Source organism: Pseudomonas sp. JS425, assembly GCF_018223845.1.
In the GTDB taxonomy this organism is placed as follows: domain Bacteria; phylum Pseudomonadota; class Gammaproteobacteria; order Pseudomonadales; family Pseudomonadaceae; genus Aquipseudomonas; species Aquipseudomonas asiatica.
Window position 1 is genome coordinate 344,205 of the sequence record NZ_CP073661.1, and the last position, 114,069, is coordinate 458,273.

Sequence of the window (114,069 nt, forward strand, 5' to 3'; positions counted from 1 at the left end):
CACTCCCCGTGCCGATGGTTTCCACATGCCCGCCGAGTGGGCCCCGCAAACCCAGGTGTGGATGGTCTGGCCGGAGCGCCCGGACAACTGGCGCCTTGGCGGCAAGCCGGCGCAGGCTGCCCATGTGACCCTGGCCAAGGCCATTGCCCGCTTCGAGCCGGTAACCGTCGCGGTTTCCGCTGGCCAGTACGAAAATGCCCGCCGCCAGCTCGACCAGCCGAACATTCGCGTGGTCGAGATCAGCAATGACGATGCCTGGGTGCGTGACACCGGCCCGACCTTCGTCATCAACGACCAGGGTGAAGTGCGTGGTGTGGACTGGGGCTTCAATGCCTGGGGCGGCTTCGACGGCGGCCTTTACGCACCGTGGAACCGTGACGAGGAGCTGGCGGCCAAGGTCCTGGAAATGGAGCGCTGCCAGCGCTACCACACCGAAAGCTTCGTGCTCGAGGGCGGCTCGATCCACGTGGACGGCGAAGGCACGGTGATTACTACCGAAGAATGCCTGCTCAATCGCAACCGCAACCCGCACCTGAACCGCGAGCAGATCGAAGCGGTGCTGCGCGATCATCTGGCGGTGGACACCGTGGTCTGGTTGCCGGATGGCCTGTACAACGACGAGACCGATGGCCATGTCGACAACTTCTGCTGTTACGTGCGCCCGGGCGAAGTGTTACTGGCCTGGACCGATGATTCCAACGACCCCAACTATGCACGCTGCCATGCCGCCATGGAGGTGCTGAAGAACACCCGCGATGCCAAGGGCCGCGAGTTCATCGTGCACAAAATGCCGATCCCGGGCCCGCTGTTCGCTACTGCCGAAGAGTGTGCCGGGGTCGATCAGGTGGCAGGCAGCCAGGAGCGTGACCCATCGGTGCGCCTGGCAGGCTCGTACGTGAACTTCCTGATCGTCAACGGCGGCATCATCGCGCCTAGCTTCGACGACCCGGCAGATGCCGAGGCCAGAGCGATCCTGGCGAAGATTTTCCCCGACCACGAGGTGGTGATGATCCCTGGTCGTGAGCTGCTGTTGGGTGGTGGCAACATCCACTGCCTGACCCAGCAGCAACCGGCACCGGTAAAGCGTTGAGCGCACGGTGAATCAAGAGGCCCGTCATGACGGGCCTTTTTTATTCGCGAGGGCCGTCCGCAGGCTGGTGCTGGCATAAGTTTTGTATTGTTTTCAGTGAGATAGCTCGGCCATGCCGCGCTCTCGGACCTGTAACAATCCTTACGTAGATTAGCCGCTCACGGGCCAGGGAGTACGTGTAGAAATGAACGCAGCAAGTGAGTCGGCTTTGCGCCCATCGGCAGTGAATCACCAATCGCTCAGGCTTGTGGCGAAGTGGTTGAAACACCATGGAAGCATCAGGGTCAGGACGACCGACCCACGACGTCTGCTTGCCGGACGATACCCCCAAGGGCTGATCAGCGAAGCAGAAATGCAGGCGCTGATGGCGGTGTGGCACTGATCGATTGCTTAAACCTGTGCTGGCCCCTTCGCGGCTAAAGCCGCTCCCACAGGTACCCCACTGGGCTCGATACATGTTGGGTACCTGTGGGAGCGGCTTTAGCCGCGAAGAGGCCGGCACAGGCAATAAAGATCAGAAGCTGTAGCTACCAGTCACCACCAGGCTACGCGGCTCACCCACCTCGATCTGCGCCGCACTGGTCGCCGAGCTGTAGTAGGTCTTGTCGGCGATATTGCTCAGCGCCGCCCGCACATCCCAGTCATGCGTGCGGTACCCCGCCAGTGCATCCCAGCGGCCATACCCCGGCAGCACCGTGGTGTTCTGGTTGTCCGCATAACGCTCGCCTACCAACGTCAGGCCGGTTTCGGCGTACCAGCCCAGTTCCGGTTTCCAGGTCACGAACAGGCTACCGTTGCGCTTGGCCACGTCATTGATGCGGTTGCCTTCCTGGCCGTTGTTGTCCTTGACGATGGTCGCGTCCTGCAGGCCGATGCCACCGCGCACGTACCAGTTGCCAACGATGTTGCCGGTGGCGGTCAGCTCGATACCGCGCGAACGCTGCATGCCGCTGAGCAAGATGTTTTCCGGGACAAGCGGGTCGCGGGTGCGGCGGTTGTACAGCTCCAGCTCGTAGATGGCCAGGGTGGTGGTCAGGCGCTGGTCGAGCCAGTCGCTCTTCACGCCGATTTCCTTCTGACGGGTTTCTTCCGGCTTGGCGTCGTTACCGTTGCCTTTTGCGCCTGGGGTGATGCCGATCAGCCCGCCGCCAACCGGCGAGAAGGTCTTGCTCCACGAGGCGTAGAACGAATGGTCGCGCCACGGTGTATAGACCACACCCAAGCGTGGGCTGGTGCTGTTGCTGTCCTGTGTTTCGCGCACGCCATCCTTGTTGGTGGTCTGCACGTCGAACTGGTCGAAGCGTACACCGGCAAGAACCTGCCACTGATCGTTCAGGCGGATCTGGTCTTGCAGATAAAGGCCGCGGCTATCGACCACGGTATGGTTGTCACTAAACAACGTCATTGGGCCATTGAGCTGCTGGTTGCGGCCGGGCTTGCCCAGGCCCTGCAATTTCTGGTCGACCGCTTTGTACAGCACCGGGTCGCGCTTCTGGTTGCCGAACTCCAGGCCCAGCAACAGCTTGTGCTCCAGGCCCAAGGTGTCGAAGTCGCCCTCGGCCTCCAGGGTGTTGAACAGGTTTCTGGTGTTCAGGTCCTGCTGCCAGCGCTGGCGGGTCAAGGTGTCGGTGCTGGCGTCGTAGCCCGTGACGTAGGTGTTGTCGAACTCACTGTCGAGCTTGAACAGGCCCAGGGTATGGCGCAACTGCCAGGTTTCGTTCAACTGGTAGTTAAGGCGCGAGCGCAGCGACTGGGCGCGGTCGTCGATGTAGTCGCGCTGGGTGTCGCCATAGGTGGTGCTACGGCCGACATCGGCCGGGCGGCCGTTGACCCCGGGGATGCCTCGGTCCGGGGTGCGGTTGTAGCGGCTGTATTCGTATTGCACCAGCCAGTTCAGGTCGGAGGTGACCTGCCAACTGATCGACGGGGCGAACAGCTGGCGGCTGCCGTCGATGCCGTCGCGGAAGCTGTTGTTGTCCTGGTTGCCCATGTTCAGGCGCAGGCTGACGGTGTCGCTGGGGTCGGCACTGAGGTCGGCATACAGGCTGCGCAGGTCTTCGCTGCCGGCCTGCGCCTCGATGCTCGAACGGCGGCCGTGCTCCGGCGCCTTGCTCACCCGGTTGACGATACCGCCCTGGCTGCCACGGCCATAAAGCACCGCTGCCGGCCCCTTGAGCACTTCGACCCGCTCGATGTTATGCAGGTCGCGGATGTACTGGCTGTCGTCGCGAATGCCGTCCAGGTAGAAGTCGTTGCTGGCTTCGAAGCCGCGGATGCGCACGCTGTCGAAGCGGGTGTCGGCACCGCTGCTGACGTTGGGGATGCCTTCCAGCGCCTTGCCCAGGGTGTTGCTGCCGTAATCCAGCACGTTGACGGTCTTCACCGTGTCGATGGCCTGCGGCACATAGCGTACTGGCGTCGAGGTGCGGGTCGCGGTGCTTACCTCCTTGACCCGCGGGTTGTCCTCTTCGCGTTCACTGTCGGCGGTTACCGACAGTTCCGGCAGGGTGGTGGTGGCGGCACTGGCCAGGCCGGCGCCGAACAGCAGCGACAGGCCAAGCGTCAGGGGTGAAAGACGGCAGGGTACAAGCATGAGCACATCCGGAGCGAGCAGGTGAAAAAGAGGTGCGGATGGTAATGCTTGTTATTTGCTATTGCTTGAGTATTTGTAAAGGCTTGTCATTACATCTGTGTCAGTTTGTTACGGTCTCTGCCGCCCCGCGTTTCCGTGTAGGAGCAGCCTTGCGCTGCGAAGGCGCCCTGACAGGAAAATTGTCCGTTCGATCAAAAGGCTATTTCCCACACAAGATAAATTGTCCGCTGATAGCGCAAACCTGCATGGAAATGCACCAGACCCATAGGCAATTTTGGTTATATCAACCTGCATTTCACGACTTTTTGACATTTGTAATCGCACACGGCTAGGATTCGGCCAACGCCTGCTGGCCATGATCTTGGCCATGCTGCTGCCAGAGGCCGCCGTGTGATTACCGGCAGGCCTTCCAGTCTGGATCCGCATAGCGTCGAACCTACGAAGGGGCGTTGGTTCCTGGCGTCATATTGCAGAGCGTTTTTGATTAACAAATAAGGAAAACAACATGTTGAAAACCAGGATCAGCCTGGTCGCCCTGGCGATGATCGCCGCGACCCAGGCACAGGCCAATGATCAGGCCGACAGCAAAGGCTTCATCGAGGACAGCCACGCCAACGTCCTGCTGCGCAACGCCTACATCAATCGTGACAAGAAGCACGGCACCGACGACCAGATCGAATGGGGCCAGGGCGTCATCGCCAACTTCTCCTCCGGCTTCACCCAGGGCACCGTCGGTGTCGGCGTCGATGCATTCGGCCTGTACGCCGTGCGTCTGGACGGCGGCAAGGGCCACAACGGTGGCGCCGGTGTCGACTTCTTCAAGCCTTCGGACTTCAAGGACGAGAACGGCAACGCCAACTCGCCGCACAACCTGGCCCGTGGTGGCGCTGCAGTGAAGTTCCGCATCTCCAACACCGTGCTCAAGTACGGTGACCAGATGCCGGCACTGCCAGTGCTGCAGTACGACGACGCCCGTCTGCTGCCAGAAAGCTTCACCGGTACCCTGATCACCTCCAAAGAGATTCAGGGCCTGGAACTGAACGCCGGCCGCTTCACCCAGGAAGCGCGCAAGAGCGCCGAGCGCCGTGACGGTGGTGGCCTGAAGTCGATCAACGTCCTTGGTGGTAGCTACAAGTTCACCGACAACTTCACCGCTTCGCTGTACACCGCCGACAACGAAGACGTGATGAAGAAGCACTACCTGGGCCTGAACTACGTCTTCCCGATTGCCAACGACCAGTCCCTGACCCTGGACTTCAACGGCTACAAGTCGGACATCGACAACAAGTTCGTGAAATCCGCTGGGCTGAACGGCGACTCCAACACTATCTGGAGCCTGGCAGCCACCTACGCCTACGGTGCCCACTCGTTCACCATCGCCCACCAGCGCAGCACCGGCAGCACCGGCTACAACTACGGCTGGTACCAGAACGAGGGTGGCGTGGGTGACGGTGGTTCGACCATCTACCTGGCCAACTCGTACTGGTCCGACTTCAACGCCGAAGACGAGCGCTCCTGGCAGCTGGGCTACGGCCTGGACTTCGGTGCCTACGGCATCCCGGGCCTGACCTACAAGCTGGCCTACGTGGTGGGTGACAACATCAACACCCGCAACGTCGACAACCCGCAGGGCTTCGGTGAAGGTAAAGAGCGCGAGATCTTCAACCAGATCCGTTACGTGGTGCAGGACGGCCCGGCCAAGGACCTGTCGATCAAGCTGCGTAGCTCGTTCGTGCGTACCAACAACGCCGTGCAGCAGAACGGTTACAACGACGACGGCAACGAAGTCCGCGTATTCGTCGAGTACCCGATCAGCATCTTCTGATCCTGATCTGATGGCCTAGGGGCTGCTTTGCAGCCCATCGCGACACAAGGCCGCTCCCACACGATTCTGTAGGAGCGGCCTTGTGTCGCGAAAGGGCCGCAAAGCGGCCCCCGGCTTTCACGCCGTCTCCACCACTTCCCTGCGCCGCACCCCAGCAACCTTCACCTCTCCCTCCCCAGTCTCCGGCGCAAAGCTGTCACTACGCGCCATCCGCCACATCCGCGCATAAAACTCGCTTTCAATCGAGCCACTGAGCAATTCGCCCGGCTTGAGGAACGTGTGCAGGTCCGAGAACAGCCCGATTTCGCTAGGGCTGATACGCCGCGCCAGGTGCTTGGGCTTGAGCTCCGAAGGGTGTTCCAGGCCCGCGGCAGCCAACATTTCGGCCAACGTATGCAGCGTGTTGCGGTGGAAGCTGGCCACCCGCTCGGCCTTGTCCGGCACCACCAGGGCGCGCTGGCGCAGCGGGTCTTGCGTGGCCACCCCGGTCGGGCATTTGTTGGTATGGCAGCTCTGCGACTGGATGCAGCCAATGGCGAACATGAAGCCGCGCGCGGAGTTGACCCAGTCCGCCCCGATGGCCAGCACGCTGGCGATGTCGAAGGCGCTGACGATCTTGCCTGCCGCGCCAATGCGGATACTGGCGCGCAGGTTCAGGCCGACCAGGGTGTTGTGCACGAACATCAGGCCCTCGCGCATCGGCACGCCCATGTTGTCGCTGAACTCGCGTGGCGCCGCACCGGTGCCGCCCTCCTTGCCATCGACGACGATGAAGTCCGGAGTGATGCCAGTGGCCAGCATGGCCTTGGCAATGCCCATGAACTCCCAAGGGTGGCCCAGGCAGAATTTGAACCCCACCGGCTTGCCGCCCGACAGCTCGCGCAGGCTGGCCACGAACTGCAGCAACTCGACTGGCGTGCGGAAGGCACTGTGCGCCGCTGGCGAGATGCAATCTTCGCCCACGCGCACGCCACGGGTTGCGGCAATTTCGGGGCTGACCTTGTGCCCCGGCAGGATGCCACCGTGGCCCGGCTTGGCGCCCTGGCTGAGCTTGATCTCGATCATCTTCACCTGCGGCGAGCGCGCCTGCTCGGCGAATCGCTGCGGGTCGAAGCGGCCGTCCTCGGTGCGGCAGCCGAAGTAGCCACTGCCGATTTCCCAGATCAGGTCACCGCCATGTTCGCGGTGGTACGGGCTGATGCTGCCTTCGCCGGTGTCATGGGCAAAACGGCCCATGCGTGCACCGCGGTTCAGGGCAGCGATGGCGTTGGCGCTGAGGGCGCCGAAGCTCATGGCCGAGATGTTGAAGATAGATGCCGAATAGGGCAGGCGGCATTGCGGCCCGCCAATGGCGATGCGGAACGATGCCGGGTCTGGCGTGGCCACTGGCAGCATGGAATGGCTGATGAACTCGAAGCCGGGCTTGTAGGCATCGTTGAGGGTGCCGAAGGCCTTCTCGGCGCTTTCGTTCTTGGCCCGGGCGTAGACCAGCGAACGCTGCGAGCGGGAGAACGGCAGCTTGTCGTCGTCGCCCTCGATCAGGTACTGGCGGATTTCCGGGCGGATGGTTTCGATCAGGTAGCGGATGTTGCCCAGGATCGGGTAGTTGCGGCGCACGGCGTGGTGGCTTTGCCGCAGGTCGTTCAGGCCGACCAGGCTGAGCAGCGTGGTAATCAGTGTCAACGGCCACAACCAGGCATGCTGGGGTAGCAGCGGCAGGCTGGCGAAGGTGAACAGCAGGCAGAGGGCGAGGCAGGCGTAGCGGCTGGGTAGAGAGTGTTTCATGGGTCCATCGCAGGCAGGATGACCGGGCATAGGATAGGCAAAGGCGGGGAGGGGAAAACCTGGGTAATCGGTAAAAGACTGTTACCTGATCGCGTATTTCCAGGCTCATGCGCTCCTACAGGGGGGCGCGTAAAGGCTGATTGGGTAGCAACACGCTGACCCGCAACCCACCCCCCTCGCGGTTCGCCAACAGCAACTCGCCCCCATGGCTGGCAGCAATCCGCTGGGCGATGCTCAACCCCAGCCCATACCCCCCGGACGCCTGATTGCGCGACCCGTCACCGCGCACGAACGGGTCGATGATGGTCGCCAGCAGGCCCGGCGCAATCCCCGGGCCGCGGTCATCGATATGGATGAACACCCCCGTGGTCGCCTGCTCCAGCGTGACCGAAACCTCCTTGGCATAACGCAACGCATTGACCAGCAGGTTCTGCAGGCAGCGCTGCAGCAGCAGGGCATCGGCCTGCAGGCTGCCCGCCTGGCCATGCACCGGCAGTGGCTCTTCGGCAGTGGCCAGCTCCGCGCACTGGCGCACCACCAGCCGGTCCAGGTCTACCTGTTGCAAGTTCTGCTGCTCCCCCGCGCGCAGGTAATCGAGCACCTGGCCGATCATGTTGTCCATCTGCGCGATGTTCTGCCGCAGGCGTTGCCGGTTTTCGTCGTCCGGCAAGCGCTCCAGGCGCAGGCGCATGCGCGTCAGCGGGGTGCGCAGGTCGTGGGACACGGCGGCCAGAAAGTAGGCCTTGTCGTTGACCATCGCGATCAGCCGCTGCTGCATGGCGTTGAAGGCTTGGGCCGCCTGGCGCACTTCCTCCGGGCCATCCAGCGCCAAGGGCGGCTGCTCGAGGTTGCTACCCAGGCCGCGCGCGGCATCGGCCAGGCGCCGAAGCGGGCGCAGGCACAGGCGCACGGCTATCAGGCACACCAGCAATACCGCGACGATGCGCAGCGCGTACACCCGCAACAGGTAATCGCTGATCAGCACCCAGGCCGACTCGCCGCTCCAGCCTTGCAGTTCCTGGCCCTCGATGGTCAGCCAGTGCCCATCGGCCAACGGCACCGCAAACTGCAGATGCGCCTGGGCCGTGCGCAGGCCGAACAGGCTGCGCCAGACGATCGGCTGGCCCTGTTCGTCGGTCAACTGCACCTTCATCAGGCGCACGTCCTGGGCATGCCCCAACTCGTACTCGAGGGCCTGGTGCAGCAACAGCTCGACACGCCTGCGCCCGCGGCGCTCGTCCTGCACCGGCGTGGGCAGGGCTTCGCTGCACCGCAGTTGGTAATGGGCTGGCGCCTGCAGTGCACCGGCACGGCAGTCGGCCTGGGCGATCAACGGAGCGCTGCGTGCGGCAATCAGCCGGACAGGGGCCTCGAGAACCTGGGCAAAACGCACATCGAACCAGATGCTGCTGGACATCAACTGGATCAGCACGGTGCCGCTGACCATTATCAGCAGCAACTGGCCGAACAACGTGCGTGGCCACAGCCGGCGCAGCCAGCGCATGTCAGGCATCGGCCCCGTTGGCGGCGATGCTCAGCAAATAGCCTTCGTTGCGGATGGTGAGAATTTGCGCGGCACCCGCCGGCGCGTGGCGCAGGTGCTGGCGCAGGCGGCTGACGCACATGTCCACCGAACGGTCGTCGGGCAGGTGGTCGCGGCCGAACGCACTGCGCGTCAGCTGGTCGCGGGACACCACGCGGTTGTTGGCTTCCAGCAGCTCGCGTAGTACGCGGTAGTCGGAGCGGGGCAGGGTCAGGGTCTCGCCATCGGGGCGGGTGAGCAGGCGTTTCACGTGTTCCAGGCGGAAGCCGGCGAACAGCTGGGCATCTTCTACCGGCTCTACGGCGGGCGCATCCAGGCGTTGCGGACGACGCAGCACGGCCTTGATCCGGGCGATCAGCTCGCGTGGCTCGAAGGGCTTGGCCAGGTAGTCATCGGCACCCACCTCCAGACCGATGATGCGGTCCAGCGTGCTGCCCTTGGCCGACAGCATGATCACCGCCAGCCCCGGCGTGGCTTGAAGCTGGCGGCACAGGCTCAGGCCATCTTCGCCCGGCAGCATCAGGTCCAGCACCACCAGCTCAACCTTGTGCCGGGCCAGATGCTCGCGCATCTGCTCGCCGTCAGCCGCTGCCAGCACGTTATAGCCGGCATCTGTCAGGTAATCACATAGAAGTTCGCGGATCTCGTCGTCATCGTCGACAACAAGCAAAGTTGTGCTCATGCAGAAAAACACCTGTTCGGTTAGGGCTGGTAGCGCTCGTTACGTTCGATTACATCCCCGTACAAGCCGGGTCTGGAGCCCGGGGGGCCGATCCCTAGAATCCTAACAAAAAATCATCTGCAAATACGAAGCCTTCCCAAATGAACTCCGAGAGCACCCCGAACGCCTTCCCCTCCATCAGCCGAGGCGGCACGCGCCTCAAACCGCTGGCCCTGTTCATTGCCGTGGCCGTCAGCGGTGGCGCGATGGCTGCCGACAGCAAGCCCCTGGAACTGGAGGCCACGCAGATCGAAGACAGCGCCCTGCTGCCTGCCGACGAAGCTGGTCAGCTGGGTTACACCGTCGAAAGCACCCGCAGCTCCACCGGCCTGGCCCTGACGCCGCGCCAGACGCCGCAGTCGGTCACCACCATTACCCGCCAGCAAATGGATGACCGCGACATCCACACCATCGAGCAAGCGCTGGAAACCACCCCAGGCGTGACCGCGAGCAAGTCCGAAGTGGGCGGGCGTACCGACTACCGTGCCCGTGGTTACTCGATCAGCAACTGGAAGGTCGATGGCCTGCAGTTCCAGGGCGGGTCCGATTTCAGTGGCGGCGGCAACGCACTGAACATGGACCTGTACGAGCGCATCGACATCGTGCGCGGCGCCAACGGCCTGCTGGGCGGTACCGGCGACCCGTCGGCCACCGTCAACCTGATCCGCAAGGCACCGACCAGGACGTTCGGCGGTAGCGCCTATGCCACCTACGGCAGCTGGGACAAGCGCCGCCTGGGCGCCGACCTTAACCTGCCGCTGTCCGAAGACGGTCGCCTGCGTTCGCGCTTCGTGATGACCCAGCAGGACGCCAACTCATTCCGCGACAACCAGTCCGAGCGCTCCCGCGCAGCGCTGGCCAACTTCGAGTTCGACCTGGACGACGCCACCACTCTCGGTGCCGGCTACCAGTACGAGTACAACAAGATTGTCGGCGGTGGCTGGGGTGCGAACATCCCGATCTGGTACAGCGATGGCAGCAAGACCGACCTGCCGCGCAGCACCAACGTGGTACCCAGCTGGAGCTTTGGCGAGTACACCACCCGCACCGCGTTCGGCTCGCTGGAACACCGCTTCGACAACGACTGGACGCTGGACCTGAAAGCCACCCAGAGCACCGCCGAAACCCTAAACCACCGCGGCCTGGCCAAGGTCAACTCGGCGGGCCGTGGCAGCTACGGTGGCTACTGGGACCAGGATGGCAGCGGTGCCGTGCTCAACGGCCTGCACAGCTCCACCGACACCACCCAACAGTCGGCGCAGATCGACCTGTCCGGCCCGTTCCAGCTGTTCGGCCGTACCCACCAGGCGATGGTTGGCTACAACGACAGCCGCACCGTGGCCTGGTCGCCGGAATACACCTGCACCATGGTTGGCGACGGCATGGCCAGTGCGCCTGCGCTGGGTTGCCAGTTCCGCGCCAACAACGGCTTCCCGCTGACCGACTGGCGCAATGGTGTGGATGACGACTACAACATCATCGCCTCGCGCACCGGCCGCCACAGCAAGACCACCACCCGCCTGCAGGGCATGTACGCGGCAACCCGCCTGAGCATCACCGACCCACTGTCGGTCATCCTCGGTGTGCGCACCAGCAACTACTCGGCCACCACCCGCAGCGTGGCTGGCGCACGTACCAGCCAGGAAGAGAACGGCATCGTCACCCCGTACCTGGGCGCCGTGTACGACCTCAACGACAACTACTCGCTGTACGCCAGCTACACCGACATCTTCACCCCGCAAACCGCCGAAACCAGCAGCGGCAGCAAGGTTGAGCCGATTCGCGGGCAAAGCTACGAGACGGGTATCAAGGGAGAGTGGTTCGATGGCCGCCTGAACGCCTCGGCGGCGTACTTCCGCACCAAGCAGGAAAACAAGGCAGTGCTCGACGGCGACCTGACCACCCCGACCGGTGGCGACGCCTACAAGGCCGGTTCCGGCCAGGAAACCGACGGTATCGACCTGGAAATCGCCGGCGCCCTGACCCCCAGCTGGAACGTGTACGCCGGCTACACCTACCTGCACTTCCGCCGCCTCGACAGCGACGGCCGCAGCGACCCATCGCACCTGTTCAAGGCTTCGACCACCTACCGCCTTTCCGGCCCGCTCGACCGCCTGACCCTGGGTGCCGGGGTTACTGCGCAGAGCAACATCCGCGCAATCTCCAGCCCGGCGGGCCAGCCGAGCAATGGTGTGAGCACCGGTGCCACTGACGTGAATTGGTCCGGTTATGCCATCTGGAATGCCATGGCCAAGTACCAGCTGACCGACGACACCAGCGTCAGCCTTAACGCCAATAACCTGTTCGACAAGCACTACTACACCCGCTACGGGTTCTATGCCGGGGCGATTTATGGTGACCCACGCAACCTGTCGCTGACGGTCAGCACAGCGTTCTGATCAACCGCACCTGGGGCTGCTGCGCAGCCCATCGCCGGCAAGCCGGGCTCCCACAGGTACAGCGCACACCTTGAGCCCGGCGCTCCCCATTGGTAGCAACTGCCTTGCTCAATTTCTAACAGGTGGCGCGATCCTTGTGGGAGCGGGCGTGCCCGCGAACACGGGCGAAGCCCGTGCCATCCACCGCAGCACCTCATTCGCTGGGTCGGCGCCAGGCTCAAACCATGCGCTGTACCTGTGGTAGATGGCCCAGCCCTTTGGGCTGCGCTGTCGTGAAGATAACTGAAATTGCAAGCAATCCGCGTACCCTGTGGGAGCGGCTTTAGCCGCGAAGAATCCAACGCGGTGTATGGCACCGGCTGCGCCGGTGTTCGCGGCTAAAGCCGCTCCCACAGGGCCCCCGCTAATTCAATGAGTTATGTGCAGTTCTATGAGAGCCTGGCTTGCCGGCTATGGGCCGCAAAGCTGCCCTATTTCACCTAGGGCCAGTCTCTTGCTGGCAATCAACCGGCTTCTCCAGCCGGTCCTCGAAACTGTCCCAGTCCTCGCCAAACAGTTCCACCGGGTGCATGGTCCGACTCGACCCATTGCCACAGGCCAATGCCTTGGCCGGGCAGTACAGGTCGCAGCCCCAGCAGATGCGCTCCGGGTGGCTGGGGGTTTTGGGGAATTTCTTGGCCATGGTTTCCTTCCCTCAAGGGCTGACTGATCTCAGGCTAAGCTGCGTGCCGGCGTTAGGCTTGATTGAGATCAATCTTGGAGGAAGGGGTCATGCAGAGCGTGCTGGAAACAAAAAAGGCCCACCTTTCGGTGAGCCTTTTTTGATACTGCGTATGGTGCCGGCACCAGGAATCGAACCCGGGACCTACTGATTACAAGTCAGTTGCTCTACCATCTGAGCTATACCGGCAATGGGGCGTCATTATAACGATCGGTTGGCGCCTGTAAACCACTTCGTTGCGAATGTTCGCAAATGACCTAAGTCACCGACCTGAAAGAAGAATTTTCCTACCAGCCGCGATGGATGGTGGTGACGCTCGGCTCGGTTTTGCCCGGGTTGAAGAACAGCTTGTCGTTGTCGCAGCCGCGCTTGCGGCAGGGGCTTTCGGTGCGCAGGGGCAGGCCGTTGTCGCCGCCGAGCTGCATGCCGGGGTGGTTCCAGCCCAGGCTGCTGGTGGGGTGGGGAGCGGTGCCGCTGGCGCAGGCGGTCAGGGCCAGGGTGAGGGTCAGCAGGGCGAGGGGCTTGGCTTGGGTCACGATGGTCGGGTCCGTTAGTCCATTGTCGGCTCTGGCGCAACGCCAGAAGGTCGCGGGGCTGGCGGGCAGCGCGCGACGTCACTTTTTAATCATTTGGGGGGCGGATGATACACCGTTGCGGTGGTCAGGCATTAGCTTTGTGTTGCTTGTGATGGCCTATTCGCGGGCTTGCCCGCTCCCACAGGATCTCCACAAGCCTTGAAACTGTGTAGTACTTGTGGGAGCGGGCGCGCCCGCGAATAGGCCATCAGCTGTACGAAGATTCTGAACTTTAGGGCTAACAGCTTCAGGGGTTGGTGGCTTCGGAACTATCCTACGCGCGCCGCCGAAGTATCGCTGTTGTCGGGGAAATGGCTCACGGATACCGTTTTCGGGTCGCTCTGGCGACCGGGTGTGAGAACCCTGATCGAATAAGCGCTACCCATTTATGGTGGCCGTACGCGGGCAGACTTCGGTCTGGCCGGGCTTCCTTATTCGACCGGTTTCTCACCCCGCGAACGGCTGCCACCCAAATCCGTGAGAAAGATTTCTGGCAGTCCCCTCCCCGAGTAAGGATTTATGCCATGAAGAAAACCATCATCGAACCCATCACTACCGCAGGCGTGGAAACCTTCCTCGCAGCCGGTAACCCATCCCTCAATCTGCTACGCGTCGAGCCTGGTGTCCCCGTCGATGCTGCCTATGAGCATGTCTCGATCCTGATGGGCTACATCAAGCATCTGGTGCGCGAAGGGGATATGGAGGATGACCATAAATTCCTGGGCGCCGCCGATTATCTGTGCGACATGGCCAAGGCGCTGATGAACGATATCGAGATTGCCAAGAACAAGGCGCATTGAAAGGTGTGGGAGTGGGCACCGCGTTGCATGGCACGGGCTTCGCCCGTGTTCGCGGGCACGCCCGCTCCCACAGGAATCGCGTAAACCTGCCGGTTTTTGAGCGAGAAAAAAAGAGCCTACAAAGGCCGTGCAAACAATGCTTGCGCCAACCATAAGAAATGTTTATGCACAAGTGGCATCGGCGACTTGCGCGAAAGGCATGCCGGATCGATACACCGCCGGTCTTTGCGCAAACGCCTGTTTTTACTGGCCTTGACGCGCAAGCCGGAATAAGCCAAACGCTTGAAATAGCGCTTGGATCCAACAGGTAATCACAAGCTTGTTCACAGAGTTATCCACAGGTTGTGCTGCGGCTAACGGTCGCGTTCGGCAAGGATTAGCAGGTTGCGCGGGGTGAGTGGGTAGTCGCAGAACAAGCCAAGGCGCACGTTGTAGCCTTGTTCTTCGAGGAACAGGGCCCGATCGAGAACCAGCCACAGCTCCAGCGGCCGGCGGAACAGGTTGCGCACGCGCTCCAGGTTGCGGACCTCGGCCAGGCGTTGCCAGCCGGCGGCTTCCAAGGCTGCCCAGTCCGGGTTGCCAGTCAGCTGCAATTGCTTGAGTTCGGCCAGGTCGCGGCAGTACTGCTCGAAGGGCTTCTCCAGCCAGGCCACGGGTAGCGACGGTGTCGGCAGGTACTCGTCGGTCTGGCGCTGCTGGCGTTGCAGCAGGTCGAAGCCCAGGCGCCGGGCCATCGAGGTGTCGCGCTGGCGCCGCACGCGGGCGCCGGCGGTAACGGTTTCGCTCAAGGGCAGGCCAAGGTCATCCAGTGACAACCGCAGGCTGGAGGCTTGGGCGGCTGTGGATAACGCCTGGTAATGCTGCGCCGCGATGCGGTTGTAGCAGCAGGGGGCCACGGCCAGTTGTCGGCAACCTTGCTGGCTGGCCAGTTGCATCAGGCGCACATGCAGGTCGCCACAGGCGTGCAGGGCAACCACGCTTTTGTCGCCAGCCAGGTGGCGGGCGCTGTCGTTGGCCATCACATCCTGGTGCACATGCTGCGCCGGCAAGTGGTGGTGCGTGCTCAGGGCCTGGCCGGCGGCGACCAGTTCGGCATCGTATTCCAGGCAGGTCAGGTGTTGGCCGGGTTGCAGCAGGCGGCGGCCCAGGTGGCCTTTGCCGGAGCACCAGTCCAGCCAGTGACGGGGCTGTTCGCGGAAGGCCAGGTGGCTGGCGAAGGCTTCGATCTGCTGCCATTTGCGGCCCGGGACGGCTACGTCGAGGCGATGCGCGGCGGGGGGCAGGTCGGTTGCCGGGAGGTTGCCGAGTGCCGAAAGCTGTCGGGCTTGCTGGGCCAGTTGCGGGAACGGGGCGGGCAACCGGGCAGCGGTGGTGTCGGTTTCGGCGTCTTCCAGGGAGCATTGGCGCAGGTGGGCGGCAAGCTCGGGGTGGGCGGTTTCCCAAGCCAGCTTCAGGCTGGTGAAGGGGCGGGGTTTCCACAGTTGCTGGTGCTCGATCAGGAACTGGTCGAGGGCCTGGAAGCGGGTGCTTAGGTGGGGGCTGTGGAGGTGGTTGGGCATGGGATGTGTGTTGGTTTTGAGGGCCTCTTCGCGGGTGAACCCGCTCCCACAGGTATAGTGCACAGCTTGAGGGCTGTGGGGTCCCTGTGGGAGCGGGTTCACCCGCGAAGCAGTCAGTGAGGTCTCAGCGGCCCTGGCACGCATCCACGCGCAACCAGCGCTCCAGCAGCTTGAAGCCCTGCACCAGCACGAACGAGATCACCAGGTAGAACACCCCGGCGGCAAAGAAGATCTCTACCGGCAGGTAGGTGCGGGCGATGATGGTACGGGCCATACCAGTCAGTTCCAGCAGGGTCACGGTACTGGCCAGGGCGCTGGCCTTGAGCATCAGGATCACTTCGTTGCTGTACGCCGGCAGGCCGATGCGCGCGGCGCGTGGCAGCATGATGTAGAACAGCGTCTTGCCTCGCGACATGCCCAGCGCCCGCGCCGCCTCGATCTCACCCTTGGGGATCGACTGCAGCGCGCCGCGCAGGATCTCGGCGATGTAGGCAGCAGTGTGCAGGGTCATGGTCAGCACGGTGCACCAGAACGGGTCGCGCAGGTACGGCCATAGCGAACTCGAACGCACCATGTCGAACTGCGCCAGGCCGTAGTAGACCAGAAACAGCTGCACCAGCAGCGGCGTGCCACGGAAGAAGAAGATGTAGCCGAACGGCACCGCGCGCACATACCAATGGCGCGAGGAGCGGGCGATGCCCAGCGGGATGGCCAGGACCAACCCGGCAACCACCGCGATGGCTACCAGCTCCAGGGTCAGGGTCGCACCCTGGGCCAGGCGTGGCAGCCATTTGATGATGACTTCCCAATTCATTATTCGGCCCTCGCAAAGCCGCGAGCGGCGCGTTTTTCCATGAAGTGCATACCGGTCATGGCAATGATGGTCAGGCTCAGGTAGATGCAGGCCGCGACCATGTAGAAGGTGAACGGCTCTTTGGTCACGGTCACGCCGATTTGTGCGTGGCGCATGATTTCTTCCAGGCCGATTACCGATACCAGGGCAGTGTCCTTCATCAGGATCATGAACAGGTTGCCAAGGCCGGGCAGGGCGATGCGCCACATCTGCGGCAGGATGATCCGCGACAGGATGCGGCCTTTGGACAGGCCAAGCGCCAGGCCGGCTTCACGGTGGCCCTTGGGGATTGCCAGGATGGCGCCACGGAACACTTCGGTGGCGTAGGCGCCGAAGCACAGGCCCAGGGCGATCACGCCCGCAGCGAAGGCGCTGAGCTCCAGGCCTGGCATGTTCAGGGCTTCACCGAGGGCGTTCATCAAGCCGACGGTGCCGAAATAGATAAGCAGTACCCACAGCAGTTCGGGCACGCCGCGAACCAGGGTCGAATAGAAGCCACCAAGCCATTGCAGCGGCTTGATTGCGGAAGTCTTGGCCAGGGCGCCGAGCAGGCCCAGGACCAGGCCCAGCAGCAAGGCGCAAAGCGCCAGTTTTACGGTCATCAGGGTGCCGGCCATCATGGCCGGACCGAATCCGTGCAGGTCGATATTCATGGGCAGGTCATTCTAGGGACTGGCGCGCCGCAAGGGCGCGCCGGTCGGGGCGGATCATTCGATGCTGAACGGGAAGTACTTGTCGTTGATCTTCTTGTACGTGCCGTCGGCCTTGATTTCTGCCAGGGCCTTGTTCAGGTCGTCGCGCAGCTTGGTGTCACCCTTGCGCACGGCAATGCCGATCTTGTCGCTGTCCATCACTGGCTCGCCCTTGAACTCGAAGTTCGAGCCGTCTTTGCTCTTCAGCCACTCGTACTGCACGTACTTGTCGGCCAGGATGCCGTCGATGCGGCCGGAAACCAGGTCGAGGTAGGCGTTTTCCTGGGTGTCGTAGAGTTTGATCTCGACATCCGGGTAGTTGTCTTCAAGGTAGGTGCCAGCCAAGGTTGCGCGCTGGGTGCCAATGACCTTGCCCTTCAGCGAAGGTTTGTCAGTCTTGAAGTCGACGTTTTTCGGCGCGATGAACTGCAGCTTGTTGGAGTAGTACGGCTCGGTGAAGTCCACGGCCTGCTTGCGCTCGTCGGTGATCGACAGCGACGACACCAGGAAGTCGAACTTCTTGGCGTTCAGGGCCGGGATGATGCCGTCCCAGTCGGAGGTGACGACCGAGCACTCGACTTTCATCTTGGCGCACAGGGCGTCGCCGATGTCTTTGTCGAAGCCGACCACGTTACCGCTGGCATCCTTGTTGTTGAACGGTGGGTAGGCGGCTTCGATACCCATGCGCAGTTTTTCTGCGGCCAGGGCGTTGGCCGACATCACCAGCGTGGCAGCAGCTGCCAGGAGGAACTTCTTGTAAGTGTGCATGTATTGCTCCGTTAGCGGTGGCTGGACATGAATTGCTTGCAACGCGCCGAGGTCGGGTTCTCGAAGACCTGCTGCGGCGATCCCTGCTCTTCGACCAGGCCCTGGTGCAGGAAGACGACTTCACTGGACACATGGCGGGCAAAGCTCATCTCGTGCGTCACCAGCAGCATGGTACGGCCTTCTTCGGCCAATGCGCGGATAACGTTTAGCACTTCCTGGACCATTTCCGGATCGAGCGCCGAAGTTGGCTCGTCGAACAGGATGACCTTGGGCTTCATGGCCAGGGTACGGGCAATGGCGGCGCGCTGCTGCTGGCCACCGGAAAGCTGGGCGGGGTAGCTGTGACGCTTGTCGTAGATGCCCACCTTGTTCAACAGGGCTTCGGCGGCTTCGATGGCCTCGGCCTTGCTCTGGCCGAGCACGCGGCGTGGCGCCTCGATGATGTTGTCGAGGATCGACATGTGCGGCCACAGGTTGAAGTTCTGGAAGACGAAACCGATCTCGCTGCGCAGGCGGTTGATCTGGCGGTTGTCGGCGGCGACCAGGTCGCCGTTCTTGGCGGCCTTGAGCTTGAGGGCTTCACCGGCAACCAGGATTTCGCCCTGGTGCGGGTTTTCGAGCAGGTTGATGCAGCGCAGCAGGGTGGACTTGCCGGAGCCGGACGACCCCAGGATGGAGATCACGTCACCGTCGCGTGCGGTCAGCGAAATGCCCTTGAGAATTTCCTGCTCGCCGTAGCGTTTGTGCAGATTGCGGATTTCCAGCGCGGGCGTGGCCTGAGCCATGTGCGGTCCTCATGTGTACGGGTGCGTTCCCAGCTGTTGGCGGCCTTCCTGGCGTGCGCCACGCTAGCATAGCGGCATTATCACGGCCAACAGGGTCGCTGGGGACTCGGGGCGCTGGTGGGGCAGTTTGTCGCATCGTTGCAGCGCAACGTCGCGCGGATGTCCGCGAAGGTGTCGCCCAGCACCAGAGCCTTGATGAAAAAAGGCGCGATGGTGCCAGCTTTGGCCCGCTCATGGAAGCGGTTTTAGACCTTTCGCGGGCACGCCCGCTCCCACAGGTTCTTTAAAAGGGCTCAAATGGTTGCACCTGACCTGTGGGAGCGGGCATGCCCGCGAACGGGGGCGGCCAGGTCTTCAGGTTGTACCTCTAGGTTGCACTTTTTTGCATTGCAGCGGTGCACAGGTGTTACCGGGGAGCACCTTTGGTGCGTTTGTAAGTGGGTATTTCAGTAATCCGATGATTTGATGGTCTTTCGGTCAGCCGTTGGCCGAAAGCCCTCCAAACCGCATGCTAAAAGGGATACCGACTTTTCTGACGAATGTATTCAGCACATGGCGCGCTTATTGCCAGTAGGAAACCGCCGATTGCAGCGACGCCCAGGTCAACCCCAGGCGCGCTCCGTAACCGCAGTCGGAGTGGTCCACTCCTTACAAAGGTAGTTTCAATGAGCGGTAACAATTCCAATGACCTCGCTCAGGGGCTCAAACAACGGCATGTGACCATGCTGTCCATCGCTGGCGTCATCGGTGCCGGCCTTTTCGTTGGCTCCGGCCACGCCATTGCTGCTGCCGGCCCTGCCGTGCTGCTGGCTTACGCTGCCGCCGGTACGCTGGTCGTGCTGGTCATGCGCATGCTGGGTGAAATGGCTGTCGCCTCGCCTGACACCGGTTCGTTCTCTACCTATGCCGACCGCGCCATCGGGCGCTGGGCCGGTTTCACCATTGGCTGGCTGTACTGGTGGTTCTGGGTACTGGTAATTCCGCTGGAGGCCAACGCCGCCGCGGCCATCCTGCATGCCTGGTTCCCTGCGGTCGACCTGTGGGCGTTCTCCCTGGTCATCACCTTGGCGCTGACCCTGACCAACCTGTGCAGCGTGAAGAACTACGGCGAGTTCGAGTTCTGGTTCGCTCTGCTGAAGGTGCTGGCGATCATCGGCTTCATCGCTGTGGGTTGTGCTGCCTTGTTCGGCTTTGTGCCGAGCAGCCAGGTAAGCGGTGCCAGCCACCTGTTCGACACCCAGGGCTTCATGCCTAACGGCCTGGGCGCGGTGCTGGCAGCCATGCTGACCACCATGTTCTCGTTCATGGGTACCGAAATCGTTACCATCGCCGCTGCCGAGTCGAAGGACCCGGGCAAGCAGATCAGCCGCGCCACCAACTCGGTGATCTGGCGTATCTGCCTGTTCTACCTGGTGTCGATCTTCCTGGTCGTGGCCCTGGTGCCGTGGAACGACCCGGCCCTGGCCGAGACCGGTTCCTACCAGACCGTGCTGAGCCGCATCGGCGTGCCGAATGCCAAGCTGATCGTCGACATCGTCGTGCTGATCGCCGTGACCAGCTGCCTGAACTCGGCGCTGTACACCTCGTCGCGCATGCTGTTCTCGCTGAGCAAGCGTGGTGACGCTCCGGCCATTGCCCAGCGCACCACCAAGTCGGCTACCCCGCATGTGGCGGTTCTGCTGTCCACTGCAGCGGCGTTCCTCTGTGTGTTCGCCAACTTCGTGGCCCCGGCCCAGGTGTTCGAGTTCCTGCTGGCCAGCTCTGGTGCCATTGCGCTGCTGGTGTACCTGGTGATTGCCGTATCGCAGCTGCGCATGCGCGCCCAGCGTGAGGCCCGCGGCGAGAAGATCACCTTCAAGATGTGGCTGTTCCCGGGCCTTACCTGGGCGACCATTGCCTTCATCATTGCCATTCTGGTGGTAATGGCGCTGCGTGAGGACCACCGCGCCGAAATCATCGCGACCGCGCTGCTGAGCATTGGTGTGGTGGCGGCTGGCTTGCTGGTGCACCGCAAGCGTGAAGCTGCCGGGCGGGTGGCGCTGGATAACTGATCCGCGCTGGCTGAAATGAAAAGGCCGCGCCCTGTGAAGGGCGCGGCCTTTTTTGTTGCCTGTTCCGGCCCTTTCGCGGGCTTGCCCGCTCCCACAGGGACGGCATTGCCTTTGGGCCTGGGGTGTACCTGTAAGGAGGCGGCTTGCCGGCGATAGGGCCCGGTCAGGCTACACAGCCCTGTCAGCCAAATTGCTTCTGCTGCTGTTGCTGCTTGGCAACCAGCTCCGAAGCCGCCACGTAGGCGGCCTGGAACTCATCGCTCTCCAGCCAGGCCATGGTGGCTTCTTCGTCGGCCCCATCCAGCCATTTGCGGTAGGCGTTGAACACCAGCACGATGTAATCGGTGGCGTGTTCTTCCTTGTGTCCCTTGAGCACAAGGGCCAGCAGCGGATCTACCAGGAACACCGAAATCATCGGTACCAGGCCGCCTTCCTGGGCTTCCTTCATCTTCTTGAATAGCGGGTCGTAGCTGCCCGACTCCATGGCCTTGTTGTACACCTGCTCGATGCTGGCGCTGTCGCCAGCACTGGCCTTGACCGCCTGGCCGCTGCGTACCATGCGGTTCTGCTTGGCCTTGCTGGCGGCGCGCTTGGCGCGTTTCTGTTGCTTGGTTGGGGTGGCCATGGTGAATCCTTGGTGGGGCGGAAATTGCGCGTATTGAAGCGCAGCAGGCACGCCGATTCAACAGGCCTGCGGCTCTGCCTCATCTTCCTCGAAGCCGCGGGACGCTCGCCCGACCAGTAGCGCATCCGGCGCATGCGCCACGCTGCGGTCCTTGCCCGGGTAGTCCAGCGAATGCAGGAAGTGCCGGATGCAATTGATCCGCGCACGCTTCTTGTCATCGGACTTGATCACCGTCCAAGGTGCATCGGCCGTGTCGGTATGGAAGAACATCGCCTCCTTGGCTGCGGTGTAGTCCTCCCACTTGTCCAGCGACTTGATGTCGATGGGGGACAGCTTCCAGTGTTTGAGCGGGTCGTCCCGGCGCGAGATGAAGCGGCGCAGCTGCTCTTCGCGGTTCACCGAGAACCAGTACTTGAACAACAGGATGCCGCTGTTGCACAGCATGCGCTCCAGCTCCGGCGCCTGGCGCATGAACTCCAGGTACTGCAGTGGCGAGCAGAAATCCATCACCTTCTCGACGCCGGCGCGGTTGTACCAGGAGCGGTCGAAGAACACCATTTCACCTGCCGTGGGCAGATGCTGGATGTAGCGCTGGAAGTACCACTGTCCTTTTTCCTGCTCGGAAGGCTTTTCCAGGGCCACGATGCGCGCGCCGCGTGGGTTGAGGTGCTCCATGAACCGCTTGATGGTGCCGCCCTTGCCTGCGGCATCGCGCCCTTCGAACAGGATCACCACGCGCTGGCCGGTTTCCTTCACCCAGCTCTGTACCTTCAGCAACTCGATCTGCAGCGCATGCTTGGCCTTCTCGTAGTCCTGGCGACGCATGCGGGTGCGGTACGGGTAGCTGGTGGGCAAGCGGGCCGAAGTGCTGTCTTCGTTGCTGCCCTTGGGGGCGGTGGCGACTTCCAGTGCAGCAGGTTGCTGGCTGATGCTGGTGATCGTCGGCTCCGGCTTGCGCTGGCGTGGGCGACGCGTGCGGGCTGGGGTGATGGCGGGCTCGCTGGGGGCGGGGAGCAGGAGGGGGGATTCTTCGCTCATGGAGGTCCTTGCGGGTCGAGTCGGATGTCCGTCTTCGATTGTGAAGGTGAGCGAGTGATAGCTATTTGATGTCTATCAATGAGACGTGAGGGGATTTGAGGATTGAAGCTGTTGGATTATGAAAATTCACAGACAACAAAAAACCCGCACTAGGCGGGTTTCTTGTTGTCGCTTCGGGTAACTTTGCAACCACCAGAAGCTTGAAGGTGGTGCCCAGAGACGGAGTCGAACCGCCGACACGAGGATTTTCAATCCTCTGCTCTACCGACTGAGCTATCTGGGCGACGAGGTGAATTAAATAGACTTTCAGACCGCTCGTCAACGACTTTTTGAAAAAATTTTAAATTAATTCCGTCGCTTACGTTCCGTGGGGTCATTCCGAGGGTGGAACGTAGCCTTCCGCCTGGGCGTATTCTTCGCCGGCGAAAAACTTGTCCATCTCGCCCTGGAGGAATTTGCGGTCCTCGGCGTTCATCATGTTCAGGCGCTTTTCGTTGATCAGCATGGTCTGGTGCTTCTGCCAGTCAGCCCAGGCTTTCTGCGAGATGTGTTCGAAGATGTCCTGGCCCTTGGCGCCGGGGTAGGGCGGGCGCTCCAGGCCTGGCAGTTCTTCTTTGTACTTGCGGCACATCACGGTGCGGGTCATCGGGCGTCTCCTGCAATCAGTTCGTCGGCCGCGCGTTTGAGCAGCTTTTTCACCGGGGCGGCGAGGCCCAGGCGCGGCGGGGTGGCGAGGTTATACCAGAGCCAGTCGGCCTCGGCCACGTGCTGGCCGACCGGGTCGACGCGCACCAGCCAGGGCTCGATCGCCAGCTGGAAGTGGCTGAAGGTATGGGTCAGGCCGTCCATGGCGCGGCTGTCAGCCAGGCGCAGGCCGTGCTGGTAGGCCAGGTCGTCGAGTTGGGCAATGTCGTCCAGTTCCGGCAGGCTCCACAAACCACCCCATAGGCCGCTGGACGGACGGCGGTAAAGCAGGATGGCGCCTTCGTGGTTGGCCAGCAGCGGCATCAGCGTGCGGCGCTGCGGCAGTGCCTTGCGCGGCTTGGGCTCGGGGTAGCGGGTTTCTTCACCGTGCAGGTGCGCTTCGCAGCCGCGCTGCAGCGGGCAGATCAGGCAGCTGGGCTTGCTGCGGGTGCACAGCGTGGCACCCATGTCCATCATCGCCTGGGTGTAGTGGTTGGCGCGCTGCTGTGGGGTAAAGCGTTCGGCCGTGGCCCACAGCTGGTTGGCCACCTTGGGTTCGCCGGGGTAGCCGGCCTGGGCGGTGTAGCGGGCCAGCACGCGCTTGACGTTGCCGTCGAGGATCGGTGCGCGGATGCCCATGCTGATACTGGCGATGGCGCCGGCGGTGGAGCGGCCGATGCCAGGCAGCTCGGTGAGCTGCTCGACACTGCGCGGGAATTCGCCGCCATGCTGTTCGACCACGATCTTCGCGGCCTTTTGCAGGTTGCGTGCCCGGGTGTAGTAGCCCAGGCCCGTCCACAGGTGCAGCACCTCGTCCTCCGGCGCTTCGGCCAGGGCCTGCACGGTCGGCAGGGCCTGCATGAAGCGGTCGAAGTAGTTGAGCACGGTGCTGACCTGGGTCTGCTGCAACATGATTTCCGACACCCACACCCGGTACGGGTTGATGCCCTGTTGCCAGGGCAGGTCGTGCCGACCGTGTTCGTCATACCAATCCAGCACAGCGCTGGAGAACTGCTCGGGGCTCATCGCTTGAACAGCCCCTTGAGCGCGTCTTTCAATTCTGGGCTCACTTTGTCTCCGAGTTTTTCATCGATCTTGTCTTGCAGACGGTTGCCGGCCACCTTGGCGGCAACCTTGCCCAGGCCGTCCTGGTCCAGGCGGCAGGCTTTGGCGCCCAGCTCCAGCGGGCCGCGGCAACGCAGCGGTATTTCGACACCGACATACCGTTCGTTGACCTGGCAGGCCGGGTCCGGCATGGCGCGCTGGTCGCCTTCGACGACCACGCCAACGTTGTAGTCCATGCCCAGTACACGCAGGTCGAGGTCACCATGGCCATTGACGGTAAGGCCCGGAATTCGTGCCTTGAGGTCCGGGTTGCTGGCAACGCCATTGCGTACTACCAGGCTGCCACGCAGTTCCTGGAACGGGGTGTCCTTGCCACGCGGCTCGCCGCTGAGCGACTTGCGGTTCAGCGTGGCGATGGCCTTGCACAGTTGCTGTTCCAAGTTGGCATTGACCAGCACGCCATCGTTGATGACGAAGTTGGCGTTGCCGTTGAGGGTGTCGACCAGGGTCTTCTGGCTGTTGCCGGTGGCGGTCAGGTCGCTGGTCAGGGTTAGCAGGCCTTTGACCGGTGGCGTCTGTTCCTTGCCCTCGGTCTTGATGAAGTGTTCGACCGGCACCCGCTGGATGCTGGTGTTGACGCCCAGTTGCGGCACGGCAGGGCGCACGTCGACGGTGCCCTTGGCCTCGAAGGTGCCGTTGTACAGTTCACCGCGCAGGGTTTGCAGGGTCAGCAGGCCGCCCTGGCCGATGGCCTTGAGCTGGGCGTCTTCGATCGGCAGTTTGTCCAGGGTCAGCGAGCCGAAGGCCAGGTCGGCCTGTAGGTCGAGGGCGCGCAGGCGATCGACCGGCAGCAGCTTGTCGTCGCTCCAGGCGACCTGGGTCGGGGCATTGGGGAGCGGCGTGGTGCCAGGGCCGGCGACCGCAGTGGTTTCCTGTTGCTTGACCTCGGCCTGACGCGCGGCGGTGGCGCCCTTGGCCTCTTCACTCTTGGCCGGCAGGTAGCGGTCGGCGTTGAAGGTGTCGCCCTTGAGCTGCAGGCGCAGGGCCTGTTTGGCGAAGTCTTCGACGGCCACGCGGCCAGTGAAGGTGCTGTCGTCCAGCTTCACCGCCAGGTCTTCCAGGGCCAGGCTGTTCGGCGTGCCCTGCAGGCGGGTGACCAGTTCCAGCTTGGCGAAGGCCGCCGGGTCGTTGGTGGCCGGCAGCGGGCGGCCGATGCTGTCGAGGAAGGTGCGCAGGTCGAACTGGGCGATGGACAGGCCGCCGCTCAGCTGCGGTGCCTTGTCCAGGTCTCGCAGGTTCAGCTCGCCCAGGGCGCGCAGCTGGTTGGCCGAGACTTTCAGGCCGTTCCACGAGGCGACATTGGCGGCCAGGTCGACCAGCAATTGGCCTTGGGCGGCGAAGGTCACGGTCTTGCCGCCGGTGGGCTCACCCGAGGTTTCGCCCGACAGGCGCATGTCTTCGAAGTTGTAGCGCTTGAGCTTGCGGTCGAAGCGCAGCTCGCCGGCCAGTTCGGTGCGGGCCTTGATGTTCGGCTGGCTGGCGCTGAGGAAGGCGCTGGCCTTGAGCGGAATGTTCGCCCCTTCGTGGACTGGGCCGGTGCTCAGCTGGATGCTTTCGGCGCTGTAGCTCTGGCCGGTCTTGGCATCGGTGTACTGTACGCGGGCGTTGTTCACGGTCAGGCTGTCGATGTCAAGCTTGACGGCGCGTTCGTTGCTGGCGACCGGTGCCGACGCCTGTTCGGCCGGTGCCTGGGCTGGAGCACTGGCCTGCCCATCGGCACTGGCGCCGTTCTGCGCGGGCAGCGGTTTACCGATGTCTTCCCAGTTGCCATGGCCCTGTTCGTCACGGGCCAGGGTCAGGTTCAGGCCCTCGACGCGCACGTCGCTCATCTGCACTTCGCGGCGCAGCAGTGGCAGCACACGTACAGAAAGCCCCAGCATCTGCAGGTCGGCGAACGGCTCCTTGGGTTTGTTCAAGGTGGCGATGCTCGCATCGTGCAACTCCAGGCCCAGCCACGGGAACAGGCTCCAGCCAATGTCACCGTTGAGGGTCAGCTCGACGTGAGCCTTGTCACGTGCCAGCTGGCGAATCTCGTCTTTGTAGTCGTTGGGATCGAAGAGGTGGGTCAGGGCGAAGCCCAGCGCCACGATGATCAGCAGCAACCCGAGAAGCCCAAGTCCCAGGATTTTGCCGAACGCTTTCATGGGCGAGTCCTTGTAGTCCGTTTTTGAAATTCAAGCGCCAGAGTATAGCGCCGCAGTGGTTACCCCTGCGTATTCGACTAGAGATACGGGGCATTTCCTACGCGTACAACAGATGGTACGGCTTTCGACAGCCATGATTTTGTCAGTTCCGAATGTGTGGCCTGTACTGGCCCTATCGCCGGTATAGGCAACATGACCGTTTCAGCCGAGCAAAAATTAACGATATCAGATTGCTTTCACGCTACTTGATGCTGCTACCCTTGCGCCGCTTTGCCTGCACCCTCCCTATAAGAAGGATCTGATCCATGAGCAGTACCGTCGCGGCGGGGACCTTGGCCAGTGCGCCAAGCTTCCTGTCGAAGGAGCGCATCATCGCCCGTCCGGGCTTCAACCGCTGGCTGGTCCCACCGGCCGCCCTTGCCATCCATCTGTGCATCGGCATGGCCTATGGCTTCTCGGTGTTCTGGCTGCCGCTGTCGCAAGCCCTAGGCATCACCGCCCCGGTCGCCTGCGCGGCGGACATGGGCTTCATGGCCCGCATGTTCAGCGCCGAATGCGATTGGCCGATTTCCATGCTGAGCTGGATCTACACCCTCTTCTTCGTCTTCCTCGGTTGCTCGGCGGCCGTGCTGGGTGGTTGGCTGGAACACGCCGGCCCGCGCAAGGCCGGCCTGGTGTCGGCGCTGTGCTGGTGCGGTGGCATGCTGATTTCGGCGATTGGCGTGAAAACCCATCAGTTGTGGCTGATGTGGCTGGGTTCCGGCGTAATTGGGGGTATCGGCCTGGGCCTGGGCTACATCTCGCCGGTGTCGACCCTGATCAAGTGGTTCCCGGACAAGCGCGGCATGGCCACCGGCATGGCGATCATGGGCTTCGGTGGCGGGGCCATGGTCGGTGCTCCGCTGGCCACCGCGCTGATGGGCCATTTCGGCAATGCGCAAGAAGTGGGCGTGTGGCAGAGCTTCGTCGTCATGGCGGCGATCTACTTCGTGTTCATGACCGCTGGTGCCCTGGCGTATCGCGTACCGCCAACCGGCTGGAAGCCCGAAGGCTGGAGCGCCCCAGTGAAGAAAGCTGGCAACACCATGGTCACCGACCGCCACGTTCACGTCAGCGTGGCCTGGAAGACCCCGCAGTTCGCGCTGATCTGGCTGGTGCTGTGCCTGAACGTGTCGGCGGGTATCGGCATCCTCGGCATGGCTTCGCCGTTGCTGCAGGAAGTGTTCGCCGGCAAGCTGCTGGGCAACGGGCTGAGCTTCAGCGAGCTGAACAGCGCCCAGTTGGCGCAGATTGCCGCGATCGCCGCCGGCTTCACCGGCCTGCTGAGCCTGTTCAACATCGGCGGGCGGTTCTTCTGGGCGTCGTTCTCGGACTACATTGGCCGCAAGAACACCTATTTCGCCTTCTTTGCCTTGGGCGTGGGCTTGTACAGCCTGGTGCCGAACATGGGGCACCTGGGTAACGTGGCGCTGTTCGTGGCGGCGTTCTGCATCATCCTGTCGATGTACGGTGGTGGTTTTGCCACGGTACCGGCCTACCTGGCCGACCTCTTCGGTACGCAGATGGTCGGCGCAATTCATGGCCGCCTGCTGACTGCCTGGGCGGCGGCGGGGGTGCTGGGGCCGGTGCTTATCACCTACCTGCGCGAGTACCAATTGGCGGCCGGGGTGGAGCGTGCGGCTGCTTATGACATGACCCTGTACATCCTCGCCGGCCTGCTGGTGCTGGGCTTTGTCTGCAACATGCTGGTACGACCGGTGGCCGACAAGCACTTCATGAGCGATGCCGAACTGGCTGCCGAGCGGGCTTTGAGCCATGACAAGGGCGCCGACGGGGCGCGCTCGCTGGAGTGGAAGGCGGCGCCGGGTAGCCTGCCGCTGGTACTGCTGGCCTGGGCTGTGGTGGTCGTGCCGTTGGCCTGGGGCGTTTGGATTACCTTGCAGAAGACGGCTGTGCTGTTCCATTGATTGGGGGCGCTTTGCGCCCCATCGCGACACAAGGCCGCTCCTACAGGCGACCCCTGTAGGAGCGGCCTTGTGTCGCGATGGGCTGCAAAGCAGCCCCAAGCCATGCGGTTGTATAGACCTGTAACGGTATCCAGCCTGCGTAATTCCTCGTTTTGCCATATGTCATCCGCGTTTCAAGCCGGCGCGTTCTAGGCCTATAATGAAGCCCTTTTCGCCTAATGATTTTGCGGAGCTGGTGATGGTCGAACGTAAGGCTTCCGTCGAGCGCAATACCCTGGAAACCCAGGTCAAGTGCTCGATCAACCTCGATGGCAGTGGCAAGGCCCGATTCGATATCGGTGTGCCTTTCCTTGAACACATGCTGGACCAGATTGCCCGCCATGGGCTGATCGATCTGGATATCGAGTGCAAGGGTGACACGCATATCGACGATCACCATACCGTCGAAGACGTCGGCATCACCTTGGGCATGGCATTTGCCCAGGCCATCGGTGACAAGAAGGGCATCTTCCGCTACGGCCACGCCTATGTGCCGCTGGACGAAGCGCTGTCGCGCGTGGTCATCGACTTCTCCGGTCGCCCGGGCCTGCAGATGCATGTGCCGTACACCCGCGCCAGCGTCGGTGGCTTCGATGTCGACCTGTTCCAGGAGTTCTTCCAGGGCTTCGTCAACCACGCCCTGGTGACCCTGCACATCGACAACCTGCGTGGCCACAACACCCACCACCAGATCGAGACCGTGTTCAAGGCTTTCGGCCGCGCCCTGCGCATGGCCATTACCCTCGACGAGCGCATGGCCGGGCAGATGCCTTCCACCAAAGGGTGCCTGTAAATGCAGACGGTAGCCGTAATCGACTATGGCATGGGGAACCTGCATTCGGTGGCCAAGGCGCTCGAGCATGTAGGTGCCGGCAAGGTGCTGGTCACCAGTGATGCCACGGTCATCCGCGAAGCCGACCGCGTGGTATTCCCGGGCGTGGGCGCGATTCGCGACTGTATGGCAGAAATCCGCCGCCTGGGCTTCGACAGCCTGGTGCGTGAAGTCAGCCAGGACCGCCCGTTCCTCGGCATCTGCGTGGGTATGCAGGCACTGCTCGACCACAGCGAAGAAAACGACGGTGTCGACTGTATCGGCCTGTTCCCCGGCCAGGTTCGCTTCTTCGGCAAAGACCTGCAGGAAGACGGCGAGCACCTGAAGGTGCCGCACATGGGCTGGAACGAAGTCGGCCAGACCAACGACCACCCGCTGTGGCACGACATCCCCGACCGTGCGCGGTTCTACTTCGTGCATAGCTATTACATCAATGCAGGCAAGCCGGCCCAGGTGGTCGGTCGCGGCCATTACGGTGTCGATTTCGCCGCTGCACTGGCCGATGGCTCGCGCTTTGCCGTGCAGTTCCACCCGGAGAAGAGCCATACCCATGGCCTGCAGCTGCTGCAGAACTTCGTCGCCTGGGACGGGCGCTGGTAAATGAGCAGGTCGAAGACCAAGGCCCCGGTCATCACCCTGGCCCCCGAGCAGGAGCGCGAAGCGCTGCACACGCTCAAGCGCTTCCTCGAAGACCGTTTCGAGCTGGAGCTGGGGTCGTTCGAAGTGGCCGAAGTCCTCGAACTGTTCAGCAAAGAAATTGCACCCCTTTACTACAACAGGGCGATTGCCGATGTTCAGCTGCACCTCAAGGAGCGGTTCGAGAGCATCGAAAGCGATCTGTGGGCGCTCGAGAAGCCCTGAAACCCCAAGAACAGACAGGTTCCCAAGATGCTGATTATCCCCGCTATCGATCTGAAGGACGGTGCCTGCGTGCGCCTGCGCCAGGGCCGCATGGAAGACTCCACGGTATTTTCCGACGACCCTGTGAGCATGGCCGCCAAGTGGGTCGAGGGTGGCTGCCGCCGCCTGCACCTGGTCGACCTCAACGGCGCCTTCGAAGGCCAGCCGGTCAACGGTGAAGTGGTCACCGCCATTGCCAAGCGCTACCCGACCCTGCCGATCCAGATCGGTGGTGGCATCCGCTCGCTGGAAACCATCGAGCACTACGTCAAGGCTGGCGTCAGCTACGTGATCATCGGCACCAAGGCGGTCAAGCAGCCGGAGTTCGTCGCCGAAGCGTGCAAGGCCTTCCCGGGCAAGGTCATCGTTGGCCTGGACGCCAAGGACGGCTTCGTCGCCACCGACGGCTGGGCTGAAGTGAGCTCGGTGCAGGTCATCGACCTGGCCAAGCGTTTCGAGGCCGATGGCGTCTCGGCGATCGTCTACACCGACATCGCCAAGGACGGCATGATGCAGGGCTGCAACGTGCCGTTCACCAAGGCGCTGGCAGAAGCTACCTCGATCCCGGTGATCGCCTCGGGCGGCATCCACAATCTGGGCGACATCAAGGCCCTGCTGGACGCCAAGGCCCCGGGCATCATCGGCGCCATCACCGGCCGTGCCATCTACGAAGGCACCCTCGATGTCGCCGAGGCCCAGGCCTTCTGCGACAACTACCAAGGCTGAGGACTGAACCATGGCACTGGCCAAGCGCATCATCCCTTGCCTGGACGTGGACAACGGCCGGGTGGTCAAGGGCGTCAAGTTCGAGAACATCCGTGATGCCGGCGACCCGGTGGAAATCGCCCGTCGCTACGACGAGCAAGGTGCCGACGAAATCACCTTCCTCGACATCACTGCCAGCGTCGACGGCCGCGACACTACCCTGCATACCGTCGAGCGCATGGCCAGCCAGGTGTTCATCCCGCTGACCGTGGGCGGTGGCGTGCGCACCGTGCAGGACATCCGCAACCTGCTCAATGCCGGTGCCGACAAGGTCTCGATCAACACGGCCGCGGTGTTCAACCCAGAGTTCGTCGGCGAGGCAGCGGACCGTTTCGGTTCGCAGTGCATCGTTGTCGCCATTGATGCCAAGAAGGTGTCCGGGCCGGGCGAAGAACCACGCTGGGAAATCTTCACCCACGGCGGGCGCAAGCCGACCGGGCTGGATGCCGTTGAATGGGCGAAGAAGATGGAAGGCCTGGGTGCTGGCGAGATCCTGCTGACCAGCATGGATCAGGACGGCATGAAGAACGGCTTCGACCTGGGTGTTACCCGTGCGATCAGTGATGCGCTGGGTATTCCGGTGATTGCCTCGGGCGGTGTGGGTAACCTGCAGCACTTGGCTGACGGCATTCTGGAAGGGCATGCCAGTGCGGTGCTGGCTGCCAGTATCTTCCACTTTGGTGAGTACACGGTGCCGGAAGCCAAGGCCTACATGGCTTCGCGTGGGATCGTCGTTCGCTGACCCATTGTTGGGAGGGCTTTGCCCTCTCGCGACACAAGGCCGCTCCTACAGGGATATGCGTTCCCCTGTAGGAGCGGCCTTGTGTCGCGAAAGGGCCGCAAAGCGGCCCCAATGGCATCAGCCGTGGTTCTTGCCGAGCAATGCGTGATAAAGCTCGGTATCCCCAAGTATCCCCACCACCTTGTCGTTATCCTGCAACACCAGCTTGTTGCCGGTCTGATAACGAATCTGCAGCGCCTCGCGCATGCCGATATCGGCATTTACCAACGTTGGGCGGCGGCCCAGCAGCTCCACATCCTGCCCTGGTGCCCAGTTTTGCAGGTCAAGCCCGTTCTGCCCCTGGCGTGCGCGCTTGATCGAGCCGCCTTCGCCAAGGTCCAGCCACGAGTCGATGCCGGGGTCTAGGCACACCGAACCGTTCACCCGCTTGCAGTTGTCCAGGCTGCGCATCAGGCTGCGCCCGCACAGCACGTTCAGTGGGTTGGTATGGGCAACAAAGGTACGCACATACTCGTCGGCCGGGTTGAGCACGATCTCTTCCGGCTTGCTGTACTGAATGATCCGCCCGTCCTTCATGATGGCGATGCGGCTACCCAGTTTCAGTGCCTCGTCCAGGTCGTGGCTGACGAACACGATGGTCTTGCTCAGCTTGGCCTGCAGGCCAAGCAACTCGTCCTGCAGCCCTTGGCGGATCAGCGGGTCCAGTGCCGAGAACGGTTCGTCCATCAGCAGGATGTCGGCATCCATCGCCAGCGCCCGGGCCAGGCCCACACGCTGCTGCATGCCGCCAGACAGTTCGTCCGGCTTCTTGTTGCGCCACTGGGTCAGGCCCACCAGTTCGAGCTTCTCGTCTACCAGCTTGCGCCGTTCCTTCTCGGGGCGGCCCTGCATTTCCAGGCCAAAGCTGATGTTCTCGCGCACCGTCAGCCAGGGCATCAGGGCGAATTTCTGGAACACCATGGCAATGCGCTTGGTGCGCATCATCTTCAGTTCGGCCGGGGTGCAGTGGGCAATATCGATGTGCTTGCCTTCGTGCTCGACGAACAGCTTGCCGCGGCTGACGGTGTTGAGGCCGTTGATGCAGCGCAGCAAACTCGACTTGCCCGAGCCGGACAGGCCCATCAGCACGCAGATCTCGCCCTTCTGGATATCCAGGTTGGCCTTCTCGACACCCACCACCAGGCCGGTCTGCTTGAGAATCTGCTCGCGGGTCTGGCCTTGGTCGAGCAGCGCCAGCGCTTCGCGCGGCTTGTTGGAGAAGATGACGTCGACGTCTTCGAAACGAATGATGCTCATGCTTCACCCCTTACCGGCAGGTCCGGTTGCTTGCAGATACGGTCGAGCATGATCGCCAGCAGCACGATCGCCAGGCCCGCTTCGAAGCCCAGGGAAATATCGGCGGTGTTCAGTGCGTTGACCACAGGTTTGCCCAGGCCGTCAGCGCCGACCAGGGCGGCGATCACCACCATCGATAGCGACAGCATGATGCACTGGGTAACGCCGGCGGCGATGCTTGGCATCGCGTGCGGCAGTTCGATACGGGTGAGCAGCTGGCGCCGTGAGCAGCCAAATGCCTTGCCGGCATCCATCAGCTCCTGCGGGACGTCGCAGATGCCCAGATACGTGAGACGGATCGGCGCGGCGATGGCAAACACCACTGTCGAGATCAGCCCCGGCACCACACCCAGGCCGAACAGGGTCAGGGTGGGGATCAGGTAGACGAAGGTAGGTACCGTCTGCATCAGGTCGAGTACCGGGCGCATGGCGGTATAGAACATCGGTTTGTGCGCGGCGACGATGCCCAGTGGCACGCCGATGGCCACGCAAACCACCGTGGCGAAGGTGACCTGCGCCAGGGTTTCCATGGTTTCCTGCCAGTAACCCAGGTTGAGGATCAGCAGGAACGACAGGGCGACGAATGCGGTCAGCGCCCACTTGCGCTGGATGAAATGCGCCAGGGCGGCGAACAGAGCGATGAGCACGAACGGATTGAAGAAAGTCAGGGCACTGGTTACGCCATGGATCATGAACTCCAGGCCTTGCGCGATGGCGTCGAAGTAATTCGCGCCGTTCTGGGTCAGCCACTCGACGAACGACGCGATGTACTGGCCCAGGGGTATTTTCTGATCGATAAGCATGATAGCGAGCTTCCACCTGCATAGATTGAACTCAACCCGGGGCAGGCACGGTCCTGCCCCGAGGTAGCGCTATTGCGTATTTCGTTATTGCGTCAGCTTGGCCTTGGCCGCCTCAAGGCCGGGTTTGCCATCCACGGTGGTTACGCCGGCCAGCCAGGCATCCAGTTTGCCAGGGTTGTCCTTGAGCCACTTCTTGGCAGCCGCCTCGGGTTTCATCTTGTCGTCCAGGACATAGCCCATCATGGTGCTTTCATCCTTGAGCTCGAACGACAGGTTCTTCAACAGCTGGCCAACGTTGCTGCACTCCTGCACATAGCCCTTGCGGGTGTTGGTCAATACGGTCGCCTTGCCGAAGTCGGGGCCGAAGAATTCGTCTCCGCCGGTCAGGTACTGCATCTTGAAGCGGGTGTTCATCGGGTGCGGTTCCCAGCCGAGGAACACGATGGCCTCGCCGCGTTTCTGCGCGCGGTCGACCTGCGACAGCATGCCGGCCTCGCTGGACTGAACGATCTTGAATCCGGCGTCCTTCAGGCCGAAGGCGTTCTTGTCGATCATGCTCTGGATGGTGCGGTTGCCATCGTTGCCGGGCTCGATGCCGTAGATCTTGCCGTCCAGTTCCTGCTTGAACTTGGGAATGTCGCTGAAATCCTTCAGGCCCTTGTCATACAGCGCCTGGGGCACGGCCAGGGTGTACTTGGCGTTTTCCAGGTTGGCGCGCACGGTTTCCACGGTGCCGGCGTCGCGATACTGCTTGATGTCGTTCTCCATGGTCGGCATCCAGTTGCCGAGAAACACGTCCAGGTCCTTGCCGGTGGCCAGCGACTTGTAGGTCACCGGTACCGAGATCATGGTGGTGTGGGTCTTGTAACCCAGTGCTTCGAGCACAACGCTGGTGGTCGCGGTAGTGACCGTGATGTCGGTCCAGCCGACATCCGAGAACCGTACCGTCTGGCATTGCTCGGGTTCGGCGGCCTGGGCCAGCAAAGGCGCGGACAGCAACGCAACCAGCAACAGCGAGGGTGAACCTTTCATGGATGGACTCCTGTGATTTTGTCTTCGGGTTCGCGTGGGTCGCCGGGCTTTCTCAGGGTCCGGTCGACCAGGCCTGCAGAGGGCAGGATGCGTGGCCGTGCTTTACGAGTCGCTTTCGATAATCCTCCAGCGCCGGGCAATCGCCTACTGGTGGGGTCGTAACCAGTACGGAACGGGTCGTATCCAGTATGGGCGATGTCGTTTATGGATTTTTCCACCCCCTCAGCCGCATTTTTACGTCACCAGGCCGCCGTAAAGCGGCGTGGCAAGGGCAGCTCCCCGGTTGAAAACAGCGCGGCGCTGCTGGACAAAAGTACGTCGGTTGCAGACGGCGAGGGGGTTGGTAAAAGCCCGATGATGCGTGCATTCAAGGCGGCCCGCTGCTTCAGCCTAGCAGTTGCCCCGCCCTGCGCATGGCGCGCAGAGACAAGCCCAGCAAGAGGTGATTCGACAATGGCCATCAGCGTGTTCGACCTGTTCAAGATCGGTGTCGGGCCCTCCAGCTCCCACACCGTAGGCCCCATGCGTGCTGGCGCCCTGTTCGTCCAGGGCCTGCGCGAACGCGGCGAGCTGGAACGTGTGAAGCGGATCGAAGTGCGCCTGTATGGCTCGCTGTCGGCCACAGGTGTGGGGCACGGCACCGACAATGCCATCATCATGGGCTTGATGGGTGAATGGCCTGACGCCATCGACCCGACCCAGATCGTGCCGCGTATAGCCGACCTGCGCGAAACCAACACCCTGCAGCTGGACAGCCGCCTGCCCATCGAATTCGTCTGGGCCCGCGACATGCTGTTGCTGGACGAGAATTTGCCGTACCACCCCAACGCCATGACCCTGGTTGCCGAAGGCGAACAGGGCGAGCTGCACCGCGACACCTACTACTCGGTGGGTGGCGGCTTCGTGGTCGATGCCGCCCAGGCCGCCAGCGGCGTGCTGGATGCTGACCAGACGGTGCTGCCTTACGATTTCAATAGCGCTGCCGAACTGCTGCGCCTGTGCAAGCAAAACGACCTCAGCGTGTCGCAATTGATGATGGCCAACGAGAAGGTCTGGCGCAGCGAGGAAGAGATCCGCGCCGGCCTGCACAAGCTCTGGGAAGCCATGCAGGAATGCGTCAACAACGGCCTCAAGTACGAAGGCACGCTGCCCGGCGGATTGAACGTGCGCCGCCGCGCCGCCAAGCTGCACCGCAGCCTGCAGGAAATCGGCAAACCCAACGTGATCGGCTCGACCATGAGCGCCATGGAGTGGGTCAACCTGTTCGCCTTGGCGGTCAATGAAGAAAACGCTGCCGGCGGGCGTATGGTTACCGCACCGACCAACGGTGCGGCGGGCATCATCCCGGCGGTGTTGCACTACTACATGCGCTTCAGCGATGCGGTGGACGAGTCCAGCGTGGTCGACTTCTTCCTCGGTGCTGCCGCGGTGGGCATCCTGTGCAAGAAGAACGCCTCGATCTCTGGTGCCGAAGTGGGTTGCCAAGGGGAAGTCGGTTCGGCTTGCGCCATGGCAGCGGCGGGGCTTGCCGAAGTGCTGGGCGCGACCCCGCCACAGGTGGAGAACGCTGCCGAGATCGCCCTGGAGCACAACCTGGGCCTGACCTGCGACCCGGTCGGTGGGTTGGTGCAGGTTCCGTGCATCGAGCGCAACGCGATTGCCGCGGTCAAGGCCATCAACGCTGTGCAGATGGCCCTGCGTGGTGACGGCGAGCACTTCATTTCCCTCGACCAGGTGATCCGCACCATGCGCGATACCGGGGCCGACATGCACGACAAGTATAAAGAGACTTCGCGCGGTGGTTTGGCGGTCAGCGCGATCGAGTGCTGATAGCTTGACCGGACCTCAAGGGCCTCTTCGCGGGTGAAACCGTGAAGAGGCCCTTGAGTTTGACGCAGGTGCAGCACAGCCCCCCCAATGCATCCTTATGGTGCAGTGCGACGCATACCAATCGTCGGGTGTCGTAATCAGTGCGGGCATTGTCGGTGACACTCAAGAGTGTCGTTTCTGGGCATCCTACACTGCGCGTGTCACCAAATTGCTCAGCCATTCCACGCACACCGCCTAGCACGCCCGTTCTACGATGATTGACCAACTCGATCAAAGCACCTGATTTGCCTAACAAAGGCGTCGTTTTCAGGTTTTTTTGGATGGCCGTTCAACTTCAGGCACGGCGTTTGCGTAGAGATTGGTACCAAGGCCCCCACACATGAAACCGGGGCCATACATAACAAGAAATCAGTGCTCGCCTGAGGCACCCCCTGCATTTGTGTGAGGAGAAATCGCGATGACGTCGTACACCTCCGGGAACCCAACCCAGAACCGCACAGCCCCCCAGTCCATCGGGTTTCTCCTATTGGACAATTTCACCCTGATTTCCCTGGCGTCGGCCGTCGAGCCGCTGCGCATGGCCAACCAGCTGTCCGGCCGCGAGCTGTACCGCTGGCACACCCTCACCGCCGATGGTGGACAGGTGTGGGCCAGCGATGGCTTGCAGATAACCCCTGACGCCGCGATGCACAGTGCGCCTCCCATCGATACCGTGATTGTTTGCGGCGGCGTGGGCATCCAGCGCAGTGTCACCCGCGAGCATGTCACCTGGTTGCAAACCCAGGCCCGCCAGTCGCGCCGCCTGGGCGCGGTATGCACCGGCAGCTGGGCCTTGGCCTGTGCCGGGCTGCTGGATGGTTTCGATTGCAGTGTGCACTGGGAATGCCTGGCCGCGATGCAAGAGGCTTTCCCGCGCGTCAACATGAGCACCCGCCTGTTCACCCTCGACCGTAACCGCTTCACCAGCTCCGGCGGTACTGCGCCGCTGGACATGATGCTGCACCTGATCAGCCGCGACCACGGCCGTGAACTGTCGGCGGCGATCTCCGAAATGTTCGTCTACGAGCGCATCCGCAACGAGCAGGATCACCAGCGCGTGCCGCTCAAGCACATGCTTGGCACCAACCAGCCGAAGCTGCAGGAAATCGTTGCGCTGATGGAGGCCAACCTCGAAGAGCCGATCGACCTGGACGAACTGGCGGTATACGTGTCGGTATCGCGCCGGCAGCTCGAGCGCCTGTTCCAGAAGTACCTGCACTGTTCGCCGTCGCGTTACTACCTGAAGCTGCGCCTGATCCGCGCCCGGCAGCTGCTGAAGCAGACGCCGATGTCGATCATCGAAGTGGCGTCGGTGTGCGGCTTCGTGTCTACCCCGCACTTCTCCAAATGCTACCGCGAGTATTTCGGCATTCCGCCGCGTGACGAGCGCGTGGGCTCCAACACCGCGCAGCAGGTGGCGATGATGCCGATCCCGCAGGCCATGACCCTGTCGCCGCACAGCGGGCCGATGGCGGCCCTGAGCCAGGCGCGCAACGAGTCGACCTTTGCCAGTGTAAGGCTCTGAAACAGCACTGGCCTCTTCGCGGGTAAACCCGCTCCCACAGGTACTGCACCGGATTCAAAAGCGGTGCGATACCTGTGGGAGCGGGTTTACCCGCGAAGAGGCCAGTACAGGAAAACGAATCAGCCGCGCTTGTTGAACTGCGCCAACGCCGGCAACAGCTGTTTGTCGATGGCCTGGCGCACCGCCGGCAGGATCGTCGCACTACCAGTATACATCTGCTCCACCATCCCCTTCAGCGCCCGTGCATTGGGCTCGGTCAACCCACGCACCACCGCTTCGCACGCCTGCTCGGCAGTAGCGCCGGCCGGAATCTCGAACCCGCGCGCGCGCAGGTGGCCTGCCAGATCGTCCTGGTCAATCAAATCCGCATGCATCATGGCTGTTGTCCCTTTTATCGCTAAGAGAGTGCTGCTGTGATTTACGACCGATTCTGTGACGCCGGCGACATGCCCGCAACAACAGAATGGCGCCATGGCTGCTTTGGCTAAGAACAGGTCGTTTACGGCTAAATCCAGTGTTCGGGAAGTGCGCAAACTCAAGCCATCTGCCGCAACGGAGGGTTTGGTCACCCTCGTTCGTGTACAGTGGATGTTGCTCGCTCTTGGCCCCGGATGCTCACGGCTTTCCGGGGTTATTTTTTTGCCCGGAGCAACACCGCCACCGCTGTTGGCTCACTGTCTTGCTCAATACTTGCAGGCATGCATGCCTCTGTGGGAGCGGGTTCACCCGCGAATGCGTCGGTAGCTTCACCATCGCATTCGCGGGTGAACCCGCTCTCACAGGGTACGCAGTTTTGTTCAGGATCGGGTGTTCAAACCCATCACCCGTCCGACGAACTCAGCCGGGGGCACATCCTGCTGCTCATCCACCAACCCTTGCAGCAACTCGACACTACGCTCACTGAACGGTGCCGACCTCGGCCCCGCCAGGTCCACATGCAGCAGCATCTGCTCACTGGTCGCCAGCGCTTCGGCGAACCCTGCCCGGTGCAGGCTGTGGTAGACATGCAGGCGCTTGCGATCAAAGCCGATGATCTGCGTCTGCACCCATACCTCGGTGCCCAGCTTTACTTCGTGCAGGTAGTTGATGTGCGCCTCCAGGGTGAACAGCGAGTTACCGCTCTGGCCGCGGCTGTCGGCATCCAGGCCGATGCGCTCCATCAGCGCGTCGGTGGCGTAGCTGAAGATCAGCAGGTAGTAGGCATCGCGCAGGTGCCCGTTGTAGTCGACCCAGTCCTCCTGGACCGGGGTGCGGTAGGTGATCAGTGCGGGCATCGCGGTCTCCTCAGTCGCCGAAAGCCATACCGTGGCTGGCCTTGCTGGTCTTTACCGCTTCCAGCACTGCCAACAGGGTGTCATCACGATAGCGCTCCAGCGCGGCGATGCTGCGATCCGCCAGTTGCACGGATGTCCCTTCGACCACATCGTCGATCAACTTGTCGGTGAGTTCCGGCGCCGGCAGGTAGGTCCAGGGCAGTTTCAACGCCGGGCCGAACTGGGCCATGAAGTGACGCATGCCCGCATCACCACCGGCCAGGGTGTAGGTGAGGAACGTGCCCATGAACGACCAGCGCAAGCCGGCACCGAAACGGATGGCATCGTCGATCTCGCCGGTACTGGCCACGCCGTCGTTGACCAAGTGCAGTGCTTCGCGCCACAGCGCTTCGAGCAGGCGGTCGGCGATGAACCCGGGCACTTCCTTGCGTACGTGTAGCGGGCGCATGCCCAGGGCGGTGTAGATGGTCCGGGCCGCTTCGATGGCTTCGGGGGCGGTGCGGTTGCCACCGACGATTTCCACCAGCGGCAGCAGGTACACAGGATTGAACGGGTGGCCGACCACGCAGCGCTCGGGGTGGGTGGCCGACTCGTAGAACTCGCTGGGCAGCAGGCCCGAGGTGCTGGAACCGATGATCGCGTCGGGTTTGGCGGCGGCGCTGATCTTTGCGTGCAGGTCGAGCTTCAGGTCCAGGCGCTCAGGGGCGCTTTCCTGGATGAAATCGGCGTCGCGGACACATTCCTCGATGGTGGCGACGAACTTCAGGCGGTCTTGTGATGCTCCTGGTGCCAGGCCTTGTTTTTCCAATGCCGGCCAGGCGTTGGCGATGCGCTTGCGCAAGGCCTGCTCGGCGCCTGGCGCCGGGTCCCAGGCGACCACGTCCAGGCCGTGGGCCAGGGCGCGCGCGACCCAGCCGCTGCCGATCACGCCACTACCCAGCGCGGCGAAGGTCTTGATCTCGGTGATGAAGGTCATGTTGAGCTCCTGAAGGTGTCAGCGGCGTTTGAGGTTCATCTTTTCCCGGCCTTCGGCCGGGGTCAGCACACGGGCGCCAAGGCGCGAAATGATTTCCACCGCGCGCTCGACCAACTGGCCGTTGCTGGCCAGCACGCCACGGTCCAGGTAAAGGTTGTCCTCCAGGCCCACCCGCACGTTGCCGCCCAGCAGCACCGCCTGTGCGGCCATCGGCATCTGCATGCGACCGATACCGAACCCGGCCCAGGTGACGTTTGGCGGCAAGTTGTCGACCATCGCCTTCATGGTGGTGGTATCGGCCGGAGCGCCCCACGGGATACCCAGGCACAGCTGGAACAGCGGGTCTTCGAGCAGGCCTTCCTTCATCATCTGCTTGGCGAACCACAGGTGGCCGGTGTCGAAGATTTCCAGCTCGGCTTTTACCCCCAGCTCGGTAATGCGCTTGGCGCCGGCGCGCAGTTGTGCCGGGGTGGAGACGTAGATCGAGTTGCCGTCGCCGAAGTTGAGAGTGCCGCAGTCGAGGGTGCAGATTTCCGGCAGCAGCGCTTCGACATGGGCCAGACGCTCCAGTGGGCCGATCAGGTCGGTACCCGCGCCGAACTCCAGTGGTGTTTCACCCGGGCCGATTTCCAGGTCGCCACCCATGCCCGCGGTAAGGTTGACGATGATGTCCACGTCGGCTTCGCGGATGCGCTCCATGACTTCGCGATACAGCGCCACGTCACGGCTGAAGCGACCGGTTTGCGGGTCGCGCACGTGGCAGTGGACCACGGTGGCGCCGGCTTTGGCGGCCTCTACGGCAGACTCGGCGATCTGCTTGGGGGTGACTGGAACAAGGTGGCTTTTCGAGGCGGTGTCGCCGGCGCCGGTGAGGGCGCAGGTGATGATGACGTCGTGGTTCATGGCGGGGTTCCTTGTGGTGTCTGGTGGCCTTTTCGCGGGTAAACCCGCTCCCACAGGGGACGATGTTGCCCCTGGCATGTGCATGCCTTGTGGGAGCGGGTTTACCCGCGAATGGGCCGGATCAGTTGGCAGTGAGGTTTAGGTTGTCGGCAGCCGGCTTGCCATCGAAGGTGGTCACACCCTCCAGCCAGCGGGCCTTGTCCTCGGGGTGGTCCTTGAGCCACTGGCGGGCCGACTCCAGCGCATCCTTGTGGTCGAGCAGCGGCTGCATCATGCGGCTCTCGTCCTCGGCACTGAAATTCAGGTTGGCCAGCAGGCGGTGGGCGTTGGGGCAGCGTTCGGCGTAGTCCGGCGCGGTCACCGTCCACACTGTCGCGCGGCCTTCGTCCGGGCCCAGTGCGTCCTGGCTGTCGCCCAGGTAGACCATGTCGATATTCACGTTCATCGGGTGCGGTGCCCAGCCGAAGAACACCACTGCCTCGTTGCGCCGCACCGCGCGGTCGACGGCGGCGAGCATGCCGGCCTCGCTGGACTCGACCAGCTGGAACTTGCCCAGGCCGAACTGGTTCTTGGCGATCATCGCCTTGATCTGGGTATTGGCGCCGGAGCCTGGTTCGATGCCGTAGATTTTCCCACCCAGTTCCTTCTCGAACTTGTGGATGTCGGCAAAGGTCTTCAGGCCCTTGTCGGCCAGGTACTTGGGCACCGCCAGGGTGGCGCGGGCGTCTTCCAGGCTCGGCTTGTCGAGCACCTTGACCTGTTTGGCGTCGACGAACGGTGTGATGGTCTGGGTCATGATTGGGTTCCAGTAACCCAGGAACATGTCCAGGCGCTTGTCGCGGATGCCGGCGAAGATGATCTGCTGTGAAGCGCTGGTCTGCTTGGTCTGGTAGCCAAGGCCATCGAGTAGCACCTGCGCCATGGCGCTGGTGGCGATGACGTCGGTCCAGTTGACCACGCCCAGACGGACGTTCTTGCAAGCCGCGGGCTCGGCGGCGAATAGTGGGGAAGTGGCGATGCTGCTCAGGGCAAGGGTCAACAGGCTGCGGCGGATCAAGCTGTGCATGGTGGCTCTCCATCGGCAGTGCATATTGTTATTGGGGTTCGACCTCTCTGGGTCGTATGAAGAAGCTACGCTGCTGTCAGGGTGGAAAATCGCACCCTGGCGACCAACATTTGCACGGAGGCGACCACCTTTGCCGTGGAGCATGCAATGCCGCAAATCATTCACTTCCTGTTGTTGCCCGGGTTCTCGGCCATGGGTTTCATCAGTGCCCTGGAACCACTGCGGGTGGCCAACCGCTTCAAGGGCCCGTTGTATCGCTGGCAGGTGTTGAGCCTGGACGGCGGGGCGGTGCTGGCCAGCAATGGCATGTCGGTGAACGCCGATGCAGCGCTGGCGGCGGGCGAGCCTGGTGGCATCCTGCTGATCGTCGCCGGTTTCGAGCCATTGGCCTGTTATGGGCCGGCGCTGCAGCAGGCGCTACGCCGCCTGGACCATGAGGGGGTGGTTCTGGGTGGCATCGATACCGGCGCGGTGGTGCTGGCCGAGGCCGGCCTGCTCGACGGCCACCGCGCCACCGTGCACTGGGAGGCGCTGGAGGCGTTCAAGGAGCGCTATCCACGCTTGCAGGTGACCCAGGAGCTGTTCGAGATTGATCGGCGTCGCATCACCTGCGCAGGCGGTACCGCGTCGATCGATCTGATGCTCGACCTGATCGGCCAGGCCCATGGCAGCGAGCTGGCGGTGCAGGTGTCCGAGCAGTTCGTGCTCGGGCGCATTCGCCAGCGCCAGGACCACCAGCGCATGCAGATCGCGAGCCGTTACGGCATCAGCAACAAGAAGCTCGTGAAGGTGATCGGAGAAATGGAGCGAAATATCGAGCAGCCGCTCAACAGCCAGGTGCTGGCCGATGCAGTGCAGGTGACCCGGCGGCAACTGGAGCGCCTGTTCCGCTTGCATCTGGACGACACGCCCAGTGGCTTCTATCTGCGATTGCGACTGGACAAGGCTCGGCAGTTATTGCGCCAGACCGACATGAGTGTGCTGGAGGTGGCGGTGGCGTGCGGGTTCGAGTCGGCGTCGTATTTTACACGCAGCTACCGGGCACGGTTCGAGCGGTGTCCGCGGGAGGATCGGTTGGCCCGGGTGGTGTGACTGGTCCTCGTGAGCCATGGAGGTTCAACTCTCACCTCCTTGGAAACTTGTTTGGTTAGACGAGGTGGGAACCCCGATTAGTTTTTTGACCGCCTTTACAACTGATCGGGGGGGCACATATTAGGGTTGAGCAAATCCTGGTTTGCCGTTTGCAGCACGCCAAGCCTTCACCTCGGCCACAATTTGCTCAGGACTATCTTTCCCTTCCTCTGGGTAAAAAAGAAGATCTGATCCAGCGGGGTGCTCTGACAGTTTCTCAAACTTCTCCACAGCGCTACGGTGCGCTTCGTCGCTAGGGTAGTCAACTACGTAAATTTTGTTCACAAACTCCAAAAATTCTATTTCTTTAATATTGTTAATCGAATCATTCATCTTTAATCACCTTGGTGAATTTGGATGTGGAGGCCGGCAGTTATAAGGAGAATGCTCTCTGCGTTATTGCAGCGCTTCCCTTCTTATGGCCTCTTTGGTCTGTTGGGCCAACTTACGGCGTGCCTGCTCACCGCAGTTGTCGGGGCAGATATGAAGGGGCGTTCAACGTCCCAGACATGTATCAGGAACATCCGCTGCCTAAGGAAGGTCTGAAGTAACCCTGTATTTCCGGTCGACTTCAGCCCTTGCTGCTTTTGAAAGCGGGCCGTCGATCAAAATCGACCAGGTAACCCGCTCAGTTCTCCGTTTTTGGCCGCCGCGAGCACCTCGCAGCAGCCATTTTCCGCATTACAGGTGCACCTGTCCTGCGGTAGTCAGCAAATGTCGGCGCGCCATCCATAGGTTCGACAGCGCGAACAGCGTCACCAGCTGAGCGGTGTTCTTGGCCAGGCCACGGAAGCGCACCTTCACGTAACCGAACTGGCGCTTGATCACTCGAAACGGGTGCTCGACCTTCGCTCGCACTTGTGCCTTGGCCTTCTCGATCTTGCGCTTGGCTTTGTACAGGGCGCTGCGTTTATCGAGCTTCTTGTAGGTGCTGCGGCGTGCTGCGACCTGCCAGATCACTTCGCGGCCCGCATGTTCGGGGCGCTTTTCGACGCCGGTGTAGCCGGCATCGGCGCAGACGACGTTCTCGTTACCGTGCAGCAGTTTGTCGACCTGGGTGATATCCGCCACGTTGGCTGCCGTGCCTACCACGCTGTGTACCAGCCCCGACTCATCATCCACGCCGATGTGCGCCTTCATGCCAAAGTAATACTGGTTCCCTTTCTTGCTCTGGTGCATTTCCGGGTCGCGCTTGCCGTCCTGGTTCTTGGTCGAGCTGGGTGCGTGGATCAGTGTGGCATCGACGATAGTGCCCTGGCGCAGCGACAGGCCGCGATCCCCCAGGTAGCCATTGATTACGCCGAGGATGCCGGCTGCCAGCTCATGTTTCTCCAGCAAACGACGGAAGTTGAGGATGGTGGTTTCGTCGGGAATGCGCTCCAGGCTCAGCCCGGCGAACTGACGCAGGATGGTCGTCTCGTAGAGCGCTTCTTCCATGGCCGGGTCGCTGTAGCCGAACCAGTTCTGCATCAGATGGATACGTAACATGGCCATCAGCGGATAGGCTGGACGACCACCTTCACCCTTTGGGTAGTGTGGCTCGATCAGGGCAATCAATCCCTTCCACGGCACCACCTGATCCATCTCGATCAGGAACAATTCCTTACGGGTCTGCTTGCGCTTGCCGGCGTACTCGGCGTCGGCGAAGGTCATCTGCTTCATGGAAAAACTCGGCTGGCGGGATCGGCGTATTTCACCAGATTCGGGAAGTCTTTTTCAGACCTTCCCTAAGGGGCTGAGCATGGCGCAATCGGTAGGAGGTATCGAGCGAATCGGCCAAGTTGTCTACCGAGCAGAAGCCAAACAGGGTGAAAAAGTAACTGAAATCCTTTACGCGGCCCATGCTCTGGGCCATGCGTTCTTGCGACTAACCTTTGCACGGTGGCGACCACCCTCAGCCGTGGAGCGTGCAATGCCGCCTGGTTAGAACTGATCGAGGTCAGAAAGCGCCTGGAGGCGGTTTTCGACCTGTACTCGTCGCGCCTCGAAAGCCCGGGCGTCGAGTTTCGCGCCCATGTGGTCCAGTTGCAGGGCAAGGCGCGTACGTGGGGCATCCGGGTCGGTCGAACAGCACAGGTTGAAGACGATCGCCAGCGGGCTGCCGCTGTCATCTAGGTCAAATTCGATGCGCAGGTGCGAGCTGGCCGAAGTGCTGCGCAGCAGGGCGAGGTCTGGCTGTTTCAAGCCATTAAGTATGTCGTTGGCAACCCGCTCGAACTTGAGGTTGCGACGCTGGGGCGCTGGAATCCAGCCGTTGAAGACGTCTTGAAACACAGCATCCGTGGGTACGCAGTTGATGCTTTTCGTCGTCCGTTCGATCAGTTCGACACCGCTGTTCTCCAGGCCCTGCAGAAAACGGCTGAACCAGCGCTGGCCATCCTGTTGGCGATCGTGAGCCTGGTTGGCCTCTAGTTGCGCCAGGCGCAGGCAGGCATGAAGGTCTTCCCAGGGTTGGTTGGCGAGTTTGGTGGGCATGCTTGTGGTCCTCGCTGCAGGCGTAGGAAGGGGAGCCTGGCGCCGCTGGGCGGCGCCAGGTGCAGGTCAGAGTTCCAGCGCCAGGATGTCGAACGCCTGGCTGGCCAACTTCATCCTGACGGCTTCGCGCATGGCGTCGAAGTGGCGAACACTGAACGAGCCCTGTTGCGAGGCCCGGTATACACGGGTATTCGACTTGTCGATGATGCGGCCAGCGGACCCTGCGGCTTTCTCGGCCTTGTCATAGCTCAGCTGAACGCTGGTCATGTGCATGATCGGCAGGCCTTGCGGTGTCATCTCGCAGGCCGAAATCTGGATGGTGCTGGATTTGCCCGAAACACTCACGCTGCTTTCTTCGAGCAGTTGCTGCGCCTTGGGTGTTTGCACGATCACTTCGAAGGAGCGTTTTACACAGCGGCTCAGGCGGTGGCTGGCGCCGATCTGGACGGTGACGATCTGCGGCACCAGGGTGGCCAGCGTGTGGGTGTCCTTGTCGATTGCTTCCTCGACATGGGCGGCGCCGGTCAGCGTCCAGCCGAACTTGCCCAGGCCGTCGTTGTAGAAGTTGTACCACTCGCGCTGCTGGGTTTCCTTGTCGAACTTCTTGTTTGCCGACAGGTTCATCAAGCGCATGCCATCGAGCACGTCTTCGGCAACGCTGGCAGGTACATCCGGGGCAAAGATGCAGACGGTGTTGGCAACCATGACGGCGCGTTCTTCGCCTTCTTTCTTCAGGGCGGCAATGGCGCTGTTCATGTCGGTCTTGCTGATAGTAGAGGTCATGTCTTGGTTTCCGATCGAGTTCATCATCGGCACCTCGGGTGAGGCGCCGGGGACGCACTTTGGTTCGGATCGTCAAGACAGATAAGCCGAAAGCCTTTCCTGCCGAGGAACTCCCTTACTGCTGGCCGATGGACTGCAGGTACTCCGAGCGGTCATCGCTGCGTTGTGCCACGCAGGTGTTCCACGCCGCTTCGAACGCCTTGCTGCCCGGTTTCTCGGCATAGGTTTCGACCTTGCAGTCGGCATCGCGCAGTTGCGTCCACAGTTTCTCGGCCGCCTCCATACGCTCGGCCAAGGCGTCTGCCTTGTCGCCTTCGTCGGCGTACTGGTCGCGAATGCGCTGTATCAGGTCGTCATACGCCGACTTAAGTTCACGCTCGGCCGTCTGCTTGTTGAACGCCGCGCAAGCGAATGTCTGCTGGTCGGTCTCGACGTTGTCGCACGGGGTGCTTTCTTCCTCGCCGGCCTGGGCGCCCGATACGACAGCCAGCAGTACCAGCCATGCCATTGATTTCATCCGTTTTCTCCTCAACAAGGCTGACGAATCGGCTGGATTCTCGCTCAGCCGCCGACAAGACGATAGCTCCCTGAAGAAATGTTCATGAAACGGTCGGAAATGTCGTTATCGAGACTGTCTCTCATCGCCAGACGGCGCGCCAGAGGGCGCGATGTCGCGCATTGACGCTTTCGGCAAACCCCCTGTCGTTTTTGCATCGGGGCGCCTTTGGGCACAGGCATATGCTGGCCCCAAAGCGCCGGCAATAAGGTTTGGCGCAAACCCATTCAATAAAAGGGGACAGCCTGATGAGCCCAGCCGAACTTCACGCCGACAGCATCGTCATCGACGGCCTGATCATTGCCAAATGGAACCGCGAGCTGTTCGAAGACATGCGCAAAGGCGGGCTGACTGCGGCCAACTGCACGGTGTCGGTCTGGGAAGGCTTCAAGGCTACCGTCGACAACATCGCCGCCAGCCAGAAGCTGATCCGCGATAACAGTGACCTGGTGATGCCGGTACGCACCACCGCCGACATCCGCAAGGCCAAGGAACTGGGCAAGACCGGCATTCTCTTCGGCTTCCAGAACGCCCACGCCTTCGAAGACCAGATCGCCTACGTCGACGTATTCAAGCAGCTGGGCGTGGGCATTGTGCAGATGTGCTACAACACCCAGAACCTGGTCGGTACCGGTTGCTACGAGCGTGACGGCGGCCTGTCGGGCTTCGGTCGCGAGATCGTTGCCGAAATGAACCGCGTCGGCATCATGTGCGACCTGTCCCACGTGGGCTCCAAGACCTCCGAAGAAGTCATCCTCGAGTCGAAAAAGCCGGTTTGCTACTCGCACTGCCTGCCTTCGGGCCTGAAAGAGCACCCGCGCAACAAGTCGGACGAAGAGCTGAAGTTCATCGCCGACCACGGCGGTTTCGTTGGCGTGACCATGTTCGCGCCGTTCCTGGCCAAGGGCATCGACTCGACAATCGACGACTACGCCGAAGCCATCGAGTACACCATGAACATCGTCGGTGAAGACGCCATCGGTATCGGTACCGACTTCACCCAGGGCCACGGCCAGGACTTCTTCGAATACCTGACCCACGACAAGGGTTACGCCCGTCGCCTGACCAACTTCGGCAAGATCATCAACCCACTGGGCATCCGCACTGTGGGCGAATTCCCCAACCTCACCGAAACCTTGCTCAAGCGCGGCCACTCCGAGCGCGTGGTGCGCAAGATCATGGGTGAGAACTGGGTCAACGTCCTCAAGGACGTGTGGGGCGAATAAGCCGCTCTCCAAGCCTGAAAGCCCCTGCCAGCAACGCCGGGGCATCCCGATAAAAAATTTTATGGAGTTGAGTTTCCATGGCCAAGATCGCCCCGCAATTGCCAATCGAAGTAGACAGCGAGACCGGTGTCTGGACCAGCGACGCCTTGCCGATGCTGTATGTGCCGCGCCATTTCTTCGTCAACAACCACATGGGCATCGAAGAAGTCCTGGGCGCCGACAAGTACGCCGAGATCCTCTACAAGGCCGGCTACAAGTCCGCCTGGCACTGGTGTGAAAAAGAGGCCGAGTGCCATGGCCTGGAAGGCGTGGCGGTGTTCGAGCACTACATGAAGCGCCTGAGCCAGCGTGGCTGGGGCCTGTTCGAGATCCAGGACATCGACCTCGACAAAGGCACCTGCAGCGTCAAGCTCAAGCACTCCGCGTTCGTGTACGTCTATGGCAAGTGCGGCCGCAAGGTCGATTACATGTTCACCGGCTGGTTCGCCGGCGCCATGGACCAGATTCTCGCTGCCCGCGGCAGCTCGATCCGCACCGTGGCCGAACAGGTCTATGGCGGGTCGGAAGAAGGCCACGAAGATGGCCTGTTCGTTACAAAGCCGTTGTAAGCCGGAGATAGCGTCATGGCATTCGAAGCAATGTTCCAGCCGATCCAGATCGGCAAACTGACCATCCGCAACCGTGTGCTCAGCACCGCGCACGCTGAGGTCTACGCCACTGACGGCGGCATGACTACCGACCGCTACGTGAAGTACTACGAAGAAAAGGCCAAGGGCGGTATCGGCCTGGCGATCTGCGGCGGCTCGTCGGTGGTGGCCATCGACAGCCCGCAGGAGTGGTGGTCGTCGGTCAACCTGTCGACCGACCGCATCATCCCGCACTTCCAGAACCTGGCCGACGCCATGCACAAGCATGGCGCCAAGATCATGATCCAGATTACCCACATGGGCCGTCGCTCGCGTTGGGACGGCTTCAACTGGCCGACCCTGATGTCGCCGTCGGGTATCCGTGAACCCGTGCACCGCGCCACCTGCAAGACCATCGAGGTGGAGGAGATCTGGCGCGTGATCGGCAACTATGCGCAAGCTGCCCGCCGTGCGAAGGAAGGCGGCCTGGACGGCGTGGAACTGTCGGCCGTGCACCAGCACATGATCGACCAGTTCTGGAGCCCACGGGTCAACAAGCGTACCGACGAATGGGGCGGCACCTTCGAAGGCCGCATGAAGTTCGGCCTGGAAGTACTGAAGGCCGTGCGCGCCGAAGTCGGTGACGACTTCTGCGTGGGCATGCGTATCTGTGGCGACGAATTCCACCCCGATGGCCTCAGCCACGAGGACATGAAGCAGATCGCTGCCTACTATGACGCCACCGGCATGCTCGACTTCATCGGCGTGGTCGGCTCGGGTTGCGACACCCACAACACCCTGGCCAACGTCATCCCGAACATGAGCTACCCGCCGGAGCCGTTCCTGCACCTGGCGGCCGGCATCAAGGAAGTGGTCAAGGTCCCGGTGCTGCACGCGCAGAACATCAAGGACCCGAACCAGGCCACGCGCATCCTCGAAGGCGGCTACGTGGACATGGTCGGCATGACCCGTGCGCACATGGCTGACCCGCACCTGATCGCCAAGATCAAGATGGGCCAGATCGACCAGATCAAGCAGTGCGTCGGTGCCAACTACTGCATCGACCGCCAGTACCAGGGCCTGGATGTACTGTGCATCCAGAACGCCGCGACCTCCCGTGAATACATGGGCGTGCCGCACATCATCGAGAAGACCACCGGCGCCAAGCGCAAGGTGGTGGTGGTTGGCGCCGGCCCGGCCGGCATGGAAGCGGCCCGCGTGGCTGCCGAACGTGGCCACGATGTGACCCTGTTCGAGAAGAAGGAGCAGATCGGCGGGCAAATCACCATCGCCGCCAAGGCCCCGCAGCGCGACCAGATCGCCGGTATCACTCGCTGGTACCAGCTGGAGCTGGCGCGCCTGAAGGTCGACCTGCGCCTGGGCACCGCCGCCGACGTGGCTGCCATCCAGGACCTGCGCCCGGACATCATCGTGCTGGCGGTGGGTGGGCATTCCTTCCTGGAGCAGAACGAGCACTGGGGCGCCGCCGAAGGGCTGGTGGTCAGCAGCTGGGACGTGCTCGACGGCAAGGTTGCGCCGGGCAAGAACGTGCTGGTGTACGACACCATCTGCGAGTTCACCGGCATGTCGGTGGCTGACTTCATCGCCGACAAGGGCAGCCAGGTCGAGATCGTCACCGACGACATCAAGCCGGGTGTGGCCATGGGCGGTACTACCTTCCCGACCTACTACCGCAGCATGTACCCGAAAGAAGTGATCATGACCGGCGACATGATGCTGGAAAAGGTCTACCGCGAAGGCGACAAGCTGGTGGCGGTGCTGGAAAACGAATACACCGGCGCCAAGGAAGAGCGCGTGGTCGACCAGGTGGTGGTGGAGAACGGCGTGCGTCCTGACGAGCAGCTGTATTACGCACTGAAGGAAGGTTCGCGCAACAAAGGCCAGATCGACGTGGAGGCACTGTTCGCCATCAAGCCACAGCCGATCCTCAGCCAGCCGGGCGAAGGCTACCTGCTGTACCGCATCGGCGACTGCGTGGCCCAGCGCAACGTGCATGCGGCGATCTACGACGCCTTGCGCCTGTGCAAGGACTTCTGATCGAGAAAAATCGTCGCCACCGGGCGCGGTCCCTGTGGGAGCGGGTTCACCCGCGAAAGCGTCAGCACAAGCAACAAAGTAGTCTGATCTGACGCATTCGCGGGTAAACCCGCTCCCACAAGGGGCCGATCCCATCTTCAGAGTGGCGCAAGAATCCAGCTGTTGTGGGAGCCTCCCATGTTGAACACCCTTCTACCTATCCTGCTGTTCGCTGCCCTTGGCCTGGCAGTGCTCGGCGCCCTGCGCCGGGTGCGCATGTGGCGGCGTGGCCGGCCGTCCAAGGTCAACCTGATCGGCGGCTTGCTGGCCATGCCACGCCGCTACCTGGTGGACCTGCACCATGTGGTCGAGCGCGACAAGTACATGTCCAAGACCCACGTGGCTACCGCTGGCGGCTTCGTGCTGTCGGCCGTGCTGGCGATCCTGGTGCACGGCTTCGGCCTGCAGAGCAAGATCCTCGGCTACGCGTTGCTGGTGGCCACGGTGATCATGTTCAGTGGCGCCATCTTCGTCTTCAAGCGCCGCCTCAACCCGCCTTCGCGCCTGTCCAAGGGCCCGTGGATGCGCTTGCCGAAGAGCCTGCTGGCGTTTGCCGTGAGCTTCTTCATCGCCACCTTGCCGGTCGCCGGCATCCTGCCGGCCAACACCGGTGGCTGGGTGATGGTGGGCATTCTCGGTCTGGGCGTGCTGTGGGGCGTGTCTGAGCTGTTCTTCGGCATGACCTGGGGCGGCCCGATGAAACACGCCTTCGCCGGTGCCCTGCACCTGGCCTGGCACCGCCGCGCCGAACGCTTCGGCGGCGGCCGTTCCACCGGCCTCAAGCCGCTGGACCTGGAAGACCCGAACGCGCCGCTGGGCGTGGAAAAGCCGGTGGACTTCACCTGGAACCAGCTGCTGGGCTTCGACGCCTGCGTGCAGTGCGGTAAATGCGAAGCCATGTGCCCGGCCTTTGCCGCCGGCCAGCCGCTGAACCCGAAAAAGCTCATCCAGGACATGGTCATCGGCCTGGCCGGTGGCACCGACGCGCAGTTCGCCGGCAGCCCATACCCGGGCAAACCGATCGGTGAGCATGGCGGCCACCCGCACCAGCCGATCGTCAATGGCCTGGTCGACGCCGAAACGCTGTGGTCGTGCACCACCTGCCGTGCCTGCGTCGAGGAATGTCCGATGATGATCGAGCACGTCGATGCCATCGTCGACATGCGTCGTCACCTCACCCTGGAAAAAGGCGCCACCCCGAACAAGGGCGCCGAAGTGCTGGACAACCTGATCGCTACCGACAACCCGGGCGGCTTCGCCCCTGGCGGGCGCATGAACTGGGCCGCCGACCTCAACCTGCAACTGCTGTCGGAGGTGAAAACCACCGAGGTGCTGTTCTGGGTCGGTGACGGTGCCTTCGACATGCGCAACCAGCGCACCCTGCGCTCGTTCGTCAAAGTGCTCAAGGCGTCGGGCGTGGACTTTGCCGTGCTCGGCCTGGAAGAGCGCGACAGCGGCGACGTGGCGCGCCGTCTGGGCGATGAAGCGACCTTCCAGCAATTGGCCAAACGCAATATCCAGACCCTGGCCAAGTACAAGTTCCAGCGCATCGTCACCTGCGACCCGCACAGCTTCCATGTGCTGAAGAACGAGTACGGCGCCCTGGGCGGCGACTATCAGGTGCAGCACCACAGCACGTACATCGCCGAACTGATCGCGGCCAACAAGCTCAACCTCGGCCAGCACAAGGGCGGCAGCGTCACCTACCACGACCCGTGCTACCTGGGCCGTTACAACGGTGAGTACGAAGCTCCGCGTGCCGTGCTCAAGGCCCTGGGTATCGAAGTGCGCGAGATGCAGCGCTCGGGCTTCCGTTCCCGTTGCTGCGGCGGTGGTGGCGGTGCGCCGATCACCGACATCCCTGGCAAGCAGCGTATCCCGGACATGCGCATGGACGACATCCGCGAGACCGAGGCCGAGCTGGTGGCCGTGGGTTGCCCACAATGCACCGCCATGCTCGAAGGTGTGGTCGAACCGCGCCCGCAGATCAAGGACCTGGCCGAACTGGTGGCCGACGTGCTGATCGAAGAGGACGCGCCCTCTGCCCCAAAGCCGCAAACGGCCAAACGTGAACCTGCGGAGGTGCACTGATGAGCGACATTATCCGCCGCGACCCACGCGCCGAGTGGATCGCCCGTAACCGTCTGCACCCGCTGCATGCAGCGATGCAGACGCAGCAGACCAGCTGGATGGGGCCCAACGGCCTCATCCGCAAGAACCCCCATGCGATTGCCGCAGGCTTCATCGGCCCGGCCGGCATCAAGCGCATCGACCGCAGCGGCGCCCAGCAGGGCACCGCCGTGGGCGGGCGACGCACGGCGGCGGCCGAGGTCAAGCTGCCGCTGCACCAGGTGCCGGCGCCGGCGTTCTACATCGCCGTGGTGCCGGACATGGTCGGTGGCCGCCTGAGCAGCCACGACCGCGACCTGCTCGGCCTGGCCCACAGCCTGGCCGGCAGCGACGGTGCGGTGCTGGCAGTGGTGTTTGGCGAGCACAAGGAAAGCAACTTTTCCACAGCCGGGGTCGACCGCCTGCTGGTCATCGAAGGCGAGGCGTTCGAAGGTTATGCACCGGAGCAACTGGTACAAGGCCTGCGGGCTGTGGATAACCAGTTCACCCCGCGCCACTGGCTGCTGCCCGACAGCCGCACCGGTGGTGGCGAACTGGGCCGGCGCCTGGGCGCGGCACTGGGCGAGCGCCCGGCGACGCGGGTATGGCAGGTCAAGGACGGCCAGTGCATCGGCCGTGCCGGTGCCGGCCAGCAGGACCTGCAGCGCGCCGTACCACGCTTGATCCTGGCGGCGGCCGAGTGCGCCGAGCCGGTCAGCGAAACCCGTCACGAAGCGCTGCCCGTGGAGTTGTCCACAAGCGTGGCGCGCAGCCTGTCGCGCATCGAAGACCTCGGTTCGGTGGCCGTGGACCCGGCCACCATTGCCATGGCCGAAGCCGAGTTCATCATCTCGGGCGGCAACGGGGTCAAGGACTGGGACCTGTATCACAAGGCCACCGCGGCCCTTGGCGCCACCGAAGGCGCCTCGCGGGTGGCGGTGGACGACGGCTTCATGCCGCGCAACCGCCAGGTGGGTGCCACCGGTACCTGGGTTACCGCGCGGGTCTACGTGGCTGTGGGTATCTCGGGCGCGATCCAGCACCTGCAGGGCATCGGCGCCTGCGACAAGGTGGTAGCGATCAACATGGACCCGGGCTGCGACATGATCAAACGGGCGGACTTGTCGGTGATTGGTGACAGTTCGGCGATTCTCCAGGCACTGATCGAGGCTGTGGACAACTACCGCAGCGGCGGCCAGCGCGACGCGGCATAAGGGCACGAGCATGAGTACGAAAGTGATCAGCCTGGTTTCCATCGGTGCCCACCCCAGCTCCGGCCGCGCTCGCCGCGCCGAGCAGGATGCGCGCGCCGTGGAGCTGGGTTTGCAGCTGGCTGGGGATAACTTACAGGTGGTGCATGCCGGCGACCCACGGGAAGAGGCGCTGCGCGCCTACCTGGGGATGGGCCTGGACCACCTGGATGTGCTGGAGCAGCCGGCCGGCGCCGACGTGCTGGGCGTGCTCGGGGATTACCTGCGCGATGCCGGGGCACAGCTGGTGCTGACCGGCAGCCAGGCCGAGACTGGCGAAGGGTCGGGCATGTTGCCGTTCCTGCTGGCCGAAAAGCTCGGCTGGCCGCTGATTGTGGGGTTGGCTGAAGTGGAGTCGATCGAAAACGGCACCGCCCAGGTATTGCAGGCGCTGCCGCGCGGTCAGCGGCGTCGGCTGAAGGTGCGCCTGCCGTTGCTGGCGACTGTGGATAACGCCGCGCGCAAGCCGCGCCAGAGTGCTTTCGGGCCGGCGCGTCGGGGTGTGTTGGCGGCACGCAACGTGGCTATCGTCGAAGACGAACTGCTGGCCGAAGCCGAACTGCAACCAGCCCGCCCACGGCCCAAGCGGCTGAAGGTGATCAAGGCCAAGAGCGGTGCCGACCGGATGAAGGCGGCGACGGCCAAGGCCAGTGGCGGCGGTGGCAAGGTGTTGAAGGACGTTTCTCCACAGGAAGGCGCCGAGGCCATCCTCAAGCTGCTGGTGGAAGAGGGCGTGCTGCGCTAGAGCCTCACGCGGTCCCGGTGTGGGAGCGGCCTTGTGTCGCGATGGGCTGCGCAGCAGCCCCGGCAATCTTGACTCATAGTCGAGATCCTGAGGCCGCACTGCGGCCCATCGCGACACAAGGCCGCTCCTACATTCCATACACAGCCTCGATCGAGCGCTTTTGCCCACCGAATCTGTTCGCCAAGGTGTGGATAAAGTGTTGGCGCATGGCCGCAGCCCTTGTGTGACGGCGCCTCCAAGATTATGGTCAAAAAACAACCAGTATTATCCCTGCCTTCGCATGCAACGCGCGGCAGTACCCTCCGGATTTTGTCCACAATCACTGTTAGCCGGTCTGTGGATAATCTGTTCGGTAGCACCTGTAAGCCACATAGTTAAAGGCTTTGACAGGTTTGTTCAGAAAGTGATCAATCTCGCCATAATCCTGCTCGATCCTTGATAATCATGGTCGTGAGTGGCTTATCCACAATCCGATTGCACAAACTGCATCAGTTGCTCACAAACTCTGTTGGTGTTTCTGTGGACAAGGTGTAAGAAGTCCGCTGTAGCCCAATATCCACGCCATCCTGGCCGGTTTGATCAAACAATGATCAGGGGTTTGTCTGATATTTTTGCCAGTACGCAAACCTGGCGTCCGTCGTTACCCTGTCCACATGCGATCAGTGTGAGTCAACCATGGCGACATCCCTGTTGAATATCGATCGGCAGCACTCTGTACTGGGCGCGCTTTCCTTGGGTCCGCGCGCTTACTCACCCTATGGCTTCCTTAGCGGTTCCCTGGGTTCAGGGCTGGCTTTTTGTGGCCAATACCAAGATCCGTTGACGCATAATTATCTGTTGGGCAGTGGCCATCGCTCCTACAGCCCGGGCCTGATGCGGTTCATCACGCCGGATTCGCTTAGCCCATTCTCCAAGGGCGGAATCAATGGATACGCCTATTGTGAGGGGGACCCGATTAACAGGCACGATTCAACGGGCCGCGTTTGGCAGTGGATACCTCCACTGGCTCAGGCCGCCTCTAGTGTTTCAACAGGACTCGGCGCGGTTAACCGCAGGTCGCTTGCTGTGGTTAGACAGCGGATTCAGAGGATGAACGGGGAGTTACCCGACCAGGAACTTGTGCGCGCAGAGCTTGCAGACTCGCTCCAGTTTTATTCCTCTATCCCTATGGGGGCTGGTGCCAATCTCGCCCGAAATATCCTCAATGCACCTGTGTCGCCGGCAGATCCACTGGTCAGTCAGCTTGTCTGGACCGGAGCTGGGGGAAGTTCTGGCGTTGCCATAGGCACCAATTTAAACGGCTATTCGGTGTATCAAACATGGACGCAACTCGCAGATCAACATGGCATCAACCGGTGGAGCGTGGTGGCCGAGGCCATAGGGCAAGTCTTGCTCCCACCTTTCGTCAGGAGGGGGAGTTTGCAGGCGGGGCAATGGGCAGCGGAAGCGCTCGGTAGCGGAATAGCCGGGGCCTACCGTGTGCCGGGGAGGGTGATGGCCAAGGTACATAGCGATGATGGAGGAGAAGTTCTGAGAGCTGTCCTTGTCGTTAGAGGGAGTTGATGCTATTAGCGCCCCTTACTGAAACGCAGGTGTGTCGTGCCTCGTCATACCGGACGAGGCACGGCATCATCGTTTACTGTGCCTGAACTTCCTTCAGATACGCCGCCGGCTCCGCCCCCAGGTTGTTCAGCAAGCGCTGGCTGTACCAGTCAATGAAGTTGACCACGCCAAACTCGTAGGTTTTCGAGTATGGCCCAGGCTGGTAAGCGGTGGAGTTGATACCACGCTGGTTTTCCTCGGCCAGGCGACGGTCCTGGTCGTTGGTGGCGTCCCACACCTTGCGCATGTTCTCGGGGTTGTAGTCCACACCCTCCACGGCATCCTTGTGCACCAGCCACTTGGTGGTGACCATGGTTTCCTGGGCGCTGATCGGCCACACGGTGAACACGATCATGTGGTCGCCCATGCAGTGGTTCCAGGAGTGCGGCAGGTGCAGGATGCGCATCGAGCCCAAGTCCGGGTTCTGGATACGACCCATCAGCTTCTGGCAGGCCTGTTTGCCGTCCATGGTCATCGACACGGTGCCCTTGAGCAGCGGCATGCGCACGATACGGTTACGCAGGCCATGGCTTTTGTGCAGGTACGGGATCTTCTCGGCTTCCCAGGCGGCGGCGGAGGCAGCCACGTGGTCCTTGAATTCCTGGCTGGCGCGCGGGTCGTTGGTGTCGTCCCATTCCAGCAGGGTTTGCAGCAGCTCCGGGTGCGAACCGTTGCAGTGGTAGCACTCGCGGTTGTTTTCCAGCACCAGCTTCCAGTTGGCCTTTTCCATCAAGGTGGTCTGTACCGCCACCTTGGTGTTTTCCATGTCGTACGGTTCCATGTAGTGGTCCAGGGTGGCCAGGAACTCGTCGATGGCAGGCGGGTTTTCCGCCAGGCTGATGAAGATGTAGCCGCCGGCGACCTTCACGTTCACAGGCTTCAGGCCATACTGGTTCATGTCGAAGTCGGCACCCATTTCGGTACCGGCGAACAGCAGGCGGCCGTCCAGCTCGTAGGTCCACTGGTGGTACGGGCAGACCAGCTTGGCCACCTTGCCCTTGTCGCTGACGCACAGGCGCGAACCGCGGTGGCGGCAGACGTTGTGGAAGGCGTGCACCTTACCTTCGGCGCCACGCACCACGATGATCGGGTTCTTGCCGATCTGCAGGGTGATGTAGTTGCCCTTGGCCGGGATCTCGCAGGTCATGCCGGCGATCAGCCACTCCTTGTGGAAGATCTCCTGCATGTCGATCTGGAACAGACGCTCGTCGGTGTAGAAAGGCTGGGGCAGCGAGTAGGTGCGCTCGCGGGTCTGCAGCATCTCGGCGGTGGCCTTGCGTGCAGGTTCCAGTGGATCGCCCAGGCTCAGGGTTGCGGTGACGTCCATCGTGTATTCCTCGGGGCCGTGTGCGGCCGGCAAAAGGTGGCTAATCGTTGTTGTGGTGCCGCAAGGCTGCTCATCAGAAACAGCTAGTTGTTTTGCCGTGGAGTGTGCGTCCGAAGGCGTCATGAACCGTATCCATGGGCGACATGGCCGATTTGAATTACGACGCGCCAGCCCTTGCAGTGCGGGGCTGGTCGCGATAAGCACGCCGATGTCGCTGGCAGGAATGTACGTCGTCTTCAGCTTGCGCATTATCCAAGCCATAAAACGGCCAATAGTCGGCTGCTGGAGATGAACATGTCCGATACCTTCCTCAATCCGGTCACTACCCAGACCTGGGCCAACGGCCGCCACATCGTGCGCTGCGTCAAGGTCATCCAGGAGACCTGGGACGTGCGCACCTTCTGCTTCATGGCCGATCAACCGATCATGTTCTTCTTCAAGCCGGGGCAGTTCGTCACCCTGGAGCTGGAGATCGAAGGCAAGCCGGTGATGCGTTCCTACACCATCTCCAGTTCACCGTCGGTGCCCTACAGCTTCTCGATCACCGTCAAGCGTGTACCGGGCGGCCTGGTGTCCAACTTCCTCCACGACACCATGCACGAAGGCGCCGAGCTGCCGGTGCACGGCCCGGTGGGGCTGTTCAACGCCATCGATTTCCCGGCGCAGAAGGTGCTGTACCTCTCGGGCGGTGTCGGGATCACCCCGGTCATGTCGATGGCGCGCTGGTTCTACGACACCAACGGCAATGTCGACATGGTGTTCGTGCACAGCGCCCGTTCGCCGAAGGACATCATCTACCATCGTGAACTGGAGCAGATGGCCTCGCGCATCCCCAATTTCAGCTTGCACATCATTTGTGAAAAGCATGGCCTGGGTGAGCCGTGGGCGGGTTATCGCGGTTACCTCAACCAGCGCCTGATGGAGCTGATCGCGCCGGACTACATGGACCGTGTGGTGTTCTGCTGCGGCCCGACGCCATACATGACTGCGGTCAAGCGCATGCTCGAAGCGGTCGGCTTCGACATGAAGAACTATCACGAGGAATCGTTCGGTGCGACGCCGCCTGAGGCCAAGGCCGATGCGGTGGAGCATGCCGAGCAGGCTGCCGACGCGCCGGAACTGGATGCGGCCGACCTCAACCTGGTGGAGTTCATCGGTAGCGAGAAGAGCATCCGCATCGCCCCGGGCGAGACCGTGCACGCGGCGGCGGCCAAGGTTGGCCTGATGATCCCGAAAGCCTGCGGTATGGGCATTTGCGGCACCTGCAAGGTGCTCAAGCTGGGCGGCGAAGTGGAGATGGAACACAACGGCGGCATTACTGAAGAGGACGAAGCCGAGGGCTACATTCTGTCGTGCTGCAGCGTGCCGAAAGGGGATGTGCGGATCGATTACTGATCCGGGAATGCAGGGGGCTGCCTTGCAGCCCATCGCGACACAAGGCCGCTCCCACAAAGGCTCCGGTTACATCGGCCAATGTGGGAGCGGCCTTGTGTCGCGAAAGGGCCGCAAAGCGGCCCCGGCTTTTTAAAGTCAGGTACGGAACCGCGCCACCAAGCCATTCAGATCCACGGCCAACCGCGACAACTCCGCACTCGCCGCACTGGTCTGATGCGCCCCGGTAGCACTCTGCACCGACAGGTCATTGATGTTCACCAGGTTGCGGTCCACTTCCCGCGCGACCTGCGCCTGCTCTTCCGCCGCGCTGGCAATTACCAGGTTACGCTCGTTGATCTGCGCCACTGCCCCGGCAATGGTGTCCAGCGCCATGCCTGCGCCACGAGCAATGTTCAGGGTGGATTCGGCACGCTCGGTGCTGGTGCGCATCGATTCCACCGCTTCTTCCGTACCGCCCTGAATACTGCCGATCATCCGCTCGATCTCACTGGTCGACTGCTGGGTACGATGAGCCAGCGCTCGCACCTCATCAGCCACCACGGCAAAGCCCCGGCCCGCCTCACCGGCACGTGCCGCCTCGATCGCGGCGTTCAGCGCCAGCAGGTTGGTCTGGTCGGCCAGGCCACGGATCACGTCCAGCACCTTGCCGATATCGCGCGACTGTTCGGCCAGGTGGGTGACCAGTTTGGCGGTGGCCTGCACATCGCCACTCATGCGCTCGATGGCACCCACGGTTTCCATGACCAGGTCGCGGCCGTCGCCCGCCGAACGGCTGGCTTCGCTGGAGGCTTCCGAGGTGCTGACTGCATTGCGCGCTACTTCTTCGACGGCGCTGGTCATCTCGGTCACCGCCGTGGCGGCCTGTTCGATTTCGTTGTTCTGCTGCTGCAGGCCGCGGGCGCTTTCGTCAGTGACGGCGTTCAGCTCTTCGGCAGCCGAGGCCAGCTGTGTCGCCGACCCGGCGATCAGCTGCAAGGTGTCGCGCAGTTTGTCTTGCATGCGGGCCATGGCGCGCAGCAGGCGGGCAGCTTCGTCGGTACCCTCGGCATGGATGACATGGGTCAGGTCGCCGTCGGCAATCTGTTCGGCACATCTAAGCGCCTCGTCGATCGGCTTGACGATGCTGCGGGTCAACAGCAGGGCACAGACAAAAGTCAGCACGGTGGCGGCGACCAGCAGGCCGATCACCAGAGAGAAGGCCGCGTCATACTGGCTGGCGGCTTTCGCGTTGGTGTCACGGGTCTGCTCGGTATTGATGCCCACCAGGGTCTCCATGATCTTGTTGATCTGCTCGGAGTTGGCCTGCAAGTCACGGTTGAGAACATCTCTCAGCTCGTCGAGGCGGCCGGCCTGGTTGAGGCTGCGCATTTGCGCCTCCAGCTGGCGATACTGGTTGAGCAACTGAACATACTGGTCGTACGCAGCCTGTTCGTCGGCGGCAGTGATCAGCGGCACGTAGGCCTCTCGCGCGCGGTCGATCTGCTGGTTGCGCTGGTCCATCAGGTTGAGGATTTCCTGCTGGTTTTGCGGGTCGCGGTTCACCAGCAGGCGGTAGGAGAGGCTGCGCAGGCGCAGGTTCAGCGCGCTGATCTCATCCAGTGTCTTGATGGCGGGGACGCTGATTTGCTCGATGACCAGGCCGGCCTGGCGGATGTTGCCCATCTGCATCAGAGAGAAGATACCGAGGCCGAGCATCAGCAGGCCGATGAGCGCAAAGCCCAGCAATGCGCGTGGGGCAATATTGATGTTGCGTAATGACATGGTGGGCAGATCCAGGCAAGTGAAGGAGACGCTTCCAGTGCGACAGAATGTGTCTCTCTGAGTATCGGTCGTGACCCGTCAGCCTTGAGTGCGCGCCTGGCAAAACTCCGAGTTGGCCCGGTTGTTCCTGACCGGCGGTTGACCCAGGTCGGAACAAGGGGCCGGTTACCCTGTCAATCTGCGGGTTAGACACTTTGTGAATCCGATATTTAATGGCGATGGGCCGCACTTTTCTTTATCGTGTGCGCCCCTCGCAACAACCTGAGATAGACCCATGCTGGAAGCTTCCCTGAATCAAATCGAGCAACTGGTCAGCGACCTGATGCAGAAGAACGCTCAACTCACCGAGCAGAACGCCGCCCTCGGTCAGGAACTGGCCCAGGCCAAGGAAGAGAACGAAACCCTGCAGCTGTCGCTGATGGAGCAGGAAGAGAAGAACGGCAGCACCGCCGCACGCCTGCAGGCCCTGCTCGAGCGCGCCAACGCCGGCGTCGTAGGCGCATGACACTGCGAGCGCAGCCGATCAATGTCGTGTCGATCCTCGGCAACGACTATTCGATCAAGGCGCCTGCAGGCCAGGAAGCGACCCTGGCCCAGGCGGTGCAGATGCTCAACACCGCCCTGGCCCAGACCAAGCGTCAGTACCCGACCCTGATCGGCGACAAGTTGCTGGTGCTGGCCGCGCTGAACCTGTGTTCGCGGCAGATCGAGCTGCAGGATGAGCACCGCAAGACGCTGGAGCGTACCCAGGCGCAGATCGATGCCACGGTGGACGCCATCGTGCGGACCATAGCCGAACAATAAGGCCTTGCATCGACCTCTGTGGGAGCGGATTCACCCGCGAATGCGTCAGTGCATTCAGCATCGCATTCGCGGGTAAACCCGCTCCCACAGGGTATCTGATTGCTTCAGGTCACTGGATTAACTGCATACGCAAGTGTATACACTTTCCGCAAAACAATAATTATGCGGGGAGTAGGGCATGCGTATCTGGCGTAAAAGCATCCAGTGGCAGTTGATCACCAGCATGGGCGCCGCCCTGCTGGCGAGCATCCTGGTGGTGGTCATCATTTTCACGGTGGCGCTAAACCGCCTCACCGAACGCTACCTGGTCGATACCGCGCTGCCCGCCAGCATCGAGGCCATCCGCAACGACATCGAGCGCATGCTCGGCCAGCCGCTGGTGGCGGCGGCGGATATTGCCGGCAACACCCTGCTGCGCGACTGGCTTGCCGCCGGTGAAGACCCCGCCCATGCCGCTCCATTCATCGAATACCTGACCGCCGCCAAGCAGCGCAACCAGGCCTTCACCACTTTGTTCGTTTCGACCGAAACCGGCCACTACTACAACGAGAATGGCCTGGACCGTACTCTCAGCCGCAGCAACCCCAAGGACAAATGGTTCTACGGCTACATCGACAGCGGTGCCGAACGCCTGATCAACATCGACATCGACGGTGCCACCGGCGAGCTCGCGCTGTTCATCGACTATCGCGTGGAAAAGAATGGCCAACTGGTCGGTGTGGCTGGCATGGGCCTGCGCATGACCGAACTGTCGAAGCTGATTCATGACTTCAAATTTGGCGAGCACGGCAGGGTGTTCCTGGTGCGTAACGATGGCCTGATCCAGGTTCATCCGGACGCTGCCTTCAGCGGCAAACGCCAGCTCACCGAACAGCTCGGCGCGGATGCCGCCAAGGCGCTGATGACCGGCGACGAGGGCCTGCGCAGCAGCCGCTTCAGCCGTGACGGCGAAAGCTACCTGGCGCTCGGCCTGCCCTTGCGCGACCTCAACTGGACCCTGGTGGCCGAGGTGCCGGAGGAGGAAATCTACGCGCCAATGCACCAGGCGGTATGGCTGACCAGCCTGATCGGTGGTGCCGTGGCCCTGGTATCGCTGCTGCTGGTGGTGCTGCTGGCGCGTGGCCTGGTGCGGCCGATCCGCCGCGTGACAGCGGCGCTGGTGCAGATTGGCAGTGGCGCGGGCGACCTCAGCCACCGGCTGGACGATTCACGCCAGGACGAACTGGGCGACCTGGCGCGTGGCTTCAACCGCTTCCTCGACAGCCAGCGCCGGTTGATCGGCGAGATATTGCACACTTCCGAGCGGCTGCACCTGGCGGTCGAGCAGGTGACACAGGTGGTGGACAACACCGCCGAGCGTTCCGGGCGCCAGCAGGAAATGACCGAAATGGTCGCTACCGCCGTGCACGAAATGGGTTTGACCGTGCAGGACATTGCCCGCAATGCCGGTGATGCGGCCCAGGCCTCGCAGTCGGCGAGGGACGAAGCCTTGCAGGCGCGTGAAGTGGTGCAACGCTCGATCCGTGGTATCGAAGGGATGTCGGGTGATATCGGCAAGGCTGCCGATGCAGTCAGCCAGCTGGCCGAGGAAGTAGCTTCGATCGACGAAGTTCTGGCGGTGATCCGTAGTATTTCCGAGCAAACCAACCTGCTGGCGCTGAATGCCGCCATCGAGGCGGCCAGGGCAGGGGAGATGGGCCGTGGGTTTGCCGTGGTGGCCGATGAGGTGCGTACCTTGGCCCGGCGCACGCAGCTGTCCACCGACGAAGTGCAGCAGATGATCCAGCGCTTGAAGCAGGGCGCGGGTTCGGCTGTGAGTTCGATGCAGGCTGGGCAGCAGGCGACGGGTAGCGGGGTGGAGTCGAGCCAGCGCACCGGAGCGTCATTGGGGGCGATCACTGACCAGGTCGAGCACATCAGCGACATGAACCATCAGGTAGCTACTGCGACCGAAGAGCAGTCGGCGGTGACCGAGGAGATCAATCGTACGGTGCAGGGGATTTCCGACCTGGCGCGGGAGACCGCGGCGGAGGTGCAGGGCTGTCGTGAAGAGTGCCAGGCGCTGCGTGGCTTGGCGGATGACCTGGCGCGGCAGATGGGTGGGTTCAGGCTTTAGATCAGTGTTGGCTTCTTCGCGGGTAAACCCGCTCCCACAGGTTCATCATTGCTCTTGAGGGCAGAGCTGTACCTGTAGCTCCCACAGGCTCACCTCAGGCCTTGAAACCTGCGCGATCCCTGTAGGAGCGGGTTTACCCGCGAATGCGGCCTGTCAGGCGCCGATGATGGCGCGGATATCCGCCGCCAGCTCGCGCACCCGCTCTTCCTCGGTATCCCACGAGCACATGAACCGCGCCCCGCCGCTACCAATGAAGGTATAGAACCGCCATCCCCTGCTGCGCAGTGCCTCGATCGCATGCTCCGGCATCTGCAGGAACACCCCGTTGGCCTCAACCGGGAACATCAGATCCACTCCCGGCAAATCACTCACCAGCGAGGCGAGCAACTGCGCGCAATGGTTGGCATGCGCGCCATGGCGCAACCAGGCGCCATCTTCCAGCAGGCCCACCCAAGGCGCCGACAGGAAGCGCATCTTCGATGCCAGTTGCCCGGCCTGCTTGCAGCGGTAGTCGAAGTCCTCGGCCAGTTGGCGGTTGAAGAACAGGATCGCCTCGCCCACCGCCATGCCGTTCTTGGTGCCGCCAAAGCACAGTACATCGACACCGGCCTTCCAGGTCAGCTCTGCCGGGCTGCAGCCCAGGAACGAGCAGGCATTGCTGAAGCGTGCGCCGTCCATGTGCAGGTTCAGCCCCAGCTCTTTGCAGGTGGCGCTGATCGCCTTCAGCTCGTCGGGGCGATAGACGGTGCCCACCTCGGTGGCCTGGGTAATGGTCACCACCCGTGGCTTGGGGTAGTGGATGTCCTGACGCTTCAGCGCCACTTCGCGGATCGACTGTGGTGTCAGCTTGCCGTTGACGCTGGGCGCGGTCAGCAGCTTGGAGCCGTTGGAGAAGAACTCCGGCGCACCGCACTCGTCGGTTTCGACGTGGGCGGTCTCGGAGCAGATCACGCTGTGGTAGCTCTGGCACAGCGAGGCCAGCGCCAGGGAGTTGGCGGCGGTGCCGTTGAAGGCGAAGAACACCTCGCAGTCGGTTTCGAACAGCTTGCGGAAGTATTCCGCGGCGCGTTCGGTCCACTGGTCGTCGCCGTAGGCGCGGTCGTGGCCATGGTTGGCCTTTTCCATCGCTGCCCAGGCTTCGGGGCAGATGCCGGAATAGTTGTCGCTGGCGAATTGTTGGCTCTTATCTGTCATGACACTGTCCTGTGAACGACGCAGAACAGCACTCTAAACCATCGATTCAGCAGTTGCCTATACAAGCGGTGCAGCGTTTGATTTCGGCATTGCCTGTACTGGCCTATTCGCGGCTAAAGCCGCTCCCACTGGGAGATTGCAAGCATTGAGGCAGCGCCGTACCTGTGGGAGCGGGTTCACCCGCGAAAGGGCCGGCACGGTCAACACAAAAGCGAATGTCGTAAACGCGCCATTGCAAGGCGTGCGCAGGCATCTGACCCGCCCCGGCCAGTCATAACATCGCCACAAAGGGCCACAGTGCCCCACGACAAAAAACGATCGCTGCCGGGAGATACACGATGTTCAGCAAGCAAGACCAGATTCAGGGTTACGACGATGCACTGCTGGCGGCGATGAATGCCGAAGAGCAGCGCCAGGAAGACCACATCGAGCTGATCGCCTCGGAAAACTACACCTCCAAGCGCGTGATGCAGGCCCAAGGCAGCGGCCTGACCAACAAGTACGCCGAAGGCTACCCGGGCAAGCGCTACTACGGTGGCTGCGAGCACGTGGACAAGGTCGAGGCCCTGGCCATCGAGCGCGCCAAGCAGCTGTTCGGTGCCGACTACGCCAACGTCCAGCCGCACTCCGGCTCCTCGGCCAACGCTGCGGTTTACCTGGCCCTGCTGCAGGCTGGTGACACCATCCTCGGCATGAGCCTGGCCCACGGCGGCCACCTGACCCACGGCGCCAAGGTGTCGTCCTCGGGCAAGCTGTACAACGCTGTGCAATACGGCATCGACACTAACACCGGCCTGATCGACTACGACGAAGTCGAGCGCCTGGCTGTCGAGCACAAGCCAAAAATGATCGTTGCCGGCTTCTCGGCCTACTCCAAGACCCTCGACTTCCCACGCTTCCGCGCCATCGCCGACAAGGTCGGTGCGCTGCTGTTCGTCGACATGGCCCACGTAGCCGGCCTGGTTGCCGCTGGCCTGTACCCGAACCCGATCCCGTTCGCCGATGTGGTTACCACCACCACTCACAAGACCCTGCGCGGCCCACGTGGCGGCCTGATCCTTGCCAAGTCGAACGAAGAGATCGAGAAGAAGCTGAACGCCGCGGTGTTCCCAGGCGCCCAGGGCGGCCCGCTGATGCACGTGATCGCCGCCAAGGCCGTTTGCTTCAAGGAAGCGCTGGAGCCTGAATTCAAGGCCTACCAGCAACAAGTGATCGAAAACGCCCAGGCCATGGCCCAGGTGTTCATCGACCGCGGCTACGACGTGGTTTCCGGCGGCACCGACAACCACCTGTTCCTGGTCAGCCTGATCCGCCAGGGCCTCACCGGCAAAGATGCCGACGCCGCCCTGGGCCGCGCGCACATCACCGTCAACAAGAACGCCGTGCCGAATGACCCGCAGTCGCCATTCGTCACCTCGGGCCTGCGCATCGGTACCCCGGCCGTTACCACCCGCGGCTTCAAGGTCGCTCAGTGCGTGGCCCTGGCCGGCTGGATCTGCGACATCCTCGACAACCTCGGTGACGCAGACGTCGAAGCCGATGTGGCGAAGAACGTCGCGGCCCTGTGCGCAGATTTCCCTGTTTACCGCTGAGTGGAGTCACACACCATGCAACGTTACTCGGGCTTCGGCCTTTTCAAGCACTCCCTCAGCCACCACGAGAACTGGCAGCGCATGTGGCGCACGCCAACCCCTAAAAAGGTCTACGACGTGGTTATCGTCGGCGGTGGCGGCCATGGCCTTGCCACGGCCTACTACCTGGCCAAGGAACACGGCATTACCAACGTTGCCGTGATCGAGAAGGGCTACCTGGGCGGCGGCAACACCGCCCGTAACACCACCATCGTGCGTTCCAACTACCTGTGGGACGAGTCGGCGCACCTGTACGAGCACGCCATGAAACTGTGGGAGGGCCTGTCCCAGGACCTCAACTACAACGTGATGTTCTCCCAGCGCGGCGTGTACAACCTGTGCCACACCCTGCAGGACATGCGCGACTCCGAGCGCCGGGTCAGCGCCAACCGCCTGAACGGCGTGGACGGCGAGTTGCTCAACACCGCCCAGGTCGCGGCCGAGATCCCGTACCTGGACTGCTCGAAGAACACCCGCTACCCGATCCTCGGTGCCACCGTGCAGCGCCGTGGCGGCGTGGCGCGTCACGACGCCGTGGCCTGGGGCTTTGCCCGTGCCGCCGACGCCCTGGGCGTGGACCTGATCCAGCAGACCGAAGTGATCGGCTTCCGCAAGGAAAACGGCGCGGTCATCGGTGTGGAAACCAACAAAGGCTTCATCGGCGCCAAGCGCGTCGGCGTGGTCACCGCCGGTAACTCCGGGCACATGGCCAAGCTGGCCGGCTTCCGCCTGCCGCTGGAATCTCACCCGCTGCAAGCACTGGTATCCGAGCCGATCAAGCCGATCATCGACAGCGTGATCATGTCCAACGCCGTGCACGGCTACATCAGCCAGTCCGACAAGGGTGACCTGGTGATCGGTGCCGGTATCGACGGCTGGGTCGGCTACGGCCAGCGCGGTTCGTACCCGGTGATCGAGCACACCCTGCAGGCCATCGTCGAGATGTTCCCCAACCTCTCGCGCGTGCGCATGAATCGCCAGTGGGGCGGCATCGTCGATACCTCGCCGGACGCTTGCCCGATCATCACCAAGACCCCGGTCAAGAACATGTTCTTCAACTGCGGTTGGGGTACTGGCGGCTTCAAGGCGACCCCGGGTTCGGGCAACGTCTTCGCCGCGAGCCTGGCCAAGGGCGAAATGCACCCACTGGCCGCGCCGTTCTCCATGGACCGTTTCTACAACGGCGCACTGATCGACGAACACGGCGCCGCCGCCGTCGCCCACTAACCGGAGACACCGTCATGTTGCATATTTTCTGTCCCCACTGCGGCGAGCTGCGCTCCGAAGAAGAGTTCCACGCCTCTGGCCAGGCGCACATCGCCCGCCCGCTGGACCCTAACGCCTGCTCCGACGAGGAGTGGGGTACCTACATGTTCTACCGTGACAACCCACGCGGTATTCACCACGAACTGTGGGACCACGTTGCCGGCTGCCGCCAGTATTTCAACGTCACCCGTGACACCGTGACCTACGAGATTCTGGAAACCTACAAGATTGGCGAGAAGCCGCAAGTGACCGCCAGCGGCAAGCAGAACAGCGCCGCGTCGACCGTCAAAGGCCAAGGGGAAAAAGTATGAGCCAGACCTATCGCCTCGCCAGCGGCGGCCGTATCGACCGCAGCAAGGTCCTTAACTTCAGCTTCAACGGCAAGACCTACCAGGGTTATGCCGGTGACAGCCTGGCCGCCGCGTTGCTGGCCAACGGCGTCGACATCGTCGGCCGCAGCTTCAAGTATTCGCGTCCACGCGGCATCATCGCCGCCGGTACCGAAGAGCCGAACGCCATCCTGCAGATCGGCTCCAGCGAAGCCACCCAGATCCCCAACGTGCGTGCCACCCAGCAGGCGCTGTACGCAGGTCTTGTAGCTACCAGCACCAACGGCTGGCCGAACGTCAACAACGACGTCATGGGCATCCTGGGCAAGGTTGGCGGCAGCATGATGCCGCCGGGCTTCTACTACAAAACCTTCATGTACCCGAAATCGTTCTGGATGACTTACGAGAAGTACATCCGCAAAGCCGCAGGCCTTGGCCGCGCGCCGCTGCAGAACGACCCGGACAGCTACGACTACATGAACCAGCACTGCGACGTGCTGATCGTCGGCGCCGGCCCTGCCGGCCTGGCCGCTGCCCTGGCCGCTGGCCGCAGCGGTGCCCGCGTGATCCTGGCTGACGAGCAGGAAGAGTTCGGCGGCAGCCTGCTCGACACCCGCGAAACCCTCGACGGCAAGCCTGCTGCCGATTGGGTCAGCGCTGTGGTCAAAGAGCTGGAAAGCCTGCCGGAAGTGACCCTGCTGCCACGTGCCACGGTCAACGGCTACCACGACCATAACTTCCTGACCATCCACGAGCGCCTCACCGACCACCTCGGCGATCGCGCCCCTATCGGCCAGGTACGCCACCGCGTGCACCGCGTCCGCGCCAAGCGCGTGGTGCTGGCTGCCGGCGCCCACGAGCGCCCGCTGGTGTACGGCAACAACGACCTGCCGGGCAACATGCTGGCCGGTGCCGTGTCCACCTACGTACGCCGCTACGGCGTGGCCCCGGGCCGCAAGCTGGTGCTGTCGACCAACAACGACCACGCCTACCGCGCCGCGCTGGACTGGCACGACGCCGGCCTGCAAGTGGTCGCCATTGCCGACGCCCGCCACAACCCACGTGGCTCGCTGGTTGAAGAAGCACGTGCCAAAGGCATCCGCATCCTTACCTCCAGCGCCGTGATCGAGGCGAAGGGCAGCAAGCACGTCAGCGGCGCCCGTGTGGCCGCCATCGATGTGCAGGCACACAAGGTCACCAGCCCTGGCGAAACTCTCGAGTGCGACCTGATCGCCACCTCCGGCGGCTACAGCCCGATCGTGCACCTGGCTTCGCACCTGGGCGGTCGCCCGGTATGGCGTGAAGATATCCTCGGCTTCGTGCCGGGCGATGCTCCGCAGAAACGCGAATGCGTGGGTGGCATCAACGGCGTCTACGCCCTGGGCGACGTGATCGCCGATGGCTTCGAAGGCGGCGTTCGCGCAGCCACCGAAGCGGGCTTCAAGGCCACCGTCGGCAGCCTGCCGAAAACCGTTGCGCGCAAGGAAGAGGCCACCGTGGCACTGTTCCAGGTGCCGCACGACAAGGGCACTGCCCGCGCACCCAAGCAGTTCGTCGACCAGCAGAACGACGTCACCGCGGCCGCAATCGAACTGGCCACCCGCGAAGGCTTCGAGTCGGTCGAGCACGTAAAACGCTACACCGCGCTGGGCTTTGGTACCGACCAGGGCAAACTGGGCAACATCAACGGCCTAGCCATCGCCGCCCGTTCGATCGGCATTACCATCCCTGAAATGGGCACCACCATGTTCCGCCCCAACTACACGCCGGTTACCTTCGGTGCAGTAGCGGGCCGTCACTGTGGTCACCTGTTCGAGCCCGTACGCTTCACCGCCCTGCATGCCTGGCACGTGAAGAACGGCGCCGAGTTCGAAGACGTCGGCCAGTGGAAACGCCCGTGGTACTTCCCGAAAGCCGGTGAAGACATCCACGCCGCCGTGACCCGTGAATGCAAGGCCGTGCGCGACAGCGTGGGCCTGCTGGACGCCTCGACCCTGGGCAAGATCGACATTCAGGGCCCGGATGCGCGTGAGTTCCTCAACCGCATCTACACCAACGCCTGGACCAAGCTCGACGTGGGCAAGGCCCGCTATGGCCTGATGTGCAAGGAAGACGGCATGGTCTTCGACGACGGCGTAACCGCCTGCGTCGGCGACAACCACTTCATCATGACCACCACCACTGGCGGCGCCGCCCGCGTGCTGCAGTGGATGGAGCTGTACCACCAGACCGAATGGCCGGAACTGAAGGTGTACTTCACCTCGGTCACCGACCACTGGGCCACCATGACCCTGTCCGGCCCCAACAGCCGCAAGCTGCTGAGCGAGCTGACCGACATCGACATGGACAAGGAAGCCTTCCCGTTCATGACCTGGAAGGAAGGCAACGTCGGCGGCGTACCGGCCCGGGTGTTCCGTATCTCGTTCACCGGCGAGCTGTCGTACGAAGTCAACGTGCAGGCCAACTACGCCATGGGCGTGCTGGAACAGATCATCGAGGCAGGCAAGAAGTACAACCTGACCCCGTACGGTACCGAGACCATGCACGTACTGCGTGCCGAGAAGGGCTTCATCATTGTTGGCCAGGATACCGACGGCTCGATGACCCCGGACGACCTGAACATGAGCTGGTGCGTAGGCCGCAACAAGCCGTACTCGTGGATCGGCCTGCGTGGCATGAACCGCGAAGACTGCGTGCGCGAGAACCGCAAGCAACTGGTAGGCCTGAAGCCGGTCGACCCGAACCAGTGGCTGCCGGAAGGCGCCCAGCTGGTATTCGACCCGAAACAGCCGATCCCGATGGATATGGTTGGCCACGTCACCTCCAGCTATGCGTCCAACTCCCTGGGCTACTCGTTCGCCATGGGTGTGGTCAAAGGCGGCCTCAAGCGCATGGGCGAGCGCGTCTACTCGCCGCAGGCGGATGGCAGCGTGATCGAGGCGGAGATCGTGTCTTCGGTGTTCTTCGATCCGAAGGGTGAGCGGCAGAACGTTTGAGGCTTCACCGGTAGCTCTGATTGGAATGCGGCCTCTGTGGGAGCGGGTTCACCCGCGAATGCGATGGTGGATTCACCGCCCTCTTCGCGGGTAAACCCGCTCCCACAATGGGTCTCCTCAGTCTGTGACTACAGGTTCTACCTCAGGTCTTCGCGATCAACAGAATTCAAGGCAGGTAAGAAATGAGCGCTATCAACGTCTTCCAGCAAAACCCCGGTGCCGAGGCCAAGGCCCAGTCGCCACTGCACCACGCCGACCTGGCCAGCCTGGTTGGCAAAGGCCGCAAGAACGCAGGCGTAACCCTGCGTGAACGCAAGTTCCTCGGCCACCTGACCATTCGTGGCGATGGCCACGACCCGGAGTTCGCTGCCGGCGTGCACAAGGCCCTGGGCCTGGAGCTGCCAGTGGCACTGACCGTGGTCGCCAACAACGAAATGTCGCTGCAATGGATGGGCCCCGACGAGTGGTTGCTGATCGTCCCGGGTGGCCAGGAGTTTGCCGTTGAGCAAAAGCTGCGCGCAGCCCTCGAAGGCCAGCACATCCAGGTGGTCAATGTCAGCGGCGGGCAGAGCCTGCTGGAACTGCGCGGCCCGAACGTGCGCGAAGTGCTGATGAAATCCACCAGCTATGATGTTCACCCGAACAACTTCTCGGTGGGCAAGGCAGTCGGCACCGTGTTCGCCAAGTCGCAACTGGTGATCCGCCGCACCGCCGAAGATACCTGGGAGCTGGTGATTCGCCGCAGCTTCGCCGACTACTGGTGGCTGTGGCTGCAGGACGCTTCGGCCGAGTACGGCCTGAGCATCGAGGCTTAAGGAGAACAGAACATGAGTCGGGCACCGGATACCTGGATTCTCACCGCCGACTGCCCGAGCATGCTCGGCACCGTCGACGTGGTGACGCGTTACCTCTTCGAGCAGCGCTGCTACGTGACGGAGCACCACTCCTTCGATGACCGGCTGTCGGGGCGTTTCTTCATTCGCGTGGAGTTCCGCCAGCCGGATGATTTCGATGAAGCCGGCTTCCGGGCCGGCCTTGCCGAGCGCAGCGAGGCGTTCGGCATGACCTTCGAGCTGACCGCACCTAACCATCGCCCCAAGGTGGTGATCATGGTGTCCAAGGCCGACCACTGCCTTAACGACCTGCTGTATCGCCAGCGTATCGGTCAGCTGGCCATGGACGTGGTCGCGGTGGTATCCAACCACCCTGATCTCGAACCACTGGCACACTGGCACAAGATTCCTTACTACCACTTTGCCCTCGACCCCAAGGACAAGCCCGGGCAAGAGCGCAAGGTACTTCAGGTGATCGAGGAAACCGGCGCCGAACTGGTGATTCTTGCGCGCTACATGCAGGTGCTGTCACCGGAGCTGTGCCGGCGTCTGGATGGCTGGGCGATCAATATTCACCACTCGTTGCTGCCAGGGTTCAAGGGTGCCAAGCCTTATCACCAGGCGTACAACAAGGGCGTGAAGATGGTTGGCGCTACGGCACACTACATCAACAACGACCTGGACGAAGGCCCGATCATCGCCCAGGGCGTGGAGGTGGTCGACCACAGCCATTACCCCGAAGACCTGATTGCCAAAGGGCGCGACATCGAGTGCCTGACCCTGGCGCGAGCGGTGGGGTATCACATCGAGCGACGAGTGTTCCTCAATGCGAACAGGACTGTGGTGCTCTGACCGCGTCTAGCTTTTATCGCGGGCATGGGCTTTCAGGGTTTCGCGGATGGCTGTAACGAACCTCTGGCGCATGTCCGCACCCAGTTTGTTGCCTGGGATTGGATCGCCGTCGCGGTCCACCCAGCCTGCTTTGAACTCGTGAAGATCCATGTCTTCGGCTTCTTCGTCGAAGTCGTAGCCGGGACCATAAGCCGCGTAATAGAAGATCTTATCGGCGTCCAGAAAGTACCGCTGTTTGCCGAACAATGCTGCTTCGATGTCTGGGTCGAAGCCCTGCTGCCTGGCAGCCTCGACCCAGTAGGGCCAGAAGGCGTCCTCGGGGCGCTCAGTATCCGTCATGGTGGTTCTCCAGTTTGATAGACGATGGGTTACTGCATCCCTATCGAAACACTCGGTCGCCGACGTATTGCGGTAGATATTCATCGTCCCGGGCATGCGCGCGACCACCACCTGGCCGATTGCCGTTCAGAGGCATTTGCCTGTCGTTTCCAGTCAGCGCATCCGTCCCCATCAGGCCCACAATTCCCTGCATTCCAGTAACACATGCCGCCCACGGATGGCGGCGCGTTCAACCACCGCTGCATAAATATAAATCAAGCGAGGTAAGAGCATGTCTGGCAATCGTGGAGTGGTATATCTCGGCGCCGGCAAGGTCGAGGTGCAGAAGATCGACTACCCGAAAATGCAGGACCCACGCGGCAAGAAGATCGAGCACGGCGTGATCCTGAAGGTGGTCTCCACCAACATCTGCGGCTCCGACCAGCACATGGTCCGCGGCCGCACCACTGCCCAGGTCGGCCTGGTCCTGGGCCACGAAATCACCGGTGAGATCGTCGAGAAGGGCCGTGACGTCGAGCGCATGCAGATTGGCGACCTGGTCTCGGTGCCATTCAACGTCGCCTGTGGCCGCTGCCGCTCCTGCAAGGAAATGCATACCGGTGTCTGCCTCACTGTCAACCCTGCCCGCGCTGGCGGTGCCTATGGTTACGTCGACATGGGCGACTGGACCGGCGGCCAGGCCGAGTACGTGCTGGTGCCGTACGCTGACTTCAACCTGCTGAAACTGCCCGAGCGCGACAAGGCCATGGAGAAGATCCGTGACCTGACCTGCCTATCTGACATCCTGCCTACTGGTTACCACGGTGCCGTGACTGCCGGTGTAGGCCCAGGCAGCACCGTCTACGTTGCTGGCGCCGGCCCGGTCGGTCTGGCTGCCGCTGCCTCGGCGCGCCTGCTGGGTGCTGCTTGCGTCATCGTCGGCGACCTCAACCAGGCCCGTCTGGCTCACGCCAAGTCCCAGGGCTTCGAAGTGGTCGACCTGTCCAAGGATACCCCGCTGCACGAGCAGATCGTCGATATCCTCGGTGAGCCGGAAGTGGACTGCGCCGTCGACGCCGTCGGCTTCGAAGCCCGCGGCCATGGCCATGAAGGTGCCAAGCATGAAGCCCCGGCCACCGTGCTGAACTCGCTGATGCAGGTTACCCGCGTTGCCGGCAACATCGGTATCCCGGGCCTGTACGTGACCGAAGACCCGGGTGCGGTGGATGCTGCCGCCAAGATCGGCGCGCTGAGCATTCGCTTTGGCCTGGGCTGGGCCAAGTCGCACAGCTTCCACACCGGCCAGACCCCGACCATGAAGTACAACCGCCAGCTGATGCAGGCAATCATGTGGGATCGAATCAACATCGCTGAAGTGGTTGGTGTGCAGGTGATCAACCTGGATCAGGCGCCGGAAGGTTATGGCGAGTTCGATGCAGGTGTACCGAAGAAGTTCGTGATCGACCCGCACAAGATGTGGGGTGCGGCGTGATGCCATGATGTAACGAGAAGCCCCTCATACTGAGGGGCTTTTTGCATGGGCGCGCCAGCGCATTAAGCTTGTCTGTAGCGGCCGTGCTGGTGATTTGGTGGTGGCGAGACGTGATGCAATACTTAATTTCTTCGAGCATTGCTCATTATTGCCCAAACAGCCAGCCCGACAATTATCCCGCCAAAAAGAACCCCGAATATCCCTCCAAGCATATTGGAGCTGCGTCTGTCTCCAATGATACGGTTAACTCTGACTTCGCTAGGTTGAGTCGGTTTTCTGACCGCAGGGGTGTGGATCTTATCAATATTCGAAAAAACGGGTTCAACGGGTTTTTCTGGGGCGATTGTCAAAGCTTTGGAGCCAGTCGATGTAGATGCTGGAGCAGTACCTGCTAATGTGGAGGGATTTGCAGTTATCGTGGTGGCGTTATTTGCAATGTTATTAAAGCCTGCTTTTTTTCTGCTGGCGCCTTTTCCTACGAATCCGTGACCCCCATTAATAGCAAAATTGACCGATGCTTTCTTGAACGAGTTGAAAGCGCGGAAAAGCAGCAACCGGGAAGATTCACCCGTTGGGTCATCCCGATTGATAGGGTCTCCCACGCAGTAGGCATATGAATTCAGGGTATGCGGATTTAATGGTTGATGGGGCACCTTCCCCTCACCAACCTGATGCTACCCTCAGATGGTTGATAGATCGACCCCGTAGTTGAGCTCCTCTGCGAGGTCTGGCAGTCCGTAACCGATGGTTTTCTTGTAGAACGGAGAGACCTTCGCAGTCGGGGCCTTCTTCTTGTGCTTCGTGGTGTAGAGCATTCGCGCCCGCATCACCTCAAAGGAATAACCTCGTCCTTCACGGTTCTTGTCCTTGGCCAGTCGGTTGATGGACTCCGTGAAAGCGTTGGTGACAGGTATGTCCGTCTCGAAGTAGGTCATGATCTCCTCGCGCCAGTTGCCCACCGCCCTAAACAGATCGCTCCAGACTTCTTTCTGGCCCTTCGGGATGGTGGATATCCACTCGTCCAGGGCGGCTTCTGCCTGGGGTCGTGTGGTGGCGTCCCAGATGCTGTAGAAGCGCTCCTTGTGCTCGTAGGCAGCCAGCAGTTGCGGGAATGCGCCTGTCCAGGTTTCCATGATCAGCCGCTCCCGGTCTGAGACTTCGTGAGCGCGCTTCAGCAGGATTTTCCGGTCTCCCTTGAGGGTTCGGATCTGGGCTGGTTTCAGCTCTTTCCGGAGCCCCTTGCGCACCTTCTCCAGAGCATCGTTGGCCATGCGCACCACATGGAATTTATCGACCACGATGCGGGCCTGTGGCAGCACCGCCCTGACCGCCGTTCGATATGGATTCCACATGTCCATGCTGACGATATCGATCTTCTGCCGGTCTTTCAGCTTCATCAGGTAGTTAGTCACGACGTCCTGACGGCGAGTGGCCAGCAGATCGAGCAGGGTCTTCTCCTCAATGTTGGTCAGGATGCAGCGGTAGCGCTTGTTCAGGTACAGCTCGTCGATGCCCAGAATGCGAGGCGTTTCGAAGCGGTGCCAGCGGCCTAAGAACGCGGCGCGGGCGTTGAAGATGTCCCGTACCGTCTTCTCGTCCAATCCGGTTTGCTGCGCCACGAAAGTGTAGGGGTGGTTAAAGGACTCCTTCTCTACGTATTCATGTAGCCGCAGTGTCATGCGGAAGCCGTCCACCACCTCCGGTAGCTGGGGCCTGAAGGTAGCCTCGCAGGCCCGACAGATGTACCGGCGGCGGAGCACCCAGAGGGTGACCCGCTTGCCGTGGATGGGCAGATCATGATAGGGAACATCACGCTTGCCGAAACGCACGAACTCACCCTGCACCCCGCATTCCTCGCAAGCAATGGGATCGGGCGCGTCTACCTGGAAGTGCATTTCATCGTCGGTGGCTTTGCAGCCCAGCACCTGGTATGAGGGCAGGTGCAGGATGTTGTCGGGCATTTCGGTCATACGTTATTCTCTTAAGACGACTAGCAACTGGCTAAAGCGTTCTTAAGAACCTAGGCAACACGCGAAGGTTGGCGACTAAGAAGAAGCAGGATGCCGAAAGCAATCATTCCTCCACCTGAGGCGCGTTGAAACCAGTGCAGCTTGTTTGCTGCGAAAGCTGCTGCAAAACGCCCTGCTGACGCATATATCGCTATTGCAACGGCCTCTAGCGCGATAAAAACCGTCCCAAGAGTTGCATAGCTCAGCCAGTAATTCGTTATATCCACGAATTGCGGGAAGAATGCCGCGAAAATGAGGATTGCTTTGGGGTTACTGATGGCGATCAGCGCCTCACTACGGAATGCCTTACGAAGCGAAGGTTTCATTGCATCTGCGTTTAGGTTAGTCGAGCCAGATGTTGTTCTGAGGAGCTTGATGCCCATCCAGACCAGATAGGCGGCACCAACGATCTTGATCACGTTGAAGACCAACGCCGAAGCAGACAAAAGCATCCCTAAACCAAGCGCGCTAGCAGCAATCATGGGCACGAAGACGGCAAGCCGTGCTGTGCTTGCCATAAAGGAAAACCCTACGCCCTTTTGCGCACCGTGTGTCATCGCAACGAGGTTATTGGGGCCGAACGCCAGGTTCAGTGCGAAACATGCCGGGAGGAAAACAAGTAGATCGATCATTAGCTTTGTTGTGACCTCAAGGGAGTAGGTTGGATATGCATGGTCAGTGCACCTCGTTCAAGTAGGGCGTGACATTACGCAACATCCGCTCAATGTAGTCTTCCATCTTGCCGACCGGCGCGACATGGTGCAATGCACCCCGAGCCGCCTCAATACCTTCTAGCCGGGCGATGACCCAACTGGGGAGGTACTGAGCCCGTAGGCTACCACTCTTCGTGGCAATATTGCTTTTGGCGAAGAAAGGCTGGCTGAGCACAACGACACCCGCTTCTTGTACCGGGGCTATTGTCAAGACAGATATGCCTAGTTTTCAAGTGTTCCCTACATATGGCTATAGGGAAGGGGATCTGGAAAGACCGGCACGGTTAGCTATCAACCATTTAGTCCGTTGTGGATTTAGTTTTCCCTTCCGCTTTCTACTTCACATATCAACCATTAAATCCGCATACCCTGAATTCAGACCGCCTTTTCCGAATGGGCTCGACGGGTCTTCGGTGCACAAGCGCATAAGTCCGGGTGAGTGAAACCGACGCCCCGCACCCAGGGGGTTCCCTTGAGTAACCCGGTCATACCTCTGCCCAGTGAATCCCAGCAACGCTTCCAATCTGTCGGTGGCCAAGTATCCATAGGGTGAATACGCCATTGGCCAAGAACCAATACCGAGGACTGAATTGGCAAGGTCAACTCGAAGCATCTTTGCCGATGGTGCCTGATCCAGTTGGGCTAGCGCCATGTCATTTGCCCATAACAAGCGACGATTGCCCTGCGCGGCTATTTCAGTTGTCAGATTCTCACTCTTGTAGAAGTGCAGGCTACGCTGGGGAGCCAGACCCTGATCGTTCTTGCTTGTGGAAGAGGTAGGCATGATGGTGACCTGAGTGGTGATTGCTGTGTCGATTACTTTGCGGGTCCTGTAAAACCATCACAACTAGCAGTTTTAACAGGTCGTGAGCACTGTGGCGGATTGCAAAGGTGGTCGACAGCCGGGTCGGAACAAACCTGCAAAAAGCCAGTCAGATGTCGCGTTTCCCAGGCCATCCCGGCCCACGAGGTCCCACCCGATGAAAGCATTCACCTTGGCAACCTTGATGACCCTGGCCGCAAGCCCGGTGTTCGCCTTCAACCTCAGCGACGCCGCTAACGCCGTGTCGGCCATGCAGAACCAGAATCAAAGCCAGCAAGGCCAGGTGCAGGCACCCGAGGCGCAGGCAAACCTGCTCAACACCTTGGGTAGCCAATTGAATATCACCCCAGAGCAGGCCGTGGGCGGGGCAGGGGCCATGCTGGGGCTGGCGCGCAACAACCTGAGTTCCGACGACTACGGTCAGCTGACCAAGGCCGTGCCAGGGCTGGACCTGCTTGCCGGGGCCAATGCACTGGGTGGCTTGAGTGGCTTGGGTGAGTTGCTGGGCAAGAACAGCGAGAGCCAGTCGGCGTTGAGCAATGCGCTGGGCAACAATGTGGAAAACCGCAGCGACCTGGACAATGCGTTCAAGGCGCTGGGCATGGATACCGGGATGATCGGGCAGTTTGCGCCGTTGCTGCTGCAGTATCTGGGGCAGCAGGGGATTGCCGGGTCGCTGTTGCAGAACCTGGGGAGTTTGTGGACCACTCCTGCTCCATTGACCCGACCTTCGGTCTGAGGGTTTTGCCAGCATCACAGCCTTGAAGGCTGACGCTGTACCTGTAGGAGCGGCCTTGTGTCGCGAAAGGGGCGCGAAGCGGCCCCGGCAATCTGTGTGGTGACGCTGAAATCCTGGGGCCGCTTTGCGGCCCTTCGCGACACAAGGCCGCTCCTACAAAGGCCAGCGCAGGCAATGAGAATGGTGTATCCCGCAAACACGGAATCGCGTCATGTCAGGTCGCTTCGGTAAAGTCTACTAGGCGTACCGGGCGGCGGAAGCCGGCGGTCAGTACTGCCAGGTACGCAAGACCCAGCGCAAACCAGCACAAGCCGATCACCAAGGTAAGCGCCGACAGGCTGGTCCACAGCCACAGTGTCAGCCCCAACCCCACCAGCGGCACCAGGCCATAGCTCAGCAGCCCTTTGAGGCTGCGCTGCGAGCCATCGTCCACCAGGTGGGTCTTAACCACCGCCAGGTTCACTGCCGAAAACGCCACCAGCGCACCAAAGCTGATCAGCGAGGCAAGGGTCGCCAGGTCGATTATCAACGCCAGCAACGAGAACGCCGAAACCAGCAGAATGGCGAACACCGGCGTGCCAAAGCGCGGTGACAGGTAGCCGAACGTTCGCTGCGGCAGCACCTTGTCACGACCCATGGTGAACAGAATGCGCGACACCGCCGCCTGCGAGGCCAGCGCCGAGCCCAGGCTCCCAGCTACATAGGCCGCAGTGAAGAAGTTGGCCAGGAATTGCCCACCCGCCTTGAACATTACCTCGTTGGCCGCCGCATCGGCATTGGCAAAGGTGGTGCCGGGCAGTACCAGTTGGCTGACATAGGCCAGCACGGTGAACAGCACGCCGGCGAACAGGGTGGTGAGGATGATTGCCCGTGGCACATCGCGGCGGGCATCGCGGCATTCTTCGGCCAAGGTCGAGACAGCGTCAAAGCCGAGGAACGAGAGGCACAGCACCGCCGCACCAGCCATCAGCGCGCCGAAGCCCGGCTGCGAGCCGTCGCCCAGCAGTGGCGAAAGCAGGTCGAGCGGTTGGCCGGCCAGGGACTGGCAGGACAGGGCGACGAACACCACGATGAAGACGATCTGTGCACCGACGATCAGGTTGCTGGTCTTGGCCACAGAGTGAATTCCGACCACGTTGAGCACCGTGACCAGGGCGATAGCAGCCAGTGCGATCGACCACGCAGGGATGGCCGGAAAGGCGATGTTCAGGAACAGGCCGATCAGCAGGTAGTTGATCATCGGCAGGAACAGGTAGTCGAGCAGCAGCGACCAGCCGGCCAGGAAGCCCACGTTCGGGCCGAAGGCCATGTTGGTGTAGGAGTACGCCGAGCCCGCGACCGGGAAGCGTTTGACCATGAAGCTGTAGGAGGTGGCGGTGAACAGCATGGCCACCAGGGTGACGATATAGGCGCCGGCCGTGCGGCCACCAGTAAGTTCGGTGACGATGCCGTAAGTGGTGAAGATGGTCAGCGGGACCATGTACACCAGGCCGAAGAATACCAGGGCGGGCAGGCCGAGGACACGGCGGAGCTGGACGGGGGTGGAGCTGGGTGGGTTGGCCATCGTTCGATCCAGAGCTTTTTTGTAGTTGTGCTTTGGTCGATTTTTATCCACTTAGGTGGGGTGTGACAAAGAAGTAATCCTAATGCTGATTATTAGCCAGGTTTTTAATCGGATTCTTGTAATGCCTGTACCGGCCTCTTCGCGGGTAAACCCGCTCCTACAGGGGGCTCACAGGTCTTGAGTACTGCGCAGTACCTGTGGGAGCGGGTTTACCCGCGAAGAGGCCTGGTCAGGCAATGGAAATCTCAGCCCATCTCCACCCGCAGCTGCTCGATCCGCAAGTCCTTCTCAACCCACAACTGGTTCACCCAGGCCTGCACGGTCTGCCTGAACTCAGCATCATTCTCGTAATCCCCCGCCCACAGCATCGGGTCCAGTTCACGTACACGAATGTCGATAATCACCCGGCTGATGCTGCCATTGAGCAAATCCCAGAACCCCGGCGCCTTGTTGCCGGGGTACACGATGGTCACGTCCAGCAAGGCATCCAGCTGCTCGCCCAATGCCGCCAGCACGAACGCCACGCCACCAGCCTTGGGCTTGAGCAGGTAGCGATAGGGCGATTGCTGCTCGCGGTGCTTGGCCTCGGTAAAGCGTGTGCCTTCCAGGTAGTTCACCACGGTCACCGGCTGGCGTTTGAACAGCTCGCAGGCCGCCTTGGTGATCTCTAGATCCTTGCCCTTGAGCTCTGGGTGTTTCTCCAGGAAGGCCTTGCTGTAGCGCTTCATGAACGGGTAATCCAGGCCCCACCAAGCCAGGCCCAGCAACGGCACCCAGATCAGCTCCTTCTTCAGGAAGAACTTGAAGAACGGTGTACGGCGGTTGAGGCTCTCGATCAGCGCCGGGATATCGACCCAGGTCTGGTGGTTGCTGACGGCTAGGTACGAGGTGTCCTTGCGCAGGTTCTCGACGCCGCGGATATCCCACTGGGTAGGAATGCACAGGGCAAAGATGGCCTTGTCGATCTCCGACCAGGTCTCGGCCACCCACATCACCGCCCACGAGGCATAGTCACGCCCACGCCCCGGCAGCACCAGTTTGAGCAGGGCGAAGACCAGCAGCGGGCAGATCAACACCAGGGTGTTGAGCAGCAGCAGGGTGGTAGTGAGGATGCCGGTCAGCAGGCGACGCATAAAGAGACTCTTGTTGTGGGAGATAAACGGTTGGCAATGATAAGCAGGGCAGTGGCCTACGCCAAATTTCCAGTGCCCTGCGGCGAGGACAAATGTTTCACATTATGTTGGATAGGCTTGTGACAGCGAACCTATCCTGCCAGTGCAGTCTAAGCACTGACTCTCCTCAAGGAAGCTTGCCTGTGAAACCTCTGCTTGCCCTGTTGTCGTTGTTGGCGCTGCCGGTCATGGCCGCCGAGCCCACAATCTATGGCCGTTACGAGAACATAGCCCTGCCCGAACTGGGCGAAACCCTGAAAGCCAAGATGGATACCGGTGCCTTCACCGCGTCGCTGTCGGCCAAGGACATCGAGCTGTTCACCCGTGATGGCGACGAGTGGGTGCGCTTCCGTCTGGCCACCAAGGACTCGGACGGCAAGGTGTATGAGCACAAGGTCTCGCGCATCAGCAAGATCAAGGGCCGTGCCGATGAAGAGGAGGAAGGCGATGCGCCGGAAATCTCCAAGCGCCCGGTGGTCGACCTGGAGCTGTGCCTGGGGGACGTGAAGCGCACCGTCGAGGTCAACCTGGTGGACCGCAGCAGCTTCAACTACCCGTTGCTGGTGGGCTCCAAGGCTTTGCGCGAGTTCAAGGCGGCGGTCAACCCGGCCAAGAAGTTCACCGCTGGCAAGCCTGACTGCTGATCGCAAGCCACCTGTGCCGGCCTCTTCGCGGGCTTGCCCGCGAAGAGGCCGGTAAGTTAAAAGTCCAGTCTGCCCCCAGTTAGGCCGGACGCCATGCCCCACATCCTCATCGTCGAAGACGAAGCCGCCATCGCCGACACCTTGGTCTATGCCCTGCAGGCCGACGGCCATAGCACCGAATGGGTAACCCTGGGCAGCGCCGCCCTCGACCAGCAGCGCCAGCGCCCGGCCGACCTGGTCATCCTCGATATCGGCTTGCCCGATATCAGTGGCTTCGAAACCTGCCGTCAGCTGCGCCGCTTCAGCGAAGTACCGGTAATGTTCCTCAGCGCCCGCGACAGCGAAATCGACCGGGTGGTGGGACTGGAAATCGGCGCAGACGACTATGTGGTCAAACCCTTCAGCCCGCGTGAAGTGGCGGCGCGAGTACGGGCGATCCTCAAGCGCATGGGCCCCAGGGTCGAGCCAGCTGTCGAGACCACGCTGTTCCAGCTCGATACCTTACGCATGCAGATCACCTACCGCAGCCAGCCTCTTCCCCTTACCCGCCACGAATTCCGCCTGCTGCAATGCCTGCTCGAGCAACCGCACCGGGTATTCAGCCGCGAACAGTTGCTCGACGCTGTGGGCGTGGCCTCTGACGTGGGGTACGAGCGCACCATCGACAGCCATATCAAGAGCCTGCGCGCCAAGCTGCGCCAGGTGGCCAGCGACGCCGAACCGATCCAGACCCACCGCGGCCTCGGCTACAGCTACAGCCCGGACCATGCCTGATGCGCCTGGGTATCCGGATCTTCCTGGTGTACTTCCTGTTCGTCGGGCTGGCGGGCTACTTTCTGCTCAACACGGTGCGTGAACAGATCCGTCCGGTAGTGCGACAGTCCTCGGAAGAAACGCTGGTGGACACCGCCAACCTGCTGGCCGAGATCCTGCACGATGACGTCAAGGCCGGCACCCTGAACCAGAGCCGCTTGCCCGAAGTGCTCAAGGCCTACGGCTCGCGCAGCCCGGGTGCGCAGATCTGGGGCCTGGCCAAGAACCAGGTCAGCCACCGCATCTATGTCACCGACGCCAAGGGCACCGTGCTGCTGGACTCCAGCGGCGAGGACCTGGGCAAGGACTACTCGAAGTGGAATGACGTGTACCTGACCTTGCGGGGCCAGTACGGCGCCCGCTCCACCCGCAGCGACCCCGACGATGAAAGCACGTCGGTGATGCACGTGGGCGCACCGATCATCGACGAGGGCAAGATCATTGGCGTGGTCACAGTGGCCAAGCCCAACAGCTCGCTGCAACCGTACATCGACCGTTCCGAACGGCGCTTGCTGACCCTGGGCCTGGGGTTGATCGGCCTGGGCCTGCTGATCGGTGCCGCGTTGTCATGGTGGCTGGCGCGCTCGCTGCGCCGGCTGGCCCACTACGCTCAGGCGGTCAGCGAGGGCGAGCGCGCCGCTCTGCCGCATTACAAGGGTGGTGAACTGGCGCACCTGGCCCAGGCGGTCGAGCGCATGCGCACCCAACTGGAAGGCAAGGCTTATGTCGAGCGGTATGTGCATACCCTGACACACGAGCTGAAAAGCCCGCTGGCGGCCATTCGTGGCGCTTCCGAGCTGTTGCAGGGCGATGACATGCCGGCTGACCAGCGGGCGCGCTTTGCCGGCAACATCGAGCGCGAGAGCGAGCGTTTGCAGCAGATGATCGACCGCCTGCTCAACCTGGCCCGGGTCGAGCAGATGCAGGCGCTGGAGGATGAGCAGCAGGTGGCGCTGGCGGCATTGGTGGACGAGTTGCTGTTGGCCCATGCGGCGCGTATCGAAGGTGCCGATTTGCAGGTGCGCCAGCGGGTGCCGGCTGGTTTGCGCTTGTTGTGTGACCCATTCCTGATGCGCCAGGCGCTGGCCAACCTCCTCGACAACGCGTTGGACTTCACCCCGGAGGGCGGCGCGCTGCTGTTCGACCTGGAGCGCGATGGCGAGCGGGTGGCGCTGAGTGTGTTCAACCAGGGGCAGGCGATACCTGCCTACGCCATTGGGCGGGTGAGCGAGCGGTTCTACTCGCTGCCGCGGCCGGGGAGTGGGCGCAAGAGCACCGGGTTGGGGCTTAATTTTGTGGCCGAGGTGATGCAGCTGCATGGCGGGGCGTTGGCTGTGGATAACGTCGATGGAGGGGTGCGGGTGAGGTTGTGGCTGCCGGTGCGGCGTATCAGCTGACATTGCCGGGGCTGCTGCGCAGCCCCAAAAACACACAATCTCCACACCATCTCCCCGAGGCCTCCACGCAAGGCGCAGACACTGCGCCCACTGCCACAGGAGGCCCCATGAACAAGACCCTCGGTTTCAAACTCGGCATGATCGCCGTATTGATGTTGCTGCTGCTCGTCCCGCTACTGCTGATCAGCGGCCTGATCGGTGAACGCCAGGCCCTGCGCGACAGTGTGCTGCGCGATATCGCCCAGAGCGCCAGCTTCGACCAGCAACTCAGCGGCCCGCTGCTGGTGGTGCCCTACCGCAAGTACCAGCGCCGCTGGATCGAAAAGGACGGCGAGCGCACCCAGGAAACCAGCACCATTGCCGGCCACCTGTACTTCCTGCCGGAAACCTTCGCCGCCGACCTTGGCGTGGACACCGAACTGCGCGCCCGTGGCATCTACCAGGCCCGGCTGTTCCACGCCAAGGGCCGTATCAGTGGCCGCTTCAAGCTCCCGGAACGCTGGGGCATCGACAAGGATTTCGACGACTACCGCTTCGACAAGCCGTTCCTGGTGGTGGGTATCAGCGATATCCGCGGCATCGAGAACGGCCTTGAGCTGAGCATCGGCGAGCAGAAAGTACCGTTCGAAGCCGGTACCCGGCTCGACTGGATGCGCGGCGGCGTGCACGCCAGCCTGCCGGGGCTGGACGGCCTGCAGGCGCGTGAATTCAGCTATGGTTTCGACCTCGCACTGCAAGGCACCGGCCAGCTGCATGTAGTGCCGGTGGGCCGCACCAGTGCCGTGGACCTGCGTGCCAACTGGCCGCACCCGAGTTTCGTCGGCAACTACCTGCCCAGTCGCCGCGATATCGAGGCCCACGGCTTCAGTGCCCACTGGCAGACCTCGTTCTTTGCCACCAACCTCGAAGACGCCCTGCGCCAGTGCGCCACCGCCGGGCAGTGTGCGGACTTCAGCGAGCGCAGCTTCGGCGTCAGCTTCGTCGACCCGGTGGACCAGTACCTGAAGAGCGAGCGGGCGATCAAGTACGCCTTGCTGTTCATCGCCCTGACCTTCGCCGGCTTCTTCCTGTTCGAAGTGCTTAAGAACCTCAGCGTACACCCGGTGCAGTACATCCTGGTGGGGGTGGCGCTGGCTTTCTTCTACCTGCTGTTGCTGTCGTTGTCCGAGCACATCGGCTTTGGTTTGGCGTATGGGCTGTCAGCTTCGGCGTGTGTGCTGCTGATCGGCTTCTACCTGAGCCATGTGTTGCGCAGCCTGGGGCGTGGAGTGGGCTTTGCGGTGGGGTTGGCGGCGTTGTATGCGCTGCTCTACGGGCTGCTGAGTGCCGAGGACTATGCGCTGTTGATGGGCTCGTTGCTGTGCTTTGGCTTGCTGGGGGTATTCATGGTGCTGACCCGGCGGCTGGATTGGGCCCGGGTGGGGAGAGTGGCATGAGGGAGGACAGAGAGATCGGGCGGTGGTTGGCTCTCAGAATCGGGCAGCTGTTTCCTTTGATACCGAGGTAAGGCCTTCGCGGGTGAACCCGCTCCCACAGGTACGGCGCACATTTCGAACCTGGCGCTATTCCTGTGGGAGCGGGCATGCCCGCGAAGAGGCCCTTCAGGCCACCGGAGAGGTTGCGACCATCGACGGCCGCTTGACCACCTCGGCATACCACGCAGCCAAGCCAGGCTGGTGCTCACGCCAGCCAAACTCGGGCTGGCGCAAATCCAGATACCCCAGCGCACAGGCCACGCCAATCGCTGCCAGGTCGAACCCGGACATCAACTCGGGCAAATGCTCCTGCTCCAGATTGGCCAGGCTACGGCGGATCTTGTCGCCCTGTGCCTGCAGCCAACCATCCCAGCGCTTGTCTACAGGGCGCAGGAAACTCTCGTAGCGGCTCGACACCGCCGCATCCATGATGGCATCGGCCTGCGACACCAGCGTCATGCGCCGCCAGCGTGCCGAGCCTTCGCGCGGCAGCAGCGGCAGGCCGACGTGCTGCAGGTCGAGGTACTCGCAGATCACCCGGCTGTCATGCAGCACGGTGCCGTCTTCCAGGCGCAGGGCCGGGATCTTGCCGATCGGGTTGTCCTGGTTGAGCTGTGGGTCGCCGCTGACCGGGCTGATGTTCACCGGCTGCAGCTGCACGCGCTCAAGTTGGCCGGTCTCGTGCAACACCACCATGACCTTGCGCACGAAAGGCGACAACGGCGAGTGGAACAGAGTCATCGTGCTCATGCTTCAGTTACCCTGCAGGCTCGGTGGCAGGCACACGCCGGTACCGCCGATACCGCAGTAGCCGTCCGGGTTCTTGGCCAGGTACTGCTGGTGGTAGGCCTCGGCGAAGTACACGGTCGGTGCCTGGTCGATTTCGGTGGTGATCTCACCGAAGCCGGCCTTGCTCAGTTCGGCCTGGAAGGCGTCGCGGCTGGCCTTGGCCTGTTCCAGCTGCTCAGGGCTGGTGCAGTAGATGGCCGAGCGGTACTGGGTGCCGATGTCGTTGCCCTGGCGCATGCCCTGGGTCGGGTTGTGCAGTTCCCAGAACATCGCCAGCAACTCGCGGTAGCTGACTCTGTCCTTGTCGAACACCACCAGCACCACTTCGGTGTGGCCGGTCAGGCCCGAGCACACTTCCTCGTAGGTGGGGTGGGGGGTGAAGCCGCCTGCGTAGCCGACCACTGTGCTGACCACGCCTTCACGCTGCCAGAAGCGGCGCTCGGCGCCCCAGAAGCAACCCAGGCCGAAGATGGCGAAGTCGATGGCGCCTTCGAAGAATGGGCCGAGCAGCGGCGTGTCTTTGAACACGTAGTGGAACTCGGGCAGGCTCATTGGCGTTTCGCGGCCAGGCAGGGCCTGTTCCGCGGTTGGCATGACGTTTTTGTTCACCAGGATTTCCGAACGCAGGACCATGGCCGTTCCTCTGTAGATCTTTGAGATGGGGGCTGGGGGCATTCGCGGGTAAACCCGCTCCCACAGGTCCTGCACAGATTTCGAATATTGTGATGTACCTGTGGGAGCGGGTTCACCCGCGAAGGGGCCCGTATGGGCTCTATAGTGCCCGAGGTTTGCGCGGCTGTCAGGCCACCGGACCACGCGGATAGCGCTTCAGCCGTTCAGCCAGCTCGCGCCCCGGAATCGGCCGGTCGAACAGGTAGCCCTGGCCCACGTCGCAGCGGTGCCGACGCAGGAACGCCAGCTGCTCCGGTGTCTCTATACCCTCGGCCACCACCTTCAGCTTGAGGTTGTGAGCCATGGCTACCACCGCCGAGGTGATTTCCATGTCGTCCTGGTTGTCCGGGATCTCGTTGATGAAGCTGCGGTCGATCTTGAGGATGTCGATCGGAAACTTCTTCAGGTAGCTCAGCGACGAATAACCGGTGCCGAAATCGTCCATGGCCAGGGTCAGGCCCAGGGCCTTCAGTTCATCCAGCTGGCGGTGGGTATCTTCGGTGGCCTCCAGCAGCAGGCCTTCGGTCAGCTCCAGCTCCAGCAGGTGCGGGGGCAAGGCTTCTTCCTCAAGGATCGTGCTGATCGATGCCACCAGGTCCGGGTCGGAGAACTGCTTGGGGGACAGGTTGATGGCCACATGCAGGTTGCCCATGCCGGCTTCGCGCAGTTGCTGGCTCATGCGGCACGACTGGCGCACCACCCATTTGCCGATGGGGATGATCAGGCCGGTTTCTTCCGCCACGCTGATGAACTGGTCCGGGCGGATCATGCCGCGTTCGGGGTGGTTCCAGCGCAGCAGTGCTTCCAGCCCCAGCAGGCGGCCGCTGCGCAGGCACAGCTTGGGCTGGTAGAACACCTCCAGCTCGTTCTGGGTCAGGGCACGACGCAGGTTGTTCTCGACGAACAGCTTGTAGCTGGCTTCGGCATTGAGCACTTCGGTAAACACCTGCACCTGATGCTTGCCGTTGGCCTTGGCCTTGTGCAGCGCCAGGCCGGCGTTCTTCATCAGGCTGGCCGGGTCGGCGCCATGCAGTGGCGCGCAGGCCAAGCCCACCGAGGCGGTGACGTTGATCAGCTGGTTGTCGACGAACATCGGTTTGTCGAGGGTGCGCAGCAATTGCTGGGCGACGCCCTGGCCATCTTCAAGGCTTGTATCGTCGAGCAGTACGGCGAACTCGTTACTGGCAAAGCGCGCCAGGATACCGCCGGAGTGCAAGCTGTTGCGCAGGCGCCGGGCCAGGCTGATCAGCAGCTTGTCGCCGGTCTGGTGGCCGAGGCTGTCGTTGATGCGCTTGAAGTTGTCGATGTCCACCAGCAGCAGGCACATCGAGTATTCGCCATCACGGGCAAAGCGCTCGTCCAGGCTGCGAATGAACGCCGGGCGGTTGCCCAGGTTGGTCAGGTTGTCGGTGTAGGCCAGGCGCTCGATGCGCTGCTGGGCCAGCTTCGTCTGGGTGACGTCTTCGTAGATGCCGATGTAGTGGGTCAGCTCACGGTTGTCGCCATATACCTTGGAAATCGAAAGCTGCCCCCAGTAGGGTTCGAGGTTCTTGCGCCGGCTCTTGAACTCGCCCTGCCAGCTGTTACCCATGGCCAGGCTCGACGGCGAGTCGAACAGCAGCTCGCTCAGGTTCTCCAGCGCTGGCAGCTCAGCCAGGTGGCGGCCTTGCACTTCTTCGGTGCTGTACTGGGTGATGGCAGTAAAACTGGGATTGACGTATTCCACCACACCGTCGCGGTTGACCAGCAGGAAGGCGCTGGCGCTTTGCTCGACTGCGCGCTGGAACAGGTGCAGGGCGCTGGCGGCGGTGCGCCGGTTGTGGTTGGTGATGACCTGGGCGAACTGGTCGGCCAGTTCGCCGGCAAAAGCGATTTCGTCCGACTGCCAGGCCCGTGTCTGGCCGGTCTGCTCCAGGCACAGCACGCCGACAACCTGGCCATCGACACGGATACTGGCATCGAGCATGGCCTTGTTATCCGGGCACAGGCTTTGCGTCAGGGCGCGGGTCCGCGGGTCGTGGCTGGCATTGTGGGCGTCGATGGCGCGGCTGGCGTGCAACGCGTCAAGGTAGTCGGGGAAGCGGCTGGCATCGATGGCTTCGGGCTGGCGGTGTTCTTGCGCGTCCCGGTACCAGGCGATGATCGGCTCCAGGCGCTGGTCTTCAAGGTGCCAGATACTCGCAATATCGACCTTGTAGATTTCGCAGGCGCTCTGGGTAATCAGCTGGGCGGCTTCCCGCAGAGAGTTGCCTGCGCTGTAGCGCTGGCGGGCCAGGCGCAGGATCAGGTCTTGCTGGCCACGTACCCGCTCCAGGTGCTCGAGTTGTTCCTGCTGCGCGCGCTGGTTCAGTTGCAGTGCCAGTTGCAGGCGGTTGTTGCGCGATTCCAGGTCGCTGGCACCGGCCTCGCTGGTATCTTCGGCGAGGTCGTCGAGCACGCTCAGGAAGCCGCGCAACAGATGGCGGTTGTGCTGCTTGTAGGCTTCCCCAGCCTCCAGCAGGCGTAGCGAAGCAGTTGGCGTGTGCAAGGTGTAGCGCACGCGGTAGTAGCCGCGCTGGGCCAGTTGCAGCTGGATCTCGTCGTGCAGCCGGTAGCGGGCCTCGGGTTCCATCAGGCTGGCGTAGGGTGCGTCTACCAGGGCGCAGAGCTCGCCAGCGTGCAGGCCGAACTGGCGCTCGCAGGCCGGGTCGAGGTAGAGCATGGCCCAAGTGGCTTCGTTGAGCCTTTCGAAGCGCAGCATGCCGAGCCGCGAGGGCACGGGTAACTGCGTGACGACCTCGGCCGCCACACGGCTGGCGGCATCGGGTTGGCTTTTCATCGAAGACTCGCTTGAAGAGGAAACGCGGCCTTTGGGGGCGGCAGGTCTGGCAAGGTTGCATCATGTCCCGGGGGCTGGCAAGCAGCCATGCGTGATGCTGTGGACGGGTTATCGGCTGGTGGGCGGGAATCTGTAGTCTGGCTGATATTTCCGGGGCCGCTTTGCGACCCCAATGTGCCGTATGCGAGGCAAAAAAAAGCCCCGCCAATCGACGGGGTTGAGGTACGAGCGTGGCAGCTCGAAAAGCATACTGCCCCTCGCAGGGAGGGGCAGCGGGCTGCCTTACAGCAGCATGGTGCGGATATCGCTCAGCACGTCGCCCAGGCGCTTGGTGAAGCGCGCGGCGGCAGCGCCGTTGATCACACGGTGATCGTAGGACAGCGACAGCGGCAGCATCAGCTTCGGCTGGAAGGCCTTGCCATCCCAGACTGGCTGCATGGTCGCCTTGGAGACGCCCAGGATCGCCACTTCCGGCGCGTTGACGATCGGCGTGAAGCCGGTGCCGCCAATGTGGCCGAGGCTGGAGATGGTGAAGCAGGCGCCTTGCATCTCGTCGGCCGACAGCTTCTTGGTGCGGGCTTTTTCGGCCAGCGCAGCCGCTTCGGCAGCCAGTTGCAGCAGGCTCTTCTGGTCGACGTTCTTGATCACAGGGACCAGCAGGCCGTCCGGGGTGTCCACGGCAAAGCCGATGTGCACGTACTTCTTGCGGATGATGGCCTTGCCGCTTGGCGCCAGCGAGCTGTTGAAGTCTGGCAGTTCCTTGAGCAGGAAGGCGCAGGCCTTGAGCAGCAGGGGCAGCACGGTCAGCTTAACGCCAGCCTTCTCGGCCACGGCCTTCTGCGCAACGCGGAAGGCTTCCAGTTCGGTGATGTCGGCGGAGTCGAACTGGGTCACGTGCGGCACGTTCAGCCAGCTGCGGTGCAGGTTGGCAGCACCGACCTGCATCAGGCGGGTCAGGGCCACTTCTTCCACTTCACCGAACTTGCTGAAGTCCACGGCAGGGATCGGCGGGATGCCGGCGCCACCGGTTGCGCCAGCGGCTGCCGGTGCTTCCTTGGCCTTCTGCATCATCGCCTTGACGTAGACCTGCACGTCTTCTTTCAGGATGCGGCCGTGCGGACCGGTCGCGGCAACCGCGCCCAGGTCGACGCCGAATTCACGGGCCAGCTGACGAACCGCCGGGCCTGCGTGAACCTTGGCGTTGCTACCGGCAGCCGGAGCGGTAGCAACCGGTGCAGGGGCAGCAGCCGGGGCAGCAGCGGCAGGTGCGGCGGCCGGAGCCGCTTCAGCCTTGGCCGGGGCAGCAGCGGCAGGTGCCGGAGCAGCAGCCGGGGCAGCACCCGCGACTTTCAGCTTGAAGATCAGGTCGCCAGTGCCGACTTCGTCTTCCAGCTTGCACAGGACTTCTTCGACCACGCCGGCAGCCGGCGACGGGATTTCCATGGAGGCCTTGTCGGACTCCAGGGTAATCAGCGACTGGTCGGCTTCGACGGTGTCGCCGACCTTGACCAGCACTTCGATGATCTTGGCCTTGCCCGACGAACCGATGTCCGGCACGTGGATGTCCTGCACGCTGGCGGCAGCCGGGGCTGCTGCCGGAGCTGGGGCAGGGGCGGCTTCGGCGGCCGGAGCCGGCGCAGCAGCCTGGGCCGGAGCCTCAGGGGCCGCTGCAGCGGCGCCCTCGGCTTCCAGGACCAGCAGCTCGTCGCCTTCTTTCAGGCGGTCGCCCAGCTTGACCTTCAGTTCCTTGATGACGCCGGCTTTCGGGGCCGGGATCTCCATGGAGGCCTTGTCGGACTCCAGGGTCAGCAGGCTCTGGTCAGCCTCGATACGATCACCGACCTTGACGAACAGCTCGATGATTTCACCTTCACCGCTGCCGATGTCAGGTACGCGAATGAGTTCGCTCACTTAAAAATACTCCTCAGCAGTCCAGTGGGTTGCGCTTGTCCGGGTCGATACCGAACTTGACGATAGCGTCTGCAACAACCTTTGGTTCGATCTCGCCGCGGTCAGCCAGGGCTTCCAGGGCAGCCAGCACCACGAAGTGGCGGTCGACTTCGAAGAAGTGACGCAGCTTCTTGCGGCTGTCGCTGCGACCGTAACCGTCGGTACCCAGGACCTTGAACTCTTTGCTCGGTACCCACTGGCGAATCTGCTCGGCGAACAGCTTCATGTAGTCGGTGGAGGCGATGACCGGGCCCTTGCGACCGTTCAGGCACTGCTCGACGTAAGTCTGCTGTGGCTTCTGGCCAGGTTTCAGGCGGTTGGCGCGTTCCACGGCCAGGCCGTCGCGACGCAGTTCGTTGAAGCTGGTGACGCTCCACACGTCGGCACCAACGTTGAACTCTTCACGCAGGATCTTCGCTGCTTCGCGGACTTCGCGCAGGATGGTGCCGGAGCCCATCAGCTGTACGTGGTGCGCGGCTTCGCGGGTGTCTTCTTCCAGCAGGTACATACCTTTGATGATGCCTTCCTCGACACCGGCCGGCATGGCTGGCTGCTGGTAGGATTCGTTCATCACGGTGATGTAGTAGAAGATGTCCTGTTGCTCTTCGGTCATCTTCTTCATGCCGTCCTGGATGATCACCGCCAGCTCGTAGCCGTAGGTCGGATCATAGGTGCGGCAGTTCGGGATGGTGCCCGCCATCATGTGGCTGTGACCGTCTTCGTGCTGCAGGCCTTCACCGTTCAGGGTGGTACGGCCGGCAGTACCGCCGATCAGGAAGCCACGGGTGCGGCTGTCGCCAGCGGCCCAGGCCAGGTCGCCAATACGCTGGAAGCCGAACATCGAGTAGAAGATGTAGAACGGCAGCATCGGCTGGTTGTGGCAGCTGTACGAGGTACCGGCAGCGATGAACGACGACATGGCGCCGGCTTCGTTGATGCCTTCCTCGAGGATTTGGCCCTTCTTGTCTTCGCGGTAGAACATCACCTGGTCTTTATCGACTGGCTCGTAGAGCTGGCCGACCGACGAGTAGATGCCCAGCTGGCGGAACATGCCTTCCATACCGAAGGTACGGGCTTCGTCCGGGATAATCGGGACGATGCGCTGGCCGATTTCCTTGTCCTTGACCAGCTGCGCCAGAATACGCACGAAGGCCATGGTGGTGGAGATTTCGCGGTCGCCCGAGCCATCCAGGATCGCTTTCAGCGTTTCCAGTGGAGGGGTCGGTACGCTGAAGCTCTTGGCGCGGCGCTGTGGCACGAAACCACCCAGGGCAGCACGGCGCTCGGCCAGGTACTTGGCTTCGGCAGAACCTTCTTCCGGCTTGAAGAACGGCAGGTTCTCCAGGTCGGCATCCTTGACCGGGATGTCGAAGCGGTCACGGAAGTGACGCAGGCTGTCGACGTCGACCTTCTTGGTGTTGTGCGCGGTGTTCTTGGCTTCGCCGGCACCGGTACCGTAACCCTTGATGGTCTTGGCCAGGATGACGGTAGGCTGGTCCTTGTGATTGACCGCCTGGTGGTACGCCGCGTAGACCTTGTACGGGTCGTGGCCGCCACGGTTGAGCTTCCAGATCTCTTCGTCGGACAGGTCTTCGACCATGGCCTTGAGCTCTGGGGTGTTGAAGAAGTTTTCACGAACGTACGCGCCGTCTTTGGCTTTGTAGTTCTGGTACTCGCCGTCGATGACTTCGTCCATGCGGCGCTGCAGGGCACCGTTGGTGTCCTTGGCGAACAGTGGGTCCCAGAAGCGGCCCCACACGACCTTGTTGACGTTCCAGCCACCGCCACGGAACACGCCTTCGAGTTCCTGGATGATCTTGCCGTTGCCGCGAACCGGGCCGTCGAGGCGCTGCAGGTTGCAGTTGATGACGAAGATCAGGTTGTCCAGCTTCTCGCGGCCGGCCAGGGCGATTGCGCCCAGGGATTCCGGCTCGTCGCACTCGCCGTCACCCATGAAGCACCAGACCTTCTGCTTGCCGGCCGGGATGAAGCCGCGGGCTTCCAGGTACTTCATGAAACGTGCCTGGTAGATGGCCTGGATCGGGCCCAGACCCATCGAAACGGTCGGGAACTGCCAGAAATCAGGCATCAACCATGGGTGCGGGTACGAAGACAGGCCGTTGCCGTCCACTTCCTGACGGAAGTTGTTCATCTGGTCTTCGCTGATGCGGCCTTCCATGAACGCACGGGCGTAGATGCCTGGCGAAGCATGGCCCTGGAAGAAGATCAGGTCGCCGCCGTGTTCTTCGGTCGGGGCCTGGAAGAAGTAGTTGAAGCCGATGTCGTACAGGGTGGCGCTGGAGGCGAAGCTGGAGATGTGTCCGCCCAGGTCCGAGTCTTTCAGGTTGGTACGCATGACCATGGCCAGGGCGTTCCAACGCACCATCGAGCGAATGCGGCGTTCCATGAACAGGTCGCCAGGCATGCGTGCTTCGTGGGTGACAGGGATGGTGTTGCGGTATGGCGTGGTGATCGCATACGGCAGCTGGGAGCCACTACGGGTGGCCAGCTCGCCCATACGGGTCATCAGGTAATGAGCGCGGTCTTCGCCTTCTTTGTCGAGGACCGACTCCAGGGCATCCAGCCATTCCTGGGTTTCGATTGGATCGAGGTCTTGCATGGCTTGCTCCAGGGCGGAAAGGCAACCAGAATCGATTGCCTGAGATTGCGACTGGCCTTATGGGCAGACGTCGTGAATTCTTGGATTACCGGGGTGTCCTCCGGCGCCGTGTAGTTTTACTACATTTGCTTTCGCATTTCATGCTTTTACACGACACGAGTAGTAGTAAAACTACATTTGTGCGACGTTTCGTCGCATGTTGGCTTGTGAGGAAAAACGTTCATGTTGGTTGGCATTGTGTCGCGAACGGGTAATTCTTGATGTTTGTTGCCATTTTTTCGCTTCTTTCAGCTATTTCCAACTTTTGTACGACAGTCCAACCGTGGTCCGGCTTCCCCTTGGCCGCTTCTTCCCCTCTATTTCACGCCGATCAAGGATAGACCATGCGCCTACCTTTGCCGTCCGATCTGCCCGCTACCCTGCAGCCGCTGGTCGCGCGCAACCAGCAATTCATCAGCGATGCGGTGGCTACCCACCCGGAACTCGACCTCCAGGCCTGGAGCCCGCTGCACCGGCAACAGTTCGATCAGGTAGCCGCCGCCAGCGACTTCGTGCTCGGCCTGGTCCGGCGCGAGCCGGCCATGCTGTTCGGCCTGCTGGCCAGTGGCGAGCTGGATCGGCGTTACGCCGCGGGTGAACTGCGCGGGCACATCGCTGCAGCCGCCCAGGCGGCGCAGAGCGAGGACGAGCTGGCGCGCAACCTGCGCCGCGAGCGCAACCGCCAACAGCTGCGCATCATCTGGCGCGACATCACCCGCCAGGCCGCGCTGGGCGAAACCTGCCGCGACCTGTCCGACCTGGCCGACGCCGCCATCGACGAAGCCTACCAATGGCTGTACCCGCGCCACTGCCAGCAGTTCGGCACGCCTGTCGGCAACCGCAGCGGCCAGCCGCAGCACATGGTGGTGCTGGGCATGGGCAAGCTGGGTGCAGTGGAGCTGAACCTGTCGTCGGACATCGACCTGATCTTCGCCTTCCCCGAAGGCGGCGAAACCGAAGGGGTGAAGCGCTCGCTGGACAACCAGGAGTTCTTCACCCGCCTGGGCCAGCGCCTGATCAAGGCGCTGGACCCGGTCACCGTCGACGGTTTCGTGTTCCGCGTCGACATGCGCCTGCGCCCGTATGGTTCGGCCGGCGCGCTGGTGCTCAGCTTCAATGCCCTGGAGCAGTACTACCAGGACCAGGGCCGTGACTGGGAACGCTACGCGATGATCAAGGCGCGGGTTGTGGCCGGCGACCAGGCGACCGGGGCACAGTTGCAGGAGATGCTGCGGCCGTTCGTGTACCGCCGCTACCTGGACTTTTCCGCGATCGAAGCGCTGCGCACCATGAAGCAGCTGATCCAGCAGGAAGTGCGGCGCAAGGGCATGGCCGACAACATCAAGCTGGGTGCCGGTGGCATTCGCGAGGTGGAATTCATCGCCCAGGCCTTCCAGCTGATCCACGGCGGGCGCGACCTCAGCCTGCAACAGCGGCCACTGCTGAAAGTGCTGGCCACCCTCGAGGGCCAGGGCTACCTGCCGCCAGCCGTGGTCGCCGAGTTGCGCGAGGGCTATGAGTTCCTGCGCTATACCGAACACGCCATCCAAGCCATCGCCGACCGCCAGACGCAGATGCTGCCGGACAACGAGATCGATCAGGCGCGGGTGGCCTACATGCTTGGCTATGCCGACTGGCAAAGCTTCCATGACCAGCTGACGCACTGGCGTGGCCGTATTGACTGGCACTTCCGCCAAGTGATCGCCGACCCGGATGATGAAGACGGCGAGGGCGAGCTGGTGGTGGGGGGGGAATGGTCACCGCTGTGGGAGCAGGCACAGGATGAAGATGCGGCTGGCCGTCAGCTGCAAGAGGCCGGATTCCGGCAGCCTGCCGAAGCCCTGCGGCGCCTGGCCGCGCTGCGCTCCAGCCCGCAGTTGCGTTCGATGCAGCGGATTGGCCGTGAGCGCCTGGACGCCTTTATCCCACGGTTGCTGGCCCAGGCTGTGGAACATGACAACCCCGACCTGGTGCTCGAGCGCGTGCTGCCGCTGGTCGAGGCCGTGGCACGGCGTTCCGCCTACCTGGTGCTGCTCACCGAAAACCCCGGGGCCTTGCGCCGCTTGCTGACACTGTGCGCCGCCAGCCCGTGGATTGCCGAGCAGATTGCCCGCTACCCGCTGCTGCTCGACGAGCTACTTAACGAAGGCCGCCTGTTCAGCCCGCCACTGGCGCCGGAGCTGGCCAGCGAACTGCGCGAACGCCTGACGCGCATCCCTGAGGACGACCTGGAACAGCAAATGGAGGCGCTGCGCCACTTCAAGCTGGCCCACAGCCTGCGCGTGGCCGCTTCGGAAATCAGCGGCAACCTGCCGCTGATGAAAGTCAGCGACTACCTGACCTGGCTGGCCGAGGCCATCCTCGACCAGGTACTGGCCCTCGCCTGGCGCCAGACCGTGACCCGCCACGGCCAGCCCAAGCGCAGCGACGGCAGCCTGTGCGACCCGGGCTTCATCATCATCGGCTACGGCAAGGTAGGTGGCCTGGAGCTGGGCCACGGCTCGGACCTGGACCTGGTATTCATCCATGACGGCGACCCGCAGGCGGAAACCGACGGCGCCAAGCCGATCGACAGTGCGCAGTTCTTCACGCGCCTCGGCCAGCGCATCATTCACCTGCTGACCACCCAGACCAACTCGGGCCAGCTGTATGACGTGGACATGCGCCTGCGCCCGTCGGGTGCCTCGGGTCTGCTGGTGAGCTCGCTGGGAGCGTTCGAGCGCTATCAGCAGAACGAGGCCTGGACCTGGGAGCACCAGGCCCTTGTGCGGGCCCGGGTGCTGGTGGGCTGCAAGCAGGTGGGCACGGCGTTCGAAGGTGTGCGCGCCAAGGTGTTGGGCCAGGCCCGCGACCTGGAAAAACTGCGCAGCGAAGTGAGCGAAATGCGCGCCAAGATGCGCGACAACCTCGGCACCAAGGCCACCGCTGCCGGTACCGCGGCCAACGCCTTCGAGGCCGGTGTACCGTTCGATATCAAGCAGGATGCCGGCGGTATCGTCGATATCGAATTTATGGTGCAATACGCCGCTTTGGCCTGGTCCCACGACCACCCGGCCATACTCCGATGGACCGATAACATCCGCATTCTGGAAGAGCTGGAGCAGGCGGGTTTGATGCCGGCCAGTGACGCGGTGCTGTTGCGTGAAGTGTACAAGGCGTTCCGCTCGGCCTCGCACCGCCAGGCCCTGCAGAAGCAGGCCGGGGTTATCGATGCGGCGCAGTTTGCCGATGAACGCCGTGAGGTGCGGCGGATCTGGGGTGAATTGGGCCTTACCTGAAGGCCCCGCCAACCCTGTGGGAGATTCTATGGTTTTCAGCAAGCCAGTTTCGCGCCTTTAGTGACGTATTCGTCCTGATTTTTCATCAGGGCGAATGCCACCCGCGCGAGCTTTCTTGCCAGGATTACCAACGCTTGGGTTGTTGCTTTACCACTGCTCCGATGCTGTTCGTAAAGCCCTTTCCAGGCTGCCGATCTGCTGGCCGCCATCGCAGCGTTGTGCAATAAGCGACGAATTTCTGAACAACCTCGCTTGGTGAGGCGACGTCGCCCATTCTTCTGTCCGGAATCACTGACTCGTAAATCCATTCCTAGGAATGCAATGTACGAGTCACTGCTTTTGAACTCGCCCCTTGTAAAAGCCATCACCAATGCTGCGGCGGTGAGAAAACCAATGCCCTCTACTGCCTGGCAGCGAGCGACTTGTTCCTGCAGCCCAGCGTCTCGCAGTACTTCTTTAATCTTCTTTTGAATCAACTGATCCAGCCGATCTATCGACTTCACAAAAGTTTCGAAGGCGGCTTTCAAAAGGCTTTCGTTAGCCCAGCTCTGAGTCATTGCAGTACGAGCAGTCACCAAGGCGGCTCTGCGTCGCAAGAGGCTCTGAAGCTTGCCGTAGACAGCGGGAGGCGGGCTCCAAGGGCGAAGGTCCTCGCCTTCATTTTTTAAAAAACGGGACAGCAACCGAGCATCGGAGGGGTCGGTTTTAACCCGTCCCCCAACACTCTTCCGGTAGTTGCTCAATTGAAAACCATCGATGACATAGACCTCGAAGCCTAGGCTGTGGGCCAATTCAACCAGGTCCAAGTGATAGACGTTGGTCGCCTCAACAGCGATAGCGGTGTTGAGGGGTTGTTGCTTGAGCCACCTTCTGATCTCGAGTTTGGAGTTTTTGAGCCTGATGATCTCGTCGCGATCATCGTGGTGGATAACCAGCTCAGCTTTCGCGACATCCGCACCCACGATCAACTTACCTACCTGCATTGCCATGGGCCGCTCCTCACGTTATGGTTTTTCGGCTTGAAGGGGTTTCACCAAGAGGCGCTGGCTTGTTTCTATCGTCGCTTGCAAACGATGCATTCTTTATCGGCGCTTTGGTGGAAGGGGTGGGGCGATGTCTCCCACGGTCTGTACTGCTGTGAACAGTCAGAATCGGGCATTTAGTCCCACCACCCCTTCAAGTCTAACCATACAAGCGGGTTCACCCGCGAATAAGGCCACGCGGTGCCTGGCACCGGCTTCGCCGGTGTTCGCGGGTAAACCCGCTCCCACAGGGTCTGCAATCAGCGGCGGATATGCCTGAGTGGTACACTGTCCGCCACATAGCCTGAATATAAAGAGGGGAGGCCAGGCTGTACCGCAGCCTGTAGCCTCCCCGAGCGTTTCTGGACTAAGCATGAGAATACTGATCATTGGCCCCAGCTGGGTCGGCGACATGGTGATGGCGCAGACCCTGTTCCAGTGCCTGAAACAGCAGCACCCCGACTGCGTGATCGATGTGCTGGCCCCCGAGTGGAGCCGGCCGATCCTCGAACGCATGCCCGAGGTCCGTCAGGCCCTGAGCTTCCCGCTCGGCCACGGCGCACTGGAACTGGCCACGCGGCGACGCATCGGCAAGTCCTTGGCCGGCCAGTACGACCAGGCCATCCTGCTGCCCAACTCGCTGAAGTCGGCGCTGGTGCCGTTCTTTGCCGGTATCCCCAAGCGCACCGGCTGGCGCGGCGAAATGCGCTTCGGCCTGCTCAACGACGTGCGCAAGCTGGACAAGGCCCGTTACCCGCTGATGATCGAGCGCTTCATGGCCCTGGCCTACGCACCCGGCGCCGAGCTGCCGCAGCCGTACCCGCGCCCCAGCCTTCAGATCGAAGCGCAAAGCCGCGACGCCGCCCTTGCCAAGTTCGGCCTGGAGCTGGACCGCCCGGTGCTGGCGCTGTGCCCCGGTGCCGAGTTCGGCGAGGCCAAGCGCTGGCCGGCCGAGCACTACGCCACCGTGGCCGATGCGATGATCCGCCAGGGCTGGCAGGTGTGGCTGTTCGGCTCGAAGAACGATCACCCGGTCGGTGAGCAGATTCGCGATCGGCTGATCCCGGGCTTGCGTGAAGAGTCGTCCAACCTGGCCGGCGAAACCTCGCTGGCCGAGGCCATCGACCTGATGTCCTGCGCCCATGCCGTGGTGTCCAACGACTCGGGCCTGATGCACGTGGCCGCCGCGCTGAACCGCCCGCTGGTGGCGGTGTACGGCTCGACCTCGCCGGGCTTCACCCCGCCGCTGGCCGAGCATGTGGAAGTGGTGCGCACCGGCATCGAGTGCAGCCCGTGCTTCGACCGCACCTGCCGCTTCGGCCACTACAACTGCCTGCGCCTGCTGGAGCCGGGCAAAGTCATCGCTGCCCTGCACAGCCTGACCGGGCCGGACCTGATCGATACCGTGGCCGAGGTCGACTAAGTGCGGGTACTGATCATCAAGACTTCGTCGCTGGGTGATGTGATCCACACCTTGCCGGCGCTTACCGATGCCGCCCAGGCCATCCCGGGCATCCGTTTCGACTGGGTGGTGGAAGAAGGCTTCGCCGAAATCCCCTGCTGGCACCCGGCGGTCGACCAGGTGATCCCGGTGGCCATTCGCCGCTGGCGCAAGAACCTCTGGCAAACCATCAAGAGCGGTGAGTGGAAGGCATTCAAGCAGCGTGTACGCGAGCGCAAGTACGACCTGGTGATCGACGCCCAGGGCCTGGTCAAGTCGGCCTGGCTGACCCGCTATGTGAAGGCGCCTGTGGCTGGCCTGGACCGCTACTCGGCCCGGGAGGGCTGGGCCAGCCGCTTCTATGACCGGCGCCTGTCGGTTGCCACCGGCCAGCATGCGGTGGAGCGGGTGCGCCAGCTGTTCGCCATGGCCCTGGCCTACGACCTGCCGGAAGGCATCGGCAACTACGGCCTCGACCTCGAGCGCCTGCAACTGCCGCCGGCCGCCCCCTATGTGGTGTTCCTGCACGGTACCACCTGGGCGACCAAGCACTGGCCCGAAGCCTACTGGCGCGAACTGGCCGAGCGCATGGGCCGGCGCAAGCTGGAAGTGCGCCTGCCGTGGGGCAATCCGGCCGAGAAGGCGCGGGCCGAGCGCATCGCCCAGGGCTTGAACAACTGCCAGGTACTCCCCAAATTGAACCTTGCCGGCGTCGCACGCGTGTTGGCGGCGGCAAAAGCCTGTGTGGCGGTCGATACCGGCCTCGGCCACCTGGCGGCGGCACTCGATGTGCCCACCATTTCGCTGTTCGGCCCGACCAACCCGGGCCTGACCGGCGCCTACGGACGGACCCAGATTCACCAGGCCAGTGACTGGCCCTGCGCGCCCTGCCTGCAGAAAAAGTGCACCTACAAACCGAGCGCCGACGACCTGCGCCGGTTCGATCTGAAACGCGAGTGGCCGCTGTGCTTCACTCGCCTGAATCCCGAGCATGTGGCGAGCCGCTTGAGCGCGTTGCTGCTGGCTGAGGATGTCCGTTGATGCAACTGGCTTTCGTGCTTTACAAATATTTCCCCTTCGGCGGGCTGCAGCGCGACTTCATGCGCATTGCCCTGGAATGCCAGAAGCGGGGCCACCAGATCCGTGTGTACACGCTGATCTGGGAGGGTGACATTCCGCCGGGCTTCGAAGTGCTGGTGGCGCCGGTGAAGGCGATTTTCAACCACCGCCGCAACGAGAAGCTCAGCGCCTGGATGGCCGCCGACCTGGCCAAGCGCCCGGTCGACCGCCTGATCGGCTTCAACAAGATGCCTGGGCTGGACGTGTACTACGCCGCCGACGGCTGCTTCGAGGACAAGGCGCAGACCCTGCGTGGCGGCCTGTACCGCCGCTGGGGCCGCTACCGGCACTTTGCCGAGTACGAACGTGCGGTGTTCGCCAAGGACGCCCATACCGAAGTGCTGATGATTTCCGAAGTGCAGCAGCCGCTGTTCATCAAGCACTACGGCACCCCGGTGGAGCGTTTCCACCTGCTGCCGCCGGGCATTTCCCAGGACCGCCGCGCGCCGGCCAATGCCGGCGAAATCCGCGCCGAGTTCCGCAAGGAATTCAACCTGGGCGATGACGACCTGCTGCTGGTGCAGATTGGTTCAGGCTTCAAGACCAAGGGCGTTGACCGCAGCCTCAAGGCCCTGGCCGCGCTGCCATCGGCCTTGCGCAAACGCACCAGGCTGATGGTGATCGGCCAGGATGACCCCAAGGTGTTCCAGCTGCAAAGCGCTACCTTGGGCCTGGGCGAGCAGGTGCAGTTCCTCAAGGGCCGCAGCGACATCCCGCGCTTTCTGCTGGGCGCCGACCTGCTGATCCACCCGGCGTACAACGAGAACACCGGCACGGTGCTGCTCGAGGCACTGGTGGCCGGCCTGCCGGTGCTGGTCTCCAAGGTGTGCGGCTACGCCCACTACATTGCCGAGGCCGACAGCGGCCTGGTGCTGGACGAGCCGTTCGAGCAGGAACAGCTCAATGGCTACCTGCAGCGCATGCTCGAAGACCAGCAGGCCCGCGCCAGCTGGTCGCGCAACGGCCTGGCGTTTGCTGAAACCGCCGATCTGTACAGCATGCCGCAGCATGCCGCCGACGTGATCCTGGGGCAGGAGTCCGCATGAAGCTGATACTGGCCGAACCGTTCAAGCGCCTGTGGGCCGGGCGTGATGCCTTCGATGCCGTGGAGGCGCTGCAAGGCGAGGTCTATCGCGAACTGGAAGGGCGCCGCACGCTGCGCACCGAAGTCGCTGGCGAGGGCTTTTTCGTCAAGATCCACCGCGGCATCGGCTGGGGCGAGATCTTCAAGAACCTGCTTACCGCCAAGCTGCCGGTGCTTGGCGCCGGCCAGGAATGGCAGGCCATCCAGCGCCTGCACCAGGTTGGCGTGCCGACCATGACTGCCGTCGCCTATGGCGAGCGTGGCAGCAACCCGGCCGCGCAGCACTCGTTCATCATCACCGAAGAGCTGGCGCCGACCATCAGCCTGGAAGACTTCAGCATCGACTGGGTCAGGCAGCCGCCCGAGCCGCGCCTGAAGCGCGCGCTGATCGCCGAAGTGGCGAAGATGACCGGCGGCATGCACCGCGCCGGGGTCAACCACCGCGACTGCTACATCTGCCACTTCCTGCTGCACACCGACCGCCCGGTGACGGCGGAAGACTTCAAACTGTCGGTAATCGACCTGCACCGCGCGCAGACCCGGGCGAAAATCAGCCGCCGCTGGCGCGACAAGGACCTGGCCGCGCTGTACTTCTCGGCGCTGGACATCGGCCTGACCCAACGCGACAAGCTGCGCTTCCTGCGCGGTTACTTCCAGCGCCCGCTGCGGCAGGTCCTTAAGGATGAAGCCGCGCTGCTCGCCTGGCTGGAGCGCAAGGCGCAGAAACTCTATGACCGCAAGCAACGTTATGGGGATGCACTCTGATGGCGGGGTGGACACTGGCGCCAGGCTACCAACACCTGGCGGCGGACTTCGGCAGCCTGGAAGCGGTATTTGCCCTGCAAGGCGAGCGCCTGACCCGCGACCCGCTCAGTGAGGTGGTGCGTATCACGCGTGACGGGGTCAATTATTACGTCAAGCGCTACACCGGGGCCGGCAAGCACATGCGACGTTACCTGGGCCGGCCGCGGATCAAGGCCGAATGGCAGAACCTCAAGCAGTTCGACAAGTGGGGCATCCCCACTGCCGAAGTGGTGGCCTGGGGCCTGGAGCGCAATGGCCTGGCCTTTGGCCGGGGGGCCATGATCACCCGCGAACTGCCGCATACCGAAGACTTGTCGGCGCTGGCCGAGCGTAACGATGCACGCCTGGCCGATCGCGCCTGGGTCGGGCATGTCAGCAGCCAGCTGGCGCGCCACACCCGGGTCATGCACCAGCACCACTTCGCCCACAACGACCTGAAATGGCGCAACTTACTGGTCGACGACCAGGGCACGCTATTCTTCATCGACTGCCCCACCGGCGATTTCTGGCGCGGCTTCATGTGGCGGCACCGGATGATCAAGGACCTGGCATGCCTGGACAAAGTGGCCAAATACCACCTGTCGGCGACCCAGCGCCTGCGTTTCTACCTGCAATATCGTGGCCGCGACCGGCTGAATGTGCGTGACAAGAAGCGCATTCGCCAGGTGGTGAGCTTTTTCGAGGGAAGGGAATGATCGATTACCTGGCCAGCGCGGACCTCGCGCTGCTCAAGCGCCATGGCCTGGACGACTTCGAGGCACTGTGGGCGCTGCAACTGGATGCCGTGGACGAACCGAACACCGGCCGCGGTGGCTGGAGCAGCGTGTACCGCCTGGAGCTCGAGGGCAAGGGCTACTACCTCAAGCGCCAGAGCGACTACCTGACCCGTACCCTGCACCGGCCATTCGGCGAGCCGACCTTCGCCCGCGAATTCCGCAACATCAGCCGTTACCAGAAACTGCAGATTCCGGCCTTGCAGGCGGTGTTCTACGGCGAGCGCAAGAAAGGCGGCACGCACCGGGCGATCCTGATGACTCGTGCTCTGGACGAATGGGCCGACCTCGACAGCTTGCTGGCCCGGTGGCCACAACTGAGCGATGCCGAACGCAATGGTGTCCTGCATGCCTGCGGCCAGCTGGCGCGCACCCTGCACAGCGCCGGCCAGGTGCATGGTTGCTTCTACCCCAAGCACATCTTCCTGCGTCAGCGCCGCGAAGGCTGGGACGCGCAACTGATCGACCTGGAGAAGACCCGACCCCTGTTGTTCGGCATGCGTGACCGCCTCAAGGACCTGGAGCCGTTGCTGCGCCGCGCACCGGTCTGGGGCGAGCGCGATGTACGTACCTTGCTGGCCAGCTACCTGGCGCAGCCTGCCGATGGCACGCTGGTCGATACCTGGCTGCAACGCCTGATGCAACGCCGTCGTGAAAAAGAGGCCCGCTGATGCGTTTGTCTGAATTGAAAGAGGCCGGGCGCAGCCCCTCGTTGCCCCTGAGCATCACCCTGGCCGATGCCGCCGGCACGGCCGACCTGCAATTGCTCAGCCTGCTGCGCGTGCTGCCGGGCCAGCGCTATGTGGGTGCCGGCGTGTGGCGCGGTACCCCGGTGCTGGCCAAGCTGCTGGTCGGTGGTAACGCTGCACGGCATTTCCAGCGCGAACTGCAAGGCGTGAAACTGCTGGCCGAGCAGGGCCTGACCACGCCGAAGCTACTGGCCGACGGCCTCAAGGAAGGCGAGGGCGGCTGGCTGCTGTTCGAATTCCTCGACGGCGCCGAAAGCCTGGCCGATGCCTGGGCGGCAGTGGAGAGCTTGCCGGTACTGGCCGACGAGCAGCACCTGGTGCTGGGCGAGGCGCTCACTGCAGTGGCGCACATGCACGCCCGGGGCCTGTGGCAGGAAGACCTGCACCTGGACAACCTGCTGCGCCACGGCGGCAAGCTGTACCTGATCGACGGCGCCGGCATCAAGGCCGAAACGCCTGGCCAGCAGCTGTCACGCCCGCGTGTGCTGGAAAACCTGGGGGTGTTCTTCGCTCAGCTCCCCAAGCGCCTGGAGCCTTTCATCGAAGAACTGCTGGTGCACTACCTGCTGGCCAACGCCGAGCATGCGCTGCCGCTGGAAGCCTTGCAGAAGCAGGTGGACAAGGTGCGCAGCTGGCGCCAGAAGGATTACCTGGAAAAGGCTGGTCGTGAATGCAGCCTGTTCAGTGTCGAGCGCAGCCTTTCGGGCTTGCGGGCAATCCGCCGCGACGAGGTCGAAGCCATGCTGCCGGTACTGGAGCAGGCCGACGCGTTGATCGACCAGGGTCACCTGTACAAGACCGGTGGTGCGGCCAGTGTGGCGCGCATCGAGGTTGACGGCCGCACGCTGGTGCTCAAGCGCTACAACATCAAGAACACCGCGCACTGGTTCAAGCGCTTCTGGCGCCCGAGCCGGGCCTGGCATTCCTGGATCGAAGGCCATCGCCTGGAATTCCTCGACATTGCCACGCCGCGTCCACTGGCGGTGCTGGAGCAACGGGTGATGGGGCTGCGAAGCCGTGCCTACCTGGTCACCGAGTATATCGATGGCCCAGACCTGGCCGAATGCTTCGCGCCCTACGTGGATAACGGCGATGCGCCCGAGGAGCAGGTGGATGCCCTGGTGCATGTGATGCAGCAGCTGATTCGCGAGCGTATCAGCCATGGTGACTTCAAGGGCCACAACCTGTTCTGGCACAACGGCCAATGGTCGCTGATCGACCTCGACGCCATGTGCCAGCACGCCACCCAGCTCAGCTTCGCCCCGGCCTACGCCCGTGATCGGGCGCGGCTGCTGCGCAACTGGCCGAGTGGCAGTGCCTTGCATCAGCGGCTGGACGGGTTGCTGCCCAAGCTGGCCGAGTAATCCGCCGGCAGTGCCAGCCAGTCGCTGCTGCGGCCTGGCTGGCGCACGCGAATGCGCCATTGGCCGCCCTGTTGGCGCAATACTGCCCAGGCGTGGACTGCGCCCAGTGCCTTCTCGGGCAGCAGCAAATGGTATTGCCCGGCAAGCAGGTGCCGTCGAACCGGCAACTGATGGTTACCCAACTGCAAATAGAGTTGCCCCCCAGCGTCGTGCAGGTCGGCGTCCCCTGCCACCGGTTCGCCCGCTAATGGTTGTTGCAGGCGTACCTCTTCCAACAGGTGGGCTATGTCAGGCAACCCGTCGTGCCAAAGCACGATGGAATCGACCACCCAATTGCCGTTGCGCAGCCGTTTGATCGGCAGTTGCGCGTAGGCATCCGGCTGCCTGGGGTCGAGTACCCGCCAGCGATAGCCGTCGAAGTGGACGTTGTACAACCGACCCTGGCTGTCCTTGACGAAGTACCGGTCCGGACCTGGCACGCTGTTGATCTGTTCGTACACTTCCTCGCCATGAACGCCGTCGATCCGGTAGCGCAGCTTGCTCACATCCACGGCCGCTTCGTGGGTATTCGGCAGTGGGCGCGGAGGTTGCGGTGGCAGGCCGCGCATCGCCCTGCGCATGAGGGGCGAACCAGCGAAACTGGACAACCCATCGGCGCTGTGGCTCAAAGCGGCCATGGCGTGGTGGAAGGTTGCTGCATAATCCTCTTTTTCCAGGGCTTCGAAGCCGTCCCACAGCGAAATCGACATACGGCCGAAGGCCAGGGCTGACATTGTCGGGGCCGGTAGCACGAGGCTGATCATGTCGAGAACCAGGCGCAGCGTCGACAGCCCGTACTCGCCGAGCAGCTCGCGGTTGCTGCGGCTGTTGGTATCGGCCTCGGCGATCATGGCGTGGACCTGGGCCTTGTAAAGGGCATCGAAGAGGTTGCCGTTGATCATTGGCCTTTGCACATATGGCCCGAGGCGGCCTTTGCGCACCAACTTGTCGAGCCGCTTGCCATCAGCCAGAGGCGCGCGCTGGATCAGGTACTTTCGCAAGGAAGGCGTGCTGCGAAGGGTTCTGAGCAGCGCCCGGGTATCGGGGTATTCACGCCATGCGCGCCGATCGGGAGCGTCCGGCGTATACAGCACCAGCGACGGCTGGTTGTCGCTCTCGGCATTGAGCAGCAGTACCCCTTGCAGCGTGTGCCCGTCGATGATCAGCTGGCGCACCGCGATACGATGCTCGTCGATGGTAGGGCGCCAATTGTTGTCGGGATGGTCGGTGACGGCTTTGACCCAGCGATAGCCTCGCTCGTGGGTATCGTTCAGAAAGTGCCTGGCATAGCGGGCCTTGGCCGCCTCGGCGCGCATGCGGGCGCGGTTCATGTTGCCGTGGCATTGCATGCGCCAGCGCGCACCTGGAGACTCCAGCAGGTGGGTTCGCAGGTAGCGGATGTAGCCACTGCCGGCGTCAAGCTCGCGCACCAGGCGCTTTACCCCTTCTGCGGATATCGAATCCAGCGTGGAACCGTCTTCGTGGTGTATTCGGGCTGTCAGCCAGTAATCGACGTCGAACCAGCCGATGTTCAACAGGGCCAGCTCGTCCAGGCGGTAGGTGGTGGTTACCAGTTCGATGGTGCCACCGACATGGCGACGGTTGGCAACGGCCACGTAACCCGAAGGTGCCAGTGGGTTGATCAGCGGGCCGGTGCGGTGTGCAAGTGTGACGGTTATGCAGACTTTTTCGGCAGGCAATTCGATGGAGAATTCGCGCCGCAGCGCCTTGCCAAGGCGTTCGCGCACCCATGCCAGCAGGTGGTGGCGATTGCCGAACGCCTCCAGGGTCAAAAGGCCGGGTGCAGCAGCCTGGGTGATGGCCCCGGCGAGCTCTTGGATCGTTTGCATGATGTGCGTCAGGCTTTGCGTGGAGCTCTGGCGCAGCCAGGCGGGCAGGTGTTTTTCCAGCAGCAGCGCATAACGGGTGGACAACGCATATTGGCTGCCCATGAGATCGGTCAGTGACTGCTGTTTGGCCAGGGTGCTTTTCAGTGCCGGTAGATTCGGGTTCTGGTCAAGCGCCCAGGCGGCGTGCCAGGCGATGGTAAGCCGTTGATGCTGCGCGTCGATCACGTCAGTGGCCTGTTGTTCGACCAGGTCGCCGGTAAACCACTCGTAGCGCAGCCGGTCGGCACCCCGGACCAGTTGCTGGTCCTGCAGGCGGGGTAGCAATTGCAGCATTGGCCGGCTTTGCATGGGGTCGTCCAGGCGCTCGCACAGCTCCCTATGCAGTTCGGCCAGGTTGGCGAAGCCTTCAACGCCATGAGAAACGCTGCACAGCAGTGCCTGGCCTGTGGCTGTTGCAGGCTCGGCAACGGCCCCTTCCGGTGCTTCTGCCAACAGTACCAGCACGCCGGGTAACGGCAACCGGCCATGGGGGCTTGAACGATTGAATACCGGCCGATAAACCTGGGCCCGGTGGGAGTCTGGCAGGTGGTTGCGTTGCCAGGGTAGCGGCAGCTCCAGGGAGGTGCGCAGCAGGCTGATGTGGCTGTAGTCCAGGGTCTGGTCGGCGAGGCGCAGTTCCAGCTCGGCCAGAAGTTGCTCATGACGCAGTTCGCGCAGTTGTCGGGCGCGGCTGTGGCCTGCTTCGACAGGGTCGTTCCAGAACGCTGCCAGGTCACCGAAAAAACGCTGACGCATGGCGGCCGGCTCCGTTTCGCCCGCCAGTTCGGGTTTGCCTTGCTCAAGGGCGATCAGTTGTTGATCGAGCGCTTCGAGGCGCTGCAAAGGTGTCATGGTAAGGCTCCTTGGAAAATGGCAGCCAACCATGTCGCGGCAAAAGAGGGTGCGGGTATTACCCGGCTACTGCCGTGGACGAGGGTAGAAACCTTGCAGGCCAAGAGCCGCCGACAGCCCCAGGCCGAGCCAGGCCAGGCTGTCCCAGACCCCGTCCCCCAGCAAGGCGGCAAATAGCCCCACGGCAGTGAGCAGGGCCACGACCATCGGCCAGATGAAGATGCGCCAGGTCGGCTGTGACTTGTGGCTCATGCCCGCGCCTCCCGCTTCGTGCGTTGTTTGCCCCACCACAGGTACAAGCCGCTGCCGAGGACGATGATGGTCAGCACATCGAGTAGCGCCCACAGGATTTGCATTGGCCGGCCGCCGTAGTCGCCGAAGTGCAGTGGTTGCGACAGGCCCATGGCATCCATGTACCAGGGGCGTTCGCCGACGGCGGTCACTGCCAGTGTTCGCGCATCGATCAGCACGGGCGTGAGCAGGTGCGAGGTCAGGTGCGTGGCGCCCTTCATGAACACCGCATAGTGGTGCTCACTGGAAAAGCGTGTGCCGGGGAAGGCGATGAAGTCCGGGCGCATGCCGGGGGCGGCCTGTTCGGCGATGGTCAGCAGGTGAGTTGCCGGGGCGCGTTCGGTGAGCGGTGGGGCATCACGGTACGGGGCAACCATGGCGGCCAGGCTGTCGTTGCGCCAGGCGGCGATGACCAGGTCCGACAGCGCGCTGATGACACCGGTCACGCCTACCGTCAGTGCCCATGCCAAGGTGACCACACCGATCAGGTTGTGCAGGTCGAGCCAGCGCAGGCGACGGGATTTGCCGTGGCGCACCGTGCCGAAGTCCAGGCGGCGCATGAACGGTGCATAGAGCACGGTGCCGGAGATGATCGCCACGACGAACAGCACGCCCATGAAGGCCAGCAGCAGCTTGCCGGGCAGGCCGGCGAACATGTCCACGTGCAGGCGCAGCATGGTCATCATGAAGCCGCCGTTGGCGGCCGGCATGGCCACGGCTTCACCGGTGCGGGCGTCGAGCATGAAGGTGTGCGACGAATTGGGTTCGGTGCCGGCGGTGACGGCGGTTATGGCCACTACGCCGTTGGCTTCGTCCTCGTCGTAGCCGAAGTACTGCATGACCTCGCCGGGGCGGTGCTGCTCGGCCTTGATCACCAACTGCTGCAGGTCCAGATGTGGTGTATCGGCTGGCATTTCACGCAGTTCTGGGGCGTCGCCGAGCAGGTGTTCGAGCTCGTGGTGGAAGATCAGCGGCAGGCCGGTGACTGCCAGCAACAGCAGGAACAGGGTGCAGACCAGGCTGCTCCAGGTGTGGATCACCGACCAGCGGCGGATGGTTGGGCTTTTCATCACGGTACCGATTTTTGCCTGTTGGAAGCTGGGGCTGCTGCGCAGCCCTTTCGCGACACAAGGCCGCTCCTACAGGGGAGCACGTTTTCCTGTAGGAGCGGCCTTGTGTCGCGAAAGGGCCGCAAAGCGGCCCCCGTTCACTCAGAACTTGTAATTGACACTGGCTACGACGTTGCGCTCGTCGCCGTAGTAGCAGTAGTACCCGTCACAGGTAGACAAGTAGTCCTTGTTGAACAGGTTCTTCGCATCCACGGCTACGGTCACCCCCTTGAGGGTGCTGTTCAGGCGGCCCAGGTCGTAGTGCACCGAAGCGTCGTACACGGTGTAGGACCCCACATGCCCCCAATCGGTGTTAGTGGTATTACCGTAGGTGTCGCCCACGTAGCGCACGCCAACGCCGACCCCGAACCCATCCAGTGGTCCGCTGTGCCAGGTGTAGTCAGCCCAGGCAGTAGCCTGGTTGCGCGGCACCTGCGCCATGCGCTTGCCTTTCTCGTCACTGGTGCCTTTGATGATTTCGCTGTCGTTGTAGGTGTACGAGCCCACCAGTTTGAGGTTCTCGGTCACATCCGAGGTAGCCTCCAACTCCAGGCCTTTTACGCGCACTTCGCCTACCTGGCGGGTGACACCACCCTCGGTCACCGACATGTTCTCCTGTGTCAGGTCGAACACAGCAGCGGTGAACAGGCTATTGCTGCCTGGAGGCTGGTACTTGATGCCCAGTTCGTATTGCTTGCCTTCGGTCGGTTCGAAGGCATCGGTGCTGTTGACGGTGGAACCGGTGGCAGCCTGGAACGACTCGGCATAGGAGATGTAAGGCGTCAGGCCGTTATCGAATACATAGCTGAGAGCTGCGTTACCACTGAACTTCTTGTCGCGTTGGGTGTTGGTTGCGTCGCCTTGATTGTGGAAGGTGGTGCCGGTGTGCACCCAGTCCTCACGGCCACCAAGGGTCAGGCGCCAGTTGTCCAACGCCATCTGGTCCTGGATATACAGGCCGGTCTGCTGGGTTTTCTGGTCGTAGTCGTACATGTCGAAGTACTGAACGTTCGAGAAATCCTGACCGTAGATGGGGTTGTGGATATTGCTCGGTGGCACACCCGCCGAGCCCCAGCGCCAGCGGGCATTGCTGTCCGAGCGCTGGTGGTCGAGCCCCAGCAGCAGGGTATGGGCAACCTGCCCGGTCTGGAAGTCGGCCTGGAAGTTGTTGTCCAAGGCGAACTGTGAGATGTCCTCCTCGACGATACCGGCGGTGCGTTGCACGGTGCCATCGGCGCTGACAGCTTCGTCCGGGCCGGCTGGCCAGATCGAACCACCGGCGGTAATGCCCTTGAAGTCCAGTTCGTTACGCGCGTAGCGCAGGTTCTGACGGAACTGCCAGGTATCGTTCAGGCGGGTCTCGAACGCATAGCCCAGGTGGTAGTAGGTGCGGTCGTAGGACTCCCAATCCGGGTCGCCCAGGTTCTTGTGGTGCGAAATCTTGCCTGCGGGGCTATCCAGCTTGGTGCCTTGCAGTGGCAGGAACTGGCCGGTGATGCCGGTGTCATCGCGGGTGTATTGGCTGATGAAAGTCAGCTTGGTGTCGTCGTTGATGTTCCAGGTCAGGCTGGGCGCGATGTTGTAGCGTTTGTCCGGGATGTGGTCTACCGGCGAACCGCTGTCACGCACGGTGCCGCTCACTCGGTACAGGAACTGGCCTGCATCGTCGAGCTTGCCAGTGCTGTCGAAGTTGATCTGCTTGTGGTTGTTGCTGCCAACCTGGGCTTCGACTTCGTGGCTGCTTTCCAATTGCGGCCGACGACTGGTCATGTCCAGCAGGCCGCCTGGTGGAGTCTGGCCGTAGACCGAAGAGGCAGGGCCACGCAGCACGGCGATGCGCTCCAGGTTCCAGGGCTCGATCTTGGGGGTGGCGTAGTTGCCCTTGGGCAATGGCAGGCCATCGAGGAACTGGGTAGGCACAAAACCCCGTACCAGCAACCAGTCACTGCGCGAGTCGGATCCATAGCCGCTGCTCTGCACGCCAGCGGTGTAGCGAAGGGCGTCGTTCAGGCTGAGCACCGGCCGGTCTTCCATCTGCTGGCGGGTGATCACGCTTACCGAGCGGGGAAGTTCGGCGATGGCGGTGTCGGTCTTGGTGCCAGCTGCTGTCCGGGTCGCGGTGTAACCCTCTACCGGTCCCCAGGCGCTTTCATAGCTGGAAGTCGCATTGATCGCAGTCTCCGGCAACGCCAGTGTCCCTTCCGGCGTAGCCACCAGGCTGTAGCTGCCCACGCTGCTTTGCTGCAGTTGCAGGCCGGTGCCGCGCAGGGCGGCCTGCAGGGCACCAAGGCCATCGTACTGCCCGCTCACTGGGGCCGAGGTGCGGCCGCTTACCAATGCCGGGTCGATGGCCAGGGTGATGCCGGCCTGGCTGGCGATCTGGTTGAGAGTGGTGGCCAGCGGGGCGCTGGTCAGGTCGTAGGCGCGCTGAGCGGATTGCTCGGCGGCGAACAGGGCAGGGCTGGCCAATGGTGCGGTCACGGCGATGGCCAGGGCCATCAGGCTGGGGCGCAGGATACGATCAACAGCACGGGACATGCAGAGGCTCCTCGACGGATAAGTGCTTTCTGCTTCCTTGCCGAGCGAGATTTGAAAAGTGACAGGGCGAATCTGAAAAAAATTGAGAATTATTTGAAGTTGGTTTTCGCCTGTACCGCCCCTTTCGCGGGCTTGCCCGCTTGTATGGTTAGACTTGAAGGG

Annotated in this window: 96 protein-coding genes and 2 tRNA genes (1 of these 98 cut by a window edge); 47 read left to right on the forward strand and 51 right to left on the reverse strand. The window is 62.4% G+C overall.

Features of this window, described 5'->3' with window-relative positions:
• Both aguA and KDB76_RS29625 read left to right on the forward strand, forming a co-directional pair.
• A protein-coding gene (gene aguA, locus KDB76_RS01525; protein ID WP_013970472.1) for an agmatine deiminase crosses the window boundary here: on the forward strand, positions 1-1,090 show its 3' portion. The gene continues 17 nt to the left of window position 1, outside the view; only the last 1,090 of its 1,107 coding nucleotides appear in the window; the start codon falls outside the window, past its left edge; its stop codon occupies positions 1,088-1,090.
• A 184-nt stretch (positions 1,091-1,274) separates the two neighbouring features.
• Entirely contained in the window at positions 1,275-1,472 is a 198-nt protein-coding gene (locus tag KDB76_RS29625; RefSeq protein ID WP_080563721.1) for a hypothetical protein, read from the forward strand.
• Positions 1,473-1,604: 132 nt separating this feature from the next.
• On the opposite strand, the gene KDB76_RS01530 is transcribed toward KDB76_RS29625, so the two are convergent.
• Complete coding sequence (locus KDB76_RS01530) at positions 1,605-3,683, reverse strand: TonB-dependent siderophore receptor (RefSeq protein WP_013970473.1); 2,079 nt, start codon at positions 3,681-3,683, stop codon at positions 1,605-1,607.
• Between the two features lie 505 nt (positions 3,684-4,188).
• On the opposite strand from KDB76_RS01530, the gene KDB76_RS01535 reads away from it, so the two are divergent.
• Positions 4,189-5,508, forward strand: a complete 1,320-nt coding sequence (locus KDB76_RS01535) for an OprD family porin (protein ID WP_013970474.1) — start codon at positions 4,189-4,191, stop codon at positions 5,506-5,508.
• Positions 5,509-5,625: 117 nt separating this feature from the next.
• Here the strand turns inward: KDB76_RS01535 and KDB76_RS01540 are convergent, their stop codons facing one another.
• The 3 genes from KDB76_RS01540 to KDB76_RS01550 all read right to left on the reverse strand — a co-directional run bounded on the left by KDB76_RS01540 (position 5,626) and on the right by KDB76_RS01550 (position 9,518).
• Positions 5,626-7,293 carry an FMN-binding glutamate synthase family protein gene (locus tag KDB76_RS01540; RefSeq protein ID WP_013970475.1) on the reverse strand — a complete coding sequence of 556 codons (1,668 nt, stop codon included), beginning with the start codon at positions 7,291-7,293 and terminating at the stop codon, positions 5,626-5,628.
• Positions 7,294-7,408: 115 nt separating this feature from the next.
• On the reverse strand, positions 7,409-8,797 hold the full coding sequence (locus KDB76_RS01545; RefSeq protein WP_013970476.1) for an ATP-binding protein: 1,389 nt from the start codon (positions 8,795-8,797) through the stop codon (positions 7,409-7,411).
• 1 nt (position 8,798) lies between these two features.
• The gene (locus tag KDB76_RS01550) at positions 8,799-9,518 is read right to left on the reverse strand and encodes a response regulator (protein WP_023661060.1); all 720 of its coding nucleotides are present in this window, start codon (positions 9,516-9,518) and stop codon (positions 8,799-8,801) included.
• 140 nt (positions 9,519-9,658) lie between these two features.
• On the opposite strand from KDB76_RS01550, the gene KDB76_RS01555 reads away from it, so the two are divergent.
• Positions 9,659-11,956, forward strand: coding sequence for a TonB-dependent siderophore receptor (locus KDB76_RS01555; protein WP_023661061.1), 2,298 nt, complete (start codon positions 9,659-9,661; stop codon positions 11,954-11,956).
• A 475-nt stretch (positions 11,957-12,431) separates the two neighbouring features.
• Here the strand turns inward: KDB76_RS01555 and KDB76_RS01560 are convergent, their stop codons facing one another.
• From KDB76_RS01560 to KDB76_RS01570, 3 genes are all read right to left on the reverse strand, one after another.
• Complete coding sequence (locus KDB76_RS01560) at positions 12,432-12,638, reverse strand: DUF3079 domain-containing protein (RefSeq protein WP_013970481.1); 207 nt, start codon at positions 12,636-12,638, stop codon at positions 12,432-12,434.
• Positions 12,639-12,790: 152 nt separating this feature from the next.
• Positions 12,791-12,866 (reverse strand) — tRNA-Thr (locus tag KDB76_RS01565).
• Positions 12,867-12,964: 98 nt separating this feature from the next.
• Positions 12,965-13,213, reverse strand: a complete 249-nt coding sequence (locus tag KDB76_RS01570; protein WP_003257464.1) for a hypothetical protein — start codon at positions 13,211-13,213, stop codon at positions 12,965-12,967.
• Between the two features lie 563 nt (positions 13,214-13,776).
• Between KDB76_RS01570 and KDB76_RS01575 the strand changes: the two genes are divergently transcribed.
• The gene (locus tag KDB76_RS01575) at positions 13,777-14,052 is read left to right on the forward strand and encodes a DUF3077 domain-containing protein (protein ID WP_013970482.1); all 276 of its coding nucleotides are present in this window, start codon (positions 13,777-13,779) and stop codon (positions 14,050-14,052) included.
• Positions 14,053-14,405: 353 nt separating this feature from the next.
• Here the strand turns inward: KDB76_RS01575 and KDB76_RS01580 are convergent, their stop codons facing one another.
• The 5 genes from KDB76_RS01580 to KDB76_RS01600 all read right to left on the reverse strand — a co-directional run bounded on the left by KDB76_RS01580 (position 14,406) and on the right by KDB76_RS01600 (position 18,709).
• Positions 14,406-15,611, reverse strand: a complete 1,206-nt coding sequence (locus KDB76_RS01580; RefSeq protein ID WP_024087998.1) for a methyltransferase — start codon at positions 15,609-15,611, stop codon at positions 14,406-14,408.
• A gap of 124 nt (positions 15,612-15,735) precedes the next feature.
• The gene (locus KDB76_RS01585) at positions 15,736-16,425 is read right to left on the reverse strand and encodes an ABC transporter permease (RefSeq protein ID WP_013970484.1); all 690 of its coding nucleotides are present in this window, start codon (positions 16,423-16,425) and stop codon (positions 15,736-15,738) included.
• The gene (locus KDB76_RS01590) at positions 16,425-17,117 is read right to left on the reverse strand and encodes an ABC transporter permease (protein WP_013970485.1); all 693 of its coding nucleotides are present in this window, start codon (positions 17,115-17,117) and stop codon (positions 16,425-16,427) included. Before KDB76_RS01590 ends, KDB76_RS01585 begins: the two co-directional genes overlap by 1 nt.
• 54 nt (positions 17,118-17,171) lie before the next feature.
• A complete protein-coding gene (locus KDB76_RS01595; RefSeq protein WP_013970486.1) occupies positions 17,172-17,924 on the reverse strand; it encodes an ABC transporter substrate-binding protein in 753 nt (250 codons plus the stop codon).
• A gap of 11 nt (positions 17,925-17,935) precedes the next feature.
• Positions 17,936-18,709, reverse strand: a complete 774-nt coding sequence (locus KDB76_RS01600; RefSeq protein WP_003257472.1) for an ABC transporter ATP-binding protein — start codon at positions 18,707-18,709, stop codon at positions 17,936-17,938.
• A 665-nt stretch (positions 18,710-19,374) separates the two neighbouring features.
• Between KDB76_RS01600 and gabP the strand changes: the two genes are divergently transcribed.
• The gene (gene gabP / locus KDB76_RS01605; RefSeq protein WP_013970487.1) at positions 19,375-20,760 is read left to right on the forward strand and encodes a GABA permease; all 1,386 of its coding nucleotides are present in this window, start codon (positions 19,375-19,377) and stop codon (positions 20,758-20,760) included.
• Positions 20,761-20,941: 181 nt separating this feature from the next.
• Here gabP and KDB76_RS01610 read toward each other — a convergent pair whose 3' ends face one another.
• From KDB76_RS01610 to KDB76_RS01635, 6 genes are all read right to left on the reverse strand, one after another.
• Positions 20,942-21,385: a hypothetical protein gene (locus KDB76_RS01610; RefSeq protein WP_013970488.1), complete on the reverse strand. Its 444-nt coding sequence runs from the start codon at positions 21,383-21,385 to the stop codon at positions 20,942-20,944.
• A gap of 57 nt (positions 21,386-21,442) precedes the next feature.
• A complete protein-coding gene (gene ppk2, locus KDB76_RS01615; RefSeq protein ID WP_013970489.1) occupies positions 21,443-22,423 on the reverse strand; it encodes a polyphosphate kinase 2 in 981 nt (326 codons plus the stop codon).
• Between the two features lie 207 nt (positions 22,424-22,630).
• A tRNA-Phe gene (locus tag KDB76_RS01620) sits at positions 22,631-22,706 on the reverse strand.
• Positions 22,707-22,796: 90 nt separating this feature from the next.
• Positions 22,797-23,069: an oxidative damage protection protein gene (locus tag KDB76_RS01625; RefSeq protein WP_003257478.1), complete on the reverse strand. Its 273-nt coding sequence runs from the start codon at positions 23,067-23,069 to the stop codon at positions 22,797-22,799.
• Positions 23,066-24,133, reverse strand: coding sequence for an A/G-specific adenine glycosylase (gene mutY / locus KDB76_RS01630; RefSeq protein ID WP_013970490.1), 1,068 nt, complete (start codon positions 24,131-24,133; stop codon positions 23,066-23,068). The genes KDB76_RS01625 and mutY overlap by 4 nt, the downstream gene beginning before the upstream one ends.
• Positions 24,130-26,376: an AsmA family protein gene (locus tag KDB76_RS01635; RefSeq protein WP_023661917.1), complete on the reverse strand. Its 2,247-nt coding sequence runs from the start codon at positions 26,374-26,376 to the stop codon at positions 24,130-24,132. Before KDB76_RS01635 ends, mutY begins: the two co-directional genes overlap by 4 nt.
• Before the next feature lie 305 nt (positions 26,377-26,681).
• Here KDB76_RS01635 and KDB76_RS01640 point away from each other — a divergent pair, with 305 nt between their 5' ends.
• The 6 genes from KDB76_RS01640 to hisF all read left to right on the forward strand — a co-directional run bounded on the left by KDB76_RS01640 (position 26,682) and on the right by hisF (position 31,621).
• On the forward strand, positions 26,682-28,343 hold the full coding sequence (locus KDB76_RS01640) for an OFA family MFS transporter (protein WP_013970492.1): 1,662 nt from the start codon (positions 26,682-26,684) through the stop codon (positions 28,341-28,343).
• A gap of 238 nt (positions 28,344-28,581) precedes the next feature.
• Positions 28,582-29,175, forward strand: coding sequence for an imidazoleglycerol-phosphate dehydratase HisB (gene hisB, locus KDB76_RS01645; RefSeq protein WP_003255736.1), 594 nt, complete (start codon positions 28,582-28,584; stop codon positions 29,173-29,175).
• Positions 29,176-29,814: an imidazole glycerol phosphate synthase subunit HisH gene (gene hisH, locus KDB76_RS01650; RefSeq protein WP_013970493.1), complete on the forward strand. Its 639-nt coding sequence runs from the start codon at positions 29,176-29,178 to the stop codon at positions 29,812-29,814.
• The gene (locus KDB76_RS01655; protein WP_003257483.1) at positions 29,815-30,075 is read left to right on the forward strand and encodes a DUF2164 domain-containing protein; all 261 of its coding nucleotides are present in this window, start codon (positions 29,815-29,817) and stop codon (positions 30,073-30,075) included.
• Between the two features lie 27 nt (positions 30,076-30,102).
• The gene (gene hisA, locus KDB76_RS01660; RefSeq protein WP_003257484.1) at positions 30,103-30,840 is read left to right on the forward strand and encodes a 1-(5-phosphoribosyl)-5-[(5-phosphoribosylamino)methylideneamino]imidazole-4-carboxamide isomerase; all 738 of its coding nucleotides are present in this window, start codon (positions 30,103-30,105) and stop codon (positions 30,838-30,840) included.
• 10 nt (positions 30,841-30,850) lie between these two features.
• A complete protein-coding gene (gene hisF / locus KDB76_RS01665; protein ID WP_013970495.1) occupies positions 30,851-31,621 on the forward strand; it encodes an imidazole glycerol phosphate synthase subunit HisF in 771 nt (256 codons plus the stop codon).
• Positions 31,622-31,738: 117 nt separating this feature from the next.
• Here hisF and choV read toward each other — a convergent pair whose 3' ends face one another.
• The 3 genes from choV to KDB76_RS01680 form a co-directional block, all read right to left on the reverse strand.
• Complete coding sequence (gene choV / locus KDB76_RS01670; RefSeq protein WP_003257485.1) at positions 31,739-32,917, reverse strand: choline ABC transporter ATP-binding protein; 1,179 nt, start codon at positions 32,915-32,917, stop codon at positions 31,739-31,741.
• Complete coding sequence (gene choW, locus KDB76_RS01675) at positions 32,914-33,762, reverse strand: choline ABC transporter permease subunit (protein WP_169774667.1); 849 nt, start codon at positions 33,760-33,762, stop codon at positions 32,914-32,916. Before choW ends, choV begins: the two co-directional genes overlap by 4 nt.
• An 81-nt stretch (positions 33,763-33,843) precedes the next feature.
• A complete protein-coding gene (locus KDB76_RS01680; RefSeq protein WP_003257486.1) occupies positions 33,844-34,791 on the reverse strand; it encodes a choline ABC transporter substrate-binding protein in 948 nt (315 codons plus the stop codon).
• 453 nt (positions 34,792-35,244) lie between these two features.
• Between KDB76_RS01680 and KDB76_RS01685 the strand changes: the two genes are divergently transcribed.
• The gene (locus KDB76_RS01685) at positions 35,245-36,621 is read left to right on the forward strand and encodes an L-serine ammonia-lyase (protein WP_013970497.1); all 1,377 of its coding nucleotides are present in this window, start codon (positions 35,245-35,247) and stop codon (positions 36,619-36,621) included.
• A 457-nt stretch (positions 36,622-37,078) separates the two neighbouring features.
• Positions 37,079-38,185, forward strand: a complete 1,107-nt coding sequence (locus KDB76_RS01690) for a GlxA family transcriptional regulator (protein ID WP_015268639.1) — start codon at positions 37,079-37,081, stop codon at positions 38,183-38,185.
• Between the two features lie 119 nt (positions 38,186-38,304).
• Here the strand turns inward: KDB76_RS01690 and KDB76_RS01695 are convergent, their stop codons facing one another.
• The 5 genes from KDB76_RS01695 to choX all read right to left on the reverse strand — a co-directional run bounded on the left by KDB76_RS01695 (position 38,305) and on the right by choX (position 42,404).
• Positions 38,305-38,562 carry a hypothetical protein gene (locus KDB76_RS01695; protein WP_003257487.1) on the reverse strand — a complete coding sequence of 86 codons (258 nt, stop codon included), beginning with the start codon at positions 38,560-38,562 and terminating at the stop codon, positions 38,305-38,307.
• 420 nt (positions 38,563-38,982) lie between these two features.
• Positions 38,983-39,459: a thioesterase family protein gene (locus KDB76_RS01700; protein ID WP_013970499.1), complete on the reverse strand. Its 477-nt coding sequence runs from the start codon at positions 39,457-39,459 to the stop codon at positions 38,983-38,985.
• Between the two features lie 10 nt (positions 39,460-39,469).
• Positions 39,470-40,435, reverse strand: coding sequence for an L-carnitine dehydrogenase (locus KDB76_RS01705; protein ID WP_013970500.1), 966 nt, complete (start codon positions 40,433-40,435; stop codon positions 39,470-39,472).
• An 18-nt stretch (positions 40,436-40,453) separates the two neighbouring features.
• Positions 40,454-41,338, reverse strand: a complete 885-nt coding sequence (locus tag KDB76_RS01710; protein WP_024088001.1) for a 3-keto-5-aminohexanoate cleavage protein — start codon at positions 41,336-41,338, stop codon at positions 40,454-40,456.
• 121 nt (positions 41,339-41,459) lie between these two features.
• Positions 41,460-42,404, reverse strand: coding sequence for a choline ABC transporter substrate-binding protein (gene choX / locus KDB76_RS01715; RefSeq protein ID WP_013970502.1), 945 nt, complete (start codon positions 42,402-42,404; stop codon positions 41,460-41,462).
• A 147-nt stretch (positions 42,405-42,551) separates the two neighbouring features.
• Between choX and KDB76_RS01720 the strand changes: the two genes are divergently transcribed.
• Positions 42,552-43,496 carry a GlxA family transcriptional regulator gene (locus KDB76_RS01720; RefSeq protein WP_024088002.1) on the forward strand — a complete coding sequence of 315 codons (945 nt, stop codon included), beginning with the start codon at positions 42,552-42,554 and terminating at the stop codon, positions 43,494-43,496.
• Between the two features lie 120 nt (positions 43,497-43,616).
• Here the strand turns inward: KDB76_RS01720 and KDB76_RS01725 are convergent, their stop codons facing one another.
• Positions 43,617-43,868: a bacteriocin immunity protein gene (locus KDB76_RS01725; RefSeq protein WP_038408553.1), complete on the reverse strand. Its 252-nt coding sequence runs from the start codon at positions 43,866-43,868 to the stop codon at positions 43,617-43,619.
• Positions 43,869-44,216: 348 nt separating this feature from the next.
• Positions 44,217-45,197, reverse strand: a complete 981-nt coding sequence (locus KDB76_RS01730; protein ID WP_038410028.1) for an IS5-like element ISPa16 family transposase — start codon at positions 45,195-45,197, stop codon at positions 44,217-44,219.
• Between KDB76_RS01730 and KDB76_RS01735 the strand changes: the two genes are divergently transcribed.
• On the forward strand, positions 45,196-45,462 hold the full coding sequence (locus KDB76_RS01735; RefSeq protein WP_212632213.1) for a hypothetical protein: 267 nt from the start codon (positions 45,196-45,198) through the stop codon (positions 45,460-45,462). The genes KDB76_RS01730 and KDB76_RS01735 overlap by 2 nt on opposite strands.
• Here KDB76_RS01735 and KDB76_RS01740 read toward each other — a convergent pair.
• The 3 genes from KDB76_RS01740 to KDB76_RS01750 all read right to left on the reverse strand — a co-directional run bounded on the left by KDB76_RS01740 (position 45,459) and on the right by KDB76_RS01750 (position 47,310).
• Entirely contained in the window at positions 45,459-46,010 is a 552-nt protein-coding gene (locus KDB76_RS01740; protein ID WP_013970504.1) for a hypothetical protein, read from the reverse strand. The genes KDB76_RS01735 and KDB76_RS01740 overlap by 4 nt on opposite strands.
• A 66-nt stretch (positions 46,011-46,076) precedes the next feature.
• A complete protein-coding gene (locus tag KDB76_RS01745) occupies positions 46,077-46,793 on the reverse strand; it encodes a hypothetical protein (RefSeq protein ID WP_230397048.1) in 717 nt (238 codons plus the stop codon).
• 115 nt (positions 46,794-46,908) lie between these two features.
• Complete coding sequence (locus KDB76_RS01750) at positions 46,909-47,310, reverse strand: lysozyme inhibitor LprI family protein (RefSeq protein ID WP_013970506.1); 402 nt, start codon at positions 47,308-47,310, stop codon at positions 46,909-46,911.
• Positions 47,311-47,597: 287 nt separating this feature from the next.
• Between KDB76_RS01750 and KDB76_RS01755 the strand changes: the two genes are divergently transcribed.
• From KDB76_RS01755 to KDB76_RS01785, 7 genes are all read left to right on the forward strand, one after another.
• Positions 47,598-48,575 (forward strand): dipeptidase, encoded by a 978-nt coding sequence (locus tag KDB76_RS01755; protein WP_003257506.1) that lies wholly within the window; start codon positions 47,598-47,600, stop codon positions 48,573-48,575.
• A gap of 77 nt (positions 48,576-48,652) precedes the next feature.
• Positions 48,653-49,183, forward strand: a complete 531-nt coding sequence (locus KDB76_RS01760) for a DUF5943 domain-containing protein (protein ID WP_013970507.1) — start codon at positions 48,653-48,655, stop codon at positions 49,181-49,183.
• A 15-nt stretch (positions 49,184-49,198) separates the two neighbouring features.
• Positions 49,199-51,259, forward strand: coding sequence for a dimethylglycine demethylation protein DgcA (dgcA, locus tag KDB76_RS01765; protein ID WP_013970508.1), 2,061 nt, complete (start codon positions 49,199-49,201; stop codon positions 51,257-51,259).
• A gap of 177 nt (positions 51,260-51,436) precedes the next feature.
• Positions 51,437-53,389, forward strand: a complete 1,953-nt coding sequence (gene dgcB, locus KDB76_RS01770) for a dimethylglycine demethylation protein DgcB (RefSeq protein ID WP_013970509.1) — start codon at positions 51,437-51,439, stop codon at positions 53,387-53,389.
• The gene (locus KDB76_RS01775; protein ID WP_013970510.1) at positions 53,389-54,621 is read left to right on the forward strand and encodes an electron transfer flavoprotein subunit alpha/FixB family protein; all 1,233 of its coding nucleotides are present in this window, start codon (positions 53,389-53,391) and stop codon (positions 54,619-54,621) included. The genes dgcB and KDB76_RS01775 overlap by 1 nt, the downstream gene beginning before the upstream one ends.
• Before the next feature lie 10 nt (positions 54,622-54,631).
• Positions 54,632-55,402 (forward strand): electron transfer flavoprotein subunit beta, encoded by a 771-nt coding sequence (locus KDB76_RS01780; protein WP_024088006.1) that lies wholly within the window; start codon positions 54,632-54,634, stop codon positions 55,400-55,402.
• A 675-nt stretch (positions 55,403-56,077) separates the two neighbouring features.
• Entirely contained in the window at positions 56,078-56,965 is an 888-nt protein-coding gene (locus tag KDB76_RS01785; protein WP_080676080.1) for an RHS repeat-associated core domain-containing protein, read from the forward strand.
• Between the two features lie 73 nt (positions 56,966-57,038).
• On the opposite strand, the gene gbcA is transcribed toward KDB76_RS01785, so the two are convergent.
• Positions 57,039-58,331 (reverse strand): glycine-betaine demethylase subunit GbcA, encoded by a 1,293-nt coding sequence (gene gbcA / locus KDB76_RS01790; protein WP_013970512.1) that lies wholly within the window; start codon positions 58,329-58,331, stop codon positions 57,039-57,041.
• A gap of 294 nt (positions 58,332-58,625) precedes the next feature.
• Here gbcA and gbcB point away from each other — a divergent pair, with 294 nt between their 5' ends.
• Positions 58,626-59,726: a glycine-betaine demethylase subunit GbcB gene (gene gbcB / locus KDB76_RS01795; protein ID WP_015268654.1), complete on the forward strand. Its 1,101-nt coding sequence runs from the start codon at positions 58,626-58,628 to the stop codon at positions 59,724-59,726.
• Positions 59,727-59,861: 135 nt separating this feature from the next.
• On the opposite strand, the gene KDB76_RS01800 is transcribed toward gbcB, so the two are convergent.
• Positions 59,862-61,487, reverse strand: a complete 1,626-nt coding sequence (locus KDB76_RS01800) for a methyl-accepting chemotaxis protein (RefSeq protein WP_013970514.1) — start codon at positions 61,485-61,487, stop codon at positions 59,862-59,864.
• 274 nt (positions 61,488-61,761) lie between these two features.
• Between KDB76_RS01800 and KDB76_RS01805 the strand changes: the two genes are divergently transcribed.
• From KDB76_RS01805 to mcpH, 3 genes are all read left to right on the forward strand, one after another.
• Entirely contained in the window at positions 61,762-61,992 is a 231-nt protein-coding gene (locus KDB76_RS01805; RefSeq protein WP_003257514.1) for a hypothetical protein, read from the forward strand.
• Entirely contained in the window at positions 61,989-62,291 is a 303-nt protein-coding gene (locus KDB76_RS01810) for a cell division protein ZapA (protein WP_013970515.1), read from the forward strand. The genes KDB76_RS01805 and KDB76_RS01810 overlap by 4 nt, the downstream gene beginning before the upstream one ends.
• Positions 62,292-62,469: 178 nt before the next feature.
• Complete coding sequence (gene mcpH / locus KDB76_RS01815) at positions 62,470-64,407, forward strand: methyl-accepting chemotaxis protein McpH (RefSeq protein ID WP_013970516.1); 1,938 nt, start codon at positions 62,470-62,472, stop codon at positions 64,405-64,407.
• Between the two features lie 153 nt (positions 64,408-64,560).
• Here the strand turns inward: mcpH and KDB76_RS01820 are convergent, their stop codons facing one another.
• Positions 64,561-65,601, reverse strand: a complete 1,041-nt coding sequence (locus KDB76_RS01820; protein WP_013970517.1) for a low specificity L-threonine aldolase — start codon at positions 65,599-65,601, stop codon at positions 64,561-64,563.
• 338 nt (positions 65,602-65,939) lie between these two features.
• Here KDB76_RS01820 and KDB76_RS01825 point away from each other — a divergent pair, with 338 nt between their 5' ends.
• The 6 genes from KDB76_RS01825 to purU all read left to right on the forward strand — a co-directional run bounded on the left by KDB76_RS01825 (position 65,940) and on the right by purU (position 73,508).
• Positions 65,940-67,193, forward strand: coding sequence for a serine hydroxymethyltransferase (locus KDB76_RS01825; RefSeq protein WP_013970518.1), 1,254 nt, complete (start codon positions 65,940-65,942; stop codon positions 67,191-67,193).
• 15 nt (positions 67,194-67,208) lie between these two features.
• The gene (locus tag KDB76_RS01830) at positions 67,209-68,459 is read left to right on the forward strand and encodes a sarcosine oxidase subunit beta family protein (protein ID WP_003255680.1); all 1,251 of its coding nucleotides are present in this window, start codon (positions 67,209-67,211) and stop codon (positions 68,457-68,459) included.
• Between the two features lie 14 nt (positions 68,460-68,473).
• On the forward strand, positions 68,474-68,809 hold the full coding sequence (locus tag KDB76_RS01835) for a sarcosine oxidase subunit delta (RefSeq protein WP_013970519.1): 336 nt from the start codon (positions 68,474-68,476) through the stop codon (positions 68,807-68,809).
• Positions 68,806-71,823, forward strand: coding sequence for a sarcosine oxidase subunit alpha (locus tag KDB76_RS01840; protein WP_013970520.1), 3,018 nt, complete (start codon positions 68,806-68,808; stop codon positions 71,821-71,823). The genes KDB76_RS01835 and KDB76_RS01840 overlap by 4 nt, the downstream gene beginning before the upstream one ends.
• A gap of 182 nt (positions 71,824-72,005) precedes the next feature.
• On the forward strand, positions 72,006-72,638 hold the full coding sequence (soxG, locus tag KDB76_RS01845) for a sarcosine oxidase subunit gamma family protein (protein WP_038408556.1): 633 nt from the start codon (positions 72,006-72,008) through the stop codon (positions 72,636-72,638).
• A gap of 12 nt (positions 72,639-72,650) precedes the next feature.
• Entirely contained in the window at positions 72,651-73,508 is an 858-nt protein-coding gene (purU, locus tag KDB76_RS01850; RefSeq protein ID WP_013970522.1) for a formyltetrahydrofolate deformylase, read from the forward strand.
• 6 nt (positions 73,509-73,514) lie between these two features.
• On the opposite strand, the gene KDB76_RS01855 is transcribed toward purU, so the two are convergent.
• On the reverse strand, positions 73,515-73,847 hold the full coding sequence (locus KDB76_RS01855) for a hypothetical protein (RefSeq protein WP_023660605.1): 333 nt from the start codon (positions 73,845-73,847) through the stop codon (positions 73,515-73,517).
• A gap of 271 nt (positions 73,848-74,118) precedes the next feature.
• On the opposite strand from KDB76_RS01855, the gene fdhA reads away from it, so the two are divergent.
• A complete protein-coding gene (gene fdhA / locus KDB76_RS01860; RefSeq protein ID WP_023660606.1) occupies positions 74,119-75,318 on the forward strand; it encodes a formaldehyde dehydrogenase, glutathione-independent in 1,200 nt (399 codons plus the stop codon).
• Between the two features lie 122 nt (positions 75,319-75,440).
• Here fdhA and KDB76_RS01865 read toward each other — a convergent pair whose 3' ends face one another.
• Genes KDB76_RS01865 through KDB76_RS01880 form a run of 4 tightly spaced genes read right to left on the reverse strand, consistent with a single transcriptional unit; the run spans position 75,441 to position 78,251 of the window.
• Positions 75,441-75,971, reverse strand: a complete 531-nt coding sequence (locus KDB76_RS01865) for a hypothetical protein (RefSeq protein WP_158491224.1) — start codon at positions 75,969-75,971, stop codon at positions 75,441-75,443.
• Between the two features lie 27 nt (positions 75,972-75,998).
• Complete coding sequence (locus KDB76_RS01870) at positions 75,999-77,288, reverse strand: ISL3-like element ISPst9 family transposase (RefSeq protein ID WP_033939138.1); 1,290 nt, start codon at positions 77,286-77,288, stop codon at positions 75,999-76,001.
• 50 nt (positions 77,289-77,338) lie between these two features.
• Positions 77,339-77,959, reverse strand: coding sequence for a LysE family translocator (locus tag KDB76_RS01875; RefSeq protein ID WP_014819627.1), 621 nt, complete (start codon positions 77,957-77,959; stop codon positions 77,339-77,341).
• Between the two features lie 43 nt (positions 77,960-78,002).
• Positions 78,003-78,251, reverse strand: a complete 249-nt coding sequence (locus tag KDB76_RS01880; protein WP_099167931.1) for a hypothetical protein — start codon at positions 78,249-78,251, stop codon at positions 78,003-78,005.
• 769 nt (positions 78,252-79,020) lie between these two features.
• Here KDB76_RS01880 and KDB76_RS01885 point away from each other — a divergent pair.
• Complete coding sequence (locus KDB76_RS01885) at positions 79,021-79,602, forward strand: DUF2780 domain-containing protein (RefSeq protein ID WP_013970525.1); 582 nt, start codon at positions 79,021-79,023, stop codon at positions 79,600-79,602.
• A 214-nt stretch (positions 79,603-79,816) separates the two neighbouring features.
• On the opposite strand, the gene KDB76_RS01890 is transcribed toward KDB76_RS01885, so the two are convergent.
• Complete coding sequence (locus KDB76_RS01890; protein ID WP_024088008.1) at positions 79,817-81,166, reverse strand: APC family permease; 1,350 nt, start codon at positions 81,164-81,166, stop codon at positions 79,817-79,819.
• Between the two features lie 245 nt (positions 81,167-81,411).
• Entirely contained in the window at positions 81,412-82,299 is an 888-nt protein-coding gene (locus KDB76_RS01895; RefSeq protein ID WP_013970527.1) for an acyltransferase, read from the reverse strand.
• A gap of 182 nt (positions 82,300-82,481) precedes the next feature.
• Between KDB76_RS01895 and KDB76_RS01900 the strand changes: the two genes are divergently transcribed.
• From KDB76_RS01900 to creD, 4 genes are all read left to right on the forward strand, one after another.
• The gene (locus KDB76_RS01900; protein WP_003257529.1) at positions 82,482-82,982 is read left to right on the forward strand and encodes an ATP-dependent zinc protease; all 501 of its coding nucleotides are present in this window, start codon (positions 82,482-82,484) and stop codon (positions 82,980-82,982) included.
• Positions 82,983-83,075: 93 nt separating this feature from the next.
• Positions 83,076-83,756, forward strand: coding sequence for a two-component system response regulator CreB (gene creB / locus KDB76_RS01905; protein ID WP_013970528.1), 681 nt, complete (start codon positions 83,076-83,078; stop codon positions 83,754-83,756).
• Positions 83,756-85,192: a two-component system sensor histidine kinase CreC gene (gene creC / locus KDB76_RS01910; RefSeq protein ID WP_023660608.1), complete on the forward strand. Its 1,437-nt coding sequence runs from the start codon at positions 83,756-83,758 to the stop codon at positions 85,190-85,192. Before creB ends, creC begins: the two co-directional genes overlap by 1 nt.
• A gap of 107 nt (positions 85,193-85,299) precedes the next feature.
• Positions 85,300-86,628, forward strand: a complete 1,329-nt coding sequence (creD, locus tag KDB76_RS01915; protein WP_024088009.1) for a cell envelope integrity protein CreD — start codon at positions 85,300-85,302, stop codon at positions 86,626-86,628.
• Positions 86,629-86,793: 165 nt separating this feature from the next.
• Here creD and KDB76_RS01920 read toward each other — a convergent pair whose 3' ends face one another.
• The 5 genes from KDB76_RS01920 to aceE all read right to left on the reverse strand — a co-directional run bounded on the left by KDB76_RS01920 (position 86,794) and on the right by aceE (position 95,516).
• Entirely contained in the window at positions 86,794-87,417 is a 624-nt protein-coding gene (locus KDB76_RS01920) for a glutathione S-transferase (RefSeq protein WP_013970531.1), read from the reverse strand.
• A 3-nt stretch (positions 87,418-87,420) separates the two neighbouring features.
• Complete coding sequence (gene msrA / locus KDB76_RS01925) at positions 87,421-88,089, reverse strand: peptide-methionine (S)-S-oxide reductase MsrA (RefSeq protein ID WP_003257532.1); 669 nt, start codon at positions 88,087-88,089, stop codon at positions 87,421-87,423.
• Between the two features lie 166 nt (positions 88,090-88,255).
• Positions 88,256-90,946: a GGDEF and EAL domain-containing protein gene (locus KDB76_RS01930; RefSeq protein WP_023660611.1), complete on the reverse strand. Its 2,691-nt coding sequence runs from the start codon at positions 90,944-90,946 to the stop codon at positions 88,256-88,258.
• Between the two features lie 282 nt (positions 90,947-91,228).
• Positions 91,229-92,857 carry a dihydrolipoyllysine-residue acetyltransferase gene (gene aceF / locus KDB76_RS01935; protein ID WP_024088010.1) on the reverse strand — a complete coding sequence of 543 codons (1,629 nt, stop codon included), beginning with the start codon at positions 92,855-92,857 and terminating at the stop codon, positions 91,229-91,231.
• A gap of 13 nt (positions 92,858-92,870) precedes the next feature.
• Entirely contained in the window at positions 92,871-95,516 is a 2,646-nt protein-coding gene (gene aceE, locus KDB76_RS01940; protein ID WP_003258640.1) for a pyruvate dehydrogenase (acetyl-transferring), homodimeric type, read from the reverse strand.
• 383 nt (positions 95,517-95,899) lie between these two features.
• On the opposite strand from aceE, the gene glnE reads away from it, so the two are divergent.
• Positions 95,900-98,833 (forward strand): bifunctional [glutamate--ammonia ligase]-adenylyl-L-tyrosine phosphorylase/[glutamate--ammonia-ligase] adenylyltransferase, encoded by a 2,934-nt coding sequence (gene glnE / locus KDB76_RS01945; protein ID WP_024088011.1) that lies wholly within the window; start codon positions 95,900-95,902, stop codon positions 98,831-98,833.
• Positions 98,834-98,868: 35 nt separating this feature from the next.
• Here glnE and KDB76_RS01950 read toward each other — a convergent pair whose 3' ends face one another.
• Positions 98,869-99,822 carry an IS110 family transposase gene (locus KDB76_RS01950; protein WP_013970314.1) on the reverse strand — a complete coding sequence of 318 codons (954 nt, stop codon included), beginning with the start codon at positions 99,820-99,822 and terminating at the stop codon, positions 98,869-98,871.
• A gap of 406 nt (positions 99,823-100,228) precedes the next feature.
• Between KDB76_RS01950 and waaF the strand changes: the two genes are divergently transcribed.
• From waaF to KDB76_RS01985, 7 genes are read left to right on the forward strand one after another with little or no spacing between them, the layout of a single operon-like run.
• On the forward strand, positions 100,229-101,278 hold the full coding sequence (gene waaF / locus KDB76_RS01955; RefSeq protein WP_013970536.1) for a lipopolysaccharide heptosyltransferase II: 1,050 nt from the start codon (positions 100,229-100,231) through the stop codon (positions 101,276-101,278).
• Positions 101,279-102,337 (forward strand): lipopolysaccharide heptosyltransferase I, encoded by a 1,059-nt coding sequence (gene waaC / locus KDB76_RS01960; protein ID WP_024086122.1) that lies wholly within the window; start codon positions 101,279-101,281, stop codon positions 102,335-102,337.
• Positions 102,337-103,461 (forward strand): glycosyltransferase family 4 protein, encoded by a 1,125-nt coding sequence (locus KDB76_RS01965; protein ID WP_013970538.1) that lies wholly within the window; start codon positions 102,337-102,339, stop codon positions 103,459-103,461. The genes waaC and KDB76_RS01965 overlap by 1 nt, the downstream gene beginning before the upstream one ends.
• Positions 103,458-104,264, forward strand: a complete 807-nt coding sequence (gene rfaP / locus KDB76_RS01970) for a lipopolysaccharide core heptose(I) kinase RfaP (protein WP_013970539.1) — start codon at positions 103,458-103,460, stop codon at positions 104,262-104,264. Before KDB76_RS01965 ends, rfaP begins: the two co-directional genes overlap by 4 nt.
• A complete protein-coding gene (locus KDB76_RS01975; protein ID WP_013970540.1) occupies positions 104,264-104,998 on the forward strand; it encodes a lipopolysaccharide kinase InaA family protein in 735 nt (244 codons plus the stop codon). Before rfaP ends, KDB76_RS01975 begins: the two co-directional genes overlap by 1 nt.
• Positions 104,995-105,747 (forward strand): lipopolysaccharide kinase InaA family protein, encoded by a 753-nt coding sequence (locus tag KDB76_RS01980; protein WP_038408564.1) that lies wholly within the window; start codon positions 104,995-104,997, stop codon positions 105,745-105,747. The genes KDB76_RS01975 and KDB76_RS01980 overlap by 4 nt, the downstream gene beginning before the upstream one ends.
• Complete coding sequence (locus tag KDB76_RS01985) at positions 105,747-107,189, forward strand: lipopolysaccharide kinase InaA family protein (protein WP_038408566.1); 1,443 nt, start codon at positions 105,747-105,749, stop codon at positions 107,187-107,189. The genes KDB76_RS01980 and KDB76_RS01985 overlap by 1 nt, the downstream gene beginning before the upstream one ends.
• Here the strand turns inward: KDB76_RS01985 and KDB76_RS01990 are convergent.
• The 4 genes from KDB76_RS01990 to KDB76_RS02005 form a co-directional block, all read right to left on the reverse strand.
• On the reverse strand, positions 107,150-109,969 hold the full coding sequence (locus tag KDB76_RS01990; protein WP_024086125.1) for a DUF6543 domain-containing protein: 2,820 nt from the start codon (positions 109,967-109,969) through the stop codon (positions 107,150-107,152). The genes KDB76_RS01985 and KDB76_RS01990 overlap by 40 nt on opposite strands.
• 66 nt (positions 109,970-110,035) lie before the next feature.
• On the reverse strand, positions 110,036-110,221 hold the full coding sequence (locus tag KDB76_RS01995) for a hypothetical protein (RefSeq protein ID WP_003258635.1): 186 nt from the start codon (positions 110,219-110,221) through the stop codon (positions 110,036-110,038).
• Positions 110,218-111,330: a PepSY-associated TM helix domain-containing protein gene (locus KDB76_RS02000; protein ID WP_024086126.1), complete on the reverse strand. Its 1,113-nt coding sequence runs from the start codon at positions 111,328-111,330 to the stop codon at positions 110,218-110,220. Before KDB76_RS02000 ends, KDB76_RS01995 begins: the two co-directional genes overlap by 4 nt.
• 141 nt (positions 111,331-111,471) lie before the next feature.
• Positions 111,472-113,907, reverse strand: a complete 2,436-nt coding sequence (locus tag KDB76_RS02005; RefSeq protein WP_024086127.1) for a TonB-dependent siderophore receptor — start codon at positions 113,905-113,907, stop codon at positions 111,472-111,474.
• Positions 113,908-114,069: the final 162 nt, after the last annotated feature.

What these genes read in the sequence shown, in the direction of transcription:
- KDB76_RS29625 (WP_080563721.1), top strand. Translation starts at nt 1,275, where the DNA reads ATGAACGCAGCAAGTGAGTCGGCTTTGCGCCCATCGGCAGTGAATCAC.
- KDB76_RS01530 (WP_013970473.1), bottom strand. Translation starts at nt 3,683, where the DNA reads ATGCTTGTACCCTGCCGTCTTTCACCCCTGACGCTTGGCCTGTCGCTG.
- KDB76_RS01535 (WP_013970474.1), top strand. Translation starts at nt 4,189, where the DNA reads ATGTTGAAAACCAGGATCAGCCTGGTCGCCCTGGCGATGATCGCCGCG.
- KDB76_RS01540 (WP_013970475.1), bottom strand. Translation starts at nt 7,293, where the DNA reads ATGAAACACTCTCTACCCAGCCGCTACGCCTGCCTCGCCCTCTGCCTG.
- KDB76_RS01545 (WP_013970476.1), bottom strand. Translation starts at nt 8,797, where the DNA reads ATGCGCTGGCTGCGCCGGCTGTGGCCACGCACGTTGTTCGGCCAGTTG.
- KDB76_RS01550 (WP_023661060.1), bottom strand. Translation starts at nt 9,518, where the DNA reads ATGAGCACAACTTTGCTTGTTGTCGACGATGACGACGAGATCCGCGAA.
- KDB76_RS01555 (WP_023661061.1), top strand. Translation starts at nt 9,659, where the DNA reads ATGAACTCCGAGAGCACCCCGAACGCCTTCCCCTCCATCAGCCGAGGC.
- KDB76_RS01560 (WP_013970481.1), bottom strand. Translation starts at nt 12,638, where the DNA reads ATGGCCAAGAAATTCCCCAAAACCCCCAGCCACCCGGAGCGCATCTGC.
- KDB76_RS01575 (WP_013970482.1), top strand. Translation starts at nt 13,777, where the DNA reads ATGAAGAAAACCATCATCGAACCCATCACTACCGCAGGCGTGGAAACC.
- KDB76_RS01580 (WP_024087998.1), bottom strand. Translation starts at nt 15,611, where the DNA reads ATGCCCAACCACCTCCACAGCCCCCACCTAAGCACCCGCTTCCAGGCC.
- KDB76_RS01585 (WP_013970484.1), bottom strand. Translation starts at nt 16,425, where the DNA reads ATGAATTGGGAAGTCATCATCAAATGGCTGCCACGCCTGGCCCAGGGT.
- KDB76_RS01590 (WP_013970485.1), bottom strand. Translation starts at nt 17,117, where the DNA reads ATGAATATCGACCTGCACGGATTCGGTCCGGCCATGATGGCCGGCACC.
- KDB76_RS01595 (WP_013970486.1), bottom strand. Translation starts at nt 17,924, where the DNA reads ATGCACACTTACAAGAAGTTCCTCCTGGCAGCTGCTGCCACGCTGGTG.
- KDB76_RS01600 (WP_003257472.1), bottom strand. Translation starts at nt 18,709, where the DNA reads ATGGCTCAGGCCACGCCCGCGCTGGAAATCCGCAATCTGCACAAACGC.
- gabP (WP_013970487.1), top strand. Translation starts at nt 19,375, where the DNA reads ATGAGCGGTAACAATTCCAATGACCTCGCTCAGGGGCTCAAACAACGG.
- KDB76_RS01610 (WP_013970488.1), bottom strand. Translation starts at nt 21,385, where the DNA reads ATGGCCACCCCAACCAAGCAACAGAAACGCGCCAAGCGCGCCGCCAGC.
- ppk2 (WP_013970489.1), bottom strand. Translation starts at nt 22,423, where the DNA reads ATGAGCGAAGAATCCCCCCTCCTGCTCCCCGCCCCCAGCGAGCCCGCC.
- KDB76_RS01625 (WP_003257478.1), bottom strand. Translation starts at nt 23,069, where the DNA reads ATGACCCGCACCGTGATGTGCCGCAAGTACAAAGAAGAACTGCCAGGC.
- mutY (WP_013970490.1), bottom strand. Translation starts at nt 24,133, where the DNA reads ATGAGCCCCGAGCAGTTCTCCAGCGCTGTGCTGGATTGGTATGACGAA.
- KDB76_RS01635 (WP_023661917.1), bottom strand. Translation starts at nt 26,376, where the DNA reads ATGAAAGCGTTCGGCAAAATCCTGGGACTTGGGCTTCTCGGGTTGCTG.
- KDB76_RS01640 (WP_013970492.1), top strand. Translation starts at nt 26,682, where the DNA reads ATGAGCAGTACCGTCGCGGCGGGGACCTTGGCCAGTGCGCCAAGCTTC.
- hisB (WP_003255736.1), top strand. Translation starts at nt 28,582, where the DNA reads ATGGTCGAACGTAAGGCTTCCGTCGAGCGCAATACCCTGGAAACCCAG.
- hisH (WP_013970493.1), top strand. Translation starts at nt 29,176, where the DNA reads ATGCAGACGGTAGCCGTAATCGACTATGGCATGGGGAACCTGCATTCG.
- KDB76_RS01655 (WP_003257483.1), top strand. Translation starts at nt 29,815, where the DNA reads ATGAGCAGGTCGAAGACCAAGGCCCCGGTCATCACCCTGGCCCCCGAG.
- hisA (WP_003257484.1), top strand. Translation starts at nt 30,103, where the DNA reads ATGCTGATTATCCCCGCTATCGATCTGAAGGACGGTGCCTGCGTGCGC.
- hisF (WP_013970495.1), top strand. Translation starts at nt 30,851, where the DNA reads ATGGCACTGGCCAAGCGCATCATCCCTTGCCTGGACGTGGACAACGGC.
- choV (WP_003257485.1), bottom strand. Translation starts at nt 32,917, where the DNA reads ATGAGCATCATTCGTTTCGAAGACGTCGACGTCATCTTCTCCAACAAG.
- KDB76_RS01680 (WP_003257486.1), bottom strand. Translation starts at nt 34,791, where the DNA reads ATGAAAGGTTCACCCTCGCTGTTGCTGGTTGCGTTGCTGTCCGCGCCT.
- KDB76_RS01685 (WP_013970497.1), top strand. Translation starts at nt 35,245, where the DNA reads ATGGCCATCAGCGTGTTCGACCTGTTCAAGATCGGTGTCGGGCCCTCC.
- KDB76_RS01690 (WP_015268639.1), top strand. Translation starts at nt 37,079, where the DNA reads ATGACGTCGTACACCTCCGGGAACCCAACCCAGAACCGCACAGCCCCC.
- KDB76_RS01695 (WP_003257487.1), bottom strand. Translation starts at nt 38,562, where the DNA reads ATGATGCATGCGGATTTGATTGACCAGGACGATCTGGCAGGCCACCTG.
- KDB76_RS01700 (WP_013970499.1), bottom strand. Translation starts at nt 39,459, where the DNA reads ATGCCCGCACTGATCACCTACCGCACCCCGGTCCAGGAGGACTGGGTC.
- KDB76_RS01705 (WP_013970500.1), bottom strand. Translation starts at nt 40,435, where the DNA reads ATGACCTTCATCACCGAGATCAAGACCTTCGCCGCGCTGGGTAGTGGC.
- KDB76_RS01710 (WP_024088001.1), bottom strand. Translation starts at nt 41,338, where the DNA reads ATGAACCACGACGTCATCATCACCTGCGCCCTCACCGGCGCCGGCGAC.
- choX (WP_013970502.1), bottom strand. Translation starts at nt 42,404, where the DNA reads ATGCACAGCTTGATCCGCCGCAGCCTGTTGACCCTTGCCCTGAGCAGC.
- KDB76_RS01720 (WP_024088002.1), top strand. Translation starts at nt 42,552, where the DNA reads ATGCCGCAAATCATTCACTTCCTGTTGTTGCCCGGGTTCTCGGCCATG.
- KDB76_RS01725 (WP_038408553.1), bottom strand. Translation starts at nt 43,868, where the DNA reads ATGAATGATTCGATTAACAATATTAAAGAAATAGAATTTTTGGAGTTT.
- KDB76_RS01735 (WP_212632213.1), top strand. Translation starts at nt 45,196, where the DNA reads ATGGAAAAACTCGGCTGGCGGGATCGGCGTATTTCACCAGATTCGGGA.
- KDB76_RS01730 (WP_038410028.1), bottom strand. Translation starts at nt 45,197, where the DNA reads ATGAAGCAGATGACCTTCGCCGACGCCGAGTACGCCGGCAAGCGCAAG.
- KDB76_RS01740 (WP_013970504.1), bottom strand. Translation starts at nt 46,010, where the DNA reads ATGCCCACCAAACTCGCCAACCAACCCTGGGAAGACCTTCATGCCTGC.
- KDB76_RS01745 (WP_230397048.1), bottom strand. Translation starts at nt 46,793, where the DNA reads ATGACCTCTACTATCAGCAAGACCGACATGAACAGCGCCATTGCCGCC.
- KDB76_RS01750 (WP_013970506.1), bottom strand. Translation starts at nt 47,310, where the DNA reads ATGAAATCAATGGCATGGCTGGTACTGCTGGCTGTCGTATCGGGCGCC.
- KDB76_RS01755 (WP_003257506.1), top strand. Translation starts at nt 47,598, where the DNA reads ATGAGCCCAGCCGAACTTCACGCCGACAGCATCGTCATCGACGGCCTG.
- KDB76_RS01760 (WP_013970507.1), top strand. Translation starts at nt 48,653, where the DNA reads ATGGCCAAGATCGCCCCGCAATTGCCAATCGAAGTAGACAGCGAGACC.
- dgcA (WP_013970508.1), top strand. Translation starts at nt 49,199, where the DNA reads ATGGCATTCGAAGCAATGTTCCAGCCGATCCAGATCGGCAAACTGACC.
- dgcB (WP_013970509.1), top strand. Translation starts at nt 51,437, where the DNA reads ATGTTGAACACCCTTCTACCTATCCTGCTGTTCGCTGCCCTTGGCCTG.
- KDB76_RS01775 (WP_013970510.1), top strand. Translation starts at nt 53,389, where the DNA reads ATGAGCGACATTATCCGCCGCGACCCACGCGCCGAGTGGATCGCCCGT.
- KDB76_RS01780 (WP_024088006.1), top strand. Translation starts at nt 54,632, where the DNA reads ATGAGTACGAAAGTGATCAGCCTGGTTTCCATCGGTGCCCACCCCAGC.
- KDB76_RS01785 (WP_080676080.1), top strand. Translation starts at nt 56,078, where the DNA reads ATGGCGACATCCCTGTTGAATATCGATCGGCAGCACTCTGTACTGGGC.
- gbcA (WP_013970512.1), bottom strand. Translation starts at nt 58,331, where the DNA reads ATGGACGTCACCGCAACCCTGAGCCTGGGCGATCCACTGGAACCTGCA.
- gbcB (WP_015268654.1), top strand. Translation starts at nt 58,626, where the DNA reads ATGTCCGATACCTTCCTCAATCCGGTCACTACCCAGACCTGGGCCAAC.
- KDB76_RS01800 (WP_013970514.1), bottom strand. Translation starts at nt 61,487, where the DNA reads ATGTCATTACGCAACATCAATATTGCCCCACGCGCATTGCTGGGCTTT.
- KDB76_RS01805 (WP_003257514.1), top strand. Translation starts at nt 61,762, where the DNA reads ATGCTGGAAGCTTCCCTGAATCAAATCGAGCAACTGGTCAGCGACCTG.
- KDB76_RS01810 (WP_013970515.1), top strand. Translation starts at nt 61,989, where the DNA reads ATGACACTGCGAGCGCAGCCGATCAATGTCGTGTCGATCCTCGGCAAC.
- mcpH (WP_013970516.1), top strand. Translation starts at nt 62,470, where the DNA reads ATGCGTATCTGGCGTAAAAGCATCCAGTGGCAGTTGATCACCAGCATG.
- KDB76_RS01820 (WP_013970517.1), bottom strand. Translation starts at nt 65,601, where the DNA reads ATGACAGATAAGAGCCAACAATTCGCCAGCGACAACTATTCCGGCATC.
- KDB76_RS01825 (WP_013970518.1), top strand. Translation starts at nt 65,940, where the DNA reads ATGTTCAGCAAGCAAGACCAGATTCAGGGTTACGACGATGCACTGCTG.
- KDB76_RS01830 (WP_003255680.1), top strand. Translation starts at nt 67,209, where the DNA reads ATGCAACGTTACTCGGGCTTCGGCCTTTTCAAGCACTCCCTCAGCCAC.
- KDB76_RS01835 (WP_013970519.1), top strand. Translation starts at nt 68,474, where the DNA reads ATGTTGCATATTTTCTGTCCCCACTGCGGCGAGCTGCGCTCCGAAGAA.
- KDB76_RS01840 (WP_013970520.1), top strand. Translation starts at nt 68,806, where the DNA reads ATGAGCCAGACCTATCGCCTCGCCAGCGGCGGCCGTATCGACCGCAGC.
- soxG (WP_038408556.1), top strand. Translation starts at nt 72,006, where the DNA reads ATGAGCGCTATCAACGTCTTCCAGCAAAACCCCGGTGCCGAGGCCAAG.
- purU (WP_013970522.1), top strand. Translation starts at nt 72,651, where the DNA reads ATGAGTCGGGCACCGGATACCTGGATTCTCACCGCCGACTGCCCGAGC.
- KDB76_RS01855 (WP_023660605.1), bottom strand. Translation starts at nt 73,847, where the DNA reads ATGACGGATACTGAGCGCCCCGAGGACGCCTTCTGGCCCTACTGGGTC.
- fdhA (WP_023660606.1), top strand. Translation starts at nt 74,119, where the DNA reads ATGTCTGGCAATCGTGGAGTGGTATATCTCGGCGCCGGCAAGGTCGAG.
- KDB76_RS01870 (WP_033939138.1), bottom strand. Translation starts at nt 77,288, where the DNA reads ATGACCGAAATGCCCGACAACATCCTGCACCTGCCCTCATACCAGGTG.
- KDB76_RS01875 (WP_014819627.1), bottom strand. Translation starts at nt 77,959, where the DNA reads ATGATCGATCTACTTGTTTTCCTCCCGGCATGTTTCGCACTGAACCTG.
- KDB76_RS01885 (WP_013970525.1), top strand. Translation starts at nt 79,021, where the DNA reads ATGAAAGCATTCACCTTGGCAACCTTGATGACCCTGGCCGCAAGCCCG.
- KDB76_RS01890 (WP_024088008.1), bottom strand. Translation starts at nt 81,166, where the DNA reads ATGGCCAACCCACCCAGCTCCACCCCCGTCCAGCTCCGCCGTGTCCTC.
- KDB76_RS01895 (WP_013970527.1), bottom strand. Translation starts at nt 82,299, where the DNA reads ATGCGTCGCCTGCTGACCGGCATCCTCACTACCACCCTGCTGCTGCTC.
- creB (WP_013970528.1), top strand. Translation starts at nt 83,076, where the DNA reads ATGCCCCACATCCTCATCGTCGAAGACGAAGCCGCCATCGCCGACACC.
- creC (WP_023660608.1), top strand. Translation starts at nt 83,756, where the DNA reads ATGCGCCTGGGTATCCGGATCTTCCTGGTGTACTTCCTGTTCGTCGGG.
- creD (WP_024088009.1), top strand. Translation starts at nt 85,300, where the DNA reads ATGAACAAGACCCTCGGTTTCAAACTCGGCATGATCGCCGTATTGATG.
- KDB76_RS01920 (WP_013970531.1), bottom strand. Translation starts at nt 87,417, where the DNA reads ATGAGCACGATGACTCTGTTCCACTCGCCGTTGTCGCCTTTCGTGCGC.
- msrA (WP_003257532.1), bottom strand. Translation starts at nt 88,089, where the DNA reads ATGGTCCTGCGTTCGGAAATCCTGGTGAACAAAAACGTCATGCCAACC.
- KDB76_RS01930 (WP_023660611.1), bottom strand. Translation starts at nt 90,946, where the DNA reads ATGAAAAGCCAACCCGATGCCGCCAGCCGTGTGGCGGCCGAGGTCGTC.
- aceE (WP_003258640.1), bottom strand. Translation starts at nt 95,516, where the DNA reads ATGCAAGACCTCGATCCAATCGAAACCCAGGAATGGCTGGATGCCCTG.
- glnE (WP_024088011.1), top strand. Translation starts at nt 95,900, where the DNA reads ATGCGCCTACCTTTGCCGTCCGATCTGCCCGCTACCCTGCAGCCGCTG.
- KDB76_RS01950 (WP_013970314.1), bottom strand. Translation starts at nt 99,822, where the DNA reads ATGGCAATGCAGGTAGGTAAGTTGATCGTGGGTGCGGATGTCGCGAAA.
- waaF (WP_013970536.1), top strand. Translation starts at nt 100,229, where the DNA reads ATGAGAATACTGATCATTGGCCCCAGCTGGGTCGGCGACATGGTGATG.
- KDB76_RS01965 (WP_013970538.1), top strand. Translation starts at nt 102,337, where the DNA reads ATGCAACTGGCTTTCGTGCTTTACAAATATTTCCCCTTCGGCGGGCTG.
- rfaP (WP_013970539.1), top strand. Translation starts at nt 103,458, where the DNA reads ATGAAGCTGATACTGGCCGAACCGTTCAAGCGCCTGTGGGCCGGGCGT.
- KDB76_RS01975 (WP_013970540.1), top strand. Translation starts at nt 104,264, where the DNA reads ATGGCGGGGTGGACACTGGCGCCAGGCTACCAACACCTGGCGGCGGAC.
- KDB76_RS01980 (WP_038408564.1), top strand. Translation starts at nt 104,995, where the DNA reads ATGATCGATTACCTGGCCAGCGCGGACCTCGCGCTGCTCAAGCGCCAT.
- KDB76_RS01985 (WP_038408566.1), top strand. Translation starts at nt 105,747, where the DNA reads ATGCGTTTGTCTGAATTGAAAGAGGCCGGGCGCAGCCCCTCGTTGCCC.
- KDB76_RS01990 (WP_024086125.1), bottom strand. Translation starts at nt 109,969, where the DNA reads ATGACACCTTTGCAGCGCCTCGAAGCGCTCGATCAACAACTGATCGCC.
- KDB76_RS01995 (WP_003258635.1), bottom strand. Translation starts at nt 110,221, where the DNA reads ATGAGCCACAAGTCACAGCCGACCTGGCGCATCTTCATCTGGCCGATG.
- KDB76_RS02000 (WP_024086126.1), bottom strand. Translation starts at nt 111,330, where the DNA reads ATGAAAAGCCCAACCATCCGCCGCTGGTCGGTGATCCACACCTGGAGC.
- KDB76_RS02005 (WP_024086127.1), bottom strand. Translation starts at nt 113,907, where the DNA reads ATGTCCCGTGCTGTTGATCGTATCCTGCGCCCCAGCCTGATGGCCCTG.